Here is a 112697-nt window from a genome sequence, read left to right on the forward strand (position 1 = left end):
GTGCACTGACCGGTGACGCGGCGCGGGTGGCCTTGTTCAAAGCAAATCCGATTCTGGCTTCCACGCCGGCGGCCAAGGACGGACGGGTGTTTGAGCTGGATCCGACGTTACTGGTTGGGGGGCTGGGGCCGCGACTGCCGCAAAGTCTTGTAAAGCTGTCCGCCGAATTTTACCCATCCCAGGTTGACACCACCCCATGACTCCATCGGTTAAGCCGCAGACGCTGTTCATCGGGCTGGCATTGCTGTGTCTCCTGGCGGTCTGGCTGTCCTTGGCCTTGGGGCCGGTGAGCCTGCCATTGTTGGACACCCTCAGGGCGGCGCTGAGATTGATGGGGTTGCCGATTCCACCCCAGGGGCTGGAGCAGGCTGAGCTGATCCTGGGGCAGATTCGGTTGCCGCGTACCTTGCTGGGCCTGGCGGTTGGCGGTGTGTTGGCATTGTCGGGCGTGGCGATGCAGGGATTGTTTCGCAACCCATTGGCTGATCCTGGGTTGGTGGGGGTTTCCAGTGGTGCGGCATTGGGGGCGGCAGTGGCAATTGTCGGCGGTTCGTTTTTTGGCGGTTTGCCGGATGCATTCGGGCCGTACCTGTTGTCATTGTGTGCCTTCCTCGGTGGCCTGGGGGTGACCGCGCTGGTCTATCGGCTGGGGCGGCGCAACGGGCAGACCCATGTCGCGACGATGCTGCTTGCTGGCATAGCCCTGACCGCTCTCGCCAGTTCGTCCGTGGGGTTGTTTACCTACGTGGCAGATGACGCCACCTTGCGCACCCTGACTTTCTGGAACCTGGGCAGCCTCAATGGCGCCAGCTATCAGCGGTTATGGCCGTTGCTGCTGGTTGCTGCAGGAGTGGCGCTGTGGCTGCCGCGCCGGGCCAAAGCATTGAATGCACTGCTGCTTGGCGAGTCTGAAGCGAGTCACCTTGGCATCGATGTTGAAAAGCTCAAGCGTGAATTAGTGTTTTGCACCGCGTTAGGCGTGGGCGCGGCGGTGGCGGCTGCGGGCATGATTGGATTTGTGGGATTGGTGGTGCCGCACCTGGTGCGCCTGCTGGCGGGGCCTGACCATCGGGTGCTATTGCCGGCGTCGGTATTGGCCGGTGCGAGCCTGTTGCTGTTCGCCGACCTGGTCGCACGCCTTGCATTGGCGCCTGCTGAACTGCCGATCGGTATTGTGACTGCATTTATTGGTGCGCCGTTTTTTCTTTACCTGTTGTTACGAGGGCGCGCCTGATGCTGCGTGTGGAAGACCTGCACATCCGTCGTGGTCGCAAAACCGTGTTGGCGGATGTCACCCTCGACCTGTTACCGGGCCAAGTACTCGGTGTGCTCGGTCCCAATGGCGCGGGCAAAAGCACGTTGCTAGGGGGGCTCAGCGGTGAGTTGCTTGCGAACCAGGGCAAGGTGTGGCTGGACCAGCAGGAACTCAAGGACTGGGGTGGATCGCAGCGTGCCCAGCGGCTCGCGGTTTTACCCCAGACCTCGACCCTGGACTTTGCCTTTCGTGTGGAAGAAGTCGTCGGTATGGGCCGCTTACCCCATCAGACTGGCCGAGCGCGCGATGACGAGATCATCGACGCGGCCCTGCAGGCGGCGGATGTCGGGCATTTGAGCGGTCGCAGCTACCTGGCATTGTCCGGCGGTGAGCGTCAGCGTGTGCATCTGGCGCGGGTGCTGGCGCAGTTGTGGCCCGGTGAAGCGGGGCAGACGTTATTGCTGGATGAACCGACATCGATGCTCGACCCCTTGCATCAACACACGACGTTGCAGGCCATTCGTACCTTTGCCGAGCGCGGTGCGGCGGTGCTGGTGATTCTTCACGACCTGAATCTAGCGGCTCGTTACTGTGATCGGATCCTGCTGTTGGAAGGCGGGCGCCCTCATGTCTTGGGCTCTCCGGCTCAAGTCATGCAACCTGAACCGCTCAAAGCTGTATTTGGCTTGGATGTTTTGGTACAGCCGCATCCTGAGCGCGGGCATCCGTTGATCATTGCGCGCTGAGTGTTATTGCGGGCAAAAAAAGACCCGGCAAAAGCCGGGTCAAATAACCGTGATTAGCCTGATGAGGAGATAATCTGAGAGTCCGAACCAAGGGTCTTTCAGTTATCGGCTGATCTCGCGACCAGTTGCGATAATCATAACGATTCTCATTTGAGAGTCAACTGCTGTTTTCGGTGAGCCTGTGTTTTCCTCAAGCGTCTGTTTGAAACGCCCGTGGCCATTGAGTCTTCTAGTTGATCTAATTTTTCTGGCGCGCCGAGATCGCGTCCAGTTGGCGGTTCAGTGCTTCTTTTCGTTCGGCAGGGATGTCGTTCCAGTGCACGTCCATCAATGCTCCTTCGATTGCATATAGCAACACTTTCGATGCACGGAACCCACGAGTCCGCACAGCCCGATAGGCATCGACCGCTCCCAGGCGGCGTAAGTCGGATGCACTGTGGATGCCCACTGCATGCAACCATTGCGCTGATGTCTTGCCGAGGTTTTTCAGGTGTTGCAGCTCATCGTTCATCAAGCCTCCTTGCGACGGCCGAATGGTGCGGTGGGTATCGTGACCAGGCAAGCCTGAACAGGAGTGTAGCGCTCAGTAGGAAAAGCGTAGTTCTTTGGTCAGGAACGGCTTAAAAGCTTATAAGAATGACGCGGGGATTTTGACGGCGGGCAGGCAAAGGCGCCCGGTACGCTTGTGCATATCGGGCGGTCGAATGAGCAATGTTTACTTGGTGCGGTAGCGCAGGCGAGTTCCGAAATTGACTGACATGAGAATCTCGTCGGCGGTCAATTCAGGCGGAAAGTAGGTACCTGAGATCTGCGCGTGGGCCAGGCTGGCGCCTTCCAGTGAGCAAGCGCGCAAATCCAGGCCACGTAAGTCGGCGGAGCGGAAATATGCGTCGGTAAAATCCACGCCCGCGGCATTGAGGTCACGCAGGTCCAGACCGCGGAAATCGCCGCCGCGCATGTCGATAACACCGTCCGCGGGGCGTTCTTGGTTGAAACCACGGATATCGTCTTTGTGCAGGAGTGCGTAAAGCGGGGTATCAAGAAGCTTGGGCTGACTCATGAAGGCGACTCCCGTTAGATTTATGACGCCATTATAGTGCCACTATTTCATGGCCGCTCGTCGAATACGGCGACACGGCCAAGAAATTTTTCTTACAGGCCTGGCAGATTCTGACGAATATGCGCCACCAAGGCGTCGAGTGTCCCGCTTTCGTTGGTCTCGACACGCTTGCTGAGGAGCAACTCTTCAGTGGTCAGCGGTTCGCGATTTGCCTGCTGTTCTTCGATAACCTTCAATGTCGCGTCAGAAGGATCGTTTTTGTTGGCCTGACGTTGTGCCAACCAGCTGGCGATAACGGCTTGCGGTGCATTGCAATCCAGGATCAGGAAGGGGGCTCCGGTGGCTTCGGCAACTTTGGCCGCTGCATCGCGTTGCTCGCGCTTCAGAAAGGTGGCATCCAGCACCACCGGGAACCCGGCCCGCAGTACGGTATCGGCGAGTTCATTCAGGCGTGCATAGGTTGCGACGCTGGCGTCCGCAGCGTAGATGCCAGCCTGCGGTGTGTTTTCCACTTGTTGTTCGCCGAACAGGCGCTTGCGTTCCACATCCGAGCGCAGGCGCACAGCGCCCAATGCTTCCACCAGACGCATGGCGACGTTGCTTTTGCCTACCGCCGACACGCCATGGGTAATCGCCAGGAAGCGCGACGGAATAGTGCTGTAGCTTTCCGCCAGGTTGGCGTAGTTGCGGTACTGGCGCAGCGTCGTGGCGCGTTGCACGGGACTTGCCTCGCTCGGCATGCTGAACAGCGAGACCTTGGCGCGAACCAGCGCACGATAGGCTTTGTAGAAATTCAGTAATTCGAGGCCCCGGTAGTCCCCCGTCAGTTCCAGGTACTGGCTGATAAAACGCCGTGCGAGGGACTTGAGCCCACGATCTTCCAAGTCCATGGCCAGAAAGGCGGTGTCGGCATATACGTCGGTGAATCGGAAAGGTTCGTTGAACTCGATGCAGTCGAAGATCACCACATGGCCAGCAATCAAGGTGGCATTGCCCAAATGGATATCCCCGTGGCATTCACGGATGAAACCCTCCAGTTTGCGCTGCGCCAGCAACGGCTTGAGGCGCTCGAAGCTGCTTTCGGCCCAGGCTTGCAGGGCTTCAAGTTGAGTCAGGTCGGCCTTGTCGCTGAGGAACGGGCGGATTTGCTCGAAGTTCTGCCGTACCGGCGCCATTACCTCGTCCGGGGTGCCGGCCGGGTGCTCTTGTGGCACTTTCGGTGCGCTGAGGTGGAAATGCGCGATCTGTTTGGCCATCTCGTCGATATGCGCGCTGGTCAGCTCGCCGTTGGCTTGCAAGGTGCTGAGCAACTGGCTTTGCGGGAATTGACGCATTTTCAGCGCATATTCGATGACTGGGCCGTCGCCGCCAAATTGCGGTGCTTCGGCAGTGCCGGTGATCGGCAACACTTCAAGATACAAATCTTTGGTCAGACGCTGGTTGAGGCGCAGCTCTTCGTTGCAGAAATGCCCCCGATCTTCCAGCTTGGTGAAGTCCAGGAAGCCGAAGTTCATTGGTTTCTTCAGCTTGTAAGCGTAGGGGCCGGTCAGTATGACCCAGGAAATATGGGTCTCAATGACCTGGAACGCTTCAACCGGATGGGGGTATAAAGCCGGGTTCTGCAGTGCGGCGATCAGGGGCTGGCTCATGGGCGATCCTTCAAAGTCTGGGGGAAATCATGGCGCGCATTATGGCTGCTGAGGCCTGCCGTGCAAACCGCTGTCCGGCTCATGTTGATGATCAATAAAGTGCGTATAATCCGCCGCCATGACTCGAACCCGATCTCCCCGTTCCCGTAAAAAAACTCCTTCCCGCGGCCTGCGCCCGTGGCTGGGCTGGGCGTTCAAGCTCGGCCTGGTTGGTCTTGTGGTGCTCGCCGGTTTCGCGGTGTACCTCGACGCTGTGGTTCAGGAGAAGTTCTCCGGCAAGCGCTGGACCATCCCAGCCAAGGTTTACGCGCGCCCGCTGGAGCTCTTCACCGGCCAGAAGCTGAGCAAGGATGACTTTCTCACCGAACTCGACGCCTTGGGCTATCGCCGCGAACCGGTGAGCAATGGCCCGGGCGCGGCTGCTGTCAGTGGTAATACCGTCGACCTGAACACCCGCGGCTTTCAATTCTATGAAGGCCTGGAAAAAGCCCAACCGGTGCGCGTGCGCTTCTCCGGCGACTATGTTGCCGAACTGTCGTCCCTCAACGGTTCGAAGCTGCCCGTTGTGCGTCTCGAACCGCTGATGATTGGCGGGATTTACCCCAAGAACCTTGAAGATCGCATCCTGATCAAGCTTGATCAGGTGCCGCCTTACCTGCTGGAAACCCTGGTTGCCGTGGAAGACCGGGATTTCTATAGTCACTGGGGTGTTTCACCGAAGTCGATTGCCCGCGCTATCTGGGTCAACACGTCAGGCGGCAAGATGACCCAAGGCGGCAGCACGCTGACGCAACAATTGGTCAAGAACTTCTACCTGACCAACGAGCGCAGCCTGACCCGTAAGCTCACCGAAGCCATGATGGCGATGTTGCTGGAGTTGCATTACAGCAAGCAGGAAATTCTCGAGGCATACCTCAATGAGGTCTTCGTCGGCCAGGACGGTCAGCGGGCGGTGCACGGTTTTGGCTTGGCCAGCCAGTTCTTCTTTGGTCAACCGCTGTCCGAACTGAAGCTGCATCAGGTCGCATTGTTAGTGGGTATGGTCAAGGGGCCTTCCTATTACAACCCGCGTCGCAACCCCGAGCGGGCGCTGGAGCGTCGCAACCTGGTGCTCGATGTACTTGAACAGCAGGGCGTTGCCACCGCTGAACAGGTTGCCGCCGCGAAGAAAATGCCACTGGGTGTGACCACTCGCGGCAAGCTGGCGGACAGCTCTTTCCCCGGCTTTATCGACCTGGTCAAGCGTCAGTTGCGTGAAGACTACCGCGACGAGGACTTGACCGAAGAAGGGCTGCGGATCTTCACCAGCTTCGACCCGATTTTGCAGATGAAAGCCGAGGCGTCGGTCAACGACACCTTCAAGCGTCTGACAGGGCGTAAAGGCTCCGATGAAGTTGAAGCAGCAATGGTGGTGACCAACCCGGAAACCGGTGAAGTCCAAGCCATGATTGGCAGTCGCCAGGCCAGTTTTGCCGGTTTCAACCGCGCACTCGATGCTGTGCGGCCGATCGGCTCGCTGGTCAAGCCGGCGGTGTACCTGACGGCGTTGGAAAAACCGAGTAAGTATTCCCTGACCAGTTGGCTGTCGGATGAGCCGTTGTCCGTCAAAGGTGCCGATGGCCAGGTGTGGACGCCACAGAACTTCGACCGCCGCTCCCACGGCACGGTGTTCCTGTACCAGGGCTTGGCGCATTCCTACAACATCTCCACCTCCCGGCTCGGCCTGGAAGTGGGCGTGCCGAATGTCCTCAAGACGCTGGCGCGCCTGGGGATCACGCGTGAGTTTCCGGCGTTCCCTTCGATTCTTTTGGGGGCCGGCGCGATGACGCCGATGGAAGTGGCAACCATGTATCAGACTCTTGCCAACGGTGGCTTCAACACGCCGATGCGCGGGATTCGCAGTGTGCTGACCGCCGAGGGCGAGCCGCTCAAGCGCTATCCGTTCCAGATCCAGCAGCGTTTCGATGCGGGCTCCATCTATCTGATCCAGAACGCCATGCAGCGCGTGATGCGCGAAGGTACCGGCAGTTCAGTTTATAAAGTTCTGCCCTCCAACCTGACGCTGGCGGGTAAGACCGGTACCAGTAACGACTCACGTGACAGTTGGTTCGCCGGTTTCGGCCAGGATGTGCTGGCGGTGGTGTGGTTGGGGCGTGACGATAATGGCAAGACGCCATTTACTGGCGCGACGGGGGCGCTACAGGTGTGGACCAGTTTCATGCGCAAGGCCGACCCGCTGCCGCTGAACATGCCGCAGCCGGATAACATCGTCCAGGCCTGGATTGATCCGCACACGGGCCAGGGCTCCGATGCCAACTGTCCGGGCGCGGTGCAGATGCCGTATATTCGCGGCAGCGAACCGCCACCCGGCGCCGCGTGCGGTGGCAGTGCCCCTGCTGATGCGGAGTCGGTGATGGATTGGGTCAAAGGCTGGATGAATTAAGCAAAGAGGGTTTCAAGTGAACAAGTGGTGGATTCCAGCTATTACAGCTCTGGCTTTGCTCAACGGTTGCGCCAGTGTGCAACGCGGCTCCATTCCCGTGGTGGATTCGAGTACTACCGTCTCCAATAACGACCGGATCTCGGCCAATGGCGGTTTCCGCCAGACCGTGACCAATCGCCCTGTCCAAGCTGCGGCTCGGGCTGTACCGCAGGATTCGGGTGTGGTGGTCATGGTGCCGGGAGCGGGGGCCGCCACCGCTGCGCCGATCAGCGCCGAGCCATGGACGCCGGGGCCAAGCACCTCGGGTCCGATCGAGGCCACGCCGATTCAAACGGCGCCGGTTAACCAGGGCACCTACAACATGCCGTCGACGCCAAGCGGTATTCCATCGTCCTCCAGCGCTGGCGGCCTGTCGGCTGACGAGCAACTGGACGGCCCGGTACTGGCCCTTTTGACCACTGCCCAACAGCAGCAGGCCGGCGGCGACTTGAATGGTGCATCGTCGAGCCTTGAGCGAGCCCAGCGTGTAGCACCTCGCGAGCCGCAAGTACTGTATCGCCTCGCGCAAGTGCGCATGGCCCAGGGTGATGCGCCGCAAGCAGAACAGTTCGCTCGTCGGGGCTTGACCCTGGCCAATGGTCGTCCTGACCTGCAAGCCAGCCTGTGGGCCCTGATTGGCGATGCGCGCGCGGCCCAAGGTGACGCCGCCGGCGCCGCCCAGGCTCGGCAAAAAGCCAAGGTCAACCTCTGATGGATGCGCGTTTTCCAGCGATTGCCGAACAGTTATTGCTGATTGAGCGCGAATTGCGGGTGCAGGGCTGGTGGGACGAAGTGTCTCCCAGCATTGAGGCGCTCAGTAGTGTGGAGCCGTTTTCGGTGGATACCCTGGACTTCCACCAATGGTTGCAATGGGTCTTCCTCGTGCGGATGAAGCAGATCCTCGAACAGGATCTGTCTTTGCCCAATGCATCTGGAATCATGGAGATGGCGGAGATGGTCTATGCCGATCGGCCGCTGGAGAGCCAGGGTCTACGCAATGCGCTGAAAAAGTTCGACCAACTGATCACTGACGCTCGTTAATTGCCTGACTGCCGGTTTTTCCGGCAGTCTTGCGCACATTTCTACCGCTTGACGACATTCAGGCGAGTTTTATCCCTCATCAAAGCCCTTTCTTCTTCGTTCTCATGCGCTTAGTTGGAAAAAAGCGCAATTATTGCTTGACTTGAAGGGGCTGAAACAGAAGAATCCAAAGTCCGCTGTATCGGGACTGCCAGAAGCAGGCCCGCTCAGCAGATCATGAGGCGCACATCCGCGCCGACCTGTTACACCCGCAACGCGTTACCTCGCGCTGGGTGGGAAAAGCCCGCAACACTTGGGACGATCCCAATACTTGCTCAGTCAGTGCTGACGTAGTCGGCGACCACCGTCGCTCATGCTCTGTTGAGAAGTAAACCTATTAAGACCCGTCGGTTTTCAACGGACGGTATTCTGGCGTTTTAGAGGTGAACAACGTGGAGCTTTTATCTGGCGGTGAGATGCTCGTCCGCTTTTTGCGTGACGAAGGCGTCGACTATATTTACGGGTACCCAGGTGGTGCTCTGCTGCATGTTTACGACGCACTGTTCAAGGAACCGGCTGTTACCCACATTCTGGTTCGCCACGAACAGGCTGCAACCCATATGGCTGACGGTTATGCCCGTGCCACCGGTAAAGCCGGTGTGGTGCTGGTAACGTCTGGCCCAGGCGCAACCAATGCCATTACCGGCATCGCGACTGCCTATATGGACTCCATCCCGATGGTGATCATTTCCGGCCAGGTCGCTAGCACCATGGTTGGTACCGATGCATTCCAGGAAACCGACATGATCGGTATCTCCCGGCCGATCGTGAAACACAGTTTCATGATCAAACATGCCTCGGAAATCCCGGAAGTCATGAAAAAGGCGTTCTACCTCGCACAGTCCGGTCGCCCGGGCCCTGTGGTGGTTGATATCCCGAAAGACATGACCAACCCTGCGGAAAAATTCGAATACATCTTCCCGAAGAAAGCCAAGCTGCGTTCCTACAGCCCAGCCGTTCGTGGCCACTCTGGGCAAATCCGCAAGGCGGCAGAGATGCTCCTGGCGGCCAAGCGCCCAATGCTTTATTCCGGTGGTGGCGTGATTCTGGGCGGCGGTTCCGCGCCGCTGACCGAACTGGCAAAGATGCTCAATCTGCCGGTAACCAACACCCTGATGGGCCTCGGCGCATTTCCGGGTACGGACCGTCAGTTCGTTGGTATGCTCGGCATGCACGGCAGCTACACTGCCAACGTCGCCATGCACCACGCGGACGTGATCCTGGCAGTAGGCGCACGTTTCGATGACCGAGTGATCAACGGCGCGAGCAAATTCTGTCCGAATGCCAAGATCATCCACATCGACATCGACCCGGCGTCCATCTCCAAGACCATCAAGGCCGATGTGCCGATCGTAGGTCCAGTGGAAAGTGTCTTGACCGAAATGGTCGCAGCGCTCAAGGACATCGGCGAGACACCGAACAAGGAAGCTGTTGCCAGCTGGTGGAAGCAGATTGACGAATGGCGCGGTGACCGCGGCCTGTTCCCTTACGACAAGGGTGACGGCAGCATCATCAAGCCACAAACCGTGATCGAGACCCTGTGCGAAGTGACCAAAGGCGACGCCTTCGTGACCTCCGACGTGGGCCAGCACCAGATGTTCGCCGCGCAGTACTACAAGTTCGACAAGCCCAACCGCTGGATCAACTCCGGTGGCTTGGGCACGATGGGCTTTGGTTTCCCTGCGGCCATGGGTGTGAAACTGAGCTTCCCGGAAAACGACGTTGCATGCGTCACCGGTGAGGGCAGCATCCAGATGAACATTCAGGAACTGTCGACCTGTCTGCAGTACGGCCTTCCGGTGAAGATCGTCTGCTTGAACAACGGTGTGCTGGGCATGGTTCGTCAGTGGCAGGACATGAGCTACAACAGTCGTCACTCCCATTCCTATATGGAGTCGCTGCCGGATTTCGTGAAGTTGGTTGAAGCGTATGGCCACGTCGGCATTCGCATCACCGACTTGAAGGATCTGAAGCCGAAAATGGAAGAGGCGTTCGCCATGAAGGACCGCCTGGTGTTCATAGATATTAAGGTGGATACCAGCGAGCATGTCTACCCGATGCAGATCAAAGACGGCTCTATGCGCGATATGTGGCTGAACAAGACGGAGCGTACTTAATCATGCGGCACATTATCTCCCTGCTTCTGGAGAACGAACCCGGCGCTCTGTCTCGTGTTGTCGGCCTGTTTTCGCAACGCAACTACAACATCGAAAGCCTGACCGTGGCACCGACCGAAGACCCGACACTGTCGCGGCTGACGTTGACTACCGTAGGCCACGATGAGGTGATCGAGCAGATCACCAAGAACCTCAACAAGCTGATCGAAGTGGTCAAGCTGGTCGACCTGTCGGAAAGTGCCCACATCGAGCGCGAGCTGATGTTGGTCAAGGTCAAGGCTACGGGTGCCCAACGTGCCGAGATCAAGCGCACTACCGACATTTATCGCGGGCAAATCGTCGATGTGAGCGCGAGTGTTTATACCGTGCAATTGACCGGTACAAGCGACAAGCTGGACAGCTTCATCCAGTCGATCGGGACGGCCTCGATTCTGGAAACCGTACGCAGTGGTGTCACCGGGATTGCCCGTGGCGACAAAGTACTCAGCATCTAACCCAAATTAGTGAATGGCCTTAAGGCCTGGATATATAGAGGAACCTCATGAAAGTTTATTACGATAAAGATTGTGACCTGTCGATCATCCAGGGCAAGAAAGTCGCCATCATCGGCTACGGTTCCCAAGGCCACGCGCAAGCTTGCAACCTGAAAGATTCCGGTGTTGACGTGACTGTTGGCCTGCGTAAAGGCTCGGCCACTGTTGCCAAGGCTGAAGCCCACGGCCTGAAAGTGACTGACGTTGCCTCTGCTGTTGCTGCTGCCGACCTGGTCATGATCCTGACCCCGGACGAATTCCAGTCCGCGCTGTACAAAAACGAAATCGAGCCGAACATCAAGAAGGGCGCAACCCTGGCCTTCTCCCACGGTTTCGCGATTCATTACAACCAAGTCGTGCCACGCGCTGACCTCGACGTGATCATGATCGCGCCGAAAGCTCCGGGCCACACCGTGCGTTCAGAGTTCGTCAAAGGCGGCGGCATTCCTGACCTGATCGCGATCTACCAAGACGCTTCGGGCAATGCCAAGAACGTTGCACTGTCCTACGCTGCCGGCGTTGGTGGCGGTCGTACCGGCATCATCGAAACTACTTTCAAGGACGAGACTGAAACCGACCTGTTCGGCGAACAAGCCGTTCTGTGCGGTGGTACCGTTGAGTTGGTCAAGGCCGGTTTTGAAACCCTGGTTGAAGCTGGCTACGCGCCGGAAATGGCCTACTTCGAATGCCTGCACGAACTGAAGCTGATCGTTGACCTCATGTACGAAGGCGGTATCGCCAACATGAACTACTCGATCTCCAACAACGCCGAATACGGCGAGTACGTGACTGGCCCGGAAGTGATCAACGCCGAGTCCCGTCAGGCCATGCGCAACGCCCTGAAACGCATTCAGGACGGCGAATACGCCAAAATGTTCATCAGCGAAGGCGCTACCGGCTACCCTTCGATGACCGCCAAGCGTCGTAACAACGCCGCTCACGGTATCGAAATCATCGGCGAGCAACTGCGCTCCATGATGCCGTGGATCGGTGCCAACAAGATCGTCGACAAAGCCAAAAACTAAGTCGTACGTATCAAAGGAAAACGCGGCTTAGGCCGCGTTTTTTCGTTTGAGGGGCGGGTTCTGGTATAAAGCTGCATCGTATGCGGGCGAACACTCGCCGCAAGTATTTGTCGAATTTTTTCACACCGTTGCAAGGTAAAGTCCATGAGCGAACGTCCCGAAGAGCCAAGCCAGGCTTCTGACGCCGAAAGCCTGCTACCGATCGATGAGCATGTCGAAGAAGGGCATGACGCTGAAGGCCGCAAGGTCCGGCACCGTGGCATCTATCTGCTGCCCAATCTGTTCACCACGGCGAACCTGTTTGCCGGGTTCTATTCCATCATCAACTCGATGAGTGCTCAAAGCGCACTTGCGGCAGGTGACGCGGCGAGTGCCAGCAAGTACTTCGGTTTTGCTGCCATCGCCATCTTCGTGGCTATGGTGCTCGACGGTCTTGATGGGCGCGTGGCGCGGATGACCAATACTCAAAGTGCCTTCGGTGCCGAATATGATTCGCTGTCGGACATGGTTGCCTTCGGTGTCGCGCCTGCGCTGCTCGCGTTTGCCTGGGCCTTGGGGGATATGGGCAAGGTTGGTTGGATGGTGGCCTTCATCTATGTTGCAGGCGCCGCGTTGCGCCTGGCGCGCTTCAATACCCAAGTGGGGACTGCCGATAAGCGTTACTTCATTGGTCTGGCCAGCCCTGCTGCTGCGGGCGTGGTAGCGGGTATCGTCTGGGCGTTCAGTGACTACGGCATCCAAGGCTCGAAGATGTCGTTCCTGGTGGCCTTGATGGTTGCGGCCGCCGGCATGCTGATGGTCAGTAACATCAAGTACAACAGCTTCAAGGAGCTGGACCTTAAGGGGCGCGTGCCTTTCGTGGCCATCCTTGCGGTGGTGCTGGTGTTCGCTGTGGTTTTCAGTGATCCGCCGCGTATTCTGCTGCTGGTGTTCCTGGTTTATGCCGCTTCCGGGCCGATTCAGTATCTGCTGCATCTGCGTCGGGACAAAACGTTGCCTTAATGTAATTTCCCCCATACTCCGCAGTCTATTGGTGCATCAGTTCTCCAATGCTGCGGAGTTGCCATGTTAATCAAATTGCCTAAAGCGTCCGATTGTCATGAATCGGATGTCACCCCTGAATCCTTCTATCTGTCTCGTCGTAGCTTGCTCGGTGGCGCGCTGGCTGGTGTTGCTGCCAGCAGCTTGCCGCGCTGGGTCAGTGCTGACGATACGGCGCGGTATGCGGATGTCGAGCCAGGCAAGGCTCCAGGCTGGTTTGCTGAAAAACTGCCGGGTACGAAATGGCAGGCGGTAACCGTCAAGGGCGAAGCCATTACTCCATTCAAAGACGCGACCCACTACAACAACTTTTATGAGTTTGGCACGGACAAGGGGGATCCTGCGGCGAATGCAGGTTCTCTCAAGACCGAACCTTGGAGCGTGGTGATCGATGGCGAGGTCGCAAAGCCGGGGCGTTATGCCCTGGAAGACTTCATGAAGCCATATCAGTTGGAAGAACGGATCTATCGTTTGCGCTGTGTTGAGGCCTGGTCGATGGTCATCCCGTGGATCGGCTTTCCTATATCTGCCTTGCTCAAGCAGGTTGAGCCAACCTCCAAGGCCAAGTACATCCGCTTTGAAACCCTCAAGGATCCCAAGAGTATGCCCGGTCAGCGCTCAAGTTTTGGGTTGATCGATTGGCCTTACGTAGAGGGGTTGCGTCTGGATGAAGCGATGAATCCTCTGGCGATTCTTGCCGTGGGTATGTATGGCCGTGAGTTGCCCAATCAGAACGGTGCACCATTGCGACTGGTCGTGCCTTGGAAGTATGGCTTCAAGAGCGTGAAGTCCATCGTGCGGATCAGTCTTGTGAGTGAGCAGCCCAAGACCACATGGCAGAGTATTGCCGCGGATGAGTATGGGTTCTACGCGAATGTGAACCCTATGGTCGATCATCCACGCTGGACCCAAGCGCGGGAGCGACGCTTGCCGAGTGGCTTGTTCAGTCCGAACGTGCGCGAGACGCAGATGTTTAACGGCTACTCCGATGAAGTCGCCTCTCTTTATACGGGCCTTGATTTGCGGAAGAACTACTGATGCGGTACCCCATCTGGCGTCTCTGTGTCTTTATGGCGACGATGGTGTGGCCGTTGCTCTGGTTGTTCGAGGCCTGGAGTTCCGCCCTGGGGCCTGACCTTGGAAAAGTGCTGGTTGATCGCCTGGGGCTGGGAACACTGATTCTGTTGCTGCTCACGCTGGGCATGACTCCTCTGCAAAAGTTGAGCGGTTGGGCGGGGTGGATCGCTGTGCGCCGGCAATTGGGATTGTGGTGCTTTGCTTATGTGGTGCTGCACCTTGCTGCTTATTGCGCGTTTATCCTTGGATTTGATTGGTCGCAGCTAGGAGTTGAGTTGCGCAAGCGGCCTTACATTATTGTTGGGGCGTTAGGTTTCCTGGGCTTGTTGGTGCTGGCGGTGACGTCCAATCGCTATAGCCAGCGCAGGCTGGGTGTACGTTGGAAAAAATTACATCGCCTGGTCTATGGAATTCTGGGGCTGGGTTTATTGCATATGCTCTGGATTGTTCGTGCGGATCTGAAGGAGTGGGTTGTCTATGCGTCTATAGGTGCGCTGCTCTTGGCTGTGCGAATTCCGCCAGTGGCGCGCCGGATCCCGCGCCTTATTGCAAAAAAAGCAACTTCTGCAACAAAAACGTAATTAACCCTTGACGGCAGATTCTGGAAGTCTATAATTCGCCCCACTTCCGGCGCAGTCGAAACGGAAAACTCCTTGGTAAACAAAGAGTTATGCGAGATTCGACAGCGACCTGCTTCAGTTCATCGAAGCCCAGAAGGAGTTGGTAGGGCAGTGTAGTTTGGCTCTATTAACGTTTCGATCCTCTCGGTCGAAAGCGGAGAAAAAGAGGTGTTGACAGCAGCGTGTAACGCTGTAGAATTCGCCTCCCGCTAACGAGAGATCGGAAGCGCAAGTGGTTGAAGTTGTTGAGGAAAACCTCGAAAACTTCTGAAAATAATCACTTGACAGTAAATGAGGCTGCTGTAGAATGCGCGCCTCGGTTGAGACGAAAGATCTTAACCAACCGCTCTTTAACAACTGAATCAAGCAATTCGTGTGGGTGCTTGTGGAGTTAGGCTGATAGTCAACAAGATTATCAGCATCACAAGTTACTCCGCGAGAAATCAAAGATGTAACCAACGATTGCTGAGCCAAGTTTAGGGTTTCTTAAAAACCCAAAGATGTTTGAACTGAAGAGTTTGATCATGGCTCAGATTGAACGCTGGCGGCAGGCCTAACACATGCAAGTCGAGCGGTAGAGAGAAGCTTGCTTCTCTTGAGAGCGGCGGACGGGTGAGTAATGCCTAGGAATCTGCCTGGTAGTGGGGGATAACGTTCGGAAACGGACGCTAATACCGCATACGTCCTACGGGAGAAAGCAGGGGACCTTCGGGCCTTGCGCTATCAGATGAGCCTAGGTCGGATTAGCTAGTTGGTGAGGTAATGGCTCACCAAGGCGACGATCCGTAACTGGTCTGAGAGGATGATCAGTCACACTGGAACTGAGACACGGTCCAGACTCCTACGGGAGGCAGCAGTGGGGAATATTGGACAATGGGCGAAAGCCTGATCCAGCCATGCCGCGTGTGTGAAGAAGGTCTTCGGATTGTAAAGCACTTTAAGTTGGGAGGAAGGGCAGTTACCTAATACGTGATTGTTTTGACGTTACCGACAGAATAAGCACCGGCTAACTCTGTGCCAGCAGCCGCGGTAATACAGAGGGTGCAAGCGTTAATCGGAATTACTGGGCGTAAAGCGCGCGTAGGTGGTTTGTTAAGTTGGATGTGAAATCCCCGGGCTCAACCTGGGAACTGCATTCAAAACTGACTGACTAGAGTATGGTAGAGGGTGGTGGAATTTCCTGTGTAGCGGTGAAATGCGTAGATATAGGAAGGAACACCAGTGGCGAAGGCGACCACCTGGACTGATACTGACACTGAGGTGCGAAAGCGTGGGGAGCAAACAGGATTAGATACCCTGGTAGTCCACGCCGTAAACGATGTCAACTAGCCGTTGGGAGCCTTGAGCTCTTAGTGGCGCAGCTAACGCATTAAGTTGACCGCCTGGGGAGTACGGCCGCAAGGTTAAAACTCAAATGAATTGACGGGGGCCCGCACAAGCGGTGGAGCATGTGGTTTAATTCGAAGCAACGCGAAGAACCTTACCAGGCCTTGACATCCAATGAACTTTCTAGAGATAGATTGGTGCCTTCGGGAACATTGAGACAGGTGCTGCATGGCTGTCGTCAGCTCGTGTCGTGAGATGTTGGGTTAAGTCCCGTAACGAGCGCAACCCTTGTCCTTAGTTACCAGCACGTAATGGTGGGCACTCTAAGGAGACTGCCGGTGACAAACCGGAGGAAGGTGGGGATGACGTCAAGTCATCATGGCCCTTACGGCCTGGGCTACACACGTGCTACAATGGTCGGTACAGAGGGTTGCCAAGCCGCGAGGTGGAGCTAATCCCAGAAAACCGATCGTAGTCCGGATCGCAGTCTGCAACTCGACTGCGTGAAGTCGGAATCGCTAGTAATCGCGAATCAGAATGTCGCGGTGAATACGTTCCCGGGCCTTGTACACACCGCCCGTCACACCATGGGAGTGGGTTGCACCAGAAGTAGCTAGTCTAACCCTCGGGAGGACGGTTACCACGGTGTGATTCATGACTGGGGTGAAGTCGTAACAAGGTAGCCGTAGGGGAACCTGCGGCTGGATCACCTCCTTAATCGACGACATCAGCTGCTCCATAAGTTCCCACACGAATTGCTTGATTCATTGAAGAAGACGATAAGAAGCAGCCCGAAATTGGGTCTGTAGCTCAGTTGGTTAGAGCGCACCCCTGATAAGGGTGAGGTCGGCAGTTCGAATCTGCCCAGACCCACCAATTTTGTGTGGGAAACGCCTGTAGAAATACGGGGCCATAGCTCAGCTGGGAGAGCGCCTGCCTTGCACGCAGGAGGTCAACGGTTCGATCCCGTTTGGCTCCACCACTACTGCTTCTAGAAGTTGAAAGCTTAGAAATGAGCATTCCATCAATGTGATGGTGAATGTTGATTTCTAGTCTTTGATTAGATCGTTCTTTAAAAATTTGGGTATGTGATAGAAAGATAGACTGAACGTTACTTTCACTGGTAACGGATCAGGCTAAGGTAAAATTTGTGAGTAATTGCGAATTTTCGGCGAATGTCGTCTTCACAGTATAACCAGATTGCTTGGGGTTATATGGTCAAGTGAAGAAGCGCATACGGTGGATGCCTTGGCAGTCAGAGGCGATGAAAGACGTGGTAGCCTGCGAAAAGCTTCGGGGAGTCGGCAAACAGACTTTGATCCGGAGATGTCTGAATGGGGGAACCCAGCCATCATAAGATGGTTACCTTACACTGAATACATAGGTGTAAGGAGCGAACCAGGGGAACTGAAACATCTAAGTACCCTGAGGAAAAGAAATCAACCGAGATTCCCTTAGTAGTGGCGAGCGAACGGGGACTAGCCCTTAAGTGGCTTTGAGATTAGCGGAACGCTCTGGAAAGTGCGGCCATAGTGGGTGATAGCCCTGTACGCGAAAATCTCTTAGTCATGAAATCGAGTAGGACGGAGCACGAGAAACTTTGTCTGAATATGGGGGGACCATCCTCCAAGGCTAAATACTACTGACTGACCGATAGTGAACTAGTACCGTGAGGGAAAGGCGAAAAGAACCCCGGAGAGGGGAGTGAAATAGATCCTGAAACCGTATGCGTACAAGCAGTGGGAGCAGACTTTGTTCTGTGACTGCGTACCTTTTGTATAATGGGTCAGCGACTTATTTTCAGTGGCGAGCTTAACCGAATAGGGGAGGCGTAGCGAAAGCGAGTCTTAATAGGGCGTCTAGTCGCTGGGAATAGACCCGAAACCGGGCGATCTATCCATGGGCAGGTTGAAGGTTGGGTAACACTAACTGGAGGACCGAACCGACTACCGTTGAAAAGTTAGCGGATGACCTGTGGATCGGAGTGAAAGGCTAATCAAGCTCGGAGATAGCTGGTTCTCCTCGAAAGCTATTTAGGTAGCGCCTCATGTATCACTGTAGGGGGTAGAGCACTGTTTCGGCTAGGGGGTCATCCCGACTTACCAAACCGATGCAAACTCCGAATACCTACAAGTGCCGAGCATGGGAGACACACGGCGGGTGCTAACGTCCGTCGTGAAAAGGGAAACAACCCAGACCGTCAGCTAAGGTCCCAAAGTTATGGTTAAGTGGGAAACGATGTGGGAAGGCTTAGACAGCTAGGAGGTTGGCTTAGAAGCAGCCACCCTTTAAAGAAAGCGTAATAGCTCACTAGTCGAGTCGGCCTGCGCGGAAGATGTAACGGGGCTCAAACCATACACCGAAGCTACGGGTATCACGTAAGTGATGCGGTAGAGGAGCGTTCTGTAAGCCTGTGAAGGTGAGTTGAGAAGCTTGCTGGAGGTATCAGAAGTGCGAATGCTGACATGAGTAACGATAATGGGTGTGAAAAACACCCACGCCGAAAGACCAAGGTTTCCTGCGCAACGTTAATCGACGCAGGGTTAGTCGGTCCCTAAGGCGAGGCTGAAAAGCGTAGTCGATGGAAAACAGGTTAATATTCCTGTACTTCTGGTTATTGCGATGGAGGGACGGAGAAGGCTAGGCCAGCTTGGCGTTGGTTGTCCAAGTTTAAGGTGGTAGGCTGAGATCTTAGGTAAATCCGGGATCTTAAGGCCGAGAGCTGATGACGAGTTGTCTTTTAGATGACGAAGTGGTTGATGCCATGCTTCCAAGAAAAGCTTCTAAGCTTCAGGTAACCAGGAACCGTACCCCAAACCGACACAGGTGGTTGGGTAGAGAATACCAAGGCGCTTGAGAGAACTCGGGTGAAGGAACTAGGCAAAATGGCACCGTAACTTCGGGAGAAGGTGCGCCGGTGAGGGTGAAGGACTTGCTCCGTAAGCCCATGCCGGTCGAAGATACCAGGCCGCTGCGACTGTTTATTAAAAACACAGCACTCTGCAAACACGAAAGTGGACGTATAGGGTGTGACGCCTGCCCGGTGCCGGAAGGTTAATTGATGGGGTTAGCTAACGCGAAGCTCTTGATCGAAGCCCCGGTAAACGGCGGCCGTAACTATAACGGTCCTAAGGTAGCGAAATTCCTTGTCGGGTAAGTTCCGACCTGCACGAATGGCGTAACGATGGCGGCGCTGTCTCCACCCGAGACTCAGTGAAATTGAAATCGCTGTGAAGATGCAGTGTATCCGCGGCTAGACGGAAAGACCCCGTGAACCTTTACTATAGCTTTGCACTGGACTTTGAATTTGCTTGTGTAGGATAGGTGGGAGGCTTTGAAGCGTGGACGCCAGTTCGCGTGGAGCCAACCTTGAAATACCACCCTGGCAACTTTGAGGTTCTAACTCAGGTCCGTTATCCGGATCGAGGACAGTGTATGGTGGGTAGTTTGACTGGGGCGGTCTCCTCCTAAAGAGTAACGGAGGAGTACGAAGGTGCGCTCAGACCGGTCGGAAATCGGTCGTAGAGTATAAAGGCAAAAGCGCGCTTGACTGCGAGACAGACACGTCGAGCAGGTACGAAAGTAGGTCTTAGTGATCCGGTGGTTCTGTATGGAAGGGCCATCGCTCAACGGATAAAAGGTACTCCGGGGATAACAGGCTGATACCGCCCAAGAGTTCATATCGACGGCGGTGTTTGGCACCTCGATGTCGGCTCATCACATCCTGGGGCTGAAGCCGGTCCCAAGGGTATGGCTGTTCGCCATTTAAAGTGGTACGCGAGCTGGGTTTAGAACGTCGTGAGACAGTTCGGTCCCTATCTGCCGTGGACGTTTGAGATTTGAGAGGGGCTGCTCCTAGTACGAGAGGACCGGAGTGGACGAACCTCTGGTGTTCCGGTTGTCACGCCAGTGGCATTGCCGGGTAGCTATGTTCGGAATAGATAACCGCTGAAAGCATCTAAGCGGGAAACTAGCCTCAAGATGAGATCTCACTGGGACCTTGAGTCCCCTGAAGGGCCGTCGAAGACTACGACGTTGATAGGTTGGGTGTGTAAGCGCTGTGAGGCGTTGAGCTAACCAATACTAATTGCCCGTGAGGCTTGACCATATAACACCCAAGCAATTTGCTTGCTTCGAGCTGAAAAGCGAAAGAGCACCAGATTGCGGTGTGTGAAGACGAAACGAACCGAAAGTTCGAATCTCACAAAACACCAAAGCTATCACATACCCAATTTGCTGAAGCGAGGCCATGAGGTCACGAGTCAGTACCCGAATTTCTTGACGACCATAGAGCATTGGAACCACCTGATCCCATCCCGAACTCAGTAGTGAAACGATGCATCGCCGATGGTAGTGTGGGGTTTCCCCATGTGAGAGTAGGTCATCGTCAAGATTAAATTCCAGAACCCCTGTTTGCTTATGCAGACAGGGGTTTTGTTTTGGGCGCTCGGAAAGTACGAAGAGGCTCATCGCGGCGGCCTTCAATGCTAAAGTCCATGCCTCGATTTTGCTTTTCCCAAGGAAGCCGTTATGCCGGATGCGACGTCCCTCAATGCAGGATTCATGGTGGTTCACGGCAACCGCCTTGACGAGCTTCGCAGCCTGGTAGTCAGCTGGATGCGTCGTTATCCATTGGCGCCTCTGGAAAACGAAATCGCTTTGGTACAGAGCAACGGCATCGCCCAATGGCTCAAGCTGGCCTTGGCTGAAGACCCGCAAGATGACGACATGGGCGGCTGTGGAATCGCCGCTGCTATTGATGTGCAGCTACCAGGCAGCTTCATGTGGCAGCTTTACCGTATGGTGCTGGGCCGCGACGAAATTCCGCCCAAGTCCCTACTCGATAAAGCGCCACTGACCTGGCGTCTGATGCGGCTGCTCCCCGAGCTCATCGATCAGCCGCACTTCGAGCCTCTGCAGCGCTTTCTGACTCACGATACCGATCTACGCAAACGCTACCAACTTGCTGAACGCCTGGCCGATTTGTTCGATCAGTATCAAGTCTATCGCGCCGACTGGCTGGAGGACTGGGCCGCAGGCCGGCACCAGTTACGCAACGGTCGAGGCGAATTCAAGCCTCTGGACCCGGCTAACTGCTGGCAGGCTGAACTATGGCGCGCGCTGCTACTGGATGTCGGCGAAGAGGGCATGGCGCAAAGCCGAGCAGGCGTTCACCAACGCTTTATCGAACGTATCAATGGTCTTGAAAACGCGCCGCCAGGATTGCCATCCCGAGTCATCGTTTTCGGGATTTCCTCGTTACCCGCGCAGGCGCTGGAAGCCCTCGCCGGTCTGGCGCGGTTCAGCCAGGTCCTGCTGTGCGTGCACAACCCCTGTCGCCACCATTGGTCTGACATCGTCGCCGACAAAGACTTGCTGCGTAACGAATACAAACGCCAAGCGCGCAAGGCGGGCATGCCGATGACCATCGACCCTCAGACCCTGCACCAGCACGCTCATCCGCTGTTGGCCGCCTGGGGCAAACAGGGCCGTGACTACATCAGCCTGCTGGATAGTTACGATGATCCCAACAGCTATCGTGCCGCATTTCGTGACGGCCGCATCGACCTGTTCAGTGACAGCGAGCCCACTACACTGCTCAACCAGTTGCAGGACGACATCCTCGAACTGCGCCCACTCGACGAAACGCGCGCGCTTTGGCCTGCTGTCGATCTGCAACATGACACCTCAATTCGCTTCCACATTGCCCACAGCGCCCAACGTGAAGTGGAGATCCTGCACGACCAACTGCTCGAACGCTTCAGTGCCGATCCTGCACTACGTCCTCGCGATATCATCGTCATGGTCCCCGACGTTGACAGCTACGCACCGCACATTCGCGCCGTGTTCGGCCAGTTGGAAAGATCCGATCCACGTTTCATCCCCTTCACGCTCACCGACCAAGGCCAACGCGGCCGCGATCCGTTGCTGATTGCCGTCGAACACTTGCTGAAACTCCCTGATAGCCGCTTCCCCGTCAGTGAAATCCTGGACCTGCTCGATGTCCCTGCCTTGCGTGAACGCTTTGCCATCAAGGAGCGCGACTTACCCACGCTGCACCGTTGGATCGAAGGTGCCGGCATTCGTTGGGGCCTCAACGCCGAGCAACGTGCCGGTCTGGGGCTGCCAAAAGCGCTGGAGCAAAACAGTTGGCGATTTGGTCTGCGCCGCATGTTGCTCGGGTACGCTGTCGGCACGGGTGCCGCTTGCGACGGTATTGAGCCTTACGATGAAATCGGCGGCCTCGATGCGGCCTTGATCGGTCCTCTGGTTGCCTTGCTCGACGCATTGAATGACGCCCATCAGGCGCTGTCCCAACCGGCCGTGCCGCAAGAATGGGGCGAACGTCTGCAACGCCTGTTGCAGTTGTTTTTCCTGGCGAGCAGCGAACACGACGACTATTTACTAGGGCAACTGGAGCAACTCAGGGAAACCTGGCTGGAAACCTGTGAGTCCGTTGGTCTGCAGGATGAGTTACCGCTGACCGTAGTCCGTGAGGCCTGGCTGGCCGGTCTGGACCAAGGGCGCTTGTCGCAACGCTTCCTAGCCGGTGCTGTCAATTTCTGCACCCTGATGCCCATGCGTGCGATCCCATTCAAGCTGGTTTGCCTGCTCGGTATGAACGACGGTGATTACCCGCGCGCGCAACCACCGCTGGATTTCGACTTGATGGGCAGCGACTACCGCCCCGGCGACCGCTCGCGCCGCGAAGACGACCGCTACCTGCTGCTCGAAGCCGTGCTCTCAGCCCGTGACCAGCTCTATATCAGCTGGGTGGGCCGTAGCATCCGCGACAACAGCGAGCGCCCCGCCTCGGTATTGATCGGCCAGTTGCGCGACCATCTCGCCAGCGGTTGGCATAACGCCGATGCCGATGAACCGCTGATGGACGCCATGACCCAGGAGCACCCGCTCCAACCCTTCAGTGCCCGCTACTTCCACGAGGGCGACCCGCTGTTCAGCTACGCCCGCGAATGGCAACTGCTGCATGAAGCAACAGACGCCATTCCAAAAGAAGACGAACTGCCCCCCCATCAACAGGAAGACCCCCTGAGCCTCGGCCAGTTGCAGGACTTCCTGCGCAACCCGGTCAAACACTTCTTCAGCCAACGTCTGAAAGTTTTCTTTGAAGCCGCCGAAGTACCGCTGGCCGATGAAGAGCCCTTCGTCCTCGACGCGCTACAACGCTACAGCTTGAGCGATAGCCTGCTGAATGCGGCGCTGAGCCAGCCCGATCATCTCGACCAGGCGTTGAACGCCCAGGCCCTGCGCCTGCAAGGCAGTGGCTTGCTACCCATGGTCGGTTTCGGCGAGTGCCTGCGAAATGAACTGATCGAGCCATTGCCCGACTTGCTGCAACGCTATCAACAACTTCTGGCGCTGTGGCCGACCCCACATACCGCTGCCGAACCGATCAGTTTTGAGCATCAAGGCATTGAGCTGGAAGGCTGGATCAGCGGCTTGCATCGGCGCAGCGATGGGGGATTGTTAAGCGTTACCACCATTCCCAATGGAATCGGCTCGATCAAGACCCGCAAGTGGCATCGCCTGATTCGTCCCTGGGTCAATCATGTGGTCGCCTGTGCCTGTGGCTTGCCCCTGAGCACTGGATTGGTGGCCAGTGATGACACGTTGTTGCTGGCACCGTTGGATCAATCCACCGCTCGGGAAATCCTCGGCAACCTGTTACTGGCCTGGTACAGCGGGATGAGAAAGCCGCTCCCCGTGGCCGTCAAAACCGCCTTCGCCTGGCTCGCTCAGACCGATCCCGCCAAAGCCCAGGCAGCCGCGAGCAAAGCCTATGACGGTGACGCTCAAAACACCGAGGGTGAACGCCGCGAAACGCCGGCACTCACGCGGCAATTTCCCGATTATGCCGCTCTGGTCGCCAGCGAAGAATTCGAAGGCTGGTGCGAAACCCTGTATCGCCCGCTGATCAACGCCCCATGGCGATCGCTCACCGGTGAGGAGGCCAGCGCATGAGCAGCAAACCCTTGGCCCTGGCTTTCCCGTTAAAAGGCAGTCAACTGATCGAAGCCAGTGCCGGCACCGGCAAGACCTTCACCATCTCGGCCTTGTACCTGCGCCTGGTACTGGGCCACGGTGGCGAAGCGTCCGGCTTTGGCCGCGAATTGTTGCCCCCGCAAATCCTGGTAGTGACCTTCACCGATGCGGCCACCAAGGAATTGCGCGAACGCATCCGCATCCGCCTGGCCGAAGCCGCGCGCTTCTTTCGCAACGAAATCCAACAGCCGGACGCCCTGATTGCCGAACTGCGCGATCAATACCCGCCCGGGCAATGGCCGGCGTGCGCCAATCGGCTGGATATCGCGGCGCAGTGGATGGATGAGGCTGCCGTCTCCACCATCCATAGTTGGTGCCAGCGCATGCTGCGTGAGCACGCGTTCGACAGCGGCAGCCTGTTCACCCAGACCCTGGAAACCGACCACAGCGACTTGCTCGGCGAAGTGCTTCGCGATTATTGGCGCTTGTTCTGTTACCCCATGCACGACGACGCGCTCGACTGGGTGCGCAACAACTGGGGTGGCCCGGCGGCGTTGATGCCTCGGGTACGCGCGCTGTTCGGCAGTGAGCGGCCGACTGATGAGCTTCGCGAGCCGGCCGAACTGATCAACGCCTGCCTGCAGGAACGCCGCGAAGCCCTGGTTGCACTCAAGGCACCTTGGCAGCAGTGGGCTGCCGAACTTCGTGATATCTGCTTGCAGGCCGTGGCGGCCAAAGCTGTCGATGGTCGCAAGATGCAAGCCCGCTACTTTGAACCCTGGTTTGAAAAAATCAGTGCCTGGGCCGCGGATGAAACCCTTGAACAACTGGACATCGGTACCGGCTTCACCCGCTTGACTCCCGACGGCATGGCCGAAGCCTGGAAAGGCGCGCCGCCGCAGCACCCAGGCATCGACGCCATGGCCGGCCTCAAGGCCGCCCTCGATGCGCTGCCAACCCCCGACGCCGCCGTGTTGCAACACGCCGCCGGTTGGGTGGGCAAACGGTTCGAAGAAGAAAAACGCCGTCGCGCCGAAATGGGCTTTGACGACATGCTGATTCGCCTCAACGCCGCCCTGCAAGCCGACGGTGGCGAGCGTCTGGCCAGCGTGATCCGCGAGCAATTCCCGGTGGCGCTGATCGACGAATTCCAGGACACCGACCCGGTGCAGTACAGTATCTTCGACAGCATCTACCGCATCGAAGAGAACCATCTCGACAGTGGCCTGTTCCTGATCGGCGACCCCAAGCAGGCGATCTATGCCTTTCGCGGTGCCGACATCTACACCTACCTGCGCGCCCGTCAATCCACCACTGGTCGCCACCACACCCTGGGCACCAACTTCCGTTCCAGCCACACCATGGTCGAGGCCGTGAACCATGTGTTCCAGCGTGCGGAAACAGGCCGCGGCGCATTTTTGTTCCGTGAATCGAATGGCGATAACCCGGTGCCGTTCCTCCCGGTGTTGTCCCAGGGCCGCAAGGAGCAATTACAGGTCGATGGCCAGACGCTGCCGGCCATGAACCTGTGGCACCTGCCGACCGACCAGCCGATTTCCAATGCGGTTTACCGTCAGCAACTGGCCGCTGCCTGCGCCACGCAAATCGTCGCGTTGCTCAACGGCGGGCAGCAAGGCAGCGCCGGTTTCCTGCACCCGGATGACGGCTTCAGAGGTGTACTCCCGTCAGACATCGCCATCCTGGTACGCGACGGCAAGGAAGCCCAGGCCGTGCGCGCGCAACTGTCTGAACGTGGTGTTCGCAGCGTGTATTTGTCTGACAAGGACTCCGTCTTCGCGGCCCAGGAAGCCCACGACCTGCTGGCCTGGCTCAAAGCCTGCGCCGAGCCGGATGTCGAGCGCCCGCTGCGCGCCGCCCTGGCCTGCGTCACCTTGAACCTGTCACTGCCCGAACTTGAGCGTCTGAATCAGGACGAACTGGCGTGGGAAGCGCGCGTCATGCAGTTCCGTGGCTACCGTGCGATCTGGCGCACCCAAGGCGTGCTGCCGATGCTGCGGCGCCTGCTGCATGATTTCAAACTGCCGCAAACCCTGATCGCCCGCAGCGACGGCGAACGGGTGCTGACCAACCTGCTGCACCTCAGTGAACTGCTGCAACACGCGGCTTCGGAACTGGACGGGGAACAGGCGTTGATCCGCCACCTGGCCGAACACCTGGCGCTTTCGGGACAGGCCGGAGAAGAGCAGATCCTACGTCTGGAAAGTGATGAGCAGTTGGTCAAGGTCGTGACCATCCACAAGTCCAAGGGCCTGGAATACGACCTGGTGTTCCTGCCCTTCATCTGCTCGGCCAAGCCGGTGGACGGCAGTCGATTGCCGCTTCATTACCACGATGAACTCGGGAAAGCCCACGTCAGCCTGCGCCCCACCGCCGAGCTGATCGCCAGGGCCGACGACGAACGCCTGGCTGAAGACCTGCGTCTGTTCTACGTGGCCCTGACCCGCGCCAAGCACGCCTGCTGGCTCGGCATCGCCGACCTCAAGCGCGGCAACAGCAGCAGTTCGGTGCTGCACCTGTCTGCGCTGGGCTATCTGCTCGGCGCCGGTACCGCGTTGGCTGAGTCTGCCGGCCTGGCGCGTTGGTTGCTGGATGTGCAGGAAGGCTGTGCCGCTATCCGCTATGCCCTCGTCCCCGACGCACAGGACATCCTGTTCCATCCACCACGCAATGAAGCCACGCTGCTCGCGCCCTTACTGCCCAAGCGCAAGGCCGCCGAAAACTGGTGGATTGCGTCCTACAGCGCCTTGCGCATCGGCGACAGCATGAGTGCCGCCACGCTCGAAGCGCCGGAAAGCCCACAAGCCCAGAAGCTGTTCGATGACGAACGCCTGGCCCCCGATGCCCCGCGTGAAGTGGCGGCGTCTGGCGGTGATATTCATCGTTTCCCACGCGGTCCGAATCCGGGGACCTTTCTCCATGGCCTGCTGGAGTGGGCTGGCGAGGACGGTTTCAACGTGTCGCCGGAGGCGATCGAAAAGGCCGTCGGTGCGCGCTGCAACCGACGCAACTGGGAAGGCTGGATCGTCACCCTCAGCGGATGGCTCGGCCACCTGTTGCAACTGCCGCTGCCGCTGGATAACGACCAGGTCAGCCTCAGCGGCCTGCAGCAGTACCAGATCGAAATGGAGTTCTGGTTCGCCAGCCACAAAGTCGACGTGCTCGCCCTCGACAAACTGGTGTGCCAGTACACCCACAACGGCGTGTCCCGCGTCGCTGCCGAACCGGTGTTGCTCAACGGCATGTTCAAGGGGTTTATCGACCTGACGTTCGAGCACGACGGTCGCTATTACGTGGCCGACTACAAATCCAACTGGCTCGGCCCCGACGATTCGGCCTACACCCAGGACGCCATGGAACAGTCGATTCTCGAGCATCGGTACGACCTGCAATACGTCCTTTACCTGCTGGCCCTGCATCGCCAGCTCAAGGCGCGTCTGCCGGACTACGATTACGACCGCCACGTGGGCGGGGCGCTGTACCTGTTCCTGCGCGGTACCCAAGCCGCCAGCCAGGGCGCGTATTTCACCCGCCCGCCACGGGAGCTGATCGAAGGCCTGGACCTGCTGTTCCAGGGCAAGCCCATCCCGCCCAAGGTTGAGCCCGCCTGGGAACAAGGAGTGTTGTTATGAGCTTGTCGCCGTTACCGCTGGAGGCGCTGGCCCCCCTGAGTCAAGCCGCCGACCTGTTGCAACTGTTGGAACGTTGGGTCGAGCGCGGCTGGCTGCGCGCGCTGGACAAAGCCTTCGTCGGCTTCCTCCACGAACTCGACTCGCAGGCCGACCCCCTGGTACTGCTGGCGGCGGCATTGACCAGCCATCAGTTGGGCCACGGTCATGTGTGTCTGGACCTGTTCGAAACCCTGAAAGCGCCGGACTTCGCCCTGTCCTTGCCGCCAGAAGGCGACGCGCAAACGGGTGCCATGCTGCTGCCATCGCAACTGCTCGACGGTCTCGACGGTGCGCACTGGTGCCATGCCCTGGCCGCCAGCCGCCTGGTCGCGCTGGCTGTCGATGGCAGTGAGTCGGCCCAGAGCCGCCCGTTGGTATTGGCCGGCAAGCGCCTGTATTTGCGCCGCTACTGGACCTACGAACGGCGCATCGACAGCGCCTTGCGCCTGCGGCTTGCGACTCGGGAAACCGTCGCGGCCGATTTACCCCAACGCCTCGATGGCTTGTTCGATCAACCCGCGCCGGACGGCGTGATCGACTGGCAAAAACTTGCCTGTGCCCTGGCCACTCGCGGTGCATTCAGCATCGTCACAGGCGGCCCCGGCACCGGCAAGACCACCACCGTGGTGCGCCTGCTCGCGCTGTTGCAGGCGCCCGCCGTGGAAGTCGGCAGCCCCTTGCGCATTCGCCTGGCGGCGCCCACCGGTAAAGCCGCCGCGCGCCTGACCGAATCCATCAGCCAGCAAGTGTTGTCGCTGAAAGTGCCGGAAAGCGTGAAGGAAAAAATCCCGACCCAGGTCACCACCGTGCACCGCCTGCTGGGCAGCCGCCCGGGTACCCGCCATTTCCGTCACCATGTGGGCAACCCGTTGCCCTTGGATGTGCTGGTGGTGGATGAAGCGTCGATGATCGACCTGGAAATGATGGCCAACCTGCTGGACGCTTTGCCGCCCAACGCGCGGTTGGTGTTGTTGGGCGACAAGGATCAGTTGGCTTCGGTGGAGGCCGGCGCCGTTCTCGGCGATTTGTGCCGCGACGCCGAGGCCGGCTGGTACAGCGCCGATACCCGCCAGTGGCTGCAAGCGGTCAGTGGCGAGGACTTGAGCGCCAGCGGCTTGCAGGAAGATGTCGACGGCAGCCATCCCCTGGCGCAACAAGTGGTGATGCTGCGCTACTCGCGCCGTTTCGGCGAAGGCAGCGGCATTGGCCAGCTGGCGCGTTGGGTCAACCAGCAAAACGCCGAAGAGGCCCGCAAGTTGCTCGCCGCTCGCAGTCACAAGGATCTGTTCTGCGTCAGCCTCAAGGGCGAGCATGACCATGCCCTGGAGCGCCTGGTGCTGGACGGACAGGGCGATGGCGCCCAGGGTTATCGCTATTACCTCAACCTGCTGCACAGCGCGCGCCCGGCCCTCGATACCCCCGCGAAAACCCCGCCTGGACCCACTGGGCGCAACAGCTGCTGCAAGCCTTCGATGCTTTCCAACTGCTCTGCGCGGTGCGCAAAGGCCCTTGGGGTGTAGAAGGCCTGAACCTGCGCATCACCGCCGCCTTGCGCAAAGTGCGGCTGATCGAGGGCGACGAGCAATGGTATGAAGGTCGTCCGGTGCTGATGACGCGCAACGATTACGGCCTGGGTTTGATGAACGGCGACATCGGCATCGCTCTCAAACTGCCCGAAAGCGATGGCGGGCCCCAGGTGCTGCGCGTCGCCTTCCCACGCAACGATGGGCAGGGTGGCGTGCGTTTTGTACTGCCCAGTCGTCTGAATGATGTGGAAACCGTGTACGCCATGACCGTGCACAAGTCCCAGGGCTCCGAATTCACCCATACCGCGTTGATCCTGCCGGATGCGCTCAACCCGGTGCTGACCAAAGAGCTGATCTACACCGGCATTACCCGAGCCAAGCGTTGGTTCAGCCTGATCGAGCCCCGTGGCGGCGTGTTTGAAGAAGCCGTGCGGCGCAAGGTCAAGCGCTTGAGCGGGTTGATGCTGGAGTTGGGGCGCGAGGCCGAAAAAACTGACTGACAGGTCATGCAATATTTCGGATTCAGTTGTATGACTTTTCTGAAAAAAATGACGGTCAGCGCCAAGACCCCCCTTCGCGGGGGCTCTGCGGCTGTGCTATCTTTGCGGCATCACCGTGCAATCATCTGAGAGAAATCGCTGCATGAATGTGGCTGTCTCGCCGACAGGGCGCTGTTTGAGCTGGAGACGCCTGCTACGGGTGGCGGTTCTTTGCCTGCTCGCGCCTGGCGCATTTGCCCAGGCCCCCAGTCCTGCCGACTCCCGTGCCCAGGCGGTCACCCAAGTGGTGCTCGGTATTCTCAGTTATGCGCGTTGGCCGGTGGAGCCTGCGCAACTGCGGCTGTGCATTGTCGGGCCGACCCAATACACCGACGACCTGGTCAAAGGCACCACCCAGGCCACTGGCCGGCCGGTGGTGGTGCAGCGGTTGCTGGCCGATCATTCCGATATCGTCAACGCCTGTGACGCTGTCTACATCGGCAACCTCACCGATGAAGAACGCAGCCGCTTGTTCGCTTCGTTGGTCGGCCACCCGGTGCTCAGCATCAGCGAAGGCGGCGACCAATGCACCGTGGGCAGTCTGTTCTGCCTGCGGGTGAGTGATGAGCAGGTATCGTTCGAGGTCAACCTCGATTCGGTGGCGCGCAGCGGCGTGCGCATTCATCCCAGCGTGTTGCAGCTGTCTCGCCGCCGGGCGCCCGTGCCATGAAGGTCGGTCATGTGCGCCCGACCCTGCGCTCGGTCATCGGTCGTGGGCATCTGATCCTGGCACTGGTGGCGGTGACCCTGGCCAGTGTGTCCCTGACCCTGCTCGGCGTGTTGGCGCTGCGGGTCTATGCCGAACACAACCTGCACTTGATCGCTCGCTCCATCAACTACACCGTGGAAGCGGCGGTGGTGTTCAACGACCGCGCCGCAGCCACCGAATCCTTGAGCCTCATTGCATCCACCGAGGAAGTGGCCCGGGCCGAAGTGTTCGATGCCAACGGCAAGCTGCTGGCGCAATGGATACGCCCGGATACCGGCATGCTGTCGCGGGTCGAACTTGAGCTGGCGCACACCTTGCTCGAACAACCGATCAGCCAGCCGATCCTCCATCAAGGGCGCAACATCGGCAGCATCCAGTTGACCGGTCACGGCGGCAGCCTGTTGCGCTTCCTGCTCAGCGGGCTGGCCGGAATCCTGATCTGCACCGCCCTTAGCGCATGGGTGGCCCTGCACCTGGCGCGGCGCCTGTTGAGTGGCATTACCGGGCCGCTGCAAAGCCTCGCCGACGTGGCCCACGCGGCCCGCAGCGAGCGTGACTTCGATCGGCGGGTGCCACCGGCGCGTATCGCCGAACTCGATAGCCTGGGCAGCGACTTCAATGCCTTGCTCGGCGAGATGGAAGCCTGGCAGAGCCACTTGCAAAGCGAAAACGAAACCCTCGCGCACCAGGCCTACCACGACAGCCTGACCGGCTTGCCCAACCGGGCTTTCTTCGAAGGTCGTTTGATTCGTGCGTTACGCAGCGCCGCCAAGGCCAACGAGCGGGTGGCGGTGCTGTTTCTCGACAGCGACCGTTTCAAAGACATCAACGACAACTTCGGGCATGCCGCCGGCGATGCGGTGCTGGTGGCCGTCGCCGACCGCGTGCGCGCGCAACTGCGGGAAGATGACTTGGTGGCGCGACTGGGCGGCGATGAGTTCGCCATCCTGCTGGCACCGTTGCACAAGATTGAAGACGCCCAGCGTATCGCCGACAAGATCATCGCCAGCATGGACTTGCCGATCGCCGTGCCCGGTGACGCGCAGGTATTCACTTCGCTCAGTATCGGCATCGCCCTTTACCCCGATCACGGCGCCACCCCCGGCGACTTGCTCAATGCTGCCGACGCGGCGATGTACCAGGCCAAGCGCCTGGCCTCGGGCGGCCAGCAAACGGCGGAACCGGACCCGCCCATTGTCAACGTTCACCACAGGAGCTGATCCCTTGTTCTCGATTACACGCGTTTTGTTCATGTCTTTGCTGGTGGCCTTCCTGGCCCTCGGGGGCTGTCAGACGGCCCCACCCAAAGGCCTGACCCCGGCGCAGGTCGCCGTGCTCAAGCAGCAGGGCTTTGAACTGACCGACGAAGGTTGGGCGTTCGGCCTGTCCGGCAAAGTGCTGTTTGGCAGCGACGTCGAAAGCCTCAACCCTCCCAGCACCGCCATCGTCCAGCGCATCGGCAAGGCCTTGCTCGGCGTGGGCATCGAGCGTGTACGCGTCGATGGTCATACCGACACGTCCGGCAAGGAAACCTACAACCAAATGCTGTCCCTGCGCCGGGCTAAAAGCGTGGCGACCGTGCTGAACAGTGTGGGAATGAAAGAAGAAAACATCCAACTGCGCGGCCTGGGCAGCAGCCAGCCGGTGGCATCCAACGACACTGCGGCGGGACGCACTGAGAATCGGCGGGTGTCGATTGTGGTGACGTCGGACTGAGTAGAGTCAGCCAGTCCCGGTTTGGAATGTGATCAATTGTGGGAGGGAGGTTTCTCCCTTCCACAGTTGGGCTGCGCCGTGTTGGAGAGGGTGTTCGCTTAACGGCTCGGCGTCATTGCCTGCGTCAAATCATCCACCACTGCCTTGCCCATCTCGCACAGATAATGCGCTGCCCAGGCATATTGCTCGCCACGCACATCCATGGCGGCTTCCATCGAGAGTTTCTTGGCGTAGTAAAGCAGGGTGGAGGCGTGCTCCAGCGCTTCGTTGAGTGGCATGCCGGCGTTGACCCGGAACAACGGTTTTTCGTTTTCGCCGTAATCGCCGAAGGTGACGACGCCGAGGGTGGTGAGGGGGGGATCGGGGACGACTTTAGTCATGGTGTTTCCTTAGGTTCGGAAGTAGAAACCGCCACGGCATGTCGCTAAACATGGAGAGGTGGCAGCTGTACGCGGGTTAGCGAACCGGTAACCTAGGAACCCGGTAGACCCCGAAGGTCTCCCGCGCACAGCCGCCATAACACGATAAGGCAGGCAAAAAATGCCGGCCAAATTAGTTGAGGAAGTCGTACCTACGTTTCTCGGGTCGCTAAACCCAATCGCTGTTTTGCAGCGACCCGAGGAGGCTAGACACTCAAATCTTGCGGCGCAATAGGCCGGAGATTCTCTAGGAATCGTCCTGCAATTTAAAGGGAATCGTCGTTGATGGCCCTTTAATCCGCAAACCGCATCTCCCGCGTCTCCCCCATCAACAACCCCCGATTCTGCTCCGTCACTTCGCGGATGTAGTCCCACAACAACGTAATCCGCTTCAACTTGCGCAAGTCCTCCCGGCAATACATCCAGAACTACAAGGGCGTAAGGGTCCAGCCAATGAATACGGGACCCTATGGCCATGAACGCCGCCTCGAACGCTTCACCTGTCACAAGTCGTGTAACAAAAATTACCCTACCACTCAGGCCGACCACGAGGCTCGCAAAGCCCTACCACTACAGGCGCAACGGCATTTACTATCTGCGCCTTCGCGAAACTGGCAGCCTTACCCGCACTGTGTCTGTTTCACTCAAGACCACTGACAGAAAGGTTGCTATGCAAGCTTCACAACACCTCGCAGAGACCATCAGGGCGTTTCATCTGGATAAGCCTGAGGCGACATGGCATGAGCTACGAGAACACTTGATATGGGTCGCTCATTGAGGAGAGGGATTATTGGCAATAGCCATCCCCTTCAATAAGGACCACTCCACGGCACCTGACCACTCCGAGATTCCTCATTGAGATGCTTTACGAGTTGGGAACGGTCTTGCGACCATGACTCCCATCCCCACAAAGGACACCCTACAGAAAGTCATCTATCACAAGCGCTTTCTGGGTCGCAAAAATGGACTCATATATCGCTTCATCCAGGTCGCCACGAGCTAAGCATGCTGCCGCACTGTAAGCGCGAGCTTTGCAAAAGAAGGACTGGTGCTGATTATCCCCGCGATCAAGAAGCTCTAAATACTGCTCATCCATTTCGGAGCAGAGGTCGTTGAGTGAATTCCAATCTCCTTTTAATAGGGCGTCTTGAATAGTTGGCGAGTTCAGTCCTGTCTCACTTGCAATCCATAAGACGACCCGAGTGGTCACCTTCGTTTTGTTGTCTTGGCTAAGAGCATCCAATGCATTTTGGATTGCTGGGTGACCGGACGTTAGGCGTGAAGGCATGATTGAAGTCTCATTCAAAGTTTTTCGTAGATGACTTCAAATTCAGCTCCAAGCTCTTTCTGGATTACGGCGAGCAAAGAGTTGGCGGCATCATCAAACCGTTTGTACTCACTGGCCTCCCAAGGACCGGGATCTGGTGGGTAATCCCAATTCAACGCGGTGTCGTGCCAGCCTGTCATTTCGCTGAGGCGCGCGCGGGTTGTTGTGCTGAGTGGTAGCTTGTCTTCAACGGGGCCTACTGAAAGTCGAGCAAGGGTAGCCTCGTTCCCACACCACAATGCACCGCCACCCCACTCAAACATCAAACGTATGCGTAGTCGCTCGCCCATTGCGCTCTCTTGGGTTGTCATGAAAGGCTGGGATGTTAGCGTAGATTTTATGGAGTTGATCATTTACAGCCGCTTCGGGCGTTCATCCTCCTAAACAATGGAAATCTGACAGAAATTTCCGAGGTATTACCTCATGGATTCATTCCCGTGCAGATCCCCCGTGCCACCCTCGCTGCTGAGTCTTGTCGGGTGCCCGCATGGGACCCTAATCGTGCCCCTACGCGTCTCTGAAAGTCGGCTTCGAGGTGTCATAACTCGCGTATCAACCCTGTCACAAATCGTTGCCAAGCGCCTGCCGACCCCGTTACGATGAGATCCCCTTACGCCCTGTAGACACTCAGTCTGCAAACAGTAGGACCTGCGTCTCGCCCAACAAAAACGGGCGGTTCAGCTCCGTGACCTCGCGAATGTAATCCCACAACAAGGTAATCCGCTTGAGCTTGCGCAGATCCTCCCGGCAATACATCCAAAACTGCCGCGTAATCTCAATCTGCTCGCCCAGCACCGGCAACAACCGTGGGTCCTGCGCCGCCAAAAAGCACGGCAGGATCGCCATCGAGCGCCCTTGCTGCGCCGCTACGTATTGCGCGATCACGCTGGTGCTGCGCAGGCTGGCGCTGGCGCCGGGTACGACGTTGGCCAGGTAGAGCAACTCCGAGCTGAAGGCCAGGTCGTCCACATAGCTGATGAAGGGATGCTCGGCCAAGTCCGCCGGGCGGTGGATGGGCGGGTGTTGGTCGAGGTAGTCCTGGGTCGCGTATAGCTGCAGTTTGTAGTCGCACAGTTTGCAGCACACATACGGCCCGTGTTCCGGGCGTTCCAGGGCGATGACGATGTCGGCTTCGCGCTTGGACAGGCTGATGAAGTGGGGCAGGGGCAGGATGTCGACCGAGATCGCCGGGTAGGTGTCGACGAAATGGCTCAGTTGCGGGGTGACGAAGAAGCTACCGAAGCCTTCGGTGCAGCCCATGCGCACGTGGCCGGACAGCGCCACGCCGGAGCCGGAGACTTGCTCGCAAGCCATGTGCAAGGTGCTTTCGATGGATTCGGCGTAGCCCAGCAGGCGCTGGCCCTCGGGGGTGAGGACGAAGCCGTTGGTCCGGGATTTTTCGAACAGCAAGGTGCCGAGCGAGACTTCCAGTGAGCTGATGCGTCGTGACACCGTGGTGTAGTCCACCGCCAGGCGCTTGGCGGCGACGCTGGCCTTGCGAGTGCGGGCCACTTCGAGGAAAAACTTCAGGTCGTCCCAGTTCAGGGAACCCAGCGATGTGATGTTTTTTTGCATATTGGACCGGCTTTTATGTGCGTTCTTATTGGAGATTTGCACATCTATACTCCAAAAACAGTCCGAACGCCTCATCTTCAAGGCGATTCAACGCCTTGGTTCTCTGCATATAAATAAGAATTGGAGACCACATGAACGCATCTGCCGATATTTCCGTGCAACAGGTCAAGTTGCTGATCAACGGTGAATGGGTCGAGTCAAAGACCACCCACTGGCAAGACATCGTCAACCCGGCCACCCAGCAAGTGCTGGCCAAAGTCCCGTTTGCCACGGCCGATGAAGTCAACGCCGCCATCGATGCCGCCCATCGCGCCTTCCAGACCTGGAAGCTGACGCCCATCGGCGCACGCATGCGCATCATGCTCAAGCTGCAAGCCCTGATTCGTGAACATTCCAAGCGCATCGCCGTGGTCCTCAGCGCCGAGCAAGGGAAGACGATTGCCGATGCCGAGGGCGATATTTTCCGTGGCCTGGAAGTGGTGGAGCACGCCTGTTCCATCGGCACCCTGCAAATGGGTGAATTCGCTGAAAACGTTGCCGGTGGTGTCGACACCTACACCCTGCGCCAACCCATCGGCGTGTGCGCCGGGATTACCCCGTTCAACTTCCCGGCGATGATTCCGCTGTGGATGTTCCCGATGGCGATTGCCTGCGGGAACACGTTCGTCCTCAAGCCGTCCGAGCAGGACCCGCTGTCGACCATGCTGCTGGTGGAGCTGGCGCTGGAAGCCGGTGTGCCGGCCGGCGTGCTCAACGTGGTACATGGCGGCAAGGACGTGGTGGACGCGCTGTGCACCCATAAAGACATCAAGGCGGTGTCCTTTGTCGGCTCGACTGCCGTGGGCACTCACGTGTATGACTTGGCCGGCAAACACGGCAAGCGCGTGCAGTCGATGATGGGCGCCAAGAACCATGCGGTGGTGCTGCCGGATGCCAATCGCGAACACACCCTCAATGCCCTGGTCGGTGCCGGTTTCGGCGCGGCGGGCCAGCGTTGCATGGCCACGTCGGTGGTGGTGCTGGTGGGCGCATCCAAGCAATGGCTGCCGGATCTGAAGGCGCTGGCGCAGAAGCTCAAGGTCAATGCCGGCAGCGAAGCCGGTACGGATGTGGGCCCGGTGATTTCCAAGCGCGCCAAGGCACGCATCTTGGAACTGATCGAAAGCGGCGTGAAAGAGGGCGCCAAGCTCGAGCTGGACGGGCGTGACATCCAGGTGCCGGGCTTCGAGCAAGGTAACTTTGTCGGCCCGACCCTGTTCTCGGGCGTGACCACCGATATGCAGATTTATACCCAGGAAATCTTCGGCCCGGTGCTGGTGGTGCTGGAAGTCGACACCCTCGATGAGGCGATCGCGCTGGTCAACGCCAACCCGTTCGGCAACGGCACCGGCCTGTTCACCCAGAGCGGGGCGGCGGCGCGTAAGTTCCAGAGCGAAATCGATGTGGGCCAGGTCGGCATCAACATCCCGATCCCAGTGCCGGTGCCGTTCTTCAGCTTCACCGGTTCGCGCGGTTCCAAGCTCGGCGACCTTGGCCCGTATGGCAAGCAAGTGGTGCAGTTCTACACCCAGACCAAAACCGTGACCAGCCGCTGGTTCGATGACGACACGGTCAACGATGGCGTGAACACCACCATCAACCTGCGCTGATTCGGGAGACGACCATGAAAATTGCATTTATCGGCTTGGGCAACATGGGCGCACCCATGGCCCGCAACCTGATCAAGGCCGGCCATGGGCTGAACCTGTTCGACCTGAACCAGACTGTGCTCAAGGAGCTGGCCGAACTGGGCGGCCATATCAGCGACTCGCCGCGTGACGCGGCCACTGGCGCCGAGCTGGTGATTACCATGCTGCCGGCCGCCGCCCATGTGCGCAGCGTCTGGCTGGGGGAAGACGGCGTTTTGGCCGGGATCGGCCAAGGCGTGCCAGCGGTGGATTGCAGCACCATCGACCCGCAGACCATCCGCGATGTCGCGGCTGCGGCGGCCAAGCAAGGTGTGGCCGTCGCCGATGCACCGGTCTCCGGCGGCACTGGCGGCGCGCAAGCCGGGACGCTGACCTTTATGGTCGGCGCCACGGCGCAACTGTTCGCCACCCTGCAACCGGTGCTGGCGCAGATGGGTCGCAACATTGTGCACTGCGGTGACGTCGGCACGGGGCAGATCGCCAAGATCTGCAACAACCTGTTGCTCGGCATCAGCATGGTCGGCGTCAGTGAAGCCATGGCCCTGGGCGATGCGCTGGGTATCGACACCCAGGTGCTGGCCGGGATCATCAACAGCTCTACCGGGCGTTGCTGGAGTTCCGACACGTACAACCCGTGGCCGGGCGTGATCGAAACCGCGCCGTCTTCCCGAGGGTACACCGGTGGCTTCGGTGCCGACCTGATGCTCAAGGATCTGGGGCTGGCCACCGAAGCCGCTCGCCAAGCGAAGCAGCCGGTGATCCTCGGCGCTGTAGCCCAGCAGTTGTATCAATCGATGAGCCAGCGCGGGGAAGGGGGTAAGGACTTCTCGGCGATCATCAACAGCTACCGCAAGCCCAAATAAACATCGCCTGTGGCGAGGGAGCTTGTTCCCTCGCCACGATTCATCTTTGCGACTCAGGCAAACACAAAATACTTACGCACTGTCTCGACCACTTCCCACGTCCCCTTCATCCCCGGCTCCACCACGAAGATATCCCCCGCGCGCAAATGGATCGGCTCCAGGCCTTCCGGGGTGATCACGCAGTAGCCTTCCTGGAAATGGCAGTATTCCCACTTCACGTATTCCACGTACCACTTGCCGGGTGTGCAGATCCAGGTGCCCATGATCTTGCTGCCGTCTTCGCTGGTGTAGGCGTTGAGGTTGACGGTGTGCGGGTCGCCTTCGAGCTTTTCCCATTTGCAGGCATCCAGGACCGGCAGGGGATGGGTGTCGCGCAGTACGGTGATGGGCTTGGACATGATGACTCCGAGGCAAGTGAACGAGAGTCGAACCCTATAGCCTCGCAAGCAGCATCAATGGTCTGAACTCGACACTGGGATGCCCAGAAGCGCAGTGCACTGCTGGTCATCTCCTACACGGGGCTTACCGCTTTCGACTTGCTGACGCGAAAACGGTAGGCGATGTAGATCACCCCCACCCAGACCGGCATCGCAAACACCGAATTGCGAATCCCCGGAATCGCCAGCATCACGCTGATGATCATCAGCATGAACGCCAGGCACAGGTAGTTGCTGAACGGGAACCAGAAGGTCTTGAACGACGGCACCACGCCTTGCTCGCCCATGGCCTTGCGGAACTTGAGGTGGGTGATGCTGATCAGCGCCCAGTTGATCATCAGCGAGGCGACCACCAGTGCAAACAGCAGCTCCAGGGCACTCTTCGGCGCGACGTAGTTGACCACCACGCACAGCAGCGTCACCAGCGCCGAAATCCCCAGGGCCCGCAGCGGCACGCCCTGCTTGTTGAGTTTCATCAGCGCTTTGGGTGCGTCGCCTTGCTCGGCCAGGCCGAACAGCATGCGGCTGTTGCAGTACACGCCGCTGTTGTACACCGACAGCGCTGCGGTCAGCACCACGAAGTTGAGGATGTGCGCGGCGGTGTCGTTACCGATCAGCGAGAAGATCTGCACGAACGGGCTGCCGCTGTAGGCGTCGCCCGAGGCGCCGAGGGTTTGCAGCAGTTGATCCCACGGGTACAGCGACAGCAGCACGGTCAGCGCACCCACGTAGAAAATCAGGATGCGATACACCACTTGGTTGATCGCCTTCGGGATCACTTTGCGTGGCTCGGCGGCTTCGGCCGCGGTGATACCCACCAACTCAAGGCCACCGAAGGAGAACATGATGAACGCCATGGACATCAACAGCCCCATGCCGCCGTTGGGGAAGAACCCGCCGTGGCTCCACAGGTTGCTGATCGACGCTTGCGGGCCGCCGGCGCCGCTGAACAGCAGGTAGCAGCCGAGCACGATCATGCCGACAATCGCCACCACCTTGATGATCGCGAACCAGAACTCGGTCTCACCGAAGAACTTCACGTTCAGGGTGTTGATCAGGTTCACGGCGATAAAGAACACCAGCGCGCTGACCCAGGTCGGGATCTCTGGCCACCAGAACTGGATGTATTTGCCCACGGCCGTCAGTTCGGCCATGCCCACCAGCACGTAGAGCACCCAGTAGTTCCAGCCGGAGAGGAAACCCGCGTAGCTGCCCCAGTATTTGTGGGCGAAGTGGCTGAAGGAGCCGGCCACGGGTTCTTCGACGATCATCTCGCCGAGCTGGCGCATCATCAGGAACGCGATGAAACCGGCAATCGCGTAGCCGAGGATCATCGACGGCCCCGCCGACTTGAGCACGCCGGCCGAGCCGAGGAACAGCCCCGTACCGATCGCCCCACCCAAGGCAATCAGCTGAATATGCCGGTTTTTCAGGCCACGCTTGAGACCTGCCGGGTTAACCATGTCATCCGCCATTAACGTTACCTTCTACTTGTTTTCTCGGGGGGGATTGCGCGCCGCATCCGCCCCTCAGAAGTGCTGAGGGCGCAGATATTACTCTGCGTGAACTCTTCGTAATACAGCTGAACGCACATCAAGTGCCTGATCTGCCAGGTATTGCCGAGGGGGAATCTTGCCTCCGGACCATTCAGAGCAGCTCTTCAACCAACTGCAGGCAATGACTGAGCCCCGGCGATTGGTCGTTCACCCGCCGGCTGAGAATGATTGGCGAGGTCGCGGTAGCTTCCACAATCGGCGTGTAGCCGATATCCGCGCGGTGCAGCACCTGCACCGAGGCCGGCACCAGCGTCACCCCCATGCCAGCCCCGACCAGGCCGATAGCGGTCTGCAATTCGTTGGTCCACTGCGCCACCTTGAGGCTCAGGCCGTGGGTGTCGAACAGCGCGATCACATGGTCGGCATAGCTGGGGCGCGGGTTGCCGGGGTAGAGCACAAACGGCTCGGCGGCCAGTTGCGCGAGGGTGGCGGGCGCGTCGAGCAATGGGTGGCCACTGGGCAGCACTGCCACCAGCCGATCCTCCACCAGCACGCGCTGGACGATGGCCGGGTCATCGATGCGAATCCGACCGAAACCGACATCGATGCGCCCGGCCTTAAGCGCTTCGACCTGCTGCAAAGTGGTCATCTCCGACAGGCCCAACTCCAGCTCCAGCGCCTCATGGGTGCGCAGCCGCCGGATCAACTCCGGCAGCACACCATAAAGGGTCGAGGGCGCAAAGCCGATGCCCAGCCAGGTCTTCTCGCCCTGGCCGATACGCCGGGTGGTGTCGCAGACCTTGCCCAGTTGCTCCAACAGCACATTGGCGTGTTCATAGAAAAAGCGACCGGCCTCGGTCAGCCGTAACGGGCGGCCGCGCTCCAGCAGCGTCACGCCCAGCTCGTCCTCCAATTGCTGGATCTGCCGGCTCAATGGGGGCTGGGCGATGTGCAGGTGTTCGGCGGCGCGGGTGAAGTTGAGGGTCTCTCCCAGCACCTGGAAGTAACGCAGATGACGCAGTTCCATGGCGGCTCCTTTCATACCTGTAGGGTATTGTTTGAGACCAATTCTATATTGGAAGCCAGGGAAAATACGGTCCAAAATCGATGTAAATCTATAAAGAACCCAGCGGGTATTGTTATGCCGATTTGCGCCATCGAGTCGATCGACACCGTCATCGTCGATCTCCCCACCATCCGCCCGCACAAGCTGGCCATGCATACGATGCAGAACCAGACCCTGGTGATCATCCGCTTGCGGTGCGCCGACGGTATCGAAGGCGTCGGTGAAGCCACCACCATCGGTGGCCTGAGTTATGGCAACGAAAGCCCTGACAGCATCAAGGTCAATATCGACCGCCACTTCGCTCCGCTGCTGATCGGCCAAGACGCGAGCAATATCAACGCGGCCATGTTGCGCCTGGAGCGCAGCATTCGCGGCAATACCTTTGCCAAGTCTGGCATTGAAAGCGCCCTGCTCGACGCCCTCGGCAAACGCTTGAACCTGCCGGTCAGCGAACTGCTAGGCGGCCGTGTGCGCGATGCCTTGCCGGTGGCCTGGACCCTGGCCAGCGGCAACACCGAACAGGACATCAGCGAGGCTGAGAAGATGCTCGACCTGCGCCGCCACCGTATCTTCAAATTGAAGATCGGTGCGCGGGATGTCAGCCATGACCTGGCCCATGTGATCGCGATCAAGAAGGCCCTGGGCGATCGCGCCAGTGTGCGCGTCGACGTCAACCAGGCCTGGGACGAGGCCGTGGCCCTGCGCGCCTGCAAGGTGCTGGGAGACAACGGGATCGACCTCATCGAACAACCCATCTCGCGCAACAACCGTGGCGGCATGGCCCGGCTCAACCTGTCGAGCCCGGCGCCAATCATGGCCGATGAATCCATCGAATGTGTCGAAGACGCCTTCAACCTGGCCCGCGAAGGGGCAGCCTCGGTATTCGCCCTCAAGATCGCCAAGAACGGCGGGCCGCGTGCGGTATTGCGCACCGCCGCGATTGCCGAGGCGGCTGGCATTGGCCTGTACGGGGGCACCATGCTCGAAGGCGGCATCGGCACCCTGGCGTCGGCCCATGCGTTCCTGACGCTGAATAAGCTGGCGTGGGGCACCGAACTGTTCGGTCCACTGTTGCTCACCGAAGACATCCTCACCGAGCAGCCGCTGTACCGCGACTTCCAACTGCATGTCTCTCCCTTACCGGGTCTGGGCCTGACCATTGATGAAGAGCGCCTGGCGTTCTTCCGTCGCGACAAGCACTAGGAGGCGCCTGCTATGTTGTTCCACGTAAAAATGACCGTGAACCTGCCCGTCGACATGAATCCCGAACGCGCAGCCGCCCTCAAGGCCGATGAGAAGGCTTTGGCGCAACGGCTGCAACAGCAGGGCAAATGGCGCCACCTGTGGCGCATCGCTGGGCTCTATGCCAACTACAGCGTGTTTGATGTCGACAGCGTGCAGGAACTGCACGACCTACTGATGCAACTACCGCTTTACCCCTACATGGCCATCGAAGTGAATGCCTTGTGTCGGCACCCTTCGTCGGTCCATGAGGATGACCGCTAAACCTGTTCCGTCCCTAATAAATACAAAATGAGGATTGCGCCATGTCCATCCGACTGTCCCAGACTGCCCATGCCCAACGGTTTCTCGAAGAAGCCAGCGGTAACCTTAACGACGACGGCAACCCGCGCACCAAGGCACTGATTTACCGGGTCCTGCGAGACACGGTGAACATCATCGAAGACCTGGATGTGACCCCGGAAGAGTTCTGGGCGGCAATCAACTATCTCAACGAGTTGGGTAAACACCAGGAAGCCGGTCTGCTCGCTGCCGGGCTCGGCCTGGAGCATTACCTGGACATGCTGATGGACGCCGCCGACGAGCAAGCCGGTAAAACCGGCGGCACGCCACGCACCATCGAAGGCCCGCTGTATGTGGCCGGTGCGCCGCTGTCGAAATACGAGGCACGGCTGGATGATGGCCAGGACCCTGGTGTGCCGCTGTTCATGCGTGGGCAGGTGCGCGACACAGATGGCAAACCGTTGGCAGGGGCGATCGTCGATGTTTGGCAGGCCAATACCGGCGGGACTTATTCCTGGTTTGATAACACGCAATCGGAATTCAACCTGCGCCGGCGTATCGAGACCGATGCCCAGGGCAACTACCGTTTTCGCAGCATCGTGCCGTCGGGCTATGGCTGCCCGCCAACGGGGCCGACCCAACAGTTGCTCAATCAACTGGGACGCCATGGGCAGCGGCCGGCGCATATCCACTTCTTTATTTCGGCGCCGGGGTATCGTCACCTCACCACTCAGATCAACCTGTCGGGTGACCCGTACTTGCATGATGATTTTGCCTACGCGACGCGGGATGAATTGATCGCCGAGATTCGTTTCAGTGACGACCAGGCGCTGGCGCAGGAGTGGGGTGTACAAGGGCGGTTCGCGCAGATTGATTTCGACTTTGAGTTGCAGTCTGCCGCAGCGCCAGTAGAGCAAAAGCGCATGCAACGGGTGCGCGCGCTGGAGGATTGATCGGCGCGGTCGAAAAATGTGGGCGCAAGCTCGCGAAAAACTCGAGAGCGCCGCGTTAAACCAGATGACCCGCGCTATCGTTGACGATTTTCGCGAGCAAGCGCGCTCCTACACTGGGGCGGTGAGGGCGGAGAGCAAGGCTGTGGTATACGCCGGCAATGGCTCGAACGCGCGTGCGCACAACAGCAGGTGCCGGCAGGCCCAGTCCTCGCGCAAGGGTTGGGCCTTGACCTGCGCCGCCGATGGCCAGCGGTCCAGTGCCGCCTGGGGCACGATGCCCAGGCCCGCGCCCCGGGCGACCATGCGCATCACCCCGTCAAAACCTTCGGCACGAATGCGCGTCTGCAAGCGAAAGCCCGCGTGCAGCGCCTGTTCGTCCAGGTACACCGCCAGCGCGCTGTGGGCGGCCAGGCTGACGTAGTCGTGTTGCAGGCTGTCGATAAAGCTCACGGTGCCGGTCGCCAGGGGATGGTCCAGCGGCATGATCAGCACCAGCGGGTCGTCGCGAAAGGGCAGGGTCTGTAAGCCGTGGGTGTCCACTGCGTCGGAGATGATCCCCAGCTCTGCCGTGCCCTGGCGCAAGGCCTGGGTGATGCGCAGGCTGGGCAATTCCTGCAGGTCGATGTCGAGGTTGGGGTGCTCGCGCAGAAAATCCGCCAGCAGTTCCGGCAGGTATTCGCTGAGGGCGGTGGTGTTGCACAACAGGCGTACCTGGCCTTTGACGCCGTTGGCGTATTCGGCCAGGTCCTGTTGCAGGTGCTCGGCTTGTTGCAACATCAGGCGCGCATGCCGGGCCAGGGCCTTGCCCGCAGGTGTAGGGGTGACGCCACGCCGACCGCGTTCGAGGCATTCAACCCCCAGCGCGGCCTCCATCGCGCGGATGCGCGCGCTGGCGGCGGCCAGGGATAAATGGCTGCGCGCCGCGCCGGCGGTGATGTTGCCGGTGTCGAGGACGTGCAGATAGAGGCGCAGGTCGATCAGGTCAAAGTGCATGGCTGGAGAGTTCCTTTGGCTGGACTGGCGCTATCGCGAGCAAGCTCGCTCCTGCAGGGGCCTGGGTGGATTTTGTAGGAGCGAGCTTGCTCGCGATGAGGCCCTAAGCCTCACGCAAAACAAGAGTCTGCCTCAGTATATGGCGCATTTTCGAGTCCCTCCGAAAGCGCCAGAATCGCCCCATGAATACCTTCCTCGCGTTCTACCAAAACCTCGGCCCTGCCTTGACCCTGCTGGTGATCGGCACCTTCCTGCTGGCCGGCACCGTCAAAGGCGTGATCGGCCTTGGCTTGCCGACGGTGGCCATGGGCATGCTCGGCCTGGCTATGTTGCCGGCGCAGGCTGCGGCGTTGCTGATCATTCCGTCGACGGTCACCAACCTCTGGCAATTGGCGTTCGGCGGCCATTTGCGCGGTTTGCTCAGACGTCTGTGGCCGATGCTGCTGTTGATCTTCCTCGGCACCGGGCTGGGCACGTTATGGCTGGGCATGGACGGCGGCCAGTGGGTGGTGCATGCGCTGGGCGGCGCGTTGCTGCTTTATGCGTTGAGCGGCCTGTTGCTGCCCAGCTTTAACGTCAAGCCTCGAACCGAGCGCTGGCTGGGCCCGCTGTGTGGCGTAATCACCGGGGTCATCACCTCGGCCACCGGCGTGTTTGTGATTCCTGCGGTGCCGTATCTGCAGGCCCTGGGTTTGACGCGCGATCAGTTGGTGCAGGCCCTGGGGTTGTCGTTCAGCGTGTCGACCCTGGCCCTGGCCGCCGGGTTGGCCTGGCGTGGCACCCTCGGCGGTGGCGAAGTCAGTGCCTCGTTGCTGGCGCTGGTGCCCGCACTGTTGGGGATGTGGCTGGGCCAGGTGGTGCGCCGACGCATCAGCGCGGTGTTATTCAAGCGGGTATTTTTCATCGGCATGGCGTTGTTGGGTGGCCACCTGCTGATAGGTGGTTAACAATCGCGGTCTATTCGTGCGTACAGGTCAAATGTATTTTGCCGCCCTGCGGCTTATTCCCACTGATCCAAGTCGGTAGTCTGCCTCCAGATCTTTTCAACCTTCTGGATGACTCCCATGAAAAAAGTGCTTCTGCTCAACGGCGCCAAGAAATTCGCCCACTCCGACGGCCGCTACAACACTACTTTGCATGACGCTGCCTTGGCCCTGCTGGACCGTGGCGGAATCGACGTCAAAGTCACGCACATCGACGCAGGCTACGACGTGGCCGAAGAAGTGGCCAAATTCCTCTGGGCCGATGTGATCATCTACCAGATGCCCGGCTGGTGGATGGGCACGCCGTGGATCGTCAAGAAGTACATCGACGAAGTGTTCACCGAAGGCCATGGCAGCCTGTACGCCAGCGATGGCCGCACCCGCTCCGACGCGTCGCAGAAGTACGGCAGCGGCGGCCTGATCCAGGGCAAGCAGTACATGCTGTCGCTGACTTGGAACGCACCGCAGCAAGCCTTCGACGACCCTACGGATTTCTTTGAAGCCAAAGGCGTTGACGCGGTGTATTTCCCGTTCCACAAGGCCAATCAGTTCCTCGGCATGACTGCCTTGCCGACCTTCCTGTGTGTGGACGTGATGAAGCGCCCGGCCATCGAGGCCGACGTGGCGCGCTACGAGCAGCATCTGGCGCAGGTGTTCAACCTCTCGGTGTAAGCTGCGCTGAACCGAGAACGAGGACAGCCCGTGAAAGCCCGATCCGATGAGCTACAGATCTTTGTCAGCGTGATTGAGTGCGGCTCGATTTCGGCGGCGGCGGAGCAGGTCGGGCAGACCCCGTCGGCGGTCAGCCGCACTTTGTCGCGCCTGGAGGCCAAGCTCGACACCACGCTGATCAACCGCACCACGCGACGCATGGATTTGACCGAGGAGGGCAAGTATTTCTTCGAGCGCTCCAAGCTGATCCTGGCGCAGATGGATGAGCTGGAAGAGCACCTGTCGTCGCGCCAGCAAAAACCGGCCGGGCGCCTGCGCATCAACGCGGCCGTGCCGTTCATGTTGCATGGGATCGTGCCGTACATCGCCGAGTTTCGCAGGCTCTACCCGGATATCCAGCTGGAGCTGAACAGCGATGACCTGATCATCGATCTGCTGGAGCAGAGTACCGATATTGCCATCCGCATCGGTGCCCTGGCGGACTCCACCCTGCATGCGCGTTCTCTCGGCTGCACGCCGCTGCATATCCTCGCCAGCCCCGCTTACCTCCAGCGCCACGGCACACCGACCAGCGTCGCCGAGCTGGCCGAGCACACCTTGCTCGGGTTCAGCCAGACCGAAACCCTCAACCACTGGCCGCTGCGCCATGTGGAAGGCGACCGCTGGCTGATCGAGCCCGGCATTGCCGCGTCCAGTGGCGAAACCTTGCGCCAGCTGGCACTGGAGGGGCAGGGTATTTGCTGCCTGTCGAACTTCATGACCATCGACGACATCAACACCGGGCGCCTGGTGCCGGTGTTGGAAGCGTTCAACACGGGCTACCGCCAGCCGATCCATGCGGTGTTCTACCGCAACTCGCAATTGGCGCTGCGCATCCAGTGCTTCCTGGACTTCATTCAAGCCAAGCTGGCGCGGTATGCGTGCTGATGCGTGACCGCTGCGTAAAAGCCGGGGGATCTGGCATCCGGTTTATTGTGGCGGGTGTTTAAGATCTGGCTCCCCTCTTTCCAATTCCGTACCATTCCCCACCTTATCCCCCGCAATGCCCTGGTACCTCATGAACCTCACCCGTCTTCGCGCCGACGCCCTGGCCGGCCTCACCACGTCTTTCGCCTTGCTGCCCGAATGCATCGCCTTTGCCCTGGTGGCGCACCTCAATCCGCTGATGGGGCTCTACGGCGCCTTTATCATCTGCACCCTCACGGCGCTGTTCGGCGGGCGGCCGGGGATGGTGTCCGGTGCAGCGGGGTCGATGGCGGTGGTGATTGTCGCGCTGGTGGTGCAGCACGGCGTGGAGTACCTGCTGGCCACGGTGTTGCTGGGCGGTTTGATCATGGTCGCGTTCGGCCTGTTGCGCCTGGGCAAGCTGGTGCGCATGGTGCCGCACCCGGTGATGCTGGGGTTCGTCAACGGCCTGGCGATCATCATCGCCCTGGCGCAGTTGGAGCATTTCAAAAACGGTGACACCTGGCTCAGCGGCACGTCGCTGTATGTGATGACCGGCCTGGTGCTGGTGACCATGGCCATCGTCTACCTGCTGCCGCGCATTACCCGCGCCGTGCCGCCCGCCCTCGTGGCGATCCTCGGCGTGGGCCTGGCGGTGTATCTGCTCGGCCTGCCGACCCGCACCCTGGGCGACATGGCCCACATCGCCGGTGGCCTGCCAAGCTTTGCGCTGCCGCAGATCCCCTGGACCCTGGAAACCCTGGGCATCATCGCGCCCTATGCCTTCCTGATGGCCATGGTCGGCCTGCTGGAAACCTTGCTGACCCTGAACCTCACCGACGAAATCACTGAGACCCGTGGCTACCCCGACCGCGAAAGCGTGGCCCTGGGCGCGGCGAATATGGTCTCGGGTCTGTTCGGTGGCATGGGCGGTTGCGCGATGATCGGGCAGACCGTGATCAACCTCAGTTCCGGCGGGCGCGGGCGTCTTTCCGGGGTGTTCGCCGGGGTGATGATCCTGTTGTTCATTCTGTTTCTGTCGCCGCTGATCGAGCGGATTCCGCTGGCGGCGCTGGTGGGGGTGATGTTCGTGGTGTCCCAGCAGACCTTTGCCTGGGCGTCGCTGCGGGTGATCAACAAGGTGCCGCTCAATGATGTGCTGGTGATCATTGCGGTGACGGTGATCACGGTCTTCACCGACCTGGCCACGGCGGTGCTGTGCGGGATCGTGATCGCGGCGCTGAACTTCGCCTGGCAACAGGCGCGCGAGCTGTACGCCGATGCGCATCTGCAAGCCGATGGCAGCAAGCTTTACTGCCTGCACGGCACTTTGTTCTTCGCCTCGACCACGCCGTTTTTGAACCAGTTCGATCCGGCCAACGATCCGCCCGAAGTGACCCTCGATTGCCGTCACCTGAGCTTTGTCGACTATTCGGCGATCGCCGCGCTGATGACCCTGCGCGAGCGCTATAGCAAGGCTGGCAAGCACCTGCGGGTGCTGCATTTGTCCGAGCGCTGCAAGCAACTGCTCAAGCGCGCCAAGGCCCATCACGACTGACCGCAACCCCTTGTAGGAGTGAGCTTGCTCGCGAAAATCGTCAACGATAGCGAGGGGAACCTGACACTCTGCGGCGCCCTCAGGTTTTTCGCGAGCAAGCTCGCTCCTACAGGGGCTAGGGTTACGGGCCGACCAGGTCTTCCAGTTCCTGGGCGCGGGTCTGGGTCATGTCCAGCACGCAGCCGGAGCCATTGACCTGGTCGAGGGTGCCGCCGGTGGCGGAGCCTGCGAAGGCGCAATTGGCGTCGCGGTATTTGATCCACAGGCGCTGCACATCCTGCAGTTGCTGTTTGCGCGCGCCTTCCTGGGCGGCAAGGGCGGTCTTGTAGGCGCGGTTCAGGCGGTCGTCCTGAACCTTGGTGGCCTTGGCGTTGCAACTGACCATGTCAGCGGTCGTGTTGGCGCCGTCCATGCATTTTTTCAGCGCCGCGTTCTCGGCGGCCGAGGCGACGCCGCACAGGGCGAGCAGTACGGCGCCGGCGGTGAGGGAGGTGCGAATCATGGTCGATGTTCCTGGGCATGAGGGAGTACGCATTCTACGACTCGATGGTCGCCGCCGGGTTTCCGACATCCTCTGATCTTCATGTAAGAACACCCCCCGAATTTTCATCCACGCCTGTCGGGCATGTCCCAACGCGACAGCGCTTATCCGTGCACGAAAATGACTTTCATCCGGTTTGAAAATACGCCTCGGTAATGATTTATGAGTTTCACCACTCATTCGACGTGACCCTTTGCGAGGAGTACCGCATGGCCGCATCACCGGGCTTCGGGCTATTGGCGTACGCTGCCATCGCCATCATTGCTTTGATCGTGCTGATTGCACGTTACCGACTCAACCCGTTTATCGTCATCACCCTGGTGTCCATCGGCCTGGCGCTGATGGCCGGGATGCCGGCGGACACCATCATGGGCTCCTACGAGGCGGGCGTCGGTAAAACCCTGGGGCATATCGCCCTGGTGGTGGCGCTGGGCACCATGCTCGGCAAGATGATGGCCGAGTCCGGTGGTGCCGAGCAGGTGGCGCGTACGCTGATCGACCGTTTCGGCGAGCGCAATGCCCACTGGGCCATGGTCTGCATCGCCTTCCTGGTGGGGCTGCCGCTGTTTTTTGAGGTCGGTTTTGTGTTGCTGGTGCCGATCGCCTTTACCGTGGCGCGGCGGGTCGGGGTGTCGATCCTGATGGTCGGCCTGCCGATGGTCGCCGGGTTGTCGGTGGTGCATGCGCTGGTGCCGCCGCACCCGGCGGCGATGATGGCGGTGCTGGCGTATAACGCGTCGGTGGGGCAGACCGTGTTGTATGCGATTCTGATCGGCATCCCCACGGCGATCGTCGCCGGTCCCCTCTACGCCAAGTTCATCGTGCCGCGCATTCAGTTGCCGGCGGACAACCCGCTGGAACGCCAATTCATCGAGCGTGAACCCCGCACCCGTTTGCCGAGCTTTGCGCTGACCATGGGCACGCTGCTGTTGCCGGTGGTGCTGATGATGATCGGCGGTTGGGCCAACGTGCTTTCCACGCCGGGCAGTGGGTTCAACCAGTTCCTGCTGTTTATCGGCAACTCGGTGATCGCACTGCTGGTGGCGACCCTGATGAGCTTCTGGACCCTGGGCCTGGCCCAAGGCTTCAACCGCGAAGCGATCCTCAAGTTCACCAACGAATGCCTGGCGCCGACCGCGAGCATCACCTTGCTGGTGGGCGCGGGCGGCGGGCTGAATCGCATCCTGGTGGACGCCGGTGTCACCCATGAAATCCTTGGCCTGGCCCATGCCTTCAACCTGTCACCGCTGCTGATGGGCTGGTTGTTCGCCGCGTTGATGCGCATCGCCACCGGCTCGGCCACCGTGGCGATGACTACTGCTTCCGGCGTGGTCGCGCCGGTCGCCCTGGCCCTGGGTTATCCACACCCTGAATTGCTGGTGCTGGCCACCGGTGCGGGATCGGTGATCTTTTCCCACGTCAATGACGGCGGCTTCTGGCTGATCAAGGAATACTTCAATATGACCGTGATCCAGACCTTCAAGACCTGGACCGTGCTGGAGACCCTGATTTCGCTGGTCGCCTTCGGTCTGACCTATGGTCTGTCCCGCATCCTGTAATCCGGAGACCCCATGGACATCCTCTACCAGATCCGCGCCCGTCAGGATTCCTTCAGCGCCGGCGAAGGACGCATCGCCAGGCTGATGCTGGAGGATGTGGGGTTCGCTGCGTCGGCCAGCCTGGAGGCGTTGTCCCAGCGCGCCGAGGTCAGCACCGCCACGTTGTCGCGGTTTGCGCGCAGCGTCGGGTGCCGGGATTTGCGTGACCTGCGTCTGCAACTGGCCCAGGCCAGCGGCGTCGGCAGTCGCTTCCTGGACCCGGCAGGCAAACCCGAGCAGTCGGCGTTCCATCGCCAGATTCTGGGGGATATCGAGGCGACCTTGCGCCAGCACCTGTCGGGGTTCAAGCAGACGAGTTTCGTCGATGCGGTCAGCCTGCTGGGCAAGGCGCGGATGATCCATGCGTTCGGCATGGGCGGCCCGTCGAGCCTGTGCAGCGATGAGTTGCAGGTGCGCCTGGTGCGTCTGGGCTACTCGATTGCCGCGTGCCATGACCCGGTGATGATGCGGGTGACGGCGGCGACCCTGGGCCCCGAGCATGCGCTGATTGTGTGCTCCCTCAGCGGCCTTACCCCCGAGTTGCTGAACGTGGTGGAACTGGCGCGCAACTACGACGCGCGCGTCCTGGCCATCACCCTGGCCGATTCGCCCCTGGCCCAGTTGGCGGATGTACTGCTGCCGCTGCAGCCGGCCGAAACCAGTTTTATCTACAAACCCACGGCGGCGCGCTACGGCATGCTGCTGGCCATCGACCTGCTCGCCACCGAGCTGGCGCTGGCCATGCCGGACGACAACCAGGAACGCCTGCGCCGCATCAAACTGGCCCTGGACGACTATCGCGGCGGCCCCGACAGCCTGCCGCTTGGAGACTGACATGACGTACGACACGCTGATTCGTCAGGCGCTAATCATTGATGGCAGCAACACGCCGGGCTATGTCGCCGATGTGGGGCTGCGCGACGGGCGCATCGAGAACATCGGCGATCTATCGGCGGCTCATGGCGTGCATGAGCTGGAGGCTGGCGGTCGCGTGTTGGCGCCGGGTTTTATCGACGTGCACACCCACGATGACACCGTGGTGATACGCCAGCCGCAGATGTTGCCCAAGCTCAGCCAGGGCGTGACCACGGTGATTGTCGGCAACTGTGGGATCAGCGCAGCGCCGGTGAGCCTGCGCGGCAATCCCCCGGACCCGATGAACCTGCTGGGCAACGCGGAAGCCTTCGCCTACCCGCGCTTTATCGATTACCGCACGGCGGTGGAACATGCACACCCGGCGGTCAACGTCGCCGCGTTGATCGGCCATACGGCGCTGCGCAGCAACCATATGGACGATCTGCAGCGCACCGCCACGCCCGGTGAAATCATCGCGATGCGTGTGCAATTGCAGGAAAGCCTCGAAGCCGGCGCGCTGGGGTTATCCACTGGCCTGGCCTACGCCAGCGCGTTTGAGGCCGACACCGAGGAAGTGCTGCAATTGAGTGAAGCGCTGAGCGCTTTCGGTGCGGTGTACACCACCCATTTGCGCAGCGAATTCGAGCCGGTGCTGGAGGCACTGGACGAGGCGTTCCTGATCGGCCGGCACGCCAAGGCGCCGGTGATCATTTCCCACCTCAAATGTGCCGGTGCGGGTAATTGGGGGCGTAGTCCGCAACTGTTGGCAGCGTTGGAGCAGGCGGCGAAAACCCAGGCGGTGGGGTGCGATTGCTACCCCTATGCGGCGAGTTCCTCGACCCTGGATCTCAAGCAAGTCACCGATGCGTTTCGCATCACCATCACCTGGTCCACGCCGCACCCGCACATGGGGGGGCGGGACTTGCAGGACATCGCTGCCGAGTGGGACGTTTCGCTGATGGACGCGGCCCGTCGCCTGCAACCGGCGGGGGCGGTGTATTACGGGATGGATGAGACGGACGTGCGCCGCATCCTCGCGCATCCGCTGTCGATGGTAGGGTCGGATGGGCTGCCTGAAGATCCGTTCCCCCATCCGCGCTTGTGGGGCGCGTTTCCACGGGTGTTGGGGCATTTCAGCCGGGATGTCGGGCTGTTTCCGCTGCACACGGCGGTGCACAAGATGACCGGGTTGTCGGCGGCGCGGTTTGGCTTGTCCGAACGTGGCGAAATTCGCGAAGGGCATTGGGCCGACCTGGTGCTATTCGACCCGTTGCGGGTGCGGGATGTGGCGGACTTCAAGCAGCCGCAGCGCGCGGCCGAGGGGATTGATGGGGTGTGGGTCAACGGCGTGTTGAGCTACAGCGAGGGGCGGGCGAATGGGCGGCGGTCGGGACGATTCCTGGCGCGTAACGGGGACTTGCGTCGCGGGTTTGCACCTCTATAGTGGACGCTCTTTTACACGAAGCGGTTGCCATGCACTTAGGAAAAGTCATCCCCATCCTCAGCAGCAGTTGGCGGGCAAGGATTACCGTTATGCCAAGCCCGAGGTTGAGCAAACGTCTTGGGGGACGCGGGAGATGAGCATCAAGGACCCGTTTGGGAATCGCGTGGTGTTTGTCGAGGACGTGCAGGCCTGAGGGCAATAAAACCCTCCTGTGGCGAGGGAGCAAGCTCTCTCGCCACGATGATTGCGTTTTACACGCGGAAATGGCTGACCATCTGCTGCAACTGGCTGCCCAGTCGCGCCAGTTCCACGCTCGACTTGGCCGTCTCGTCACTGGCGGTGGCGGTCTGCTCGGACACATCGCGCACATTCACGATGCTACGGCTGATCTCTTCAGCCACGGCGCTTTGCTGCTCGGCGGCGGCCGCGATCTGCTGGTTCATCGACTGGATGTTCGACACCGTGCGGGTGATGTTCTCCAGGGACACACCGGCCTTGCGCGTCAGCTCGACGCTGCTGTCGGTGAGGCTGCGGCTGTTGTTCATCACGTTGGACACTTGCTGGGTGCCATTCTGCAAGCCGGCCACCAGGCCTTCGATCTCTTCGGTGGACTTTTGCGTACGCTGGGCCAGGCCGCGCACTTCGTCGGCGACCACGGCAAACCCTCGGCCGGCTTCACCGGCGCGTGCCGCTTCAATCGCCGCGTTGAGCGCCAGCAGGTTGGTCTGTTCGGCCACGGCCTTGATCACGTCCATCACGCTGCCGATCTTGTTGCTCTCTTGCTGCAAGTGGGCCATGGCATCGGTGGAGCGCGCCACTTCGGCGGCGAGGCGTTCGATCTGGGCGATGGCTTCGGCCACCACCTTGTCGCCTGCGCGGGCCTGGCCGTCGGCATCGGCAGCGGCCAGGGACGCTTGCTCGGCGTTGCGCGCGACTTCCTGCACGGTGGCCGTCATTTCATGCATCGCGGTGGCGACCTGGTCGGTCTCGATCTTCTGGCTGTTCACACCGGTACTGGTCTGTTCGGTCACGGCCGACAGCTCTTCGGCGGCGCTGGCGATTTGGGTGACGCCGTCGCGAATGCCGCTGATCAGTTCGCGCAGCGTGGTGCCCATGTGCTGGATGCCTTGTTGCAGCACGCCCAGCTCGTCGCGGCGGGTGACCTGGATGTTGTGGCTCAAGTCACCGGACGCAATGCGTTCCACCACGGCCAGGGTTTCCTGGATCGGGCGCGTGATCTGGCGGGTGATGACCAGTGCCGCGATGATGCCGACCAGCAGCGCCAGCAACGTACTGATCAATTGCAGGTTGCGGGCTTGGGCGCTTTCGGCGTCGCGACGATCAAGCTGGATGTCGTAGAGCTTGTCGCTGATGGTGACAATGTCGGCGCCTTGGGTGGTCATTTCGGCGCGGGCGCTCACGATGTTGGCATTGGCGGCCTTGTAGTTCTGCACGGCGCTGCGATAGTCGCCGAGGGCGGTTTCCAGGGCGGTCAAGGCGCTTTGCTGGCTGCTGCCGAATAGGGCGCTAAGGTTTTTCAGGCCATTGATGGCTTTGTCGATCTGCGCCGCCGCGCGGGCTTCGGTGTCCGCATTGACGTTACCGGTGTAGCCGCGCACTTCGTAGCGGGCGATTTGGAATTGCAGTTTGGCATCGGCCACCGCCTGGAATTGGGCAAGGTGTTCCGAACTGTCGGGCATTTGTTTCACGCTGGTTTCCAGCGCGTTGATCTGTGCGTTGGCGATGTCGGCCTTGTCGCCCATCACTTGGCGAGAAGCGTTGCCGTTACGGTAGGCCTCGCGCATTTTATTCAAGGACTGCTGGTAGGCGGTGATGATCGCTTTCTGCTCATTGAGCAGCTTGAGGTTTTCCGGGCTCTTGAAGCTGTCCAGGAGTTTCTGTTGCTGGGCAGCGAAGGCATCCAGGTTGGTCTGTACCGTCTGCGCCACGGTTTCGTCGCCGTTGGCGAGCATATATTGCAGGCGTGCGACGCGCAGTTTGGTCAGGGACGCGTTGAGCTGGGTGATGTCGCTCATCCAGTTGCTGCGGTCGATCAGGCTGCCCAGGCTGGTCCAGCCGGTCAGGGCCAGGATCGAGGTGAGGACCAGTACCAGGCCAAAGCCCAGGCCCAGTTTGAGGTTGACGCTGATGTTACCGAACCAGCTGTTCATCGAGTGCTCCGCAAAAGTGATGTCTGTCTGCTGGACGGTGTTGTTGGTTGTTTGAGCCAGCCAAGGTGTTCAGGCCATATCGGCGGTAGGGTGGGAAACTGAAACGATTAATTCGTAAGCATATGTGTGCAACTGATCGGCGGCGCCCGCTAGCCATGACGCGGGTGGCACTCATTGCGCGCTCACATTCTGTGCTAGTCTGCGGGCCCTTTTAGTTTTGGGCGGTGCGGGAAACCAGGGTTTTCAGCGCTGCCCTACAGCGGAGCCTCTTCATGTCCGAAGTTAATCTGTCCACCGACGAAACCCGCGTCAGCTACGGTATCGGCCGTCAGTTGGGCGACCAACTGCGCGACAACCCACCACCGGGTGTGAGCCTGGACGCGATCCTGGCTGGCCTGACCGACGCCTTCGCCGGCAAGCCAAGCCGTGTTGACCAGGAACAAATGGCCGCCAGCTTCAAGGTCATCCGCGAAATCATGCAAGCCGAAGCAGCTGCCAAGGCTGAAGCCGCAGCAGGCGAGGGCCTGGCGTTCCTGGCTGAAAACGCCAAGCGTGACGGCATCACCACCCTGGCTTCCGGCCTGCAATTTGAAGTGCTGACCCAAGGTGAAGGCGCCAAGCCGACCCGTGAAGACCAGGTGCGTACCCACTACCACGGCACCCTGATCGACGGCACCGTGTTCGACAGCTCCTACGAGCGTGGCCAGCCTGCAGAATTCCCGGTTGGCGGCGTGATCCCAGGCTGGACCGAAGCCCTGCAACTGATGAATGCCGGCAGCAAATGGCGTCTGTACGTGCCGAGCGAACTGGCTTACGGCGCTCAAGGCGTTGGCAGCATCCCGCCGCACAGCGTTCTGGTGTTCGACGTCGAGCTGCTCGACGTTCTGTAAGACCTGCTTCAGATCACCTGTAGGAGCGAGCTTGCTCGCGAAGGCCGTCAACGATAACGCGGGTTTCCTGGATAAACGCGGTGTCTTGGGTTTTTTCGCGAGCAAGCTCGCTCCTACAGGGGGTTGTGCGGTCGCTCATGGATGAAACTTGCCATTGAGTTCTGTCGCCGGGCGCAACGCTCGGGCATAGCAGAACAGGAACAGATTACGCGCCACCTCCTTCAGCACACCGGGTTCACTGGAACTCAGGCCATTCACGTCCAGGTCGCCCTGGTCCTGCAGTTCATTCAGCGCTTCTTCTTCCAGCACCGCACAGACTTCTCCGGTTTCCCGATGCAGGATACGCAGGTAAGGGTGTGGGCGGTCCAGCCAGGCATCTATCAAATAAGTCATGGGGCGTTCTCCTTGATGGGTTTCAATGAGAATAATTCTTATTTGTGGAATAGCAAGTGCCTATTGGCGGTTTCTGGAGTTTTGTGGGTGGGGATTGCGTTCGATCAACAGGGAGGGCAAAACGCCATCCCGCGGCGGGCGCGGGATGGGGGGATAGCATCAGACTTTGCGCACGAACTCGGACTTGAGTTTCATCGGGCCGATACCGTCGATCTTGCAGTCGATATCGTGGTCGCCGTCGCACAGGCGGATGTTCTTGACCTTGGTGCCGACCTTGACCACCAGGGATGTGCCCTTGACCTTGAGGTCCTTGATCACGGTGATGGTGTCGCCGTCCTGCAGGACATTGCCCACAGAGTCTTTCTTCACGGTTTCATCGCCGGCTGCTTCGGTCTCGCCAGTGGCGGACCACTCATGGGCGCATTCCGGGCAGATCAGCTGGGCGCCGTCTTCGTAGGTGAATTCGGAATTGCATTTCGGGCAGGGTGGCAACGTGCTCACTAAAGCTCCTTAACGGTCAGGATGGCTAAAGTCGCACATTATATAGGGAATTGTAGCGAGGCAGGGCGCGCTCTTGGATGGGTAGTACAAACTAAATGACGGAGGGAGCAAGCCCCCTCCCTCATTGGGTATTTCTAGTGCGTGCGGGCGACCGCGAACTCGCTCAGTTCAACCAGGGCGTCGCGGTATTCGCTGGCAGGAATGGCGTCCAGGCACTTGATTGCCCGCGCCACATAGTCGCGCGCCAGTTGTGCGGTGTAGTCCAGGGAACCTGACGCTTCCACGGCGGCGCGAATGCTTTCCAGGTCTTCGATCCCGCCTTTCTGGATCGCCTTGCGCACCAGGGCTTTCTGTTCTGGCGTGCCTTCGCGCATGGTGTAGATCAGCGGCAAGGTCGGTTTGCCTTCGGCCAGGTCATCGCCGACGTTCTTGCCCAGGGTTTCGGCGTCGCCGCGGTAGTCGAGCAGGTCGTCCACCAGTTGGAACGCTACGCCCAGGTGGTCACCAAAGGTGCGCAGGGCTTCGGCCTGTTCGGCGGTCGCGCCGCACAAGGCAGCAGCGCTGTGGGTGGAGGCTTCGAAGAGCATCGCGGTCTTGCCGCGAATCACTTCCATATAGGTTTCTTCGGTGGTGCTGGCATCGCGGACTTTCGACAGTTGCAGCACTTCGCCTTCGGCGATGATGCGCGTGGCCTGTGAAAGAATCTTCATCACCGGCATCGAGCCCAGCTCGACCATCATCTCGAACGAGCGCGAGTACAGGAAGTCGCCCACCAGAACGCTGGGGGCGTTGCCCCACATGGCATTGGCGGTCTCGCGGCCGCGGCGCATGCCGGACATGTCGACCACGTCGTCATGCAGCAAGGTGGCGGTGTGCAGGAACTCGATGGTGGCGGCCAGCAGGCGCAGGTCGTCGCCTTCGCGGCCCAGGGCCTTGCCACACAGCAGCACTAATAAAGGACGCAGACGTTTGCCGCCCGCCGACGTAATGTAGTCGCCGATTTTCGAGACCAGCGGCACTTTAGATGTCAGCTGCTGCTTGATGATGCCGTCGACGGCGCTAAAATCGTCCGCGACCGCGCGGTAGAAAGCTTGGGGTTGCATCAGCGACAGTCGCTCCAGAAGGGTTGCGCGGCATGCTAGGACCCTGACCCCCGGGTGTCAAGGCGCGATAGACGGCTACTTGCAACGCACCAAAGCCTTGCGTACAATCGCGCACCCTGAACTTCCTGGGCAGCACCTGCCTTACGCAATTGCATTCGGGACGTCCATCCCATGCAGCCATGCCAGCCAATACCTCTTCTTATAAAGCGCTGGGTGAGCAGGATTATCGGAGAAATACCATGTCGTACGCAGTAATTGTTACTGGTGGCAAGCAATACAAGGTCGCCCCAGGTGAATACCTGAAGATCGAAAAACTGGAAGTCGCTACCGGCGAATCCGTGACTTTTGATCGCGTTCTGTTGGTCGCCAATGGCGATGACGTGAACATTGGCGCTCCAGTGGTTGCCGGCGCTACCGTTGTGGCTGAAGTGATCTCCCAAGGTCGTCACGATAAAGTCCGCATCATCAAGTTCCGTCGTCGTAAGCACCACATGAAGCGTATGGGCCACCGCCAGTGGTACACCGAGATCAAAATCACCGGTATTCAGGCTTAATTTCAGCCTAATTCCTCACTAGGAGAATTGACTCATGGCACACAAAAAAGCTGGTGGTAGTACCCGTAACGGTCGCGACTCAGAAGCCAAACGCCTTGGCGTGAAGATGTATGGCGGCCAGGTTATCATTCCGGGCAACATCATCGTGCGTCAGCGCGGCACCCAATTCCACGCCGGTTACGGTGTTGGCATTGGTAAAGATCACACTCTCTTCGCTAAAGTCGAAGGCGTGATCAAGTTCGAAGTAAAAGGCGCCTTCGGTCGCCGTTACGTGAGCATCGTCCCGAAGACTGACGTCGTCGCGGCATAATTACGTAGTTGCTGGAAAAGCCCTGTCTCGCGACGGGGCTTTTTCGTTTGTGGAGTGAGTCTCTTGCAAAGCTGTTTGTAATGAGCTCAAGCGCTGGATTTGCGGTCGTTGATTGAGGTCGCTGCGCTCATTTTTGCAAGAGTCTTATGTCTTGGTTTCTTAAGCTCGTCCGTGCGGCGAGAGGCGTTTTGTTATGAAGTTCGTTGATGAAGTATCCATCCGAGTAAAAGCAGGCGACGGCGGTAACGGTTGCATGAGTTTCCGTCGCGAAAAATTCATCGAAAACGGTGGCCCCAACGGCGGTGACGGCGGTGACGGCGGTTCCATCTACATGATGGCCGACGAAAACCTCAATACCCTGGTCGACTACCGTTACACCCGTCACTTTGACGCCGAGCGTGGCTCCAACGGCGGCAGCACCGACTGCACCGGTAAAAAAGGCGAAGACCTGGTGCTGCGTGTACCGGTCGGCACCACGATCATCGACTCGGCCACCCAGGAAGTGATTGGCGACCTGACCAAGGCCGGCCAGAAGCTGATGGTTGTGCAGGGCGGCTGGCACGGTCTGGGTAACACCCGATTCAAGTCCAGTACCAACCGTGCGCCGCGCCAGACCACGCCGGGCAAGCCGGGCGAGCAGCGTGACCTCAAGCTGGAAATGAAAGTATTGGCTGACGTGGGCCTGCTGGGCCTGCCGAACGCCGGCAAAAGTACCTTCATCCGCTCGGTCTCGGCCGCCAAGCCGAAAGTCGCCGACTACCCGTTCACCACCCTGGTGCCAAACCTGGGCGTGGTCAGCGTCGACCGTTGGAAAAGCTTCGTGATCGCCGACATTCCCGGCCTGATCGAAGGTGCTTCCGATGGCGCCGGCCTGGGGATTCGCTTCCTCAAGCACTTGTCGCGTACCCGTTTGCTGCTGCACCTCGTCGACATGGCGCCGCTGGATGACACCAGCGCACCGGACGCCGCCGAAGTGATCGTCAACGAACTGACCAAGTTCAGCCCGTCCCTGGCTGAGCGTGATCGCTGGCTGGTGCTGAACAAGTGCGACCAGATCCTCGAAGAAGAGCACGAGGAACGCGTCAAGGAAATCGTCGATCGCCTGGAGTGGACCGGTCCGGTCTACGTGATCTCGGCTATCGCCAAAGAAGGCACCGAGCGCCTGACCCGCGACATCATGCGCTACCTGGAAGACCGCGCCGACCGCCTGGCGGCCGACCCGGTGTTCAAGGCCGAACTGGCCGAACTCGACCAGCGCATCGAAGACGAAGCCCGCGCCCAGCTGCAGGCCCTGGACGACCAGCGTGCCCTGCGCCGCAGCGGCGTGAAGTCGGTCCATGACATCGGCGACGATGATTGGGACGAAGAAGACGTGGATGACGAAGACGGTCCGGAAATCATTTACGTGCGTGACTGATCCGTTGCGATAAACTTGAACGCCGCTCCCAGGAGCGGCGTTTTGGTATCCGGGTATAACGTTATGGGCGGCGCTGGGTCGCGTGCAGCCCTCTATCTAAGGTTGAAGATGATGCGGAGCAAAGTGACAGGTGCGCAGCGCTGGGTCGTAAAGATCGGAAGTGCGCTGCTGACGGCGGATGGCAAGGGTCTGGATCGCACAGCCATGAGCGTGTGGGTCGAGCAGATGGTGGCCTTGCATGAGGCCGGTGTCGAGTTGGTGCTGGTGTCGTCCGGGGCGGTTGCCGCCGGGATGAGCCGCCTCGGCTGGACCGCGCGACCCAGCGCGATGCACGAGCTGCAAGCCGCCGCCGCCATCGGCCAGATGGGCCTGGTGCAAGCCTGGGAATCCAGCTTTGCCGAGCACGGCTGCCACACGGCGCAGATCCTGCTGACCCACGACGATCTGTCCGACCGCAAGCGCTACCTCAACGCCCGCAGCACCTTGCGCACCCTGGTGGAGCTCAAGGTCATCCCGGTGATCAACGAGAACGACACGGTGGTCACCGACGAAATCCGTTTCGGCGATAACGACACCCTGGCCGCCCTGGTGGCCAACCTGGTGGAAGCCGACCTGCTGGTGATCCTCACCGACCGCGATGGCATGTTTGACGCCGACCCGCGCAACAACCCCGATGCCCAACTGATCTACGAGGCTCGCGCCGATGACCCGGCGCTGGATGCCGTGGCCGGCAGCGTCGGCGGCGCCTTGGGCCGTGGCGGCATGCAGACCAAGCTGCGCGCCGCACGTTTGGCTGCGCGCTCTGGTGCCCACACCATCATCGTTGGTGGGCGCCTGGAGCGCGTGCTGGACCGCCTCAAGGCTGGCGAGCGCATCGGTACGCTGCTGTCGCCGGAGCGCGGCATGCTCGCGGCGCGCAAGCAGTGGCTGGCCGGGCATCTGCAAACCCGTGGCACCCTGGTACTGGACGACGGCGCCGTAGCGGCGTTGTCCCAAGGCCACAAGAGCTTGCTGCCGGTAGGGGTCAAACTGGTGCAGGGCAGCTTCCGCCGTGGCGAGATGGTCGTGTGCGTGGCGCCGGACGGTCGTGAGATCGCCCGTGGCCTGGCCAACTACAGCGCCCTCGAAGCGCAGAAAATTATTGGACAATCATCCGATGCGATTGTCGGACTCTTGGGTTATATGGCGGAGCCGGAACTGGTTCACCGTGACAACCTGATCCTGGTTTAACCAAAGGAATACACCATGCGTGTGATGAAGGGATTGCTCGGCCTGCTGTTGGCCTTGCCGCTGCTGGCCTCGGCCGAAGAGATCGGTCAGGTGTCGACGGTGTTCAAGTTCGTCGGTCCCAACGACCGTATCGTGGTCGAAGCCTTCGATGACCCCAAGGTCGACGGTGTGACCTGCTACTTGTCCCGCGCCAAGACCGGCGGCGTCAAAGGCGGCCTGGGCCTGGCCGAAGATCGTGCCGAAGCCTCGATTGCCTGCCGCCAGGTTGGACCTATCCGCCTCAAGGGCGAGCTCAAGGACGGCGACGAAGTGTTCAAGGAACGTACCTCGCTGGTGTTCAAGACCATGCAGGTGGTGCGCTTTCTCGACAAGAAGCGCAACACCTTGGTGTACCTGGTCTACAGCGACCGCCTGATCGAAGGTAGCCCGCAGAATGCGGTGACGGCGATTCCGATTTTGCCGTGGCCGACCGCTCAGTAGTCAGCAGGCGAGTTTTGTCAGCGGCGTCTATGATTGCAGACTTGCGGGTTGTAATCTCGAGCAGCTGCACTGCAAAGAACATGGGAAATCTGGAGTTCGTCATGAGTGCTTTCCACGACCTGAAACTCAAAGCGTTGGACGGACAAGAGCTGCCGCTGGCGCCCTTCAAGGGGCAAGTTGTGCTGGTGGTCAACGTGGCCTCCAAATGTGGCTTGACCCCGCAATACGCGGCGTTGGAAAACCTCTACCAGCAGTACAAGGACCAGGGGTTTACCGTGCTTGGCCTGCCTTGCAACCAGTTTGCAGGCCAGGAACCTGGCACTGAGAAAGAAATCCAGGAATTCTGCAGCCTCAATTACGGCGTGAGCTTTCCCCTGGGCAGCAAACTTGATGTGAACGGCCCTGAGCGTCACCAGCTGTACCGCTTGCTGGCGGGCGAGGGGGCCGAGTTTCCTGGGGACATCACCTGGAATTTCGAGAAATTCCTTCTGGGTAAAGACGGGCGGGTGCTGGCGCGCTTTTCGCCGCGTACGGCACCGGACGATCCGACCGTCGTCCAGGCCATCGAAAAAGCCCTGAGCTGACCCCTCACCCCTGTTGGAGCGAGCTTGCTCGCGAAAATCGTCAACGATAACGCGGGCATTCTGGATGAACGCGGTGTCATTGCGTTTTTCGCGAGCAAGCTCGCTCCTGCAGGCAGGGGCGCGGCATTTCTAGCCCTTAATCACCCTGATCAATAGTGCTACTCAGCACGCCTTGCTCCCCATATTATCGGCATCATAAACCCCGTCTTTCGTGGAGTGTTGCCATGCCTGTCCAAGCCTTGTTCAAACCGTTCCAGCTCGGAGCACTGCACTTGTCGTCCCGCGTGGTCATGGCGCCGATGACCCGTTCGTTTTCCCCCGGTGGCGTGCCCAATGCCAAGGTCATCGAGTACTACCGCCGGCGTGCCGCAGCGGGGGTGGGCCTGATCATCACCGAGGGCACCGTGGTCGATCACCCGGCCTCCAACGGCTACCCGAACGTCCCGCATTTTTACGGTGAGGCCGCGCTGGCCGGCTGGAAGAAAGTTGTCGACGCCGTGCATGCCGAAGGCGGCAAGATCGTTCCGCAGCTTTGGCACGTAGGCAGCGTGCGTCGTATCGGCACTGAGCCTGACGCCAGCGTGCCGGCCTACGGCCCGATGGAAAAACTCAAGGACGGCAACGTAGTCGTCCACGGCATGACTGCCCAGGACATCAAGGATGTCATCGCCGCCTTCGCCAAGGCCGCCAAGGACGCCCAGCGCATCGGCATGGACGGCGTGGAAATCCACGGTGCCCACGGTTATCTGGTGGACCAGTTCTTCTGGGAAGGCAGCAACCAGCGCACCGACGAATACGGTGGCAGCCTGGCCAACCGTTCGCGTTTTGCCATCGAATTGATCCAGGCCACCCGCGCCGCCGTGGGCCCGGACTTTCCGATCATCTTCCGTTTCTCCCAGTGGAAGCAGCAGGATTACACCGCGCGCCTGGTGCAAACCCCCGAGGCGCTGGGGGAATTCCTCAAGCCGCTGTCCGACGCCGGCGTGGATATTTTCCACTGCTCCACCCGCCGGTTCTGGGAGCCGGAGTTCGAAGGTTCCGACCTCAACCTGGCCGGCTGGACGCGGCAGCTCACCGGCAAGCCGACGATCACCGTAGGCAGTGTCGGCCTGGATGGTGAGTTCCTGCAATTCATGGTCAACACCGACAAGGTGGCGCAACCGGCGAGTTTGGAGAAGCTGCTGGAACGTCTGAACAACGACGAGTTTGACCTGGTCGCCGTAGGTCGTGCGCTGCTGGTCGACCCGGATTGGGCGGTGAAGGTGCGCGAAGGGCGCGAGGGCGACATCCTGCCGTTCAGTCGTGAGGCGTTGACGACCCTGGTGTAAGCGGCTTCAGGATGGGCACTGGGTGCCCGTCCTCGCACACCCCGCGCAGTTGGCGCTCGAACTGCTCGATAATCGCCGCCCAACCCTGGCGGCTGGCATGTTGGCGGGCATTGAGCCTGACTCTGCGCAAGGTTTCACGTTCCTCCAGCAGCCAGATCGCCGCATCGCAAAACGCGTCCTCATCCCCCGGCATCGCCAGCACGCCGTTGTAGCCATGTCGGATATGCTGGGTGGCGGCGGCTTGGTCATAAGCCACCACGCCGAGCCCGGAGGCCATGGCTTCCAGCACCACATTGCCGAAGGTTTCGGTCAGGCTCGGGAACAGAAACAGATCGCCTGATGCGTAATGCCGCGCCAGCTCTTCGCCGCGCTGGGTGCCGCAAAACACCGCGTCGGGCAAATCGTGCTCCAGCACTGCACGTTGCGGTCCATCGCCAACGATGATCAGCTTCAGGCGCCGCTGTGGATAACTGCTCTGCAAGGCGTCGAAGCACCGCTTGAGCAACCCGAGGTTTTTCTCCTGGGCCAGGCGCCCGACATGCAGTACCGCCAAATCGTCGTTGCCCAGGCCCCAGCGTTCGCGCAAGGCGTTATCGCGTCTGGCAGGTTGGAACAACTGGCTGTCGACCCCGCGCGACAACATCCCCAGCCGCTCGAAATGCCGGCGCTCCAGTTCCAGGCGCTGGCTGGCGCTGGGCACCAGTGTCAACGTCGAACGGTTATGAAACCAGCGCAAGTAATGCGTGACCACACGGCTCAAGAGGCTCAGGCCGTACTGGTTGGAGTACTGCTGGAAATTGGTGTGAAAGCCGCTGACCACACTGATCCCCAGGCGCCGTGCCGCACGCAGCGCCGACAGCCCCAGTGGGCCTTCGGTGGCGATATACAGTACATCGGGGCGTTGGCGCGTCCAGCGTCGCAGCAATTTGTGCATCGACGACTGGCCCCATTGCAGGCCGGGATAACCCGGCAGCGGCCAGCCACGGCACAGCAGCAAGTCAGCGTCGCTGGGCCGGGTCTGGTCGACACCCTGGCGTGGACGTACCAGCTCGACTTGATGGCCGCGCGCGCGCAAACCCTCGCACAAACGGCCAAGGGTATTGGCCACCCCGTTGATCTCTGGCGGGAAGGTTTCGGTGATCAGAGTGATGTGAAGCGAAGCTGTCGTCATGACCCACAGTGTCGCTGTGGGCCATGTCGTCATTGTGTCACCCAGATGATGGATTTATGACTTGGCCACGCTTTGCCGTGCCATCGCCTCGGCGCCCTGCTCGCGCACCCAGAACAACGTCGCCCCGGCCACCGCCGCCGGCATCATCAGCAGGTTGACCACCGGCACCAGCAGCACCAAGTAAACGATGCCGCCGAAGCTCATGCTCTGCCAGCGCTTCTGGCGCAGCCAGGCGAGCATTTCGTTCCAGCCCAGCTTGTGGTTATCCGCCGGGTAGTCGATGTATTGGATCGCCATCATCCACACCCCGAACAGCAACCACAGCGGCGCAGCGATCAGGTTGACCACTGGAATGAACGACAGGATGAACAGGCCGATGGCCCGTGGCAGGAAGTAGTCCAGCTTGCGCATTTCCCGCGCGAGGGTGCGCGGCACCATGGCCACCAGTTCGCCCCAACTGAACGCAGGGAAGTCATCGGTACCGCGTATGACCACCTCGACCTTTTCGGCAAGAAAGCCGTTGAAGGGTGCTGCGATGATATTGGCGAGCATGGTAAAGGTGAAAAACACCATCAGTACCACCAGCACCACGAACAGCGGCCACAGGATATAACTGAGGAAGCTCAACCAACCGGGCAACGTCGGCATCAGGGCGTCGACCCACAGGCTGAACTGATGGCCGGCGAAATAAATCAAGCCGACGAACAGCACCAGGTTGATCGCCAGCGGCAGCAGCACAAACATACGCAGGCCGGGGCTCAGCACCAGTTTGAGGCCTTCGCGCAGGTATTGCGGACCGGAAAGAACAGGGGCGGGCATGGAAGACTCCGAGCAGGATGACGAACGCGCCGACCTTACCGGCTTTGCCTCCAGGACGAAAGCGGCGACATCGGCGGTAACAAAGGCGTCGATTAACCGAGCCGACTGCATAGAGACCACCTATGAGCTGGATTGTTATTCCGTATTTCCTTAATCTTGCCCCCCTCTATACGCTGCACCCATTATTTTCAGGGTCTGCGAGTTAAAGCCTTCCCCAAGTGCTTCGTGGTCCCTTTTTTATTCCAGCCGCCTTGTTGTCCGGGTGGTCGATAGGAGTGAGTCATGTCTGATACCCGTCATTCGCGAGTGATTATTCTCGGTTCCGGCCCTGCCGGTTACAGCGCTGCCGTCTACGCCGCCCGAGCCAACCTCAAGCCACTGCTGATCACCGGCATGCAGGCGGGCGGTCAGTTGACCACCACCACTGAAGTCGACAACTGGCCGGGCGATGTCCACGGTCTGACTGGCCCGGCGCTCATGGAGCGGATGAAAGAACACGCCGAGCGCTTTGAGACCGAGATCGTGTTCGATCACATCAACAAAGTCGACTTCTCGAAAAAGCCTTACAGCCTGACCGGCGACAATGGCGTCTACACCTGTGACGCGCTGATCATCGCCACCGGTGCCAGTGCCCGTTATCTGGGCCTGCCGTCGGAAGAAGCGTTCATGGGCAAGGGCGTTTCCGCCTGCGCCACCTGCGACGGTTTCTTCTATCGCAACAAGCCGGTCGCCGTGGTCGGTGGCGGCAACACCGCAGTGGAAGAAGCGCTGTACCTGGCCAACATCGCCAGCACCGTGACCCTGGTTCACCGCCGCGAGACCTTCCGCGCCGAGAAGATCCTGATCGACAAGCTCAATGCCCGTGTCGCTGAAGGCAAGATCATCCTCAAGCTCAATGCCACCCTGGACGAAGTCCTGGGCGACAACATGGGCGTGACCGGTGCGCGCTTGAAGAACAACGACGGCAGCTTCGATGAGCTGAAAGTCGACGGCGTGTTCATCGCCATCGGCCACACTCCGAACACTTCGCTGTTCGAAGGCGTGCTGGATGCCAAGGACGGTTACCTGGTGGTGCAGGGCGGCCGTGAAGGCAATGCCACCGCGACCAACATCGAAGGTATCTTCGCGGCCGGCGACGTGGCCGACCACGTGTACCGCCAAGCGATCACCTCGGCCGGTGCCGGCTGCATGGCGGCGCTGGATGCCGAGCGTTACCTCGACAATCTGCAGAACGCATAGGTCTGAACCCGTTGATATGAAAAAACCGGCTGCGAGGCCGGTTTTTTTTGTGGGCAATTCAGCCCGCTCCCACATTTTGATCTGTGTTTGATCAGGATTTGCGGGTCAGCGGCTGTGCGCTGAAGTTGACGCCTGCCAGGCCGTGCTCGATCAGCGCGCGGATATTGCCATGGTCACTGCCCTCGGGCGTGGCCAGCACCGAACGGTAATGCTCGCCAAACGCCAGCAAGGCTTGTTGATCGCTCAAGCCTTCCAGCAGGGCCAGGCCCAGGGTCTTGCACGAACCTTCGTTCTGGCCGGCGGCGTTTTCCACGGTGCCGTTGGTGAAGGCTTGCGGCTGGTAGTCGTAACCGGCGGCGATGAAGGCCAGGGTGTCGGCGAAGAGATGTTCGCCGCTGTCGAGGCTGGCGCGCAGGGTGTTCAGGTCAGTCATGGGGTTTTCCTTTGGCAAACGCCGCCTGTTGTTCGGCGCTGGCTTCTTGCTGGTATTGGGTTTTCCACTCGGCGTACGGCATGCCGTACACCACTTCACGGGCGTCATCGAGGCTCAGCTCGATCTGGCGCGCGTCGGCCTCGGCCTTGTACCACTTGGACAGGCAGTTGCGGCAGAAGCCGGCCAGGTTCATCAGGTCGATGTTCTGCACATCCTTGCGGCTGTCCAGGTGTGCCACCAGTCGGCGAAAGGCCGCGGCTTCGAGTTCGAGGCGTTGTTGGTCGTTCATAAGGCTCACTGCGTATTCAGGGGCGGACGGCTGGCCGCCAGGGTAATCGAAACCGACTCTGCAAAGCGTAGCGCATGGGGCTTGTCCACTTCGACTTCGGCGTACAGCACCGATTCGTTGCTCATCACCAAGTCCAGCAGTTCCTGGGTCAAACGCTCGAGCAGGGCAAAGCGGTTGCCTTCCACATGGGCGATGATCGCCTTGGTGATGGTGCGGTAATTCAAGGCATGGTCGATATCGTTGTCGCGCACGGCGTCCTGGGCGGCGTACAGGATGGTCAGGTTGATCAACACATCCTGTTTGTTGAGGATCTCGTCCTCATTGATACCGATGTAGGTGCGCAGGCACAGGTCCTTGACCCGGATGCGCGCCATGCCTGGTTGAAGTTGTGGCATTGCTACTTGCTCCGTCCAATCAGTTGCAGGAACTCCATGCGCGTGGTGTTCGACTCGCGGAAGGCGCCGAGCATCACCGAGGTGTTCATGGTTGAATTCTGTTTTTCCACGCCGCGCATCATCATGCACATGTGCTTGGCTTCGATCACCACCGCGACGCCAGCAGCCTGGGTCACTTCCTGGATGGCATCGGCGATCTGGCGCGTGAGGTTTTCCTGGATCTGCAGGCGCCGGGCGAACATGTCGACGATACGCGCCAACTTCGACAGGCCGAGCACCTTGCCGGTCGGAATATAGGCCACGTGGGCCCTACCGATAAAGGGCAGCAAGTGATGCTCGCACAGCGAATACAGCTCGATGTCCTTGAGGATCACCATTTCATCGTTGTCGGAGGCGAACAGGGCGCCGTTGACGATTTCTTCCAGGTTCTGCTCATAGCCATGACACAGGTATTGCATGGCTTTGGCCGCGCGCTTGGGGGTATCGAGCAAGCCTTCGCGCTCGGGGTCTTCACCCAGGCCCTTGAGGATTTCGCGGTAATGGTGGGGCAGGGATAAGGTCATACAACATCCTCACAGACGGCTTACTTGATATGCCGCCCGCCGTTGACGGTCAGGGTGGTACCGGTGACATAGGGGTTGTCCAGCAGGTAACGCACGCTCTGGTAGATCACCTCGGGTCCGGGCTCAATGCCCAGTGCCGATTTGGCCAGGACTTTGGCGCGGTAGGCCGCGTCATCGCCTTCGTTGAACATCACCATCGCCGGGGCAATGCCGTTGACCTTGATGTGCGGCGCGAACTGCGCAGCGAACGACAGCGTGAGGCTGTCGAGCCCGGCCTTGGTGGCGCAATAGGCAATGTGCTGGCGGCTGCCCTTGCGCACCACGTCATCGCTGATATGCACGATATCGGCAGGTGTCGAGCGTTGCAGCAGAGGTGAACAATGCAGGTTGATCAGGTACGGCGCAAGCATGTGCACGCTGAACATGTCGATAAAAGCGCGGCTTTCGTCGCCCGGGGTTTCAGCGACCCAGGCCGAAGCGTTGTGGATGATTGCGCGCAGGCTTTGGGTGTGGGTATTCAACTGCGTGATAAACGCCAGGATGCCCGCTTGCGTGGAGAAGTCGGCGAACACGCCGATCGCACCGCGCTCGCGCAATGCCTGCACGCCGGGGCGTTCGCTGCGGTAGCTGAAAATCACCGGGTGGCCCTCGTCCAGCAGGCGCTGGGCGCAATGCAGGCCGACGCGCTGGCCGGCACCGGTGATCAGGATCGGGGCGTTTGTTGCTGTCATGGGCGGCTCGAATCGCGGGCAGGTCGAAACTATACCAGCGAGCGCCCCTGTACTCAAGCAGGCGCTTGGGTGGCTTTGCGCGGTGGCGGCGTGGGGTGCAACCAGTTCGCCAGCAGGTGCGTCGACAGCGGGATGAACCCGTAAACCATCAGGGGCGTGAGCGCCAGGGTGCTCACGAGTACGCGAGGCGCTAGCGCCAGCTCACTGAGCAGCGGCCCGAGGACGAAGTTGAACAACAGCGACACTGGGAAAAACGCCAGCCAGATCGCCACTGCCTGTTTCCAGCGCGGCGGGCGTGCGCCGACGGCGCCAAACCAGCCCTCGATACCTCGCACACGGTGTTCGGACGGGTCGGCAAACAAGTCGCTGCCACGGCCCAGCCACGCGCTGCGGGAAGCGGAAAACTCCCAGGCATGCAGGGTCTGTTCGTTGGCGAAGCGGAAAATGATCTGGAATTCATCATCGTTGGGCGGCGGCGCAAGGACGCCTGAGCCCAGGTAGCCGGGGAAATCGGTGGCCAATTGCTCGCCTTCGCGCAGCCAGGCCATCAATTCTTCATAACGGCCTTTGGCCACGCGGCGCGCAACCATCAAGGTGACGGGTGAGGTAGACATCGTGTATCTCCAAGTAATCAGGTGCGCTGGGCCGGGTAGGCGGCGCACGAACGTAGCGGCCGGGTAAGGCCGCTACGTAAAAGCAGGCAAGGATTATTCCTGTTTTGCCGAAATACACCAGCGTCTTCGGTCGGCTCGCCGTGCAGCTTGAATCGGGCGATTGAATCAGCGTTAAATGAGGTTCAAATCGAGACGGACTTTTTCTGACATCTAATGCCCGAAACTATTGCTCCTCATCACGAAACGACGCCCGACAGCGTCAGTGATTCCGCTGATCTCTTTCCGATTCGTGAAGTCGCCAGGCTGACTGGCGTCAACCCGGTGACATTGCGCGCCTGGGAGCGTCGCTATGGTCTTATCCAGCCAACCCGCACCGAAAGCGGGCATCGGTTGTACTCGAGCACCGATATCGACACCGTGCACCGTATTCTCGATTGGATCGAGCGCGGCGTCGCCGTGAGCAAAGTGGGCAAGATCCTGGCGCGTAATGATGCGCTCAGCGAGCCCGCCCAACCTTCGCGCATCGATACCGAACGCGAATGGAGCCAGTGGCAGGACCACTTGCGCCTGGCAATCAACGCTTTCGACGACCGTGAACTGGAGCGCCTCTACGGGCAGATTTTCGCCGCCTACCCCGTCGCGGTGGTATTCCAGAATGTGCTCATGCCGTTATGGCAACAATTACTGCGCCATCAGGGGCGCTTCGGCCAGGCCAGCGAGTGGCTGTTCTTCGATGCCTTCCTGCGCACCCGCATCACGCAACGATTGCAGGTGGTCAGTGCTTCGGCGGCGCCTCGGGTGCTGCTGTCGGCCATTGCCGGAGAGTGCCGGGAGCTGGAACTGCTGGTGGCGGGCTTGTTGATCGGCACTGATGACATCGCGGTGAAGGTGCTCTGTGTCGGTCAGCCTTTCGACGAGTTGACGCTTATCTGCGAGAAGACCCGGCCACGCGCGCTGGTGCTGTTTTCCAATCGCTCGCCCAGCTCCGAGCTGCCGTCGCGGCTCAAGCGCCTGGCGCTGACCCTGGATTGTCCGTTACTCCTGGCCGGCGATGCTTCGGACCTGGCAGAGCAAAGCCTGGCGGGGTCTTCCATCGGTTGTCTGGGCAATGAAGGGCGATCGATGCAGCACCGTTTGCAGTTGTTTCTGCGCGGTACCCTGGACACCTGATCTCAGGCGTGGACTTCGGGGTGTATCAAGCGATGTTGATGCAGGATGAACTGGCGCAGGCGCTCGGTTTCATCCGCATCGCTCTGATCCAGGCGGTAGGCGAACAGGCCCCGGGCGTTTTCACGCTCCAGCGTGCCACGCAGGGCGATGCGTTCGTAGCCGGAAGGGCTGAACCACAGGGAAAAGGTCTTGGGTGGCTTGATCCGGCCTCGGATTTCCACCAGCACACCCTTGAATGACACTTCATGCACCCAATAGGCGCTGGGGTTGCCTCGGACATTCTCCAGCGCAACCGGTGTTTCCAGGGCCAGGCGCCAAGGGCGAATCATCGGCCCGTCTTCGAAAATGGTCGGTACGCCCAGGCGCAGATGCACCGCATGAAATTCGTCTTCTACCAGATGCAGGGGGAACGTCAGTTGCTGGTTCTCGAACTGTGCCTGGATGGTGAGCTGATCATGGGCGGCCAAGCGGGTGAGCAAGTCGCGTATTTGCGCGCCGCCGTTGACGGTGAGGCTCGACGACGCATCCCGCAGGTTGAGCTGCGGGTTGTGTTGCATCCGCTGGATAAAATCCAGCTCATCCTGCGTCAGAAGCGCGTCGCGGTGCATGGTTTATGCTCTAGGGATAGGCATTAAAACGCCATTATCCTCTTAATGGCCGAGTTTCCTAAGCTTTGTTCGATCCGCTCGTCGCTTTGAGGGTTGCCAGCTCAGCTTTTACCTGCGCCAGTTCCGCTTCGAGCTGGGCGACGCGCTGTTGGGCTTTGACCTGAAGGGTCACATCCTTCTGCACACCCACGAAATACGTCTGCTTGTCGGCCGCGTTGTACACCGTCGACAGCGACAGCTCGTTCCAGAAGTGGCTGCCATCCTTGCGATAGTTGCGCAGGGTTTCCCGGCAGGAACCGCCATGCTCCAGGGTTTCGCGGATGGCGATCAGGGCCGGTTGGTCGCGGTCGCCCGACTGCAGGAAGCGGCAATCCTGGTAGAGAATTTCATCCGGGGTGTAGCCGGTCATCCGTTCGAATGCCGGGTTGACGTAGATCAGTGGCTTGTCCAGGCCTTCGCGCTCGGCAATAACGATGCCGTCGTTGGAGGCGTTGATCACCATTTGCATCAGTTGAGCGTTGATCATTGAGCGCTCCTTGGCGTGTGGTTGAGTCTGGCAGTTTATGACAGGTCTTGAATGTTGCACGGCGTGGGCCGAAATATTTGCGACAGCTGCTAATATCCCACGCTTTCGCTCAACCACAGGATCAGATTGATGAAAGTCGCCATCCTTTCCGGCTCGGTGTACGGCACGGCTGAAGAAGTCGCCCGTCACGCCACTGACATCCTTAATGCGGCCGGTTTTGAAGCCTGGCATAACCCGCGTGCCACCCTCGCCGATGTGCAGGCCTTTGCCCCCGAAGCGTTCCTGGCGGTGACCTCCACCACCGGCATGGGGGAGTTGCCCGACAATCTCCAGCCGTTGTATTCGACGATTCGCGACCAACTGCCCGCCGCCTGGCGCGGCCTGCCCGGTGCTGTGATCGGCTTGGGTGACGCCAGTTACGGCGACACCTTTTGTGCCGGCGGCGAGCAAATGCGCGAGCTGTTCGCCGAGCTGGGCGTGCGCGAGGTGCTGCCGATGTTGCGCCTGGACGCCAGCGAAAGTGTCACGCCGGAAACCGACGCCGAGCCCTGGCTGGCCGAACTTGTCACTGCACTGCGTGTTTGAGCGGAAACTCGCGCAGTAACGCCAGCCAGGCCTGGGCGGCTTTCGACAGGTAGGCGCCCTCACGCCAGATAAAGGCAATATCCCAGCGCAGGAAATCGGGCGCCTTCAGCGTAAGGCGCACCACCCCCGGTCGCACCAGCCCGCGGGCGACCACGCTGGGCAACAGCACTACGCCTTGGCCGGCGGCGACCAGCGCCGCGAGAAAATCCGCCTGACCGCTGCGGCCGGCTTCCTTCGGCGTAAACCCCAACCGCTGACACGCCTGCATCAAGCGGTCGTTCAAGACAAAGCTGCGCTGATACATCAGGAACGGCGTGTCCGCCAATTCTTCCAGGCGCACCTGGGCGCTCTGTGCCAAGGGATGGTTCATCGGCAGCAAGGCGTCCAGCGGTTCATCGCAGAAGGCTTGCCAGGCGAATGCCGGGTCGCTGGGTTTCAAGCTGCCGCCCACTTCCAGCTCGCCGCTCAAAATCGCCTGCTCGATACTGCGACTGCCGCCCTCCAGCAACTGGATGGTGACATTCGGATAGCGCCGGCGGTACTCGGCGAACAGGTCGGCAAACAGCGTATCGCCGCCCAACTGCGGCAAGCCCAGGCGCAACTCGCCGCGGGTCAGGTGCTGCATATCATCCAGCTCACTGAGCAACTCGTTCTGCAGGCGCAGCATGGCTTCGGCGCGTTGCAGGACAACCTGGCCGGCGGCCGTCAGGCGGATCTGCGAGCCGATGCGGTCGAGCAACGGCGTGCCCAGGCTGTGTTCCAGCTGTGCGACCTGTTTGCTCACCGCGGACTGGCTGATGTGCAGGGTTTTCCCGGCCTGGGTAAAGCCGCCGCGGTGGATGACTTCGACAAAACTGCGCAACTGTTTGAATTCCATGGGCATGATTCCAGTTTGGAATAGTTGGCAGTCTAACAATTCGCTGTGGGGATGGAAGCGGCCTCTCTAAAATGGAGGCCTACGAGGACCCAAAGCCCATGAAACGTTTAAGCTTCAAACACATCGGCCGTCTGCTGACTGAATTGCTCGTGCTGCTGGCCATCTACCTGCTCGGTACTCAATTGGTGGCCTGGTTGGCGTGGCCCATCCCCGGTGGCGTGATGGGCCTTGGCCTGTTGCTGGCGACCTTCGCCACCGGCCTGGTCAAGCCGGCGGCCCTGCAACTGGGGGCGGGTGTGCTGATGGCGGAGATGTTGTTGTTCTTTATTCCGGCATTGATGAGCCTGTTGGACTACGGCGGCCTGGTGCGCAATGACGGTTGGCGCATTCTGCTGGTGATCGGCTTTAGCACCCTGGCGGTCATGCTGGTGACGGCCTTCACCGTGGAAATGGTGTGTCGCTGGAAGGTGCGCCATGAAGCTTGAACTGATGCCGGTGTTCTGGCTTGCCCTGACCCTGGGCGCGTATTTCTTCAGTCGCTGGATCTACCGTCGGACCGGGCGCTACCTGTTGTCGCCGCTGATCCTGGTGCCTGCGCTGCTGCTCGCGGTGGCCGTGCCGATGCACACCGCCTATGCCGAATACGCCAGCGACACCCACTGGCTGATGCTGGTGCTGGGCCCGGTGACGGTGGCGTTCGCGGTGCCGATCTGGCAGCAACGACGTTTGCTGGCGCAGTATTGGTCGGCCTTGCTGCTGGGGATGCTGGCCGGCAGCGCGGCGTCCATCGCCACCTCGTTCGGTTTGGCCAAGGCGCTGGCGCTGGACAGTGCGGTGACGATGTCGCTGGTGCCGCGTTCGATCACCACGCCGTTCGCTATGCCGATGTCGTCGGATCTGGGCGGCGTGCCGGAATTGACTGCCGTGTTCGTGATGTTCACCGGCGTGTTCGGTGCGCTGCTCGGCGGTGTGCTGCTCAAGTGGTTGCCGTTGCGCACGCCGCTGGCCCGTGGCGCGTTGTTCGGCGTGGGCGCCCACGGCGCAGGTGTCAGCCGGGCCCATGAAGTGGGCGGCGAAGAGGGCTCCGTCGCGGGCCTGGTGATGGTGTTGACGGGCTTGCTCAATCTGTTCGCCGCGCCTTTGCTGGCGGCACTTCTCTGACGCGACTTGAACAAACTTCAACTATTCTCATGACTGACTCGTTCAGTCATCAAGCTGGCTGCCAAGGCAACTACCCCAGCCATGAGGTCTGACTAGACTGGCCCATCACAGAAGAAAAACAATAAAAAATGCGCCAAGGAGGTCATTACCGTGAGCTCAGCCCCTGCTGCATCGTCACCGACTGTCAAAGGCCAGGTCAGCGCCGCTGAATGGCAAACCCGTGTCGACCTCGCTGCCTGCTATCGCCTGGTCGCGCTGAATGGCTGGGACGATCTGATCTTCACCCACATCTCGGCCAAGGTGCCGGGCACCGATGATTTCCTGATCAACCCATACGGGCTGATGTTCCATGAGATCACCGCCTCGAGCCTGGTCAAGGTCGACCAGGCCGGCAACAAGCGGATGGACAGCCCCTACGAGATCAACCCGGCGGGCTACACCATCCACAGCGCCATCCATGAAGTTCGTCATGACGTGACGTGCGTGCTGCACACCCACACCGCCGCCGGTGTCGCGGTGGCGGCGCAGAAGCAGGGCGTGCTGCCGATCAGCCAGCAGTCGATATTCGTGTTGTCGAGCCTGGCCTATCACGCCTACGAAGGCGTGGCGTTGAACCACGAAGAGAAGGCCCGCTTGCAGGCCGACCTTGGCGACAAAAACTTCCTGATGCTGCACAACCACGGTCTGCTGACCTGCGGCGGCACCATCGCCGATACCTTCCTGATGATGTTCACGTTCCAGCGTGCCTGCGAGATCCAAGTGCTGGCGCAAAGCGGCGGGGTTGAATTGATCGCCATCGACGCGCCGATTCTTGCCGGGGCCAAGGCGATGGTGGCGGCGGTCACCAAAAGCGCACAAGGTATGGGCGGTGCGTTGGCCTGGCCGGCGTTGCTGCGCAAGCTGGACAGTCAAGACCCTGGGTATAAAAGTTGATGCCGCTCGCCGAGATCCCGCTCAGAGCCTGGCGCAAGCACGCGCGGGAATTCGTCTTTCGCGGCCGCGCCATCCGCTATTGGGTGGCGGGGCAGGGCGAACCGCTGTTGCTGATCCACGGCTTCCCCACCGCCAGCTGGGACTGGCATTACCTGTGGCAACCCTTGGCCCAACGCAACCTGGTGATTGCCTGCGACATGCTCGGCTTTGGCGATTCGGCCAAACCGCTGGACCACGCCTATTGCCTGCTGGAGCAGGCGGACCTGCAACAGGCCCTGTTGGAACACCTGCGGGTGACGCAGCCGGTTCACGTCTTGGCTCACGACTACGGTGACAGCGTGGCCCAGGAACTGTTGGCGCGGCATTATGAAGGCCGGTTCGAGATGGCCAGCTGTGTGTTTCTCAACGGTGGGCTGTTTCCCGAAACCCATCGCACGGCGCTGGTGCAAAAACTGCTGCTCAGCCCCCTGGGCTGGATGATTGGTCGCGCGTTCGGACGCAATGCCTTGGCCGACAACTTCAGCCTGATTTTCGGCCCCGACACCCGCCCCAGCGAAAGCGCCCTGGACGATTTCTGGAGCCTGATCAGCTGCAATGAGGGCCCGCGCATCCTGCATAAATTGATCGCCTATATTCCCCAGCGTCGGCGCCTGCGTGAACGCTGGGTGAGCGCGATGCAGCGCGGCGAAGTGCCGCTGCGGGTAATCGACGGCGAGATCGACCCGATCTCCGGCGCGCACATGGTCGAGCGTTACCAGCAATTGGTGCCTCACGCCGACACGGTGCTGCTGGCCAATATCGGCCACTATCCGCAGATCGAGGCACCGGTGCAGGTGCTCAAGCACTACCTGGCCTTTCGTGAGCAGGTCAGTCATTCGATCGCGCGCGTGGCCTATTCCTAACCGCGAATTCTGTAGGAGCGAGCTTGCTCGCGAAGATCGCCAACGATAACGCGGGGAACCTGATGCCGCGCGGTGCTCCTGGGTTTTTCGCGAGCAAGCTCGCTCCTACGGGACTGTGGGCAATCATCCCCTGGCCTTATCGGGCACTATTCAGCCGCAGCCGTATTTATTGTGACCCGCGACGCCTTGCCGGACACTCGACCCATTCCCCTTGTCGCCATTGGAGTTCGGTATGAGTCAGTCAGTGCAGTTTCAAGATAAGGTCGTGATCGTCACCGGTGCCGGCGGCGGATTGGGGCGGGCCCATGCGCTGCTGTTCGCCCGACACGGGGCCAAGGTTCTGGTCAACGATCTGGGCGGTTCCACCCAAGGCGAGGGCGCCAATGCCTCGGCCGCCGACCGGGTGGTGGCCGAGATCCGTGCCGCGGGCGGTATCGCCGAGGCCAACCATGACTCTGTCACCGACGGTGACAAAATCGTGCACAACGCCCTCGACGTCTTCGGTCGCGTCGATGTGGTGGTGAACAACGCCGGCATCCTGCGCGACAAGACCTTCCACAAAATGGAGGACAGCGACTGGGACCTGGTTTACCGGGTGCACGTCGAAGGTGCCTACAAAGTCACCCGCGCCGCCTGGCCCCATCTGCGTGAGCAAAGCTACGGTCGGGTGATCTTCACCGCGTCCACCTCGGGCATCTACGGCAACTTCGGCCAGTCCAACTACGGCATGGCCAAGCTCGGCCTGTATGGCCTGACCCGCACCCTGGCCCTGGAAGGGCGCAAGAACAACATCCTGGTCAACGCCATCGCCCCCACTGGCGGCACGCGCATGACCGAAGGCCTGATTCCACCACAAGTATTCGAACGCCTCAAACCCGAACTGGTCAGCCCGCTGGTGGTGTACCTGGGCAGCGAGGCGTGCCAGGAAACCTCGGGGTTGTTCGAGGTGGGCGGTGGCTGGATCGGCAAAACCCGCTGGGAACGCAGCCTGGGCGTGGGTTTCGACCCCGAGGCGGGGTTCTCGCCCGAGGACGTGGCGGCGCACTGGCAGCAGATCTGCGACTTCGAGGGCGCCGTCCATCCCAAGGACAATATCGAGGCCTTGAAGGAGATGATGGCCAACTTGCAGAAATACAGCCTGTGATCGTTGTCTGAAAAGACCCAATCCAACGGGGCGCTCATGGCGCCCCGTTTTATTTCAGGCAAAAAAAAGCCGCTACAAGAGCAGCGGCTGAAGTAAGACGTTAGATTAAGGAGCTACAAATCAACGTCAGTGAACACTGGTAACAGATTGAAAACGTTCATCAATCCATTCAAATCTGGCTTGCCTTCCTGTTGCGGAAGTGGGCGGTTTGCCCTGAAAGCGAGGCCAGAATAGTCGCTTGTAACAAAATGAGTAATAGCACTTCAGGACAAGGACTGTTACGGATAGCGCAACAGTTCTGCGGTGCGCCATCCATTGCCCTGATAAGCCACCATCCACCCCGTCCATGGGCCTGTTCAGGCCCCGGCCAGAGCGGCCTGTCATCCTTTCGAGCGACAACACGAATCCCTCCTTGGTGCGCTTATCGCTCCTGATGCGCGGCAGTAGGGTGGGGCCTTCTGTCACTCACCGGGGAAGACGCATGACAAGAACAACAATGCGCGCCATCTTCAGGCCACAGGCGCTGGCCGCTGCGGTTGCGTTGGGGTGCTGTGCCCAGGCACAGGCTGTTTCATTCAACATTGGCGAGATCGAAGGGCAATTCGATTCCTCGCTGTCGGTGGGCGCGAGCTGGGGCATGCGCGATGCCGATAAAAGCCTCGTGGGCACCGTCAATGGCGGCACCGGCCAGGCGTCCACCGGCGATGACGGGCGCTTGAACTTCAAGAAGGGCGAAACGTTCTCGAAGATCTTCAAGGGCATTCATGACCTGGAACTGAAGTACGGCGACACCGGTGTGTTCGTGCGTGGCAAGTATTGGTATGACTTCGAACTCAAGGACGAAGACCGCGAGTTCAAACAGATCAGTGATCACAACCGCAAGGAAGGCGCCAAGTCCAGCGGCGCGCAGATCCTCGATGCCTTCGTCTACCACAACTATTCCCTGGGCGACCTGCCGGGCACCGTGCGCGCCGGTAAGCAGGTGGTCAGCTGGGGCGAAAGCACCTTCATCGGCAACTCCATCAACAGCATCAACCCGATTGACGTGTCGGCGTTCCGCCGTCCGGGCGCCGAGATCAAGGAAGGCCTGATTCCGGTCAACATGCTGTTCGCGTCCCAGAGCCTGACCAATCAACTGACCGTGGAAGGCTTCTACCAGTTGGAGTGGGACCAGACCGTGTTGGACAACTGCGGCACCTTCTTCGGCGGTGACGTGGCGGCGGATGGTTGCACCAATAACTACACGGTGGGCAGCCCGGCGATTGCGCCGTTGCAACCGATCGCGGCCGCGCGCGGCCAAGGCTTTGTGGTGACCCGCGAAGGCGTGGTGGTGCAACGTGCTGGCGATCGCGATGCACGGGATTCCGGCCAGTTCGGCGCAGCCTTGCGCTGGTTGGGCGACGACACCGAGTACGGCCTGTACTTCATGAACTACCACAGCCGTACCCCGATGGTGGGCACGATCACCGCCAACACTAACCTCGCCACCATCGGCGGGATTGCCGCGGCCGCCCCCGCCGGCTTCGGTTCGGCCCTGGCCCAGAGCACCATGCTCGGCCGTGGCCAGTACTATCTGGATTACCCGGAAGACATCCGCCTGTATGGCGCAAGCTTCTCCACCACCTTGCCCACCGGCACGGCGTGGACCGGGGAAATCAGCTATCGCCCCAATGCCCCGGTACAACTCAACACCACCGACCTGACCCTGGCGCTGATCAACCCGATTGCCGGCAACGCAGCCTCGCCGATCAGTTCCTCTTTCGGCGCCGACAACAAAGGCTACCGCCGCAAGGAAATCACCCAGATCCAAAGCACCATGACCCAGTTCTTCGACCAGGTGCTGGGCGCCGAACGCCTGACCCTGGTGGGCGAAGCGGCCATCGTGCATGTCGGCGGCCTGGAAGATAAATCCAAGCTGCGTTACGGCCGCGACTCGGTGTATGGCGCCTACGGTTTCCAAGGCGACACCGATGGCTTCGTCACCTCCACCTCGTGGGGCTACCGCGCGCGGGCGATCCTGGACTACAACAACGTGTTCGCCGGGATCAACCTCAAGCCCAACCTGTCCTGGTCCCACGACGTCGCCGGCTACGGCCCCAACGGCCTGTTCAACAAAGGCGCCAAGGCCATCAGCGTCGGCGTCGATGCGGACTACCGCAACACCTACACCGCCAGCCTCAGCTACACCGACTTTTTTGGCGGCGATTACAACACCCTGACCGACCGCGACTTCCTCGCCCTCAGCTTTGGCGTGAACTTCTGATTTGGCTTAAAGAAGGACAACAATCCATGCGTAAGACAATTGCAGTGCTGGCCCTGAGTCTATTGGCCACCCACGTGATGGCGGCGGTGTCGCCGGAAGAGGCGGCCAAGCTGGGCACCACCCTGACGCCGATCGGCGCGGAAAAGGCCGGCAACGCCGATGGCTCGATTCCGGCCTGGACCGGCGGCATTCCGAAAAACGCCGGTGCGGTGGACAGCAAAGGCTTCCTCGCCGACCCGTTCGCCAACGAAAAACCGCTGTTCGTGATCACCGCGGCCACCGTCGACAAGTACAAGGACAAACTTTCCGAAGGCCAGGTGGCGATGTTCAAGCGTTACCCCGAGACCTACAAGATCCCGGTGTACCCGACCCACCGCACGGTCAATCTGCCGCCGGAGATCTACGAGTCGATCAAGCGCAGCGCGCTGAACGTCAAGCCGATCAACGATGGCAATGGCCTGGAGGGTTTCACCGGCAACCGTTACTACGCGTTCCCGATCCCCAAGAATGGCGTGGAGGTGCTGTGGAACCACATCACCCGCTACCACGGCGGCAACCTGCGGCGCATCATCACCCAGGCCACACCGCAGACCAACGGCAGCTACACGCCGATCCGCTTCGAGGAAGAAGTGGCCGTGCCGCAGTTGATCCCGGACATGGACCCGGCCAAGGCGGCCAACGTGCTGAGTTTCTTCAAGCAGTCGGTTACCGCGCCGGCGCGTCTGGCGGGCGGCGTACTGCTGGTGCATGAAACCCTCGACCAAGTGAAGGAACCGCGCCTGGCATGGATCTACAACGCCGGCCAGCGCCGCGTACGCCGTGCGCCGCAAGTGGCCTACGACGGGCCGGGCACGGCGTCCGACGGTCTGCGCACCTCGGACAACTTCGACATGTTCTCCGGCGCGCCCGACCGCTACGACTGGAAACTGGTGGGCAAGAAGGAGATGTACATCCCCTACAACAGCTACAAGCTCGACTCACCGTCGCTCAAGTACGACGACATCATCAAGGCCGGGCATATCAACCAAGACCTGACCCGCTATGAGCTGCACCGGGTGTGGGAAGTGATCGGCACCGTCAAGCCGAACGAGCGGCATATCTACGCCAAGCGCCACATGTACATCGACGAAGACAGCTGGCAAGTGGCGCTGGTGGATCACTACGATGGCCGTGGCCAGTTGTGGCGGGTCGCCGAGGGCCATGCGCAGTTCTACTACGATCACCAGACCCCTGCGTATACCGTGGAAACCCTCTACGACATCATTGCCGGGCGCTACATCGCCCTGGGGATGAAGAACGAGGAGAAGAGCAGCTTTGTGTTCGGCTTTGCGGCGAAGGCGGCGGATTACACCCCGGCGGCATTGAGAGCCACGGGGGTGCGCTGATCTCCCTGTGAGATGTCGGAGGGGGCTTGCTGTCGATAGCGGTGGTTTAGTTCAGGCAGGTGTCGACTGTCCCATCGCTATCGGGAGCAAGCCCCCTCGCACACTTGACCCAGTGATCTGGCCGGTCATGACTGCTTAGCCATGAGATCCAGGCCGGCTTCGCCAGTGAGGCCTCCCCCCAAGGCAGAGCAAACCCAATGTGGGGGGCTTGCTCCCGATAGCGGTTTTTCAATCAGAGATAAACTGACTGACACCCCACCATCGCAAGCAAGCCCTCTCACATTGGGTTTTATGCATGCCTGTCAATCACCCCGCTGAATACTTCTTCAACAACCGCCGGCCACAGGACTAGGGTAGGCGTCAGGTTGCAAAACAATAAGAACGCAGGATGCAGCAATGACCGCCATGACACGCTGCCTGGACCGTCCTGGATTCATGCCCCGGCTGTCCGCTCATCATCTGTTGCGCCCGCGCCTGGCCGAGCCGTTGCTGGCGGCGCAGGCCCGGGTCAGGTTGCTGTGCGCCCCCGGCGGTAGTGGCAAGAGCGCGTTGCTCGGCGAGTGCGCCTTGCAGGCCCCCAGCGGTTGCCAGGTGTATTGGTTGCCGCTCAACGGCGTGGCCCTCAGCCCTCTCGACCTGTGCCAGCGCCTGGCGCAAAACCTCGGCCTGCCCTTTACCGATGAAGCCACGCTGCTGCTGGACCTTGGTCGCTGGCAAACCCCGGCCTGGGTATTCCTCGACGATTTCTGCCGATTGCCCGCGCCCGACACCGACGCGTTGCTCGACCGCCTGCTGACCGCCGCCAGCCCGAATTTGACTTGGTGGCTCGGCGCGCGCCGCCGCCCGGCCTGCAACTGGCCACGCTTGCTGCTCGACGATGAACTGCTCGAGTGTGGCGCCGAACTGGCGTTCAGCCCGGCGGAAATCCAGCACCTGCTCAGCCAGGCGCCCGGCCAGTCCGTCGACAGCGTGCTGCAGTTCAGCGCCGGTTGGTGTGCCGGGGTGCGCATCGCTTTGCTCGGCGATGGTCATCCCGACAAGACCTTGCTCGACTATCTGCAACACGAACTGTTTAGCACGTTGCCGCCGGAACTGGCCGATGCCTGGCGGGTACTGGCGCATTTGCCGCGTTTCAATGCCGGGCTGTGCGAACACTTGTTCGGCCATGGCGACGGCGATCAATACCTGCGCGACCTGCAAGCCCTCGGCGCGTTTATCCAGCCGTGGGAAGACACCGACTGGCTGCAGGTTTTTCCGCCCCTGGCCCAACTGCTGCGCGATGAACCCTGGTCGGCCAAGCGCTCCTGGCATCGACGCGCCTGCCAGTGGTTCACCGCCGAACATGACTGGCAGGCCGCCTTCGAGCAGGCACTGTTGGCCGAAGAATATGAAGTGGCGGTGAGCCTGTTGCAGCACTTCAGTTTCGAGGACCTGTTCCGCCAGCAGAACGCCGCGCTGTTGCTGCGCCTGCACGAACAGCATGGCGATGAATGGATGCTCTGCTCGGCGCAATTGGTGGGCCTGGTGACGGCGGCGCTGCTGTTCGCCGGGCGCTTCGACCAGGCCGCGCAATGCATCGACCAATTGGCCCGATTTACCCCGCAACCGACGGCGGCGCAGCAGCGGCATCTGCTGGCGCGTTGGCAAGCGCAGTGGGGCTGGTTGCTGCACTTGGGCGGTGATGCCGAGGGTTCCCGGGTGCATTTTCTCGAAGCGCTGCAAGCCTTGCCCGACAGCGCCTGGACCTCACGCTTGATGTGCCTGTCGGGGCTGACCCAGCAAGCCTTGCTGCGCGGTGAGCTGGACGTGGCCCAGGGCTTGAACCGCGAAGCGTTGTGCCTGGCGCGGGCCCATGGGTCGTTGCTGCTCGAGGCCTTGCTCGAACTCGATCACGCCCAATTGCTGGAACAGCGCGGCGCACCTTATCGAGCGCAAAGCCTGCTGGAAAATGTCCAGGCGATGCTGCTCAAGCAACGGCTCAAGACCGGGCCCCTGGTGGGACGCATCGCCCTGCGCCGTGGGCATCTGGCGTTGCGCCAGGGCCAGGACGCCCTGGCCACCGAGTGCTTCGAAACCGGCCTGACGCTGTGCCTGCCCAGCCAGGACAAGCGCGTGCTTTACGGGTTTCTCGGCCTGGCCCTGCTGGCCGCCAACCGTGGCGATTACGCCCAGGCGTTTTTCCAGCTGCGCGAGGCCGAGCGGCTGATGCAGCAACGCCAGGTGCCGGACACGGTGTACCGCGCGGTCTTGCTGCTGGTCAGCGGGCACTTCTGGTTGCAGCAGGGCCGCGCCGAATTGACCGTGGAAGCGCTGCGCCGCGTCCTCCGGCATTTTCGCGGGCCCCAGGCCAAACAAGCGCCGCCGGCCACCCTGGAGCTGATCCCGCGTCTCGAATACCTGTTGGTGCTGGCGGAAGTCAAACTGGGCTGTGCCGATCAACCGCTGGCACGGCTCAGCGCCCTGCTGGAAACCACCCACCAGCGCGGCATGCTCTGCCTGGAAACCGAGCTGCACCTGGCGCTGGGCGAAGTCGCCTGGCACCTGGGCGATGCGGCCCTCGCGCGTCGCTCGCTGCACGCGGGAATGGAGCTGGCGGCGCGCTGCCAGGTACAGCAGGCGGTGCGCGAACTGCGTTTGCGGGCGCCGGGGTTATTGAGCGAGTTGGGCATGGAGCCGCAAGTGTCCGCACCGGGCACGGTGGACAATCCCCTGAGCCAGCGCGAACTGGAAGTGCTGCAGTTGATCGCCCTGGGCAGCTCCAACCTGGAAATCGCCGAGCGCCTGTTCATCTCGCTGCACACCGTCAAGACTCACGCGCGGCGCATCCACAGCAAGCTGGGCGTGGAGCGGCGTACCCAAGCGGTGGCCAAGGCGAAAATGCTCGGGCTGATGGCTTAAGTGCAGAACGCCTGGCGGTATTCGCCGGGCGTGGCGCCCATGGCCTGGCGGAAGCGCCGGGTGAAGTGGCTGGCGCTGGAAAAACCGCACATCCAGGCAATCTCGCCCAGGGGCAGGGCGCCGCTGCGCAGCAAGGCCTGTGCGCGGGTCAGGCGTCGCGCCAACAGGTATTGATGGGGCGGCAGGCCGAAGCTCTGGCGGAACATCCGCGCAAAATGGTATTCGGACAGCGTGCACATCCCGGCCAGTTGCCCGAGGCTGATCGGCTCTTCCAGGTGCTGGTCGATGTACTCCACCAACAGCCGCCGCTGGTACGCCGCCAGCCCGCCTTTGAGGCGCAGGCCGTCGCGGGCGCCCACTTGGCTGAGCAAGGTGTGGCTGAGCATTTCATGGGCCAGGCTGCTGGTCAGCAAACGTTCGGCAGGCTCGTGCCAATTGAGGGCGATCAACTGGTGGAAGCGCCGGGCCTGGCTTGCGTCCTCCAGAAAGGTGCTTTCGTGCAGTTGCAAGGCGCGCGGCTCGCGGTCGAGCAGGGTGACGCAGCCCAGGGCAAACTGTTCCTGGCTGAAATACACATGGGCCAAGCGGATTTCGCCGTTGATCACCCACCCCGACCGGTGCTCGGCGGGCAGGATGCACAGCTTGTCTGGGCCGCCCTTGGTGCCCGGTTGATCGCGCCGAAACGTCCCGGTGCCGCCGCCGATGTAGCAGGACAAGGTGTGATGGCTGGGGGCCTGGTAATCCTGCGAGTCGTGATGGTTACTCCACAGGGCTGCGGACAGGCCGTCACCGAGCTCGGCGCAGGCTTCCAGGCGTGCGTGGGGCGAGCGGCTAAGGGCTTGAAAGACATGCAGGGATTGCAGCTCAGACATGGTTCGTACTCTCCGACGTCTTGCATCCTACTCCCGACGGCTGGCGCTGTGATCCCGTCGCCCGACAAAAGCGCAAGATTGTGCAAGAGCACGACACAGGCCGAAGGCGACACTGTGGCTCAATCGATGGAGCCCGCTATGAACCTTTTCCTGTATTCACTCACCGTGCTGATCTGGGGCACCACCTGGATCGCGCTCAAATGGCAACTGGGCGTCGTGGCGATTCCCGTCTCGATTGTCTATCGCTTCGCCCTGGCGGCGCTGGTGTTGTTTGCGCTGTTGCTGGTCAGTCGCAGGCTGCAGGTGATGAACCGGCGCGGCCATCTCATCTGCCTGGCCCAAGGGTTGTGCCTGTTTTGCGTGAACTTCATGTGCTTTCTCACGGCCAGCCAATGGATCCCCAGCGGGCTGGTGGCGGTGGTGTTTTCCACTGCCACCTTGTGGAACGCGCTGAACGCCCGGGTGTTTTTCGGCCAGCGGGTGGCACGCAATGTCCTGATGGGCGGTGGCCTGGGTTTGCTGGGGTTGGGCTTGCTGTTCTGGCCGGAGCTGGCGGGACACACCGCCAGCCCGCAGACCTTGCTCGGCCTGGGCCTGGCGTTGCTCGGGACGATGTGTTTTTCGGCCGGCAACATGCTGTCGAGCCTGCAGCAAAAGGCCGGGCTCCGGCCGTTGACCACCAACGCGTGGGGCATGGCCTATGGTTCGGCGATGCTGGCGACCTATTGTGCGGTGCGCGGTATTCCCTTTGAGATGGACTGGAGCGCGCGGTATATCGGCGCGCTGGGGTACCTGGTGATTCCAGGCTCGGTGATCGGCTTCACCGCTTACCTCACGCTGGTGGGGCGCATGGGGCCGGAGCGGGCGGCTTATTGCACGGTGCTGTTTCCGGTGGTGGCGCTGAATGTGTCGGCGTTTGCCGAGGGCTACCAGTGGACCGCGCCGGCGTTGGCCGGGTTGGTGCTGGTGATGCTGGGGAATGTGCTGGTATTTCGTAAGCCCAAGCCGGCTCAGCCGGTGAAGCCTGTCTTCAAGGCCGAGCACATCTAATGTGGGAGGGTGACCAGGCTTATTTGAGTCCTAACCGCTTGGCCATTCGGCCCAGGTTGGCGCGGTCCAGGCCCAGTTCGCGGGCGGCGCCGGCCCAGTTGTGCTGGTGGCGTTCCAGGCAGGCGTTGATCACTTGGCGCTGATAGTCCTCGGTGGCCTGGCGCAGGTCGCCGGTGATGATGGGGGGCGCGTCTGCCGGCGCTTCAATCGGCGGCGCGCTGACGGCGGGCAGGTCCAGGTCCTGGGCGCTCAGGCTGAGAATCTTCGGACGTTCGCGACAGTTACCCAGGGCTTTTAGCGCGCTGCGTCCGATCAAATGTTCCAGCTCCCGCACATTGCCCGGCCAGTTATACGCCAGCAGCGCGGCCTGGGCGTCGCTGGTCAGGCGCAGGCTGCCCAGGCCCATGCGTGAACGGTTCTGCTCGAGGAAGAAACCGGCCAGCAGCAACACATCGCGTCCGCGCTCGCGCAGCGCCGGTACTTGCAGCGGATAGACACTCAGGCGGTGATAGAAGTCGGCACGGTAACGGCCGTTGCGCACCTCGTCAGCCAGGTCGCGGTTGGTGGCGGCGATCAGGCGCACGTCCACCTGGTGTTCCTTGTCCGAGCCCAGGCGTTGCAACTGGCCGCTTTGCAGGACGCGCAGCAGCTTGGCCTGCACCGTCAACGACAACTCGCCGACTTCATCCAAGAACAACGTGCCGCCATTGGCCAGCTCGAACTTGCCCCGGCGTTCGTTCAGCGCGCCGGTAAAGGCGCCGCGCACATGGCCGAACAACTCGCTTTCCACCAGGGTTTCCGGCAGGGCGGCGCAGTTGAGGCTGATCAGCGGTTTGTCCGCGCGGGACGATGCGGCATGGATCGCCTGGGCCACCAGCTCTTTGCCGACCCCGGTTTCGCCGGTGATCAACACGGTGAGGTCGCTGCCGCCCACCAGGCTGATCTCTTCCACCAGGCGCTTGTGGGGCTTGCTCTGGCCGATCATCTCTTTGTGCTGCTGGCCGCTGGCCTGACGGTAGATCTCGGCGCGCTGGTGCTCGTCTTCGGCGCGCAACGCCAGGCGCTCGATGCGTTCGGCCACATTGACCGTGGCGGCGGCGAGGCTGGCGAAGGCTTGCAGGGCATCCAGTTCGACCCGTTCGAAGCGTTCGGTGTCGAGGGCGTCGAGGGTCAGCAGGCCCCAGGGTTTGTCATCGACAAACAGCGGGCAGCCCATGCAGTCATGAATCTCCAGGTGCCCATGCACGCCCTCCACCAAGCCGTCATAGGGATCGGGCAATTCACTGTCACTGTCGAAACGCGTCGGGTTGGGGCTGCTGAGCAGCACGGCGAAGCGCGGGTGTTCGCTGACCTTGAAACGTCGGCCCAGGGTATCGGCGCTCAAACCATCCACGGCCAGCGGCACCAGCGACTCACCGTCCAGGCGCAACAGCGCGGCGGCGTCGCAGGGCAGCAGGGCGCGCATGGCGTGCAGCAGGCGGCGGTAACGTTCGCCTTCGGGCAGTTCGCGGGACAGGTCGGCGACCAGGGGCAGCAGGGTGGTGAGCAGCGATTGCGCAGTCATAATGACTCCTTGTAGTCGTTATGACTATAAGGCGTAGGAAGTCATACTGACTACAAGTAATTTAACTCATTGAAATTTAATGATTTATCAGTTGGCACGAATACTGAGTACCTCAGGGTAATCCGTAAAGAAGCCCAGGAGGCTCTCATGCTTAGTGCCCAAGACCGTGCCATCGTCAAATCCACCGTGCCCCTGCTGGAAAGCGGCGGTGAAGCGCTGATCACCCATTTCTACCGCATGATGCTCTCCGAATACCCGCAGGTTCGCCCGCTGTTCAACCAGGCCCACCAGGCCAGCGGCGACCAGCCCCGTGCCCTGGCCAATGGCGTGTTGATGTACGCACGGCACATCGACCAGCTCGACCAGTTGGGCGACCTGGTGGCGAAGATCATCAACAAGCACGTGGCCTTGCAGATCCTGCCGGAACATTACCCTATCGTCGGCGCCTGCCTGCTGCGTGCGATTTCCGAAGTGCTGGGCAGCGAGATCGCCACCCCTGAGGTGATGAGTGCCTGGGGCGCGGCCTACGGTCAGTTGGCGGATATCCTGATTGGCGCCGAGGCGGCGATCTATGACGAGAAGGCCCAGGCGCCTGGCGGCTGGCGGGGTGCGCGGCCGTTCACGCTGGTCAAGCGCGTGGAGGAAAGTGCCGAGATCACTTCCTTCTATTTCGCCCCGGTGGACAACGGCCCGATTCTCGCCGCTGCGCCCGGCCAGTACATTGGTATGACGCTGGTGCTCGATGGCGAAGAAGTGCGCCGCAATTACTCCTTGTCGGCCCTGAGCGACGCCGGCCAATACCGCATCAGCGTCAAACGCGAAGCCGGTGGGCGAGTGTCCAACTACCTGCATGATCAACTGCAGGTCGGCGCGACGATCGACCTGTTCCCGCCAGCGGGCGAGTTCACCCTGGCGGCCAGCGATAAACCGCTGGTGCTGATCAGTGGCGGGGTGGGCATCACGCCAACGCTGCCGATGCTCGAAGCGGCCCTGGCCACCGAGCGTCCGGTGCACTTTATCCACTGCGCGCGCAACGGCGGGGTGCATGCGTTCCGTGATTGGGTCGATGGCCTGGCGGCCAAGCATCCGCAGCTCAAGCGCTTTTATTGCTACGCCGAAGACGATGGCGTCAGCCCGGCCGGCGACACCGTGGGGCTGCTGAGCCAGGAACAACTGGCGGCGTGGTTGCCCGCGCAGCGCGACCTGGATGCCTACTTCCTCGGCCCTAAAGGCTTCATGGCCGCGATCAAGCGCCACCTCAAGGCCTTGGGCGTCCCCGAAAAACAAAGCCGCTACGAATTCTTCGGCCCCGCCGCCACCCTTGAGTAACCCCCACACACCTGTAGGAGCGAGCTTGCTCGCGAAAAACCCAAGGACACCGCGTTCATCCAGAATGGGCGCGTGATCGTTGACGTTCTTCGCGAGCAAGCTCGCTCCTACAAGTGGCGTATTAATCCGCCGTTAACCCCCTTCTGTTTAAACCACTCTCTGTGTGTAAACTTGCCGCCACAGGCACAACCAAACAAAGGGAAACGGGGATGAGTGACGAATTGCGTTTAGGCAGGGAGCGGCGCTTTCTGGTGTTACTGGGCATCATCTGCCTGGCGCTGATCGGCGGTGCGTTGTACATGCAGGTGGTGTTGGGCGAGGCGCCGTGCCCGCTGTGTATCCTGCAACGCTATGCGCTGTTGTTGATTGCGATCTTCGCGTTCATCGGCGCGGCCATGCGCAACAAAGGCGCAATCACCCTGTTCGAAGGCCTGGTGGTCCTCAGCGCTCTCGGCGGCGTGGCGGCGGCCGGTCATCATGTGTACACCCAGTTCTATCCCCAAGTCAGTTGCGGCGTCGATGTGCTGCAGCCGATCGTCGACGACCTGCCCCTGGCCAAGCTCTTCCCGCTGGGCTTTCAGGTCGATGGCTTCTGCAGCACTCCGTACCCGCCGGTGCTGGGACTGTCCCTGGCGCAATGGGCGCTGGTGGCCTTCGTGCTGACCGTCATCCTGGTGCCGCTGGGTATCTATCGGAATCGCCAGCGCAAGGCCTGAACTTTATTCGCAAACGCCCCGGTCCTTCTTGAAGGTAGGCCGGGGCGTTTTCGTTTGTAGGGATTTTTGAAGGGACTATGACCAAGAGCAAGTTCGGGTGTGCGCAGCGTGCGACATGTTGTCACACGGATGCTGTAGCAGGACGTTTTTGCCCCGCCGATTACCCCCTGGAATTTGCCCAGGGCGGTCAATTTGTGCTGTCAGTTCGTCGTTTGAATCCGGCGCTGAAGGTCGCGCCGTCCGGGCCTTGCAGTGATCTACGAATGCCTTGTTTTATGGGGACTTGAATAGGTTTTGCAGGCTCTTGCAGGACGTAGGGGGTGCGACGGCTTGCCCAATAACACGGCATTTTTTGTGGTTTTTGTTGAGAATCGAACGCGATAAGATCGCGAACCGTTGCAAAAATGGTGAAGGATTATTGCTGTAATCGATAAAAATTATTTCTTTATAAGACATGGTTTATACATCGCCAGCTAACTACAATCGCCCGCACTGAATGTCCGGTGCTGTTCACTATTTGAGCATTGGAGCGGTCGAGGGGCAGATGGATGGCTCTGTGCGACCCCAGGTTCCGGCAGCCTTCCAACTATCCGCACCAAATGGAATTGGTCTGTAACAAGGCCTTTAACCACGAAATCGAATAAGAACTCACCGCAGGTCCGTGAAACGTACATTTATGACGTGACGGGCAGGCTCTTATTCAATCGAAGAGAAATGCCAACCCTTGGCAGGGTGAAGTGTTGGCGATCAAAACCCAACTGCATTGCGCAAGCTGCTTTAGAGGTCGTGAGATGAGTAAAAACAGGTACCCCCGATTACTAGGCTTTTTGCCGCTGCTTGGCATGATGTTAATGCTGGGAGGCTGCAAGTGGTCCTTGCTCGACCCAAAAGGACAGGTCGGTCTGGATGAACGCAACCTGATCATCACTGCCACCCTGCTGATGTTGCTGGTCGTGGTCCCTGTGATCATCATGACCTTCGCCTTCGCCTGGAAATACCGCGCGTCGAACACCAAGGCGACTTACGCGCCGAAGTGGTCGCACTCCACCAAGATCGAAATCGCGGTGTGGCTGGTTCCGATCCTCATCATCATTGCCCTGGGTTATGTGACCTACAAGTCCACCCACGCACTGGACCCGTACCGTCCGCTGGAATCCGAAGCCAAGCCGATCAATATCGAAGTGGTCGCGCTGGACTGGAAGTGGCTGTTCATCTACCCGGACCTGGGTATCGCCACCGTCAACAAGATCGTGTTCCCGGAACATACCCCGGTTAACTTCAAGATCACCTCCGACACTGTGATGAACTCGTTCTTCATCCCAGGCCTGGGTGGCCAGATCTACGCGATGGCCGGCATGCAGACCAAACTGCACCTGATCGCCAATCAGAAAGCTGAAATGGACGGTATCTCCGCCAACTACAGCGGCGCAGGTTTCACCGGCATGAAATTCAAAGCGATCTCGACGAGCCAGGAAGATTTCGACGCCTGGGTAGCCGAAGTCAAGGCCGCACCTAAACAGCTTGATCAAGCTGAATACGAAGCCCTTGCCAAACCAAGCCAGAACAACCCAGTCGCGCTGTACTCCGCTTACACGCCTGACCTGTTTCAGAAAGTCGTCGACAAGTACGAAGGCATGAAACCAGGCAAGCCGGTCAAGCACGAGAAGAAAGAAGTGGCTGCGGTTGAAGGTTCTGACACGGGCTCGCATTCAACTGCTGGGGCAGAGGAGTAAACGATGTTTGGTAAATTAAGTTGGGATGCGGTCCCGTTCCACGAGCCGATCGTGATGGTGACTATCGCCATGATCGCGCTGGGTGGTCTGGCACTGGTTGCGGGTATCACTTACTTCAAGAAGTGGACCTACCTGTGGACTGAGTGGCTGACTTCGGTCGACCACAAGAAAATCGGTGTGATGTACATCGTCGTTGCCATGGTCATGCTGCTGCGTGGTTTTGCCGACGCCATCATGATGCGTACCCAGTTGGCCATGGCCACCGAGGGCGCACCGGGCTACCTGCCGCCTGAACACTATGACCAGATCTTCACCGCTCACGGTGTGATCATGATCATCTTCATGGCGATGCCTTTCTTCACCGGCCTGATGAACCTTGCAGTGCCGCTGCAGATCGGCGCGCGTGACGTTGCCTACCCGTTCCTGAACTCCCTGAGCTTCTGGCTGCTGGTATCTGGCGTGGTGCTGATCAACGTGTCCCTGGGTGTCGGCGAATTCGCCAAGACCGGTTGGGTTGCGTATCCGCCATTGTCGGGCCTGAAATACAGTCCGGGCGTGGGTGTGGACTACTACATCTGGGCGCTACAGTTATCAGGGCTAGGGACGACGCTGACGGGGGTCAACTTCCTGGCCACCGTGCTGAAAATGCGCGCCCCTGGCATGAAGATGATGGACATGCCGATCTTCACCTGGACCTGCACCTGGGCCAACGTGCTGATCGTGGCTTCGTTCCCGATCCTCACCGCTACGCTGGTACTGCTGTCGCTTGACCGTTACCTGGATTTCCACATTTTCACCAACGAACTTGGTGGCAATCCAATGATGTACGTGAACCTGTTCTGGGCATGGGGTCACCCTGAGGTGTACATCCTGATCCTGCCAGCGTTCGGTATCTTCTCCGAAGTGATCTCGACCTTTACCGGCAAGCGCCTGTTCGGTCACCACTCGATGGTCTACGCCTCCGGTGCGATCTCGGTACTGGGCTTCATGGTTTGGCTGCACCACTTCTTCACCATGGGTTCGGGGGCGAGCGTCAACGCCTTCTTCGGCCTGGCGACGATGCTGATTTCGATCCCGACGGGGGTGAAGCTCTTCAACTGGCTGTTCACCATCTACCAAGGTCGTCTGCGCATGACCAGCCAGGTTGTGTGGACCCTGGGCTTCATGGTGACCTTCGCCATCGGCGGTATGACCGGCGTACTGCTGGCCATCCCGGGTGCTGACTTCGTGCTGCACAACAGCTTGTTCGTGATCGCTCACTTCCACAACGTGATCATCGGCGGTGCGGTATTCGGTTACATCGCAGGTTTCAGCTTCTTCTTCCCGAAAGCGTTCGGCTTCAAGCTGCACGACGGTTGGGGCAAGGCAGCATTCTGGTTCTGGATCTCGGGCTTCTTCGTCGCGTTCATGCCGCTCTATGCACTGGGCTTCATGGGCATGACCCGTCGTCTGAACGCCACCACCAACCCTGAGTGGGTGCCGTACCTGTACGTCGCCATGATCGGTGCGGTGCTGATCGCGGTGGGTATCGCCTGCCAACTGATCCAGCTGTATGTCAGCGTGCGTGATCGCAAGCAGAACATGTGCGAATCGGGCGACCCATGGAACGGCCACACCCTGGAATGGTCGACTTCGTCGCCACCTCCGTTCTACAACTTCGCCGTGATTCCTACCGCGAACACCATCGATGCGTTCACCGAAGCCAAGGAAAACGGTACTGCGTACCTGAAGCCTAAGCACTACGAACCGATCCACATGCCAAACAACACCGCCACTGGCGTGGTGATGGGTGCGCTGTTGACCGTGTTCGGTTTCGCGATGATCTGGCACATCTGGTGGCTGGCAATCGTGAGCCTGGTGGGCACCATCGGCTACTTCATTGTCCACGCTGCACGTGATGATCAAGGCTACATGGTGCCGGTCGAAACGATCGAGCGCATCGAAGCCGAGCAGCACGCTCGCCTGGTGGCCGAGAAGAAGATCCCGGCCAACCGTGTAGAAACCTCGTTGGAACAGGCTTAAACCATGTCGAACTTAGTGACCAATGCTGGACACGCCCATGTCGATGACCATGGGCACGATGACCATCACCACGACTCGGGCCCGGTAACCGTCTACGGTTTCTGGCTCTACCTGATGACCGACTGCATCTTGTTTGCGTCGATCTTCGCGGTGTACGCGGTACTGGTAAACAACGTAGCGGGTGGCCCGGCGGGCCACGACATCTTCGAACTGCCTTACGTGCTCGGCGAAACCGCCCTGCTGTTGTTCAGTTCGATCACCTACGGCTTCGCCATGTTGTCCTTCTACAAGGGCAACAAGCAGGGCGTGCTGACCTGGCTGGGCCTGACCTTCCTGTTCGGCCTGGGCTTCATCGGCATGGAAATCAACGAGTTCCACCTGTTGATCTCCGAAGGCTACGGCCCGAGCCGCAGCGGCTTCCTGTCGGCGTTCTTCACGCTGGTAGGGACCCACGGTCTGCACGTGACATCTGGTCTGATCTGGATGGCGATGATGATGTATCAGGTCAATAAACACGGCCTGACCAACACCAACAAGACTCGCCTGAGCTGCCTGAGCCTGTTCTGGCACTTCCTGGACGTGGTCTGGATCTGCGTATTCACCGTCGTCTACTTGATGGGGACTCTGTAATGGCTAATGCACACTCCCATGACAGCCACGATACAAGCCACGGCAGCGTCAAGTCTTACGCTATCGGCTTCATCCTGTCGGTCATCCTGACCCTGATCCCGTTCGGCCTGGTGATGTACCCAACCTTGCCGAAGTCGATCACCTTGATGATCGTCCTGGCGTTCGCGGTGATTCAGGTCCTGGTTCACCTGGTGTACTTCCTGCACCTGGACCGCTCCGAGGAGCAGCGCGAGAACGTGATTGCGTTCGTGTTCGCAGGCCTGGTGATCGTTCTGCTGGTTGGTCTGTCGCTGTGGATCATGTTCAGCATCCACACCTACATGATGGCGAAGTGAGGTAAGACCCGATGTCGCTTAAGCACTTTATCCAAATCACCAAACCGGGGATCATTTTCGGTAACGTGCTTTCTGTGGCGGGCGGTTTCTTCCTGGCCTCCAAGGGACATGTCGATCTGGCCATCTTCCTGGCCGCGATGATCGGTACGTCCCTGGTGGTTGCTTCCGGTTGTGTCTTCAACAACTGCATCGACCGCGACATTGATATCAAGATGGAGCGCACCAAGAATCGCGTGCTGGTCCAGGGCCTTATCTCCCTGAAGCTGGCACTGATCTTCGCGACCGTCCTGGGTGTTGCCGGTGTGGCGTTGTTGTACAAGGTGGCCAATCCGTTGGCGGCGCTGTTTGCCGTGATCGGCTTTGTCATCTACGTCGGCCTCTACAGCCTCTACCTCAAGCGCAAGTCGGTACACGGCACGCTGGTGGGCAGTCTGTCGGGGGCGATGCCGCCGGTCATTGGTTATGTGGCTGTGACCAATAGCTTCGACATGGCCGCGCTGACGTTGCTGGTGATGTTCAGCCTGTGGCAGATGCCGCATTCTTACGCCATCGCGATCTTCCGCTTCAATGACTACCTGGCTGCGTCGATTCCGGTTCTGCCGGTCAAGCGTGGCATTCAGGTGGCCAAGAAACACATCCTGCTGTACATCCTGGCCTTCCTCTTGGCGACCTTGATGTTGACCTTCAGTGGCTACGCCGGCATGAGCTACCTTGCCGTCGCCGCTGCCATGGGCATGTACTGGTTGTACATGGCCTGGACCGGCTACAAGGCGGTGGATGACACCGTCTGGGCCCGCAAGCTGTTCGTGTTCTCGATTTTCACCATCACCGCGCTCAGCGTGATGATGTCCCTGGATTTCCAAGTGCCGAAAGAGCTGTTGCTGACCTACGCGCCCTGAGTGTCACAGCATTGAAAAGCCCCGCCTTCGAGAGAAGCGCGGGGCTTTTTCTTGGGCGCGGGTTTAAATTTGCCCGTGTTTTTCTCGTCATACCCCTCTGTACGAGCTGTGCGAATCCATCACTCGCCTACAAGGAGTCGTCACCATGGTCAGCGTTAGTCGCCGGTCCCTTCTCGCCCTGGGCGCCGCCTTGCCCTTGCTGGGGCGCCTGGATTGGGCGCTGGCCGCCCCACCACCGACCGACACTGAAACAGTGCTGCTCAACTACAACGAAAGCCCCTATGGCCCGTCGCCGGCCGCACGCGAAGCGATGCAGCGCGGCATCGCCACCGCCGGGCGTTATCCCTACAAACACATGTACGCCCTGGCGGGGTTGTTTGCCCAACAGCAAGGCATCGCGCAAGACCGGGTGGCGGTGTTTTCCGGCTCCATGGCGGCCCTGCGCTACGCGGTGCTGGCGTTCACCAGCGAAGTCCGCGGCCTGGTGATGGCCACGCCGTCCTACGAAGTGCCGCGCCAGGCGGCCGAGTCACATAAGGCGCCGGTACGCGAAGTCGACCTCAACCGCGAGCACGCCCACGACATCCCGGCGATGCTTGCCGCCGACCCCAGTGCCGGCATGCTCTATGTGTGCAACCCCAACAACCCCACCGGCACCCTGACGCCCACCGACGCGATTCGCCAGGCGCTGGCGAACAAACCCGACGGCAGCGTATTGGTGGTGGATGAGGCCTACATCGACTTTGCCGATGCGCCAAGCGTGGTGAGTTGGGTCAAGGACCACGACGACCTGCTGGTACTGCGTACCTTCTCGAAAATCTACGGCATGGCCGGCGCCCGCCTGGGCCTGGCGATCGGCCACCCGGCGCTGCTGGAACGCTTGGCGGTATTTGGCGGCGACAACGTACCGGCCGGCACTTCCTTGCTCGGCGGCCTGGCCAGCCTGGAAGACAGCACGCTGCTGGCGCAACGCAAGGCACTCAATGCCCGACTGCGCGATGAAACCGTCACCTGGCTCAAGGCCCGCGGTTTTGCCTGCACGGCGTCTCACAGCAACTGTTTCATGATCGACGTGAAGCAACCCGCCGAGCGGGTCGTCGAGGCCCTGGGCGCGCACGGTGTGAAGATCGGCCGGGTGTGGACGCGCTGGCCGCAGTGGGTGCGGGTGACGGTGGGGAGCAAAGAGGAGATGGCGCGTTTTCGGCAGGTATTTGCGGCGCAGGTGGCGCGTGTGTAACACGGCGCAATGCCGCCGCTGACACCGGTACCCTCTGTAGAAGCGAGCTTGCTCGCGAAAGTCGTCAACGATAACGCGGGGTATCAGGTGGGCCGCGGCGTTTTTGAGACTTTCGCGAGCAAGCTCGCTGGGGGTTATTGCTGGGCGATGCTGTAGCCTTCAAACGCGGTTTGGCGTTGCAGGGCAGTGATCACGGTCTTGCGGTTCAGTGGCTGTTCGGTGCCGGCGTTATCCACGAAACTCTCGACTTCCAGCTCCGCCTCATCGCCTTCACCCACAAAACTGAAACCGAGGAACTCGAACGCCTCGCGATCAACGTTGAGTTTGGCGCGTGGCGTGCGCAGTGGCAGGGTGACGCTGATCCCGTCTTTGCTGATCACAAACACTTCGGCGTCTTTCTTGGCCCGCGATGCCTTGCTCTTGCCGGCGCTGGGGTTGCTGATGGCCTGGTGCGACTGGTTCAGCACTTTCAAGGCCAGGCCGTAGACCAGTTCCTGAAACTGCGGGTCGTCCTTGAAGCTGGAGAGGATGCGGCTGATGGAGAACTTGCTGCTCAGGTCTTCCAGGGCTGCGTTGTCAGCCGCCTCGGCGTCCTTGAGTTGCTTGAGTTGGCCCATCAGGTCGTAGGCGGTGTCGTCGTCGAAGGCATCGTGGGCCTGGCGGATGGCGACGCGCAGTTCGCGGATCTGGTCGCTTTCCTTGGAGGTGTGGAACGCGTCCAGCACCATCTCGCTGATGATCTTGGCCGCTGGCAGATGCTGTGAAAGATTGATGGCGTTTTCGTATTCAGCTTTGGATTGCAAAGCGACGACGGATTCTTCGGTGTTGTAGGAATCAGACATTGAAATTTCACTACTTCAGTAAACGAGGACAAAAAAGCGTCGGGCATTTTCAGGGGGGAGGGTGATCAGGTCAAGGCAGCACACCGCCCCGCCCGGAAAACAGACCTACGGTAAGTCCCCGACGTGGCCTCAGCGGGTCAATTGCCTCAGGCACGCTTCCAGGATGTCCAAGCCTTCTTCCAGTACCGTCGGTTCAATGGTCAGCGGTGCCAGCAGGCGCACGATATGTCGCGACTTGCCGCTGGGCATCAGCAGCAGACCGGCGTCCCGCGCAAGGCTGAGCAACTGGGTCAGTTGTTGCGGCGCAGGCGTGCCGTCGGCGTTGGCCAGTTCGATACCGCGCATGGCGCCGACGCCAGTGAGGCGGCCCAGGAAAGGCGACAGGCCTTGTGCGCGCCAGCGTTCATAGCGGCCGACGATCAGGTCTTCCTGCTGCGCGCCCCAGGCTTGCAAATGTTCGTCTGTCATCACCTCAAGGGTGGCCAGCGCCGCCGCACAGGCGATGGGGTTGCCGGAGTAAGTGCCGCCCAGGCCACCTTTGGGCAGGTTGTCCATCAGTGCCTTGCGCCCGACCACCGCCCCCAGCGGCACACCGCCGGCGATGCTTTTACCGAGCAGGATCAAGTCGGGCTCGATGCCCAGGCGCGAGAAGGCAAAACGCTGGCCGGTGCGACCGAAACCGGACTGGATTTCATCGGCGATCAGCAGGATGTTGTTCTCATCGCAAACGCGGCGCAAAGCTTGGGCGAACGCAATATCCAGGGCCAGGAACCCGCCTTCGCCCTGCACCGGTTCGAGGATGAAACAGGCGACATCGTTGACGTCGATTTCCACGCTGAACAGGCGGTCCATGGCCTTCAACGCTTCGGCGCAGGTCACGCCGTTATCGGCGCTGGGGTACGGCAGGTGATACACCGGGCCAGGCAGGACGCCGATCTTTTGTTTGTAGGGCGCGACCTTGCCATTGAGGTTCAAGGTGGCCAGGGTGCGCCCGTGGAAGGCCCCGTCAAACGCGATCACAGCGGTGCGGCCGGTGGCGCCACGGACGATTTTCAAGGCATTTTCCGCCGCTTCCGCGCCGCTGTTGGTGAGCATGCCGCTGACCGGGTAATCCACCGGGATAAACGCGGTCAGGCGTTCCATCAGCTTGATGTAGGGCACATGCGGCGCGGCGTTGAAGGCGTAGTGGGTCAGTTGGGTGGCCTGTTCACGAATCGCCGCCACCACGGCCGGGTGGCAATGGCCGAGGTTGAGCACACCGATGCCCCCGACAAAGTCGATATAGCGTTTACCCGTGGTATCCCAGACCTCGGCGTTTTTACCGTGGCTGAGGCTGATGGGGTGAACGATGGAAATCGACTGGCTGATGGTTTCGCGGCTCATGAATCTCGGACTCGGCGGTGGCGGGCGGGTTTTTATCTAAGCCGTGTGCCGGGTCTTGGGGCAAACGAAATAAAGTCGCCGGGTCATTCCAAATCGGAAGGAGCCCACATGCAATGCCATCACCGTCGGCGCTGGAGGGTTATTCCGATACCCGTGCCTTGCCCGCCGCCTTGGCGCGATACAGGGCCTGATCGGCACGGGTCATGAGGTCTACGGCGGTTTCGTCCGCTTGGCGTTCGGCCACACCCAGGCTCAGCGTGACGCTGAAACCGTCCCTCGCCGGAGGGGCCCTCAGGGTCTGGCAGATATGCTCGGCTAGCGCCCTGGCTTCCGCCAACGAGGTTTTGGGCAGGACCAGCATAAATTCATCGCCCCCCCAGCGCGCCAACAGGTCACCGGCGCGGATGCAGCCTTCCAGACGCTCCACCACGCGCACCAGGGTCTGGTCCCCCGCGCCGTGGCCATAACGGTCGTTGATCGGCTTGAAGTCATCGATATCCATGGCGATCAGTGCCAGCGGCAGGCGAAAGCGCTGGGCGCGGTCGCATTCTTCCAGCAGCACGCGTTCCAGGCGGTAACGGTTGGCGACCAGGGTCAAGGCGTCCCGCTCGGCCAGCGAGCGGTTTTCGTCCAACTGTAATTGCAACTGCTGATTGACCCGCGACAGTTCACGGGTGCGCTCGGCCACCAGCGCTTCAAGGGATTGATTGCGCCGCTCCAGTTGCTCGACCGAGCATTTGCGCAGGTGAATATCGCGGTGGGCCCCCACCATCCGCGCCACCGAACCGTCGGCGTTGCGCGCAATCACGTAGCCCCGGTCTTCGACCCACAGGTAGCTGCCGTCTTGTTTGCGGCAGCGGTATTCGGCTTGGTAATGGGGGGCGCGGCGGTGGATATAGTCATCGAACAGCGCCATCACCTGAGGGTAATCGTCTGGATGGATCACGCTTTCCCAGGTGAACACGCTGTTCTCCAGAGAGTGGCGAGGATAGCCGAGCATCTCGTACCAGCCCGGGTTGCGGTAGACGAAGCCGGTATTGGCGTTCCAATCCCAGATGCCATCGCTGACCAATTCCAGAATGGTATGCAGCATGTCGGCGTTGAGGTGGGAAAACTCATGGTGCAGTGGGGTGTTTCCGGAGGGGGCGTCCATCCGCGTGCTCCTTGCAGGGGCCGGTATCGAAGGCCGGCCAATAGTGAAGCCGATACTCCGCGGCTGGGGCTACTGTACAACGCTCGGGTGTGGGCGTTGAAGGGCACGGATGTACGGCATCATGGTGGCAATAGGCTATTTTTGCGGCGCCACCATCCGCGTCTTAGCCCTGCCGTCCGCGTTGTGCTGGTAGATCGCTTCCGGCTGGCCCTGTTGGTTGAAAAACACCTGGCCGATGCCTGCCGAGTTCCATAAGCGTTCGCCGGCCTGGGCATGCTCGGGAATGTGCGGCACCACTTGCATGGTGCGCCGGCGAGTGAAGCCATTGAGGGGCGAGCGGGGCGAGTAGAGCCAGCGGTTGAGGCGGTCGAACCATTCCAGCAGGCGCGGGGGGAATTCGTTCTTGATGCCGCTGCTGGTGATTTGCCAGATGCGTGGCCCGGCGTTGCGATGGCGGATCAGCACTTCGTAGACGAACGAGTAGTGCACATCGCCCGACAGGATCACGTAGTTCCCCGGCGTGCGCGAGTGCCGGAAGATATTGAGGATCACCCGGGCGGCGCCGCGATGGGCCATCCAGTTTTCCGCGTCCACCAGTAGCGGATAGCCGCACCAACTGAACACCTTCTGCACCGTCTCGATCAGCTTGACGCCAAACACCGGCGCCGGCGAGACGATGATGGCCGAAGGGTGATCCAGCAGCGCCTGCTGCAGTTCGCACAAGGCTTCCCAGTCCAGCAGGCCAGAGGGTTGCTTGAGGGTGAACTCGTTGCGCCAGCGCCGGGTGCGGGTGTCGAGCACCACCAGGGCGGGCGTGGTGGGCAGCACGTAATGCCACTGCTGGAATTTCAGTAGCGCCTCGAGCAACTCATCCTGCGCGGATGCCTCCAGCGCGTTGGCCTGGGCGCCGGTGGTCAGGGACTGGGTCTGGCTCACCAGTTCGCCAAACCCATCCGGCTGGTTCCCCCAGCCCTGGCACAGCAGATAAGCCAGCAGGGCGTTGCCGATGATGCGTTTGGAGAAGGGATGGCCATAGGCGGTCTGTTCCCATTGGGCGCTGAGGTTCCAGTCGTCGGTGATGTCGTGATCGTCAAAGATCATCAAGGTCGACAGGTGGGCCAATACCCGCGCAACGCCGGACAGGCCATCGCGAAACCGATCGACCTGCACCTGTTCGCGGGCATAGCGCTGCCCCTCTTCGGCGCTCAAGACGGGTGCCTGTGGCGTGATCAGCCCCCAGGGCGTGGGCGACCACACCAGCAGGTACATCGCGATGACTTCGGCAAAGGTAACCAGGTGATTGTCGGCGGTGCTGCTGGTGAAGATCGGTTTTTTCACGCCGCCGAAAAAGCGCTCGCGCAAAGTCTCGTTGCTGTCCAGCGCCGGCAGCAGATCGACACGATGGTAGTAGCTGGCGCGGTGCCCGTAGAGGCTGGCGCTGTCGCCCACTACGGCGCCTTCCAGGTGTTCATCGAACAGGCCCAGACGGTCGATCAGCGCATGGATCGCCCGTAGCATGGGGCCGGCGACATCGTCGGCATACACCTGGTCGCCACTCATCAGCAGCAGGGCCGGGCGTTGCTCGGCGAGAGGAGCGTCGGCCAACAGGCGGTCGACGCACAGCAGGCCATCGGCGGCAGGGTGGTGCGGTTTGCGGCAGGAACCGTGCACCAATTGATGAATGCGCCGGTGCAGCACAAAGCTGGGGCGTTGGGCGTTGCCATACAACAGGTGCGGCGCCCACTCGGCAATGGGACTGGCGTCGACCAGCAGGTCATAGTCGATCACCACGTCCTGGGGCAGGGCGTCGTCCAGCGGTACGTCGATCAGGTGGATAAACGCCTCGCGGCCTACCGGCACGACCGTGCACTGGCCCTGGTCCAACGCTATCGCCAGGGACTGTCCGGCGAACCGCAGCTTGAGGGTCAACGTCAGTTCTCGGCTGCCCACCAGCCACAACACCAGGCGCCGGGGTTCCAGGCGGCGTAGCAGCGGGCCGGCAAGTACGGCGGGCAGTGTGTCGGGGAATGGCATGCAGGCAAGGGCTCCGGGCGGGACCAAAGCGAACACTCTAGCGCAATGGGTGTCAGTGTTTTGTTAAGGCCCCTGAAGATGCGAAGGGCCGTGCACAGCCCTTCGCATCATCGGTCAGAGCAGTCGGCCGCCGCCCAGGCTGTCCAGCCCGCCGGTATTGCGGTGCCGGTCATTCGCCGCCGGGCCGCCGAACTCGATGGAGGACGGTTGTGCGGGCGTCGGCTCGATGCTGCGTTTCTTGCGGGAATGGGTGGCGTCATCCTGCTGGATTGCGGCGGATGGAAACGTCACGGGTGTGTGATGGATGGCATTGATCATGGAAAGATTCCTCTTTGAGTTGTGCGCCTCACGTGAGTGTGAAGCGCAGCCAAACCTACAAAGGAGCGAGGGCGGCGAGCTATAAACACCTCTGGGCAAATTATGACAAGCGCACGGGATGCGCCGCTCAAGCAGCTTGGTCACGGCCGTCGGTATAACGGGCAACATCGCGCCGGCCGTGTCTTCCAGCAGCAACGCCGCTCGGTTTGGTGCGCGCCGGATGCGTAATGCGCTGTAGTAATCCGGTTGCTTGCTGCCCGCATGTCCGGCGCCTCAGGTGTGCGACTCCTCCATCACTTTCGGCACCGTAAAGCGGAATTCACTGCCACGCCCCAGCTCACTTTCCGCCACGATCCTGCCGCCATGGGCCTGTACGATGCCTTGGGTGATATACAGGCCCAGGCCGCTGCCCGTGGGGTTGTTTTCGGTCTGGGTCCAGTAGCGATCAAACACGTGGGGCAGTTGCTCCGGGGCAATGCCTTCGCCGGAATCGCGCACCGAAAACACGATCTCCTCGCCGTTGCTCATGGCGCTGATCCCGATGTTGCCCTGTCGCGGGGTGAACTTGATGGCGTTGCCGATCAGGTTCGACAGCACTTGGAACAAGCGCTCCGGGTCGCCATTGATCTGCAGGCCGGGTTCGGCGTTGAACGACAAATCGATGCCTTTCTCCAGCGCCAGCGGTGCCAGCAGGGAATACGCTTCCTCGAACATCTGGCTTACATCCAGCGCCACCGGCTTGACCATGTAGCGTCCGGCTTCGATTTTCGAGGTGTCGAGCAAGTCTTCCAGCAGCACGTTCATGCGCGCGGCCGCCTGTTGCATGGTGTCGATGGCCGAGGAAATGCGCCGCGAGGTGTGTGGGCCGTCGGAACTGAAGGCTTTTTGCATCATGCCGCACAGCATGGAAATCACGGTCATCGGGTTGCGCAGGTCGTGGGACACCACCGCCACCAGCTCATCGCGCGCGCGCATGGCTTGTTGCTCGCGCAGTACCTGGCGGGCCAGGTCGTTTTCCAGGGCCGAGCGGCGCAGGTCGTTGGCGGCGAAGCGGTCGCCGTGGCTCCACTGGGTCGAGATGCCGGCCATTTCCACTTTCCAGATTTCAAACGACGTGCGTGGGCGCAGACGCAGGCCGGCGTCGGAGCTTTCCAGGGCCAAGGGCTTTTTCGGGTCGCCGCTCCAGTGGATGTTCTCTTTCGCTTCCGGGCGGAACCACAGCACGCCGTTATCCACAGGCTTTGGCAGGCTCATGGCCAGGACGCCGCTGGCCACCCGCTGAAACTCGGCGCCCGGCGGATAGACCGATGCCAGGTTATGGCTGGAAAACACCGGCTCGCCGCTGTCTTGCAGCCACTTGTGCAGGGCGCGGATCTGCGCCGGCTCCGGGCAGTTGCCGTAGCGGTGCAGCTGTTTGTCTTCGATGATCGCCACGCCGCCGGACACGGTCAGGTCCATCAGCAATCGCGGCTGTTGGGCCAGGCCATCGAACACACTGTGCTCCGAGGCCTTCATCGCCTGGTCGAGCTGCGCCAGGGTTTCGAGTTTTTCTTCGCGCTGACGGCTCAGGTCCAGGGCTTCCATGGCGCTGATCTGCAATGACAGCACCTGGCCGATGGTCTGGCAGGCGACGCGCAGGTCATGGGGCACCATCAGTGGCTCGCGGTTGCCGCAACTGATCAGGCCCCACAACTTGTCGCCCTTCATCAGCGAAATGCTCATGGACGACAGCACGCCCATGTTTTGCATGTACTGGCAGTGAACCGGCGACACGCTGCGCAGGGTGGAAAAGCTCAGGTCCAGGGGCTGGCCGGTGTCCGGGCGCAGTTTGGGTACAAGCGGCACTGGCTCGTAGGCGGCGTTGGGTATGATGCGCAGCCAGTTGGTGCGATACAACTCGCGGGCCTGCTCAGGGATGTCGGACGCGGGGAAGAACAAGCCGTTGAACCGTTCCATCGACGGCGCCGACGCTTCGGCAATCACCTGGCCGTGGCCTTCCTCTTCGAAGCGATAGATCAGCACCCGGTCGTAGCCGGTCATGGCCTGGATTTCCGTCACGCTGATTTCGTACAGCGCTTGCAGAGTCTTCGCTGCCTGCAGGCGTTGCAGCATTTTGCCCAGGTCACTGGTGCGCCCCTTCAGCACTCGGGGCCGGAAGTCTTTGAGGCGCGGCTCGAATTCCAGCACCAACACCTGTTGATGGCGATGCAGCAGGCCTTCGAAATCCCGGCCGTTAAGGGTGACGTGCAGGGGCGCTGCCTCGGAAAACGTATCGCCCTCGGCTATCGCGTGCACGACCTCGGCGTGTTCGACGCCGATCAGCGTGTGCAGCGGCTGGCCCAGCAGCGACTCGGCGGTGTTGTTGAACAAGGCGGCGACATTGGCGCTGACCTGGAGGATATGCAGGTCCGGTTCCGACAAGGTCAGCAGCACGCCGTGGGGCTGGATCGCGCCGGGAAAGCGAATCGGTTCGTCGGCACAGTTGGCAAGCAGCTCTTCAAAATCTTCGGGTTTCATAGCAGTACCTCCTGGCTGTCGAGCCATTGCTCAAAGCCGCTGAATGTCGAACGGGCAGCGATCACCGCGTGCTGTGTGGCGCTGGCGTCCAGCGGCTGGCTGTTCAGATAGTCGAGAAAGTCTTTCCAGCGCCGCCCGGTCTCGGCCCCGTACACATTGAGAAACGCCCCGCCGTTGTCGGCGTGCAGATTCAGGCGCAGGGACATTTCCCGCCGCAATACCTGGCCGCCCAGGGTCGCGCCTTCCAGCACATACAGGGCGCCGAGGCACGCGGCAGGAGTGTCGAACGCGGGCAGATGGTCACAGCGCGGCAAGGCGTCGATGGCAGCATCGTTCAGGCCGAGGGCGTGAAGATCACGCACCAGCGTGGGCGTTTTCGTACGCAAGGCCTGGTCGAAGCCTTCAGGAATGAAGCCGCAGCCGTACAGCGCTGTTTCCATCGGACGATAAAAACCGTAATAGGCCTGGAGCAGCTGCCGGTAGCCATCGGCATCGAGATGTTCGGAGAAAAACGGCAGGCGTTTTTCGAGCGCCACATGCAGCAGACCCGTGCCGGTGCGCAGCGCTTCAAGCAAGGAGGGCGCACTGACGTCATGGGCCTGTGAATGCATTCAATAAGCTCGAACTGTGGGCCTCTCGGCCATGAATGACGCGTGAAAAAGGGCGGCGCTTCTATACAACTGATGGGCATCAGTTGAACGCACACCACGAATATGCTGACCAATGGATCAGAAATTTCCTTTATATGCATCGGTAATGACTGCACAGACGGCACTGAAGTTCGCTGAACGTGCGCTATCAATTCATCACGGAATCCGACTCTGTCAGCGCCGTTTGCACGCACTCCAGCAGAAGCTCCGTGCTCCACGGCTTGGGCAGGAACCGCACCGAGCCGCCCAGCTCGGCCGCCATCAGGGTATTGCCGGAGGTCAGCAACACGGGCACCGATGGCCAGCGGTGCGCCACCACCCGGCTCAAGTCATAACCGTTGAGCAATCCCGGCATCTGGATATCGCTGACAATCAGGTCCACCGGATCGTCCGCGCGCTCCAGGTAAATCATGCCTTCATCCGCCGAAGGAAAAGACGTCACGATCGCGCCGAATTCCTCCAGTACATCCACCATCAACGATCGAATGATCTCGTCGTCTTCCAATACCAAAATCGATGGCTGAGCCATGATCCTTACTCCACCATCAGGGGTCAGTAAGGTGGAGTGGAGTGGGCCTGATTAGGTTCGATCGGATATGTCCTGAGCGATGGGTGGTCGTTCTAGAGCGGTTGCCTGGCGCAGCATGGTGGCGCTGATGCAGGCATAATCGGCCACCGTTGCCCGATGTGGAGTCGCTCATGAAGTACGCCTTGCTCACCTTTGCCTTGATGCTCAACCTGGGTTCGGCCCACGCGGCCGGCGATGCCGAGGCGGGTGGCAAACTCTTCGCCAAGACCTGCGGCGGTTGTCACAGCATCGGTGAAGGCGCGCGTGGCGGCTTTGGTCCGGAACTCAACGGCATCATCGGTCGACCCGCAGGCACCACCGCCGACTACCAGTATTCCGATGCGATGAAAAACTCCGGCGTGGTCTGGACCCGGGACAAACTCGCCGCTTATATCGAAGCGCCGAAGAAAGTGGTGAGTGGCACGCGGATGATCTTCTGGGGCATCAGCGACCCGGAGAAGATTGACAATATCCTGGCGTACCTTGAGACGTTCCAGCCCAAGTGAGCACTCCTGCACATACCGCGGAGAGTGGTCGGCTTTTGACTGCATATGGATACGCTTGCGTTGTGGAACATTCCGTTTAATCTTGGCGCCAGTCGTTACCCCCCAACCTCCCGATAAGGACATCCCCCGTGAAGCGAATCGCGCTGCTTTCCTTCGCCCTGGCCCTCTGCGCCTGCCAATCCAACCAACGCGACTCTTCCCCCAGCCTGCTCAAGGACGGCGTCCAACTGCGCCAGAAAACCGTAGCCGTGGACGCCGAACACGCCAAAGTGGTGATGAAAGCCTACGGCGGCACCGCGCCCGTGGAGTTTTCGATACGCCGCGAAGGCGACGCCGACCAGCGCATGGAAACCCTGGGCACCGTGATGGATACCGGCGAAGGCCGCGTTTTCAACTGGATCGCCAAACTCAACCAGACGGTCGCCAGTGCAGGCTTCAAGCGGTTTCCCCAATTGGAAATCCAGGCCGATCCGGGCAAGAAACTCACCGTGGCCAGCTCGGCGAGCGACCGCAGCAACGGCGGTTATTACAGCTGCGGGCCGGTGATGAGCACGTTCAGCCCGGAAAAGGCGAAGGTGTACCTGGTGGAGTTCCAGTTCAAGCTCAACCCTGCGGCGTGTGTGCAACAGGTGTTTGATATTACCGACCCGGCGAATCGGGTGTTGATTGGTGGGCAGGGGGGCGAGGCGAAGGCGGGCTGATCGGGCCGCCAGCAAACCATCGGCCACTGAACCAAGAGCAGCAGTGGCTTACTCCAGCGCTGCCTTACGCAACGCCAACTGTCCCAGCCGGCAGGCAAGGGGCAGCCGCTGATTTTGCGTAGGGCAACCTGGCCGTATTTCTTGATCGGTTCCGAAGTGACGTAGCTGGTGAAGTCGATCCGTGACGCTCCATTTCGAATATTTCGTTTTTCGTTTGTTTCGTTTAGGCTTGATTTCAACCGAATGACGTAACACTGGAGCTGCATCATGGTCACTCATCATCTCCCTAAAACGATTCCCCCACTCGAAACCGAAGTCGAAGCCGCCGTGCAGGGCCAACGAGAACTGGCCTCGCTGTTATCGACCAAATTTGAAACCCAGCGCATCGACATCTTCGACAAAGAAGACAAACCCCACACACTCGTACTCCCCACCTCGGCACTGCGTCTGCTGGTCGATATCTTGGGAGAGTTGGCGATCGGTAATGCTGTGAAGGTCGTACCGGTGCACGCTGAATTGACCACCCAAGAGGCCGCGGACCTGCTTAACGTTTCGCGCCCGCATTTGGTCAAGATGCTGGAGGAGGGCGGCCTTCCTTTTACAAAGACGGGGCGGCATCGGCGTATTCGCTTTTCGGACTTGATGGCGTTCAAGCAGCGGCGTGAAGAAGAAAGCCAAGCGGCGATGGAGGCATTGGCCAGGCAGGCTCAGGAGTTGGGAATGGGGTATGACGGATGAGGTGTTCGCCTTTTACGGCTGTGTACGATGCTTGTGTGCTTTACCCCGCAGCACTCCGGGATTTGTTGATGTGGCTTGGATTGTCGGGGCTGTACCGAGCACGCTGGACCAGCCAGATACATGAAGAGTGGAAGCGTAATGTCCTCAAGAATCGGCCTGACCTTACCCTGAAGCAGGTGGATTGCACGTCGGCGTTGATGGACAAGGCCATACCGGATGCGCTGGTGACGGGTTATGAGGACCTGTGTTCGAGTTTGGATTTGCCTGACCCTGATGATCGTCATGTGCTGGCGGCGGCGATTCGGAGCAAAGCAGAAGTTATCGTGACTTTTAATTTGAAGGACTTTCCGGCGCATATCTTGGCGGCGTATGACATTGAGCCGATGCATCCAGATGACTTTATTTCGGACCTGTGGGATCTGGATCAGGCAGCGGTGTTGGCGGCAGTGCAGAAGCAAAGACGTTCATTGGTGCGGCCACCAATGGAAGTCGGTGCTTACCTTGATATGTTGATGCGGCAGGGGCTGTTGCAGACGAGTAAGGCGCTGGGGCCTTATGAGGTGATGTTGTAGCGCTCGTCTGCACATCAAGCTGAATCCTCTTGGTCTGGGTTACTTGTGTACGTCTTCGTAATCAAAGGCGATGAAGTAGTTGCTTTCTGAAATAGCAATTAGTAGCAACGGGTTTGCGACGGCCTTCAACGTGGACAGTTGAGCGCGCTCGTCAACGTGGGGCAGGCGTATGCCTGCACCGGTGTATGACGTTTTACTCGCGGATCTGTCTCTAACGCCCTCCGGTCGGACGCCTTACCATGGCGCCCATCCCCTCGTCCTGGAGCGGCACCATGCCCGAATTGTCCAACTGGCTTGCCTACGGCCTGATCTCACTGGGCATGGTGCTGACGCCCGGCCCGAACATGATTTACCTCATTTCCCGTTCGATTTGCCAGGGGCCCGCGGCCGGTATGGTTTCCCTTGGTGGCGTTGCGTTGGGGTTTGTCGTGTACATGCTGTGCGCGGCCTTGGGTATCACTGCGTTGGTGATGGCCGTTCCCTTCGCATACGACGCGCTGCGGCTCGGCGGTGCGGTGTATCTTGTCTACCTGGCCTGGCAGGCGATCAAGCCGGGTGGGCGCTCGCCCTTTCAGGTCCGGGACTTGCCCCAGGACAGCCCGCGCAAGCTGTTCATGATGGGCTTTGTGACCAACCTGCTGAACCCCAAAGTGGCGGTGATGTACCTGTCGTTGCTGCCCCAATTCATCGACCCGAATGGCCACGGCAGTGTGCTGACGCAATCGTTGCTGCTGGGCTCTACGCAGATTGTCATCAGCGTGAGCGTCAACGCAGTGATTGCCCTCATGGCGGGTTCCATCGCGGGGTTCTTCGTCACCCGGCCCGGCTGGCAGGTGGTGCAGCGCTGGCTGATGGGCACGGTGCTGATGGGGTTGGCCGTGCGCATGGCCGTTGAAGGACGACGGTAAAGGCGCGTGCGGTATTGAACCGCCACGCTGATCGCCGATTCACTGGATGTCTTTCAAATAGTCCCTGAGGGTGGTCAGCGGCGTGGGCAGGGTGTCGAGTCGAGGGGCGTTCTGTACGTCCTTCGCCAACCGCTGCAGTTCGCGGCCCAGTACCGTGTCGGCACCGCCCAATGCATCCAGCGCCTGTGCCACGCATTCCTCGATCTTGAGTTGAATCCGCGCCAGATCCCCCTGGCGCACCAATAACCCAAACACCTCGCGCTCATACCCATCCATTGCCGGATCGTCGCGCAAAAGCGGGCTGCCACCGTCGGTCTCATGCACCAGTTTGAGTGCGAAGAGCGCAACCGCTTCCAGCGTCAATTCCATGGTCTCGGTTCCTCGGTTTTTTTTGGGGGCGGTGGGGGGAGGGCGATGATCACTGTTCTGCGGCGGAAAAAAAAGACCCCTGTGTCAGCGCTCCAGGATCAGTTCCACGCGGCGGTTGCGGGCGCGGCCTTCGGCGGTGGTGTTGTCGGAGAGGGGCCGGGTGTCGGCATAGCCGATGGCGGCGAGGCGGGTGGGCTGGATGCCGTTGCTTTGCAGGTAGCGCACCACGCTGCCGGCGCGGGCGCTGGAGAGTTCCCAGTTGGAGGGGAAGCGTGCGCTGCGCATGTCTTGGGTGTCGGTGTGCCCGGCGACGATGACTTTGTGCGGCACGCTGTCGAGGACCGGGATCAGGTGCTGCAACACGGCGAGGCCGCCGAGGTTGAGGTCGGACTGGCCGGAGGGGAACAATATTTCGCTGCTGATCCGAAAGCTCACGCTGCTGTCGTTGGTGACCACTTCGATGTCCTGGCCCAGTTTGTCCAGCGGCAGTTCGTTGAGCAGGTCTTGGGCGGAGGGCTTGGGCGGCGCCGGCTCTGCGGCGGCGACCGGTTCGGACGCAATGACCGGCTCGCGCTCAACGACAGGCTCAGGCGCCGTGACCGGTTCGGGCGCCTGGGGCACGCGCAACAGTGCGCCCGGCGGTTGCAGCGAGGTGAGGCTTTTGGCGGTAAAGACCGGCGGCACCCGCAGGTCGGCACTCTGCCGCGTGCGCTCATGGCCCTTGCCGGCCAGCGCGAGCATGGCCATGGTCACCACCAGCAGCAGAGTCATCATGTCCAGGTAGGTCATCATCCAGGTCTCGCCGTTTGCGTCTTCAACGGGCGGCAGGCCGCTGGCGATCGCCACTGCCTGGTGACGCGTGCTGGCCCTCATGCGCGGGCTTTCCACTTGAGCGGGATCAGCGCGCGGGCGGAGCGCACGGGTTCGTCGCGCAGGTCGTTCTGGTAGTGGGCCACGAAGGATTTCAGCGTTTCGCGCATCAGCCCGGGGCTGCGTTTGTTGGCCATCATCGCCACGCCTTGCAGCACCATGTTCATCACTACTACGCGCTGTTCGGTGCGGCGTTCCAGTTTCACCGCCACCGGTTTGCACAGCAGGTTGGCGAGCAACACGCCATAGAGGGTGGTCATCAGGCCCACGGCCATTTGCCGGCCGATGGTCAGCATGTCGCCGTCGCCGAGCACGAACATCAGGTTCACCAGCCCCACCAGCGTACCGAGCATGCCGAACGCCGGGGCATAGCTGGCCATCACACGGAACAGCTGGGCCTCGGCATGTTCCTTGGCGCGCAGCCGTGCGATGCGCCATTGCAGCAGGTCGAGGATGTCATCCAGCGGAGTCTTGTCGATCACCAGTTGTACGCCGCAACGCAGGAACGGGTTCTTCACCCGCTCGAGTGCGTCTTCCACCGCGCGCAGGTCGCCGTCGAGCCACAGGCGCGACAGGCTCACCAGTTCATCGATGTCTTCCTGAGTGTATTCGCGTTCGTGGCGCACCACCGTCTTGATCAGGCTGAAGATGCGCAGCACCTCGCGCAGCGGGTAGCTGATGAAGGTCGCGGCAAAGGTACCGACCACCACAATGCCCAGCGCCGGCAGGTCAACGAACAAACCGGGTTGTTGCGCGCTGAACATCAGCAGCACCGCAAGCAGTAGCAGGCTGGCAAGCATGCCGATCAGGGTTGAGGGGTTCATGCAGCACTCCGGTTGTGGGCCAAGGCAGGCTTTATAACGCGGTGGGTGCTGATTCAAATCGGCTAATACAGGCACTTTGGGTGGCGAAATCGGAAGGCTGCGCAAATTTTTTCGGGGGCTGCCTAAAGACGGCCGATTCGATCGCCGATGTTCGCTTTGTCTGTACGGCAACGGCGCTGAGGGCATCAACGCCGGGCCTCTGATCTGTCCAAGCGGCTTACCCACGAAAAGGAACTGCACCATGTCAGTTATCAATACCAACATCACGTCCATGATCGCTCAACAAAACCTGAACTCCTCGGAGAACAGCCTGAGCACCTCGATCGAACGCCTGTCGTCGGGCCTGAAAATCAACAGCGCATCCGACGACGCCGCCGGCCAGGCGATCGCCAACCGCATGACCTCGCAGATCACCGGTCTGTCGCAGGCCAGCAGCAACGCCAGCGACGGCATCTCCCTGGCGCAGACCACCGAGGGCGCGCTGGACCAGGTCAACGACAACTTGCAGCGTATCCGTGAGCTGTCGGTACAAGCGGCCAACGGCACCAACTCCCAGTCC

At 60.4% G+C, this 112697-nt stretch carries 103 protein-coding genes, 2 tRNA genes, 3 rRNA genes and 4 pseudogenes (2 of these 112 only partly in view); 70 read left to right on the forward strand and 42 right to left on the reverse strand.

The features are described 5' to 3' along the window. The 3 genes in view from BLR63_RS27910 to BLR63_RS27920 are tightly spaced (each overlapping or abutting the next) and all read left to right on the forward strand, a layout consistent with a single transcriptional unit that may run on beyond the window. Positions 1-200, forward strand: partial view of a heme/hemin ABC transporter substrate-binding protein gene (locus tag BLR63_RS27910; protein WP_010562700.1) — the end only. 679 nt of this gene lie to the left of the window's left edge; 200 of the gene's 879 nt are visible here — the last part of the coding sequence; its start codon lies off the left edge, out of view; its stop codon occupies positions 198-200. Beyond that, positions 197-1234, forward strand: coding sequence for a FecCD family ABC transporter permease (locus tag BLR63_RS27915; protein WP_010562701.1), 1038 nt, complete (start codon positions 197-199; stop codon positions 1232-1234). Before BLR63_RS27910 ends, BLR63_RS27915 begins: the two co-directional genes overlap by 4 nt. Continuing rightward, complete coding sequence (locus tag BLR63_RS27920) at positions 1234-2001, forward strand: heme ABC transporter ATP-binding protein (protein WP_010562702.1); 768 nt, start codon at positions 1234-1236, stop codon at positions 1999-2001. The genes BLR63_RS27915 and BLR63_RS27920 overlap by 1 nt, the downstream gene beginning before the upstream one ends. A 238-nt stretch (positions 2002-2239) precedes the next feature. Here the strand turns inward: BLR63_RS27920 and BLR63_RS27925 are convergent, their stop codons facing one another. From BLR63_RS27925 to BLR63_RS27935, 3 genes are all read right to left on the reverse strand, one after another. Then, positions 2240-2512 carry a TfoX/Sxy family protein gene (locus BLR63_RS27925; RefSeq protein WP_010562703.1) on the reverse strand — a complete coding sequence of 91 codons (273 nt, stop codon included), beginning with the start codon at positions 2510-2512 and terminating at the stop codon, positions 2240-2242. Positions 2513-2716: 204 nt separating this feature from the next. Then, the gene (locus tag BLR63_RS27930; protein WP_010562704.1) at positions 2717-3061 is read right to left on the reverse strand and encodes a pentapeptide repeat-containing protein; all 345 of its coding nucleotides are present in this window, start codon (positions 3059-3061) and stop codon (positions 2717-2719) included. Positions 3062-3153: 92 nt separating this feature from the next. Continuing rightward, entirely contained in the window at positions 3154-4710 is a 1557-nt protein-coding gene (locus BLR63_RS27935; RefSeq protein WP_010562705.1) for a bifunctional aminoglycoside phosphotransferase/ATP-binding protein, read from the reverse strand. 118 nt (positions 4711-4828) lie between these two features. Between BLR63_RS27935 and mrcB the strand changes: the two genes are divergently transcribed. The 20 genes and pseudogenes from mrcB (at position 4829) to BLR63_RS28040 (ending at position 32194) form a co-directional block, all read left to right on the forward strand. After that, complete coding sequence (gene mrcB / locus BLR63_RS27940; RefSeq protein ID WP_010562706.1) at positions 4829-7153, forward strand: penicillin-binding protein 1B; 2325 nt, start codon at positions 4829-4831, stop codon at positions 7151-7153. A 16-nt stretch (positions 7154-7169) separates the two neighbouring features. After that, entirely contained in the window at positions 7170-7904 is a 735-nt protein-coding gene (locus BLR63_RS27945) for a tetratricopeptide repeat protein (protein ID WP_010562707.1), read from the forward strand. Continuing rightward, positions 7904-8233: a YqcC family protein gene (locus BLR63_RS27950; RefSeq protein ID WP_010562708.1), complete on the forward strand. Its 330-nt coding sequence runs from the start codon at positions 7904-7906 to the stop codon at positions 8231-8233. The genes BLR63_RS27945 and BLR63_RS27950 overlap by 1 nt, the downstream gene beginning before the upstream one ends. A 431-nt stretch (positions 8234-8664) precedes the next feature. Continuing rightward, positions 8665-10389, forward strand: a complete 1725-nt coding sequence (locus BLR63_RS27955; RefSeq protein ID WP_010562709.1) for an acetolactate synthase 3 large subunit — start codon at positions 8665-8667, stop codon at positions 10387-10389. 2 nt (positions 10390-10391) lie between these two features. Further along, entirely contained in the window at positions 10392-10883 is a 492-nt protein-coding gene (gene ilvN / locus BLR63_RS27960; protein ID WP_003176102.1) for an acetolactate synthase small subunit, read from the forward strand. 47 nt (positions 10884-10930) lie between these two features. Then, positions 10931-11947, forward strand: coding sequence for a ketol-acid reductoisomerase (ilvC, locus tag BLR63_RS27965; RefSeq protein ID WP_003212125.1), 1017 nt, complete (start codon positions 10931-10933; stop codon positions 11945-11947). A gap of 144 nt (positions 11948-12091) precedes the next feature. Continuing rightward, on the forward strand, positions 12092-12949 hold the full coding sequence (gene pssA / locus BLR63_RS27970) for a CDP-diacylglycerol--serine O-phosphatidyltransferase (RefSeq protein ID WP_010562710.1): 858 nt from the start codon (positions 12092-12094) through the stop codon (positions 12947-12949). A 63-nt stretch (positions 12950-13012) separates the two neighbouring features. Then, positions 13013-14026, forward strand: coding sequence for a protein-methionine-sulfoxide reductase catalytic subunit MsrP (gene msrP / locus BLR63_RS27975; RefSeq protein ID WP_010562711.1), 1014 nt, complete (start codon positions 13013-13015; stop codon positions 14024-14026). Then, complete coding sequence (gene msrQ, locus BLR63_RS27980; protein WP_010562712.1) at positions 14026-14646, forward strand: protein-methionine-sulfoxide reductase heme-binding subunit MsrQ; 621 nt, start codon at positions 14026-14028, stop codon at positions 14644-14646. Before msrP ends, msrQ begins: the two co-directional genes overlap by 1 nt. A 545-nt stretch (positions 14647-15191) precedes the next feature. Next, a 16S ribosomal RNA gene (locus tag BLR63_RS27990) occupies positions 15192-16728 on the forward strand. 82 nt (positions 16729-16810) lie between these two features. Beyond that, positions 16811-16887: transfer RNA gene (locus BLR63_RS27995), tRNA-Ile, on the forward strand. Between the two features lie 30 nt (positions 16888-16917). Beyond that, positions 16918-16993 (forward strand) — tRNA-Ala (locus tag BLR63_RS28000). A 234-nt stretch (positions 16994-17227) separates the two neighbouring features. Further along, positions 17228-20119 (forward strand): 23S ribosomal RNA (locus tag BLR63_RS28005). A gap of 169 nt (positions 20120-20288) precedes the next feature. Then, a 5S ribosomal RNA gene (gene rrf / locus BLR63_RS28010) occupies positions 20289-20404 on the forward strand. Together the 16S, 23S and 5S rRNA genes with 2 tRNA genes alongside form the textbook arrangement of a ribosomal RNA operon. Positions 20405-20541: 137 nt before the next feature. Further along, positions 20542-23994 carry an exodeoxyribonuclease V subunit gamma gene (recC, locus tag BLR63_RS28015; RefSeq protein WP_010566194.1) on the forward strand — a complete coding sequence of 1151 codons (3453 nt, stop codon included), beginning with the start codon at positions 20542-20544 and terminating at the stop codon, positions 23992-23994. Next, entirely contained in the window at positions 23991-27665 is a 3675-nt protein-coding gene (gene recB, locus BLR63_RS28020; protein ID WP_010566195.1) for an exodeoxyribonuclease V subunit beta, read from the forward strand. The genes recC and recB overlap by 4 nt, the downstream gene beginning before the upstream one ends. Next, a pseudogene (gene recD, locus BLR63_RS28025) lies at positions 27662-29730 on the forward strand (exodeoxyribonuclease V subunit alpha). Before recB ends, recD begins: the two are co-directional and overlap by 4 nt. A gap of 142 nt (positions 29731-29872) precedes the next feature. Continuing rightward, entirely contained in the window at positions 29873-30439 is a 567-nt protein-coding gene (locus tag BLR63_RS28030; RefSeq protein ID WP_042947134.1) for a YfiR family protein, read from the forward strand. Further along, on the forward strand, positions 30436-31698 hold the full coding sequence (locus BLR63_RS28035; protein WP_010566198.1) for a diguanylate cyclase domain-containing protein: 1263 nt from the start codon (positions 30436-30438) through the stop codon (positions 31696-31698). The genes BLR63_RS28030 and BLR63_RS28035 overlap by 4 nt, the downstream gene beginning before the upstream one ends. A gap of 4 nt (positions 31699-31702) precedes the next feature. After that, entirely contained in the window at positions 31703-32194 is a 492-nt protein-coding gene (locus tag BLR63_RS28040; protein WP_010566199.1) for an OmpA family protein, read from the forward strand. A 98-nt stretch (positions 32195-32292) separates the two neighbouring features. Here the strand turns inward: BLR63_RS28040 and BLR63_RS28045 are convergent, their stop codons facing one another. From BLR63_RS28045 to BLR63_RS28065, 5 genes and pseudogenes are all read right to left on the reverse strand, one after another. Then, complete coding sequence (locus BLR63_RS28045) at positions 32293-32574, reverse strand: DUF3077 domain-containing protein (protein ID WP_010566200.1); 282 nt, start codon at positions 32572-32574, stop codon at positions 32293-32295. 332 nt (positions 32575-32906) lie between these two features. After that, a pseudogene (locus BLR63_RS28050) lies at positions 32907-33041 on the reverse strand (LysR family transcriptional regulator); the annotation flags it as partial. A gap of 491 nt (positions 33042-33532) precedes the next feature. Continuing rightward, the gene (locus tag BLR63_RS28055) at positions 33533-33901 is read right to left on the reverse strand and encodes a hypothetical protein (RefSeq protein WP_010566202.1); all 369 of its coding nucleotides are present in this window, start codon (positions 33899-33901) and stop codon (positions 33533-33535) included. Between the two features lie 14 nt (positions 33902-33915). Next, positions 33916-34293, reverse strand: coding sequence for a hypothetical protein (locus BLR63_RS28060; RefSeq protein ID WP_010566203.1), 378 nt, complete (start codon positions 34291-34293; stop codon positions 33916-33918). A 274-nt stretch (positions 34294-34567) separates the two neighbouring features. Continuing rightward, positions 34568-35515: a LysR family transcriptional regulator gene (locus BLR63_RS28065; protein WP_010566204.1), complete on the reverse strand. Its 948-nt coding sequence runs from the start codon at positions 35513-35515 to the stop codon at positions 34568-34570. 131 nt (positions 35516-35646) lie between these two features. Here BLR63_RS28065 and BLR63_RS28070 point away from each other — a divergent pair, with 131 nt between their 5' ends. Together BLR63_RS28070 and mmsB are read left to right on the forward strand one after the other, a co-directional pair. Next, positions 35647-37164, forward strand: coding sequence for a CoA-acylating methylmalonate-semialdehyde dehydrogenase (locus tag BLR63_RS28070; RefSeq protein ID WP_010566205.1), 1518 nt, complete (start codon positions 35647-35649; stop codon positions 37162-37164). Positions 37165-37178: 14 nt separating this feature from the next. Next, entirely contained in the window at positions 37179-38066 is an 888-nt protein-coding gene (gene mmsB, locus BLR63_RS28075; RefSeq protein ID WP_010566206.1) for a 3-hydroxyisobutyrate dehydrogenase, read from the forward strand. Between the two features lie 53 nt (positions 38067-38119). Here mmsB and BLR63_RS28080 read toward each other — a convergent pair whose 3' ends face one another. From BLR63_RS28080 to BLR63_RS28090, 3 genes are all read right to left on the reverse strand, one after another. Then, positions 38120-38464, reverse strand: coding sequence for a cupin domain-containing protein (locus BLR63_RS28080; protein WP_010566207.1), 345 nt, complete (start codon positions 38462-38464; stop codon positions 38120-38122). 113 nt (positions 38465-38577) lie between these two features. Continuing rightward, a complete protein-coding gene (locus tag BLR63_RS28085) occupies positions 38578-39978 on the reverse strand; it encodes an amino acid permease (RefSeq protein ID WP_010566208.1) in 1401 nt (466 codons plus the stop codon). 172 nt (positions 39979-40150) lie between these two features. After that, entirely contained in the window at positions 40151-41026 is an 876-nt protein-coding gene (locus BLR63_RS28090; RefSeq protein WP_010566209.1) for a LysR family transcriptional regulator, read from the reverse strand. 114 nt (positions 41027-41140) lie between these two features. Here BLR63_RS28090 and BLR63_RS28095 point away from each other — a divergent pair, with 114 nt between their 5' ends. The 3 genes from BLR63_RS28095 to catA are packed head-to-tail and all read left to right on the forward strand — an operon-like array spanning position 41141 to position 43542. After that, positions 41141-42268 carry a muconate cycloisomerase family protein gene (locus BLR63_RS28095; RefSeq protein WP_010566210.1) on the forward strand — a complete coding sequence of 376 codons (1128 nt, stop codon included), beginning with the start codon at positions 41141-41143 and terminating at the stop codon, positions 42266-42268. A 12-nt stretch (positions 42269-42280) separates the two neighbouring features. Beyond that, positions 42281-42571, forward strand: coding sequence for a muconolactone Delta-isomerase (gene catC, locus BLR63_RS28100; protein ID WP_010566211.1), 291 nt, complete (start codon positions 42281-42283; stop codon positions 42569-42571). 41 nt (positions 42572-42612) lie between these two features. After that, positions 42613-43542, forward strand: a complete 930-nt coding sequence (gene catA / locus BLR63_RS28105; protein ID WP_010566212.1) for a catechol 1,2-dioxygenase — start codon at positions 42613-42615, stop codon at positions 43540-43542. A gap of 108 nt (positions 43543-43650) precedes the next feature. On the opposite strand, the gene BLR63_RS28110 is transcribed toward catA, so the two are convergent. Continuing rightward, positions 43651-44535 carry a LysR family transcriptional regulator gene (locus BLR63_RS28110; RefSeq protein ID WP_010566213.1) on the reverse strand — a complete coding sequence of 295 codons (885 nt, stop codon included), beginning with the start codon at positions 44533-44535 and terminating at the stop codon, positions 43651-43653. Positions 44536-44717: 182 nt separating this feature from the next. On the opposite strand from BLR63_RS28110, the gene BLR63_RS28115 reads away from it, so the two are divergent. The 4 genes from BLR63_RS28115 (at position 44718) to BLR63_RS28130 (ending at position 48693) form a co-directional block, all read left to right on the forward strand. Beyond that, entirely contained in the window at positions 44718-45482 is a 765-nt protein-coding gene (locus tag BLR63_RS28115; RefSeq protein ID WP_010566214.1) for a sulfite exporter TauE/SafE family protein, read from the forward strand. Positions 45483-45599: 117 nt separating this feature from the next. Then, positions 45600-46190, forward strand: coding sequence for an NAD(P)H-dependent oxidoreductase (locus tag BLR63_RS28120; protein WP_010566215.1), 591 nt, complete (start codon positions 45600-45602; stop codon positions 46188-46190). 30 nt (positions 46191-46220) lie between these two features. Next, positions 46221-47117: a LysR family transcriptional regulator gene (locus BLR63_RS28125; RefSeq protein ID WP_010566216.1), complete on the forward strand. Its 897-nt coding sequence runs from the start codon at positions 46221-46223 to the stop codon at positions 47115-47117. Between the two features lie 130 nt (positions 47118-47247). After that, a complete protein-coding gene (locus tag BLR63_RS28130; protein WP_010566217.1) occupies positions 47248-48693 on the forward strand; it encodes a SulP family inorganic anion transporter in 1446 nt (481 codons plus the stop codon). A gap of 121 nt (positions 48694-48814) precedes the next feature. Here BLR63_RS28130 and BLR63_RS28135 read toward each other — a convergent pair whose 3' ends face one another. Then, a complete protein-coding gene (locus tag BLR63_RS28135; protein ID WP_010566218.1) occupies positions 48815-49195 on the reverse strand; it encodes a lysozyme inhibitor LprI family protein in 381 nt (126 codons plus the stop codon). A 248-nt stretch (positions 49196-49443) separates the two neighbouring features. On the opposite strand from BLR63_RS28135, the gene BLR63_RS28140 reads away from it, so the two are divergent. The 4 genes and pseudogenes from BLR63_RS28140 to BLR63_RS32055 all read left to right on the forward strand — a co-directional run. Further along, positions 49444-50793, forward strand: coding sequence for a GntT/GntP/DsdX family permease (locus BLR63_RS28140; protein WP_010566219.1), 1350 nt, complete (start codon positions 49444-49446; stop codon positions 50791-50793). A 12-nt stretch (positions 50794-50805) separates the two neighbouring features. Beyond that, the gene (locus BLR63_RS28145) at positions 50806-51666 is read left to right on the forward strand and encodes a MurR/RpiR family transcriptional regulator (protein WP_010566220.1); all 861 of its coding nucleotides are present in this window, start codon (positions 50806-50808) and stop codon (positions 51664-51666) included. Position 51667: 1 nt separating this feature from the next. Next, entirely contained in the window at positions 51668-53131 is a 1464-nt protein-coding gene (locus BLR63_RS28150) for an N-acyl-D-amino-acid deacylase family protein (protein ID WP_010566221.1), read from the forward strand. Between the two features lie 55 nt (positions 53132-53186). After that, positions 53187-53324 (forward strand): annotated as a pseudogene (locus BLR63_RS32055) (glyoxalase superfamily protein); the annotation flags it as partial. A gap of 58 nt (positions 53325-53382) precedes the next feature. On the opposite strand, the gene BLR63_RS32510 reads toward BLR63_RS32055, so the two are convergent. Further along, the gene (locus BLR63_RS32510) at positions 53383-54246 is read right to left on the reverse strand and encodes a methyl-accepting chemotaxis protein (RefSeq protein WP_373419564.1); all 864 of its coding nucleotides are present in this window, start codon (positions 54244-54246) and stop codon (positions 53383-53385) included. 39 nt (positions 54247-54285) lie between these two features. Further along, positions 54286-55302: pseudogene (locus BLR63_RS32515) on the reverse strand (methyl-accepting chemotaxis protein); the annotation flags it as partial. Positions 55303-55574: 272 nt separating this feature from the next. Here BLR63_RS32515 and BLR63_RS28165 point away from each other — a divergent pair. Beyond that, the gene (locus BLR63_RS28165; protein WP_010566223.1) at positions 55575-56192 is read left to right on the forward strand and encodes an FKBP-type peptidyl-prolyl cis-trans isomerase; all 618 of its coding nucleotides are present in this window, start codon (positions 55575-55577) and stop codon (positions 56190-56192) included. Positions 56193-56327: 135 nt separating this feature from the next. Here BLR63_RS28165 and BLR63_RS28175 read toward each other — a convergent pair whose 3' ends face one another. The 3 genes from BLR63_RS28175 to BLR63_RS28185 form a co-directional block, all read right to left on the reverse strand. Next, on the reverse strand, positions 56328-56585 hold the full coding sequence (locus BLR63_RS28175) for a PA4570 family protein (protein ID WP_010566224.1): 258 nt from the start codon (positions 56583-56585) through the stop codon (positions 56328-56330). Positions 56586-56744: 159 nt separating this feature from the next. Continuing rightward, positions 56745-57086 carry a zinc ribbon domain-containing protein YjdM gene (locus BLR63_RS28180; RefSeq protein ID WP_010566225.1) on the reverse strand — a complete coding sequence of 114 codons (342 nt, stop codon included), beginning with the start codon at positions 57084-57086 and terminating at the stop codon, positions 56745-56747. Positions 57087-57220: 134 nt separating this feature from the next. Then, positions 57221-58189, reverse strand: a complete 969-nt coding sequence (locus tag BLR63_RS28185; protein WP_010566226.1) for a polyprenyl synthetase family protein — start codon at positions 58187-58189, stop codon at positions 57221-57223. 239 nt (positions 58190-58428) lie between these two features. Here BLR63_RS28185 and rplU point away from each other — a divergent pair, with 239 nt between their 5' ends. The 7 genes from rplU to BLR63_RS28220 all read left to right on the forward strand — a co-directional run bounded on the left by rplU (position 58429) and on the right by BLR63_RS28220 (position 64092). Continuing rightward, the gene (gene rplU, locus BLR63_RS28190) at positions 58429-58743 is read left to right on the forward strand and encodes a 50S ribosomal protein L21 (protein WP_007950961.1); all 315 of its coding nucleotides are present in this window, start codon (positions 58429-58431) and stop codon (positions 58741-58743) included. Positions 58744-58777: 34 nt separating this feature from the next. Next, the gene (rpmA, locus tag BLR63_RS28195; protein WP_010566227.1) at positions 58778-59053 is read left to right on the forward strand and encodes a 50S ribosomal protein L27; all 276 of its coding nucleotides are present in this window, start codon (positions 58778-58780) and stop codon (positions 59051-59053) included. Positions 59054-59246: 193 nt separating this feature from the next. Further along, positions 59247-60470, forward strand: coding sequence for an Obg family GTPase CgtA (cgtA, locus tag BLR63_RS28200; RefSeq protein WP_010566228.1), 1224 nt, complete (start codon positions 59247-59249; stop codon positions 60468-60470). A gap of 111 nt (positions 60471-60581) precedes the next feature. Beyond that, complete coding sequence (gene proB, locus BLR63_RS28205; protein WP_010566229.1) at positions 60582-61700, forward strand: glutamate 5-kinase; 1119 nt, start codon at positions 60582-60584, stop codon at positions 61698-61700. Between the two features lie 15 nt (positions 61701-61715). Beyond that, positions 61716-62180, forward strand: a complete 465-nt coding sequence (locus tag BLR63_RS28210) for a CreA family protein (RefSeq protein WP_010566230.1) — start codon at positions 61716-61718, stop codon at positions 62178-62180. A 101-nt stretch (positions 62181-62281) separates the two neighbouring features. After that, positions 62282-62764 carry a glutathione peroxidase gene (locus tag BLR63_RS28215; RefSeq protein ID WP_010566231.1) on the forward strand — a complete coding sequence of 161 codons (483 nt, stop codon included), beginning with the start codon at positions 62282-62284 and terminating at the stop codon, positions 62762-62764. 224 nt (positions 62765-62988) lie between these two features. Beyond that, the gene (locus BLR63_RS28220) at positions 62989-64092 is read left to right on the forward strand and encodes an NADH:flavin oxidoreductase (protein ID WP_010566232.1); all 1104 of its coding nucleotides are present in this window, start codon (positions 62989-62991) and stop codon (positions 64090-64092) included. Here BLR63_RS28220 and BLR63_RS28225 read toward each other — a convergent pair. Together BLR63_RS28225 and cysZ are read right to left on the reverse strand one after the other, a co-directional pair. Beyond that, positions 64061-65263, reverse strand: coding sequence for a glycosyltransferase family 4 protein (locus tag BLR63_RS28225; protein WP_010566233.1), 1203 nt, complete (start codon positions 65261-65263; stop codon positions 64061-64063). The genes BLR63_RS28220 and BLR63_RS28225 overlap by 32 nt on opposite strands. A gap of 54 nt (positions 65264-65317) precedes the next feature. Further along, positions 65318-66082: a sulfate transporter CysZ gene (gene cysZ, locus BLR63_RS28230; protein WP_010566234.1), complete on the reverse strand. Its 765-nt coding sequence runs from the start codon at positions 66080-66082 to the stop codon at positions 65318-65320. Positions 66083-66364: 282 nt separating this feature from the next. Between cysZ and trxB the strand changes: the two genes are divergently transcribed. Further along, positions 66365-67321, forward strand: a complete 957-nt coding sequence (trxB, locus tag BLR63_RS28235) for a thioredoxin-disulfide reductase (protein WP_010566235.1) — start codon at positions 66365-66367, stop codon at positions 67319-67321. A gap of 91 nt (positions 67322-67412) precedes the next feature. On the opposite strand, the gene BLR63_RS28240 is transcribed toward trxB, so the two are convergent. Genes BLR63_RS28240 through BLR63_RS28265 form a run of 6 tightly spaced genes read right to left on the reverse strand, consistent with a single transcriptional unit; the run spans position 67413 to position 70346 of the window. After that, complete coding sequence (locus BLR63_RS28240; RefSeq protein ID WP_010566236.1) at positions 67413-67754, reverse strand: HopJ type III effector protein; 342 nt, start codon at positions 67752-67754, stop codon at positions 67413-67415. After that, on the reverse strand, positions 67747-68043 hold the full coding sequence (locus tag BLR63_RS28245; RefSeq protein ID WP_010566237.1) for a DUF1244 domain-containing protein: 297 nt from the start codon (positions 68041-68043) through the stop codon (positions 67747-67749). Before BLR63_RS28245 ends, BLR63_RS28240 begins: the two co-directional genes overlap by 8 nt. A gap of 5 nt (positions 68044-68048) precedes the next feature. Next, positions 68049-68438, reverse strand: coding sequence for a dihydroneopterin triphosphate 2'-epimerase (gene folX, locus BLR63_RS28250; RefSeq protein WP_010566238.1), 390 nt, complete (start codon positions 68436-68438; stop codon positions 68049-68051). A gap of 2 nt (positions 68439-68440) precedes the next feature. After that, positions 68441-69001 carry a GTP cyclohydrolase I FolE gene (gene folE / locus BLR63_RS28255; RefSeq protein WP_010566239.1) on the reverse strand — a complete coding sequence of 187 codons (561 nt, stop codon included), beginning with the start codon at positions 68999-69001 and terminating at the stop codon, positions 68441-68443. Between the two features lie 20 nt (positions 69002-69021). After that, positions 69022-69732 (reverse strand): dihydromonapterin reductase, encoded by a 711-nt coding sequence (folM, locus tag BLR63_RS28260; RefSeq protein WP_010566240.1) that lies wholly within the window; start codon positions 69730-69732, stop codon positions 69022-69024. A gap of 53 nt (positions 69733-69785) precedes the next feature. After that, positions 69786-70346 carry an antibiotic biosynthesis monooxygenase gene (locus BLR63_RS28265; RefSeq protein WP_010566241.1) on the reverse strand — a complete coding sequence of 187 codons (561 nt, stop codon included), beginning with the start codon at positions 70344-70346 and terminating at the stop codon, positions 69786-69788. Positions 70347-70559: 213 nt separating this feature from the next. Between BLR63_RS28265 and BLR63_RS28270 the strand changes: the two genes are divergently transcribed. Next, on the forward strand, positions 70560-71516 hold the full coding sequence (locus tag BLR63_RS28270; RefSeq protein WP_010566242.1) for a MerR family transcriptional regulator: 957 nt from the start codon (positions 70560-70562) through the stop codon (positions 71514-71516). A gap of 2 nt (positions 71517-71518) precedes the next feature. On the opposite strand, the gene BLR63_RS28275 is transcribed toward BLR63_RS28270, so the two are convergent. Both BLR63_RS28275 and BLR63_RS28280 read right to left on the reverse strand, forming a co-directional pair. Next, positions 71519-72124, reverse strand: coding sequence for a hypothetical protein (locus tag BLR63_RS28275; protein ID WP_010566243.1), 606 nt, complete (start codon positions 72122-72124; stop codon positions 71519-71521). 58 nt (positions 72125-72182) lie between these two features. Continuing rightward, positions 72183-72650 (reverse strand): PAS domain-containing protein, encoded by a 468-nt coding sequence (locus BLR63_RS28280; protein ID WP_010566244.1) that lies wholly within the window; start codon positions 72648-72650, stop codon positions 72183-72185. A gap of 129 nt (positions 72651-72779) precedes the next feature. Here BLR63_RS28280 and BLR63_RS28285 point away from each other — a divergent pair, with 129 nt between their 5' ends. Next, positions 72780-73235: a flavodoxin gene (locus tag BLR63_RS28285; RefSeq protein WP_010566245.1), complete on the forward strand. Its 456-nt coding sequence runs from the start codon at positions 72780-72782 to the stop codon at positions 73233-73235. Here BLR63_RS28285 and BLR63_RS28290 read toward each other — a convergent pair. Next, on the reverse strand, positions 73216-74112 hold the full coding sequence (locus BLR63_RS28290) for a LysR family transcriptional regulator (protein WP_010566246.1): 897 nt from the start codon (positions 74110-74112) through the stop codon (positions 73216-73218). The two genes, BLR63_RS28285 and BLR63_RS28290, sit on opposite strands and share 20 nt — an antisense overlap. Positions 74113-74210: 98 nt before the next feature. Between BLR63_RS28290 and BLR63_RS28295 the strand changes: the two genes are divergently transcribed. The 8 genes from BLR63_RS28295 (at position 74211) to BLR63_RS28335 (ending at position 84798) form a co-directional block, all read left to right on the forward strand. After that, positions 74211-74597, forward strand: a complete 387-nt coding sequence (locus tag BLR63_RS28295; RefSeq protein WP_042947147.1) for a CidA/LrgA family protein — start codon at positions 74211-74213, stop codon at positions 74595-74597. Next, positions 74587-75273 (forward strand): LrgB family protein, encoded by a 687-nt coding sequence (locus BLR63_RS28300; protein ID WP_010566248.1) that lies wholly within the window; start codon positions 74587-74589, stop codon positions 75271-75273. The genes BLR63_RS28295 and BLR63_RS28300 overlap by 11 nt, the downstream gene beginning before the upstream one ends. 150 nt (positions 75274-75423) lie before the next feature. Further along, positions 75424-76206 (forward strand): class II aldolase/adducin family protein, encoded by a 783-nt coding sequence (locus BLR63_RS28305; protein ID WP_010566249.1) that lies wholly within the window; start codon positions 75424-75426, stop codon positions 76204-76206. After that, positions 76206-77108 (forward strand): alpha/beta fold hydrolase, encoded by a 903-nt coding sequence (locus tag BLR63_RS28310; RefSeq protein WP_010566250.1) that lies wholly within the window; start codon positions 76206-76208, stop codon positions 77106-77108. The genes BLR63_RS28305 and BLR63_RS28310 overlap by 1 nt, the downstream gene beginning before the upstream one ends. A gap of 232 nt (positions 77109-77340) precedes the next feature. Continuing rightward, positions 77341-78252, forward strand: coding sequence for an SDR family oxidoreductase (locus BLR63_RS28320; protein ID WP_010566251.1), 912 nt, complete (start codon positions 77341-77343; stop codon positions 78250-78252). Positions 78253-78733: 481 nt separating this feature from the next. Beyond that, positions 78734-80515, forward strand: coding sequence for a DUF1302 domain-containing protein (locus BLR63_RS28325; protein ID WP_042947137.1), 1782 nt, complete (start codon positions 78734-78736; stop codon positions 80513-80515). Positions 80516-80541: 26 nt separating this feature from the next. Further along, a complete protein-coding gene (locus BLR63_RS28330; protein WP_010566253.1) occupies positions 80542-81900 on the forward strand; it encodes a DUF1329 domain-containing protein in 1359 nt (452 codons plus the stop codon). Positions 81901-82296: 396 nt separating this feature from the next. After that, positions 82297-84798 (forward strand): LuxR C-terminal-related transcriptional regulator, encoded by a 2502-nt coding sequence (locus BLR63_RS28335; protein ID WP_010566254.1) that lies wholly within the window; start codon positions 82297-82299, stop codon positions 84796-84798. On the opposite strand, the gene BLR63_RS28340 is transcribed toward BLR63_RS28335, so the two are convergent. Next, positions 84795-85670: a helix-turn-helix domain-containing protein gene (locus BLR63_RS28340; RefSeq protein WP_010566255.1), complete on the reverse strand. Its 876-nt coding sequence runs from the start codon at positions 85668-85670 to the stop codon at positions 84795-84797. The two genes, BLR63_RS28335 and BLR63_RS28340, sit on opposite strands and share 4 nt — an antisense overlap. Before the next feature lie 138 nt (positions 85671-85808). On the opposite strand from BLR63_RS28340, the gene BLR63_RS28345 reads away from it, so the two are divergent. Further along, positions 85809-86720 carry a DMT family transporter gene (locus BLR63_RS28345; protein WP_010566256.1) on the forward strand — a complete coding sequence of 304 codons (912 nt, stop codon included), beginning with the start codon at positions 85809-85811 and terminating at the stop codon, positions 86718-86720. A gap of 19 nt (positions 86721-86739) precedes the next feature. On the opposite strand, the gene norR is transcribed toward BLR63_RS28345, so the two are convergent. Next, positions 86740-88284, reverse strand: coding sequence for a nitric oxide reductase transcriptional regulator NorR (gene norR / locus BLR63_RS28350; RefSeq protein ID WP_010566257.1), 1545 nt, complete (start codon positions 88282-88284; stop codon positions 86740-86742). 147 nt (positions 88285-88431) lie between these two features. Here norR and hmpA point away from each other — a divergent pair, with 147 nt between their 5' ends. From hmpA to ptaA, 8 genes are all read left to right on the forward strand, one after another. Next, the gene (gene hmpA / locus BLR63_RS28355) at positions 88432-89613 is read left to right on the forward strand and encodes an NO-inducible flavohemoprotein (protein ID WP_010566258.1); all 1182 of its coding nucleotides are present in this window, start codon (positions 88432-88434) and stop codon (positions 89611-89613) included. A gap of 209 nt (positions 89614-89822) precedes the next feature. Then, positions 89823-90329, forward strand: coding sequence for a disulfide bond formation protein B (locus BLR63_RS28360; RefSeq protein WP_010566259.1), 507 nt, complete (start codon positions 89823-89825; stop codon positions 90327-90329). Between the two features lie 791 nt (positions 90330-91120). Continuing rightward, positions 91121-92062 carry a ubiquinol oxidase subunit II gene (gene cyoA / locus BLR63_RS28370; protein WP_010566260.1) on the forward strand — a complete coding sequence of 314 codons (942 nt, stop codon included), beginning with the start codon at positions 91121-91123 and terminating at the stop codon, positions 92060-92062. A gap of 3 nt (positions 92063-92065) precedes the next feature. Next, positions 92066-94084, forward strand: coding sequence for a cytochrome o ubiquinol oxidase subunit I (cyoB, locus tag BLR63_RS28375; protein WP_010566261.1), 2019 nt, complete (start codon positions 92066-92068; stop codon positions 94082-94084). A gap of 3 nt (positions 94085-94087) precedes the next feature. After that, positions 94088-94714 (forward strand): cytochrome o ubiquinol oxidase subunit III, encoded by a 627-nt coding sequence (locus BLR63_RS28380; RefSeq protein ID WP_010566262.1) that lies wholly within the window; start codon positions 94088-94090, stop codon positions 94712-94714. Next, the gene (cyoD, locus tag BLR63_RS28385; RefSeq protein ID WP_010566263.1) at positions 94714-95049 is read left to right on the forward strand and encodes a cytochrome o ubiquinol oxidase subunit IV; all 336 of its coding nucleotides are present in this window, start codon (positions 94714-94716) and stop codon (positions 95047-95049) included. The genes BLR63_RS28380 and cyoD overlap by 1 nt, the downstream gene beginning before the upstream one ends. 11 nt (positions 95050-95060) lie before the next feature. Beyond that, positions 95061-95948 (forward strand): heme o synthase, encoded by an 888-nt coding sequence (gene cyoE, locus BLR63_RS28390; protein ID WP_010566264.1) that lies wholly within the window; start codon positions 95061-95063, stop codon positions 95946-95948. A gap of 145 nt (positions 95949-96093) precedes the next feature. Beyond that, positions 96094-97185 (forward strand): pyoverdine biosynthesis transaminase PtaA, encoded by a 1092-nt coding sequence (gene ptaA / locus BLR63_RS28395; protein WP_010566265.1) that lies wholly within the window; start codon positions 96094-96096, stop codon positions 97183-97185. Between the two features lie 134 nt (positions 97186-97319). Here ptaA and BLR63_RS28400 read toward each other — a convergent pair whose 3' ends face one another. From BLR63_RS28400 to BLR63_RS28435, 8 genes are all read right to left on the reverse strand, one after another. Further along, positions 97320-98027 (reverse strand): hypothetical protein, encoded by a 708-nt coding sequence (locus tag BLR63_RS28400; RefSeq protein WP_010566266.1) that lies wholly within the window; start codon positions 98025-98027, stop codon positions 97320-97322. 129 nt (positions 98028-98156) lie between these two features. After that, positions 98157-99410: a 2-aminoadipate transaminase gene (locus tag BLR63_RS28405; protein WP_010566267.1), complete on the reverse strand. Its 1254-nt coding sequence runs from the start codon at positions 99408-99410 to the stop codon at positions 98157-98159. 139 nt (positions 99411-99549) lie between these two features. After that, entirely contained in the window at positions 99550-100563 is a 1014-nt protein-coding gene (locus BLR63_RS28410; protein WP_010566268.1) for a diguanylate cyclase domain-containing protein, read from the reverse strand. 135 nt (positions 100564-100698) lie between these two features. Beyond that, positions 100699-102597: a metallophosphoesterase family protein gene (locus tag BLR63_RS28415; RefSeq protein WP_010566269.1), complete on the reverse strand. Its 1899-nt coding sequence runs from the start codon at positions 102595-102597 to the stop codon at positions 100699-100701. A 114-nt stretch (positions 102598-102711) separates the two neighbouring features. Continuing rightward, positions 102712-102915, reverse strand: coding sequence for a hypothetical protein (locus BLR63_RS28420; RefSeq protein WP_010566270.1), 204 nt, complete (start codon positions 102913-102915; stop codon positions 102712-102714). Between the two features lie 273 nt (positions 102916-103188). Beyond that, positions 103189-105432, reverse strand: a complete 2244-nt coding sequence (locus BLR63_RS28425) for an ATP-binding protein (RefSeq protein WP_010566271.1) — start codon at positions 105430-105432, stop codon at positions 103189-103191. Further along, positions 105429-106043: a biliverdin-producing heme oxygenase gene (locus tag BLR63_RS28430; RefSeq protein WP_010566272.1), complete on the reverse strand. Its 615-nt coding sequence runs from the start codon at positions 106041-106043 to the stop codon at positions 105429-105431. Before BLR63_RS28430 ends, BLR63_RS28425 begins: the two co-directional genes overlap by 4 nt. A 187-nt stretch (positions 106044-106230) precedes the next feature. Then, positions 106231-106611, reverse strand: coding sequence for a response regulator (locus BLR63_RS28435; protein WP_010566273.1), 381 nt, complete (start codon positions 106609-106611; stop codon positions 106231-106233). 170 nt (positions 106612-106781) lie between these two features. Between BLR63_RS28435 and BLR63_RS28440 the strand changes: the two genes are divergently transcribed. The 5 genes from BLR63_RS28440 (at position 106782) to BLR63_RS28460 (ending at position 110075) form a co-directional block, all read left to right on the forward strand. Then, positions 106782-107156 (forward strand): c-type cytochrome, encoded by a 375-nt coding sequence (locus tag BLR63_RS28440; RefSeq protein ID WP_010566274.1) that lies wholly within the window; start codon positions 106782-106784, stop codon positions 107154-107156. Positions 107157-107284: 128 nt separating this feature from the next. Then, positions 107285-107857, forward strand: a complete 573-nt coding sequence (locus BLR63_RS28445; RefSeq protein ID WP_010566275.1) for a membrane protein — start codon at positions 107285-107287, stop codon at positions 107855-107857. 267 nt (positions 107858-108124) lie between these two features. Beyond that, on the forward strand, positions 108125-108595 hold the full coding sequence (locus BLR63_RS28450; RefSeq protein WP_010566276.1) for a helix-turn-helix domain-containing protein: 471 nt from the start codon (positions 108125-108127) through the stop codon (positions 108593-108595). Continuing rightward, positions 108592-109167: a PIN domain-containing protein gene (locus BLR63_RS28455; protein ID WP_010566277.1), complete on the forward strand. Its 576-nt coding sequence runs from the start codon at positions 108592-108594 to the stop codon at positions 109165-109167. Before BLR63_RS28450 ends, BLR63_RS28455 begins: the two co-directional genes overlap by 4 nt. Positions 109168-109439: 272 nt before the next feature. After that, a complete protein-coding gene (locus BLR63_RS28460; RefSeq protein ID WP_010566278.1) occupies positions 109440-110075 on the forward strand; it encodes a LysE family translocator in 636 nt (211 codons plus the stop codon). A 39-nt stretch (positions 110076-110114) separates the two neighbouring features. On the opposite strand, the gene BLR63_RS28465 is transcribed toward BLR63_RS28460, so the two are convergent. The 3 genes from BLR63_RS28465 to BLR63_RS28475 all read right to left on the reverse strand — a co-directional run bounded on the left by BLR63_RS28465 (position 110115) and on the right by BLR63_RS28475 (position 112138). Beyond that, on the reverse strand, positions 110115-110444 hold the full coding sequence (locus BLR63_RS28465) for a hypothetical protein (RefSeq protein WP_010566279.1): 330 nt from the start codon (positions 110442-110444) through the stop codon (positions 110115-110117). An 84-nt stretch (positions 110445-110528) separates the two neighbouring features. Further along, entirely contained in the window at positions 110529-111317 is a 789-nt protein-coding gene (locus BLR63_RS28470) for an OmpA/MotB family protein (RefSeq protein ID WP_010566280.1), read from the reverse strand. Then, positions 111314-112138, reverse strand: a complete 825-nt coding sequence (locus BLR63_RS28475; RefSeq protein ID WP_010566281.1) for a motility protein A — start codon at positions 112136-112138, stop codon at positions 111314-111316. The genes BLR63_RS28470 and BLR63_RS28475 overlap by 4 nt, the downstream gene beginning before the upstream one ends. 241 nt (positions 112139-112379) lie before the next feature. Between BLR63_RS28475 and BLR63_RS28480 the strand changes: the two genes are divergently transcribed. Further along, positions 112380-112697, forward strand: the start of a protein-coding gene (locus BLR63_RS28480; protein ID WP_010566282.1) for a flagellin N-terminal helical domain-containing protein. The gene runs 735 nt beyond the window's last position; 318 of the gene's 1053 nt are visible here — the first part of the coding sequence; its start codon is at positions 112380-112382; the stop codon falls past the right edge of the window.

It is taken from the genome of Pseudomonas extremaustralis (assembly GCF_900102035.1).
In the GTDB taxonomy this organism is placed as follows: Bacteria; Pseudomonadota; Gammaproteobacteria; order Pseudomonadales; family Pseudomonadaceae; genus Aquipseudomonas; species Aquipseudomonas extremaustralis.

Excerpts from the sequence above, each read along its gene's own strand:
- BLR63_RS27915 (WP_010562701.1), top strand. The coding sequence starts at position 197 with ATGACTCCATCGGTTAAGCCGCAGACGCTGTTCATCGGGCTGGCATTG.
- BLR63_RS27920 (WP_010562702.1), top strand. The coding sequence starts at position 1,234 with ATGCTGCGTGTGGAAGACCTGCACATCCGTCGTGGTCGCAAAACCGTG.
- BLR63_RS27925 (WP_010562703.1), bottom strand. The coding sequence starts at position 2,512 with ATGAACGATGAGCTGCAACACCTGAAAAACCTCGGCAAGACATCAGCG.
- BLR63_RS27930 (WP_010562704.1), bottom strand. The coding sequence starts at position 3,061 with ATGAGTCAGCCCAAGCTTCTTGATACCCCGCTTTACGCACTCCTGCAC.
- BLR63_RS27935 (WP_010562705.1), bottom strand. The coding sequence starts at position 4,710 with ATGAGCCAGCCCCTGATCGCCGCACTGCAGAACCCGGCTTTATACCCC.
- mrcB (WP_010562706.1), top strand. The coding sequence starts at position 4,829 with ATGACTCGAACCCGATCTCCCCGTTCCCGTAAAAAAACTCCTTCCCGC.
- BLR63_RS27950 (WP_010562708.1), top strand. The coding sequence starts at position 7,904 with ATGGATGCGCGTTTTCCAGCGATTGCCGAACAGTTATTGCTGATTGAG.
- ilvN (WP_003176102.1), top strand. The coding sequence starts at position 10,392 with ATGCGGCACATTATCTCCCTGCTTCTGGAGAACGAACCCGGCGCTCTG.
- ilvC (WP_003212125.1), top strand. The coding sequence starts at position 10,931 with ATGAAAGTTTATTACGATAAAGATTGTGACCTGTCGATCATCCAGGGC.
- pssA (WP_010562710.1), top strand. The coding sequence starts at position 12,092 with ATGAGCGAACGTCCCGAAGAGCCAAGCCAGGCTTCTGACGCCGAAAGC.
- msrP (WP_010562711.1), top strand. The coding sequence starts at position 13,013 with ATGTTAATCAAATTGCCTAAAGCGTCCGATTGTCATGAATCGGATGTC.
- msrQ (WP_010562712.1), top strand. The coding sequence starts at position 14,026 with ATGCGGTACCCCATCTGGCGTCTCTGTGTCTTTATGGCGACGATGGTG.
- recC (WP_010566194.1), top strand. The coding sequence starts at position 20,542 with ATGCCGGATGCGACGTCCCTCAATGCAGGATTCATGGTGGTTCACGGC.
- recB (WP_010566195.1), top strand. The coding sequence starts at position 23,991 with ATGAGCAGCAAACCCTTGGCCCTGGCTTTCCCGTTAAAAGGCAGTCAA.
- BLR63_RS28030 (WP_042947134.1), top strand. The coding sequence starts at position 29,873 with ATGAATGTGGCTGTCTCGCCGACAGGGCGCTGTTTGAGCTGGAGACGC.
- BLR63_RS28035 (WP_010566198.1), top strand. The coding sequence starts at position 30,436 with ATGAAGGTCGGTCATGTGCGCCCGACCCTGCGCTCGGTCATCGGTCGT.
- BLR63_RS28045 (WP_010566200.1), bottom strand. The coding sequence starts at position 32,574 with ATGACTAAAGTCGTCCCCGATCCCCCCCTCACCACCCTCGGCGTCGTC.
- BLR63_RS28055 (WP_010566202.1), bottom strand. The coding sequence starts at position 33,901 with ATGCCTTCACGCCTAACGTCCGGTCACCCAGCAATCCAAAATGCATTG.
- BLR63_RS28060 (WP_010566203.1), bottom strand. The coding sequence starts at position 34,293 with ATGATCAACTCCATAAAATCTACGCTAACATCCCAGCCTTTCATGACA.
- BLR63_RS28065 (WP_010566204.1), bottom strand. The coding sequence starts at position 35,515 with ATGCAAAAAAACATCACATCGCTGGGTTCCCTGAACTGGGACGACCTG.
- BLR63_RS28070 (WP_010566205.1), top strand. The coding sequence starts at position 35,647 with ATGAACGCATCTGCCGATATTTCCGTGCAACAGGTCAAGTTGCTGATC.
- mmsB (WP_010566206.1), top strand. The coding sequence starts at position 37,179 with ATGAAAATTGCATTTATCGGCTTGGGCAACATGGGCGCACCCATGGCC.
- BLR63_RS28080 (WP_010566207.1), bottom strand. The coding sequence starts at position 38,464 with ATGTCCAAGCCCATCACCGTACTGCGCGACACCCATCCCCTGCCGGTC.
- BLR63_RS28085 (WP_010566208.1), bottom strand. The coding sequence starts at position 39,978 with ATGGCGGATGACATGGTTAACCCGGCAGGTCTCAAGCGTGGCCTGAAA.
- BLR63_RS28090 (WP_010566209.1), bottom strand. The coding sequence starts at position 41,026 with ATGGAACTGCGTCATCTGCGTTACTTCCAGGTGCTGGGAGAGACCCTC.
- BLR63_RS28095 (WP_010566210.1), top strand. The coding sequence starts at position 41,141 with ATGCCGATTTGCGCCATCGAGTCGATCGACACCGTCATCGTCGATCTC.
- catC (WP_010566211.1), top strand. The coding sequence starts at position 42,281 with ATGTTGTTCCACGTAAAAATGACCGTGAACCTGCCCGTCGACATGAAT.
- catA (WP_010566212.1), top strand. The coding sequence starts at position 42,613 with ATGTCCATCCGACTGTCCCAGACTGCCCATGCCCAACGGTTTCTCGAA.
- BLR63_RS28110 (WP_010566213.1), bottom strand. The coding sequence starts at position 44,535 with ATGCACTTTGACCTGATCGACCTGCGCCTCTATCTGCACGTCCTCGAC.
- BLR63_RS28115 (WP_010566214.1), top strand. The coding sequence starts at position 44,718 with ATGAATACCTTCCTCGCGTTCTACCAAAACCTCGGCCCTGCCTTGACC.
- BLR63_RS28120 (WP_010566215.1), top strand. The coding sequence starts at position 45,600 with ATGAAAAAAGTGCTTCTGCTCAACGGCGCCAAGAAATTCGCCCACTCC.
- BLR63_RS28130 (WP_010566217.1), top strand. The coding sequence starts at position 47,248 with ATGAACCTCACCCGTCTTCGCGCCGACGCCCTGGCCGGCCTCACCACG.
- BLR63_RS28135 (WP_010566218.1), bottom strand. The coding sequence starts at position 49,195 with ATGATTCGCACCTCCCTCACCGCCGGCGCCGTACTGCTCGCCCTGTGC.
- BLR63_RS28140 (WP_010566219.1), top strand. The coding sequence starts at position 49,444 with ATGGCCGCATCACCGGGCTTCGGGCTATTGGCGTACGCTGCCATCGCC.
- BLR63_RS28145 (WP_010566220.1), top strand. The coding sequence starts at position 50,806 with ATGGACATCCTCTACCAGATCCGCGCCCGTCAGGATTCCTTCAGCGCC.
- BLR63_RS28150 (WP_010566221.1), top strand. The coding sequence starts at position 51,668 with ATGACGTACGACACGCTGATTCGTCAGGCGCTAATCATTGATGGCAGC.
- BLR63_RS32510 (WP_373419564.1), bottom strand. The coding sequence starts at position 54,246 with ATGGGCACCACGCTGCGCGAACTGATCAGCGGCATTCGCGACGGCGTC.
- BLR63_RS28165 (WP_010566223.1), top strand. The coding sequence starts at position 55,575 with ATGTCCGAAGTTAATCTGTCCACCGACGAAACCCGCGTCAGCTACGGT.
- BLR63_RS28175 (WP_010566224.1), bottom strand. The coding sequence starts at position 56,585 with ATGACTTATTTGATAGATGCCTGGCTGGACCGCCCACACCCTTACCTG.
- BLR63_RS28185 (WP_010566226.1), bottom strand. The coding sequence starts at position 58,189 with ATGCAACCCCAAGCTTTCTACCGCGCGGTCGCGGACGATTTTAGCGCC.
- rplU (WP_007950961.1), top strand. The coding sequence starts at position 58,429 with ATGTCGTACGCAGTAATTGTTACTGGTGGCAAGCAATACAAGGTCGCC.
- rpmA (WP_010566227.1), top strand. The coding sequence starts at position 58,778 with ATGGCACACAAAAAAGCTGGTGGTAGTACCCGTAACGGTCGCGACTCA.
- cgtA (WP_010566228.1), top strand. The coding sequence starts at position 59,247 with ATGAAGTTCGTTGATGAAGTATCCATCCGAGTAAAAGCAGGCGACGGC.
- proB (WP_010566229.1), top strand. The coding sequence starts at position 60,582 with ATGCGGAGCAAAGTGACAGGTGCGCAGCGCTGGGTCGTAAAGATCGGA.
- BLR63_RS28210 (WP_010566230.1), top strand. The coding sequence starts at position 61,716 with ATGCGTGTGATGAAGGGATTGCTCGGCCTGCTGTTGGCCTTGCCGCTG.
- BLR63_RS28215 (WP_010566231.1), top strand. The coding sequence starts at position 62,282 with ATGAGTGCTTTCCACGACCTGAAACTCAAAGCGTTGGACGGACAAGAG.
- BLR63_RS28220 (WP_010566232.1), top strand. The coding sequence starts at position 62,989 with ATGCCTGTCCAAGCCTTGTTCAAACCGTTCCAGCTCGGAGCACTGCAC.
- BLR63_RS28225 (WP_010566233.1), bottom strand. The coding sequence starts at position 65,263 with ATGACGACAGCTTCGCTTCACATCACTCTGATCACCGAAACCTTCCCG.
- cysZ (WP_010566234.1), bottom strand. The coding sequence starts at position 66,082 with ATGCCCGCCCCTGTTCTTTCCGGTCCGCAATACCTGCGCGAAGGCCTC.
- trxB (WP_010566235.1), top strand. The coding sequence starts at position 66,365 with ATGTCTGATACCCGTCATTCGCGAGTGATTATTCTCGGTTCCGGCCCT.
- BLR63_RS28240 (WP_010566236.1), bottom strand. The coding sequence starts at position 67,754 with ATGACTGACCTGAACACCCTGCGCGCCAGCCTCGACAGCGGCGAACAT.
- BLR63_RS28245 (WP_010566237.1), bottom strand. The coding sequence starts at position 68,043 with ATGAACGACCAACAACGCCTCGAACTCGAAGCCGCGGCCTTTCGCCGA.
- folX (WP_010566238.1), bottom strand. The coding sequence starts at position 68,438 with ATGCCACAACTTCAACCAGGCATGGCGCGCATCCGGGTCAAGGACCTG.
- folE (WP_010566239.1), bottom strand. The coding sequence starts at position 69,001 with ATGACCTTATCCCTGCCCCACCATTACCGCGAAATCCTCAAGGGCCTG.
- folM (WP_010566240.1), bottom strand. The coding sequence starts at position 69,732 with ATGACAGCAACAAACGCCCCGATCCTGATCACCGGTGCCGGCCAGCGC.
- BLR63_RS28265 (WP_010566241.1), bottom strand. The coding sequence starts at position 70,346 with ATGTCTACCTCACCCGTCACCTTGATGGTTGCGCGCCGCGTGGCCAAA.
- BLR63_RS28270 (WP_010566242.1), top strand. The coding sequence starts at position 70,560 with ATGCCCGAAACTATTGCTCCTCATCACGAAACGACGCCCGACAGCGTC.
- BLR63_RS28275 (WP_010566243.1), bottom strand. The coding sequence starts at position 72,124 with ATGCACCGCGACGCGCTTCTGACGCAGGATGAGCTGGATTTTATCCAG.
- BLR63_RS28280 (WP_010566244.1), bottom strand. The coding sequence starts at position 72,650 with ATGATCAACGCTCAACTGATGCAAATGGTGATCAACGCCTCCAACGAC.
- BLR63_RS28285 (WP_010566245.1), top strand. The coding sequence starts at position 72,780 with ATGAAAGTCGCCATCCTTTCCGGCTCGGTGTACGGCACGGCTGAAGAA.
- BLR63_RS28290 (WP_010566246.1), bottom strand. The coding sequence starts at position 74,112 with ATGGAATTCAAACAGTTGCGCAGTTTTGTCGAAGTCATCCACCGCGGC.
- BLR63_RS28295 (WP_042947147.1), top strand. The coding sequence starts at position 74,211 with ATGAAACGTTTAAGCTTCAAACACATCGGCCGTCTGCTGACTGAATTG.
- BLR63_RS28300 (WP_010566248.1), top strand. The coding sequence starts at position 74,587 with ATGAAGCTTGAACTGATGCCGGTGTTCTGGCTTGCCCTGACCCTGGGC.
- BLR63_RS28310 (WP_010566250.1), top strand. The coding sequence starts at position 76,206 with ATGCCGCTCGCCGAGATCCCGCTCAGAGCCTGGCGCAAGCACGCGCGG.
- BLR63_RS28320 (WP_010566251.1), top strand. The coding sequence starts at position 77,341 with ATGAGTCAGTCAGTGCAGTTTCAAGATAAGGTCGTGATCGTCACCGGT.
- BLR63_RS28325 (WP_042947137.1), top strand. The coding sequence starts at position 78,734 with ATGACAAGAACAACAATGCGCGCCATCTTCAGGCCACAGGCGCTGGCC.
- BLR63_RS28330 (WP_010566253.1), top strand. The coding sequence starts at position 80,542 with ATGCGTAAGACAATTGCAGTGCTGGCCCTGAGTCTATTGGCCACCCAC.
- BLR63_RS28335 (WP_010566254.1), top strand. The coding sequence starts at position 82,297 with ATGACCGCCATGACACGCTGCCTGGACCGTCCTGGATTCATGCCCCGG.
- BLR63_RS28340 (WP_010566255.1), bottom strand. The coding sequence starts at position 85,670 with ATGTCTGAGCTGCAATCCCTGCATGTCTTTCAAGCCCTTAGCCGCTCG.
- BLR63_RS28345 (WP_010566256.1), top strand. The coding sequence starts at position 85,809 with ATGAACCTTTTCCTGTATTCACTCACCGTGCTGATCTGGGGCACCACC.
- norR (WP_010566257.1), bottom strand. The coding sequence starts at position 88,284 with ATGACTGCGCAATCGCTGCTCACCACCCTGCTGCCCCTGGTCGCCGAC.
- hmpA (WP_010566258.1), top strand. The coding sequence starts at position 88,432 with ATGCTTAGTGCCCAAGACCGTGCCATCGTCAAATCCACCGTGCCCCTG.
- BLR63_RS28360 (WP_010566259.1), top strand. The coding sequence starts at position 89,823 with ATGAGTGACGAATTGCGTTTAGGCAGGGAGCGGCGCTTTCTGGTGTTA.
- cyoA (WP_010566260.1), top strand. The coding sequence starts at position 91,121 with ATGAGTAAAAACAGGTACCCCCGATTACTAGGCTTTTTGCCGCTGCTT.
- cyoB (WP_010566261.1), top strand. The coding sequence starts at position 92,066 with ATGTTTGGTAAATTAAGTTGGGATGCGGTCCCGTTCCACGAGCCGATC.
- BLR63_RS28380 (WP_010566262.1), top strand. The coding sequence starts at position 94,088 with ATGTCGAACTTAGTGACCAATGCTGGACACGCCCATGTCGATGACCAT.
- cyoD (WP_010566263.1), top strand. The coding sequence starts at position 94,714 with ATGGCTAATGCACACTCCCATGACAGCCACGATACAAGCCACGGCAGC.
- cyoE (WP_010566264.1), top strand. The coding sequence starts at position 95,061 with ATGTCGCTTAAGCACTTTATCCAAATCACCAAACCGGGGATCATTTTC.
- ptaA (WP_010566265.1), top strand. The coding sequence starts at position 96,094 with ATGGTCAGCGTTAGTCGCCGGTCCCTTCTCGCCCTGGGCGCCGCCTTG.
- BLR63_RS28400 (WP_010566266.1), bottom strand. The coding sequence starts at position 98,027 with ATGTCTGATTCCTACAACACCGAAGAATCCGTCGTCGCTTTGCAATCC.
- BLR63_RS28405 (WP_010566267.1), bottom strand. The coding sequence starts at position 99,410 with ATGAGCCGCGAAACCATCAGCCAGTCGATTTCCATCGTTCACCCCATC.
- BLR63_RS28410 (WP_010566268.1), bottom strand. The coding sequence starts at position 100,563 with ATGGACGCCCCCTCCGGAAACACCCCACTGCACCATGAGTTTTCCCAC.
- BLR63_RS28415 (WP_010566269.1), bottom strand. The coding sequence starts at position 102,597 with ATGCCATTCCCCGACACACTGCCCGCCGTACTTGCCGGCCCGCTGCTA.
- BLR63_RS28420 (WP_010566270.1), bottom strand. The coding sequence starts at position 102,915 with ATGATCAATGCCATCCATCACACACCCGTGACGTTTCCATCCGCCGCA.
- BLR63_RS28425 (WP_010566271.1), bottom strand. The coding sequence starts at position 105,432 with ATGAAACCCGAAGATTTTGAAGAGCTGCTTGCCAACTGTGCCGACGAA.
- BLR63_RS28430 (WP_010566272.1), bottom strand. The coding sequence starts at position 106,043 with ATGCATTCACAGGCCCATGACGTCAGTGCGCCCTCCTTGCTTGAAGCG.
- BLR63_RS28435 (WP_010566273.1), bottom strand. The coding sequence starts at position 106,611 with ATGGCTCAGCCATCGATTTTGGTATTGGAAGACGACGAGATCATTCGA.
- BLR63_RS28440 (WP_010566274.1), top strand. The coding sequence starts at position 106,782 with ATGAAGTACGCCTTGCTCACCTTTGCCTTGATGCTCAACCTGGGTTCG.
- BLR63_RS28450 (WP_010566276.1), top strand. The coding sequence starts at position 108,125 with ATGGTCACTCATCATCTCCCTAAAACGATTCCCCCACTCGAAACCGAA.
- BLR63_RS28455 (WP_010566277.1), top strand. The coding sequence starts at position 108,592 with ATGAGGTGTTCGCCTTTTACGGCTGTGTACGATGCTTGTGTGCTTTAC.
- BLR63_RS28460 (WP_010566278.1), top strand. The coding sequence starts at position 109,440 with ATGCCCGAATTGTCCAACTGGCTTGCCTACGGCCTGATCTCACTGGGC.
- BLR63_RS28465 (WP_010566279.1), bottom strand. The coding sequence starts at position 110,444 with ATGGAATTGACGCTGGAAGCGGTTGCGCTCTTCGCACTCAAACTGGTG.
- BLR63_RS28470 (WP_010566280.1), bottom strand. The coding sequence starts at position 111,317 with ATGAGGGCCAGCACGCGTCACCAGGCAGTGGCGATCGCCAGCGGCCTG.
- BLR63_RS28475 (WP_010566281.1), bottom strand. The coding sequence starts at position 112,138 with ATGAACCCCTCAACCCTGATCGGCATGCTTGCCAGCCTGCTACTGCTT.